This is a genomic window from Pseudomonas sp. BBP2017, from assembly GCF_003024385.1.
Taxonomy (GTDB): Bacteria; Pseudomonadota; Gammaproteobacteria; order Pseudomonadales; family Pseudomonadaceae; genus Aquipseudomonas.
The window spans coordinates 172,175-287,517 of the sequence record NZ_PVZN01000004.1 but is presented as its reverse complement, the minus strand read 5'-3'; the positions used below and the strand labels follow the sequence as shown (position 1 = coordinate 287,517).

The following is a 115,343-nucleotide window of genomic DNA, read 5'->3' as shown; positions in this document are numbered from 1 at the left end:
CGCCACCTCCGCCGGCAGCCCGGGCAGCCGGGTCTCACCGCGCAGGCGCCCGGCCAGCTGTTCCCACCATTGATCGAGCAAGGCGCCGACCCGCGCCGGGCTGCCGCGCCCCAACTCCAGGCGCACCCGTTCCACCGTCGGCCGCTCGCCGCGGGCCAGCACCGCGTCCGCTGCGGCAAACACGTCATTTTCCGGTACGCCTACCGCCATGCCCTGCCCTCCGCTATATTAGGTCTGATAATTAAATCTTATCCGACCTAATAATGTAAAAACCACGCTTATAATACGTTGAACGTAATGAATAATACAGATCCAGTACATCTGCCGCTGGTTGCCCCGCTGACAGTGCATGAGCTAGCGGAAAGCACCCGCGCCGCCGCCGAAGCGTTCGTCGCCGCCGGTACCGCCGCCAACACCGTGCGCAGCTACCGCAGCGCCCTTGCCTACTGGGCCGCCTGGCTACAACTGCGCTACCACCGCGCACTCGGTGACGGCGCTCTGCCACCCGAGGTCGCTGTGCAGTTCATCGTTGATCACCTGGCGCGCCCGGATGACACCGGCGGCTGGAGCCACCTACTGCCGGCCAGCGTGGACGCCGCACTGGTCGCCACTGGGGCCAAGGGCAAGCTCGGGCCATTGGCCTTCAATACGGTCAGTCACCGCCTGGCCGTCCTGGCCAAATGGCACCGGCTGAAGCAGTGGGACAATCCAGTCGAACAACCAGCGGTGAAAACCCTGCTGCGCGAGGCGCGCAAGGCCCAGGCCCGTCAGGGCGTATCAATCCGGAAAAAAACGGCGGTGGTGCTGGAGCCGTTGCAGGCGATGCTCGCCACCTGCAGTGATGGGGTCCGCGGGGTGCGCGACCGCGCCCTGCTGCTGCTGGCCTGGAGCGGCGGCGGCCGGCGCCGCTCGGAAGTGACCGGTCTGCAGGTCGAGGACCTGCGCCGCCTGGATGCCGACACCTGGTTGTACGCGCTCGGCGCAACCAAGACCGACACCGACGGCGTGCGCCGGGAGAAACCGCTGCAGGGGCCAGCGGCGCAGGCCCTGAATGCCTGGCTGGCAGTGGCGCCGGCCAACCACGGTCCGTTGTTCCGTCGCTTGTACAAGGGCGGGCGGGTCGGCAGTACCGGGCTGTCCGGCGACCAAGTCGCGCGCATCGTCAAACGTCGTGCTCAACTGGCAGGGCTTGAGGGGGATTGGGCCGCGCACAGCCTGCGCTCGGGCTTCGTCACCGAAGCCGGTCGCCAGGGTGTGCCGCTCGGCGAAGTCATGGCCATGACCGAACACCGCAGCGTCAGCACGGTAATGAGTTACTTTCAGGCCGGCTCGCTGCTGGGCAGCCGGGCCAGCCAGCTGTTGCCCGCCTCGCCCGGAGTGCCCGAGCTGCCCTCCGGGGCAAACAATGGCGCCGAACCCTGCCCCTAAAATGCCGTTGGCATATGCAAAAATGCGCACTCCACACCGTATGACCATCTGTTAAGTTTCCTCCCGGGTTCTACCACCGGATGGAGATGAACAGATGCTTGCTGCCTATAAAGGAACCACCTCCATCAGCCTGGTGCGTGAAGCCCTTTATGGCGCAACCCAGCGTGGCCTGGACATATCCCTTCCCCTGCAGCAGGCGCATATCGACCCACAACTGCTCTGCTCTGCTAATGCTCGAGTGTGTGCCTCTTCGTTCTCACGGCTGTGGGTAGCCCTGTCGCACATGCTCGACGATGAGTTTTTCGCAATCGACAGCCACCCGCTGCGCCGCGGCAGCTTTCGGCTCATGTGCCACGCAACCATAGGTTGTGATTCGCTGGAGCAGGCCTTACGGCGGATTCTGGCCTTCCTGCGCCTGGGGCTCGATGACCTGTACGGTGAACTGCACCTGGACGGCGACTCGGCGTCGATCATCATCCAAGACCATGGCGTGGAGCGCAGGCTGTTCAGCTATGGCACCTGGCTGATTCTGGTACACGGGCTGCTGTGCTGGCTCGGCAACCGCAGAATTCCGTTGCAGGCGCTGAGCTTCCGCTCGCCGCGCCCGGATGACGACAGCGACTACCGCATGCGTTTCTGTGAGCACATCGAGTTTGCGGCCCCGGTGACCAGAGCCTGCTTTGACGCGTGTTTTCTAAACCTGAAGGTAGCCCAGACGCCTGAGAGCCTCGCCACCTTCCTTAAAGAATCGCCGGCAAGTCTGTTGGTCAAATACCGCAACGACGCCAGTTTAAGTGCCCAGATCAGGCAGCGGCTACGCAACCATACTCCGGAAAACTGGCCAGCACTGGATGAAGTGGCCAATCATTTGCGCATGTCCAGCTCTACCCTGCAGCGGCGCTTGCAGGCTGAGGGGGTCAGTTACCAGGGGCTCAAGGACAACCTCAGGCGCGACATGGCCATCAATTTTCTCGGGCAGTCGAATCTGACCGTTTGTGAAATTGCCGCCCAGGCAGGCTTTCAGGAAACCAGTGCGTTTCACCGGGCTTTCAAGAAATGGACCGGCGTAAGCCCCGGCGCCTACCGCCGTTCGAGTAGCGATGAACAGGGGGCGTACCGTCAGTCCCGGCTCTGACTCAATCGGCAGGCTGGTCCCCTGCCCCCTCTACGCCTTTGCTTGCCCCCTGCCCGCGTCAATGTGCCCAGATCGGTCAAACACATCGACGCCTTTGGGCATGTGCCGCACCGGCAATCGGTCCTAGGATTCGCTGCAGGCTGCGCTGTGGCCCTCACCCGCCCTGGCCAGTTTGCTGACATACGACTGTGCACTTCACAAACAAAAAAAAACAGCGAAGGAGACACGCTATGCAATCGGTGAACATTTATGCGTTGGCGGGGGATTCGAAATTCAATCGTTTCCATGGACGCATCCTCTTCTGGTGCATGCTCATCCTGATCATCGACGGCTATGACCTGGCTGTGGTGGGGGCGGCACTGCCAGCGATCATGCAGGATATGAACGTCGACCCTACCAGCGCCGGCATCATGGCCGGCTCCGCACTGCTGGGTACGATGCTGGGCGCGATCTTCCTTGGAACGCTGGCTGACCGTATCGGTCGTCCGCGGATGATCGCCATCTGCGTGGCGCTGTTCAGCATTTTCACGGCAGTGGCTGGCCTGACCGACAACCCGGTGAGTTTCAGTATTGCCCGTTTCATTGCCGGCCTCGGCATCGGCGGCGTACTGCCGGTATGCACCGCGCAAATGGGCGAGTACTCGCCACTCAAGTTGCGCACCCGCCTGATCACCCTGGTGTTTGCCGGCTACTCGGTGGGCGGCATCCTGGTGGCATTGACTGCCAAGCAATTGATCGAGAGCTACGGCTGGCAGTGGGTGTTCTATGTCGCCGGGCTGCCAGTGCTGCTGATTCCCTTCATTCTCAAAAGCATGCCGCAATCCATTGGCTATTTGCTCAGGACCGGGCGCCAGGAAGAACTGCGCGAAATCGTGCGCAAAATCGAGCCAGGTCGTGCCGTTGCCGACACGATTGTGGTTACCGGCAATGAATCCGTGCAGAAAACCCAGGAAACCCCGGTTCGCGACCTGTTCAAGCAAGGGCGCGGGTTCAGTACGGTGATGATCTGGGCCGCGTTCATGACCGGTCTGTTCATGGTCTATGCCCTTAATTCCTGGCTCACCAAGCTCATGGCAATGGCGGGTTTCAGCCTCGGTTCGGCGCTTAATTTCGTCATCGTTTTCAATCTCGGCTCGATTGCCGGGGCCATGGTCGGCGGCTGGCTGAGCGACAAACTGAGCATCAAGCATGTACTGGTGTGTTTCTACATCACCGGTGCCATCGCCCTCACCCTCCTGGGGTACACCCGCGACACCACGGCGCTGTTCGCAGTGGTGTTCCTGGTGGGCGCTTCTACGCTGGGCACGCAGTTGCTGGCTTACGCCTATGCCGGTGACTTCTATCCGTCCGAGATACGGTCCACCGGTGTCGGCTTTGCCTCCGGCGTTGGTCGCATCGGCGCCATTGTCGCCCCGGTACTGATTGGCTGGCTGGTCTCGTTGAGCCTTCCGCTGCAGCAAAACTTCATGGCCATCAGCCTGGCAGGCCTGATCGGTGCTCTGGCGGTCACCCTGATCAACCAGTCTCGGGCGCAATCGACCCAAGAGAAGAAGGCCCTCGCGCTCTCGCGCTGAACAAATGCCTTGACGCCAGACGCCACCTGCAGGAACGGACATGAACCGATTATCGCCACCGCCAGCCTCTGCACAGCTTGTGAACCACGCGGTTGACTGGGCAATCACCACGCGACGCAGTATCAGGGCATTTCTTCCTGCTCCGGTGCCCCGGGAGGACATTGAGGCCATCCTTGATGTCGCGCGCTTCAGCGCCACAGGGGTAAACATGCAGCCTTGGCATGTTCATGTGCTGACAGGTGAAGTGAAGGCGCGCCTGTCGCGCGCCATTGCCCGGATCGATAACGATCCCAGGTCCGCTGCAAACCATGAGGACCCGTACGCCTACTATCCGCACGAATGGAAAGCGCCCTACCTCGACCGCCGACGGGCAGTGGGTTGGGCGCTCTACGGATTGTTGGGGATCGACAAGGGCGACCAGCCGCGCATGCATGCACAGCACGGGCGCAACTATCAGTTCTTCGACGCTCCGGTGGGCTTGCTGTTCACCATCGACCGCAGCCTTGGTGAGGGCAGCCTGCTCGACTATGGCATGTTCCTGCAAAGCGTGATGGTCGCTGCGCGCGGCCGGGGCCTGCATACCTGTCCACAAGCCTCATTCCTCAAATACCACACCCTCATCTCAGCGCAATTGAGGATCGCGCCTGAGCAGATGCTGGTGTGTGGCATGAGCCTCGGTTACGCGGACCCTGCCAGTATCGAAAACACCTTGGTGACCGATCGGGAACCGGTCAGTGCGTTCGCAACCTTTCACCCCTGATCACAACAACAAAAATAAAGGTGCCTGTAATGTCGAAACACCCTGTGAAGCTGCTGCTCGCCACTGCTGTTGCCGTTCAAGCCCCGGTGGTAATGGCGGACTTTGTAAAGGATGCAAAGGCAAGCCTTGAGCTGCGCAACTTCTACTACAACCGCGACTTTCGCAACGACGACGCACGCCAGAACAAGCGCGACGAATGGGGTCAGGGTTTCATCCTCAATCTGCAGTCGGGCTTTACCGAAGGGACGCTCGGCTTTGGTGTCGATGCCCTCGGCCTGCTCGGGGTAAAACTGGACTCCAGCCCTGATCGTACGGGTTCAGGCCTGCTGGCCTACGACTCGGAACGCAATGTCGAGGACGCGTACAGCAAGATGACGCTGACCGCCAAGGCCCGCCTGGCTAAAAGCGAACTGCGCATCGGCGGTATAAACCCGGTCATGCCCCTGCTTTCAAGCAACAACAGTCGCCTGCTGCCTCAGGTATTTCGCGGCGGTATCCTGGTCTCCAACGACCTCGCGCCCTTGACCTTCTCGGCGCTGCGGGTAAACGCGGTCAAGCAACGCAACTCCACCGATTTCGAATCACTGACCGCAACCGGCTATGCGCCGGTAGAGGCCGATCACTACTCCTACCTGGCATTCGACTACAAAGTACTGCCGACGCTGAGCCTGAGCTATCACGTGGCCGAGCTTGAGGACTTGTACCGTACCAACTATTTCGGCATGAAATTGAACCAGCCGTTGTCGAGCGGTGCGGTTATCGCCGATGTGCGCCTGTTCGATGCCAATGAGACCGGCGATGAAGGCGTCGGTGAAGTCGACAACCGCACCCTCACCAGTTACCTGGCCTACAGCCTCAAGGGTCATACCCTTGGCGGCGGCTACCAGAAGGCCTGGGGCGATACCCCGTTTGCGTTCGTCAACGGCACCGACACTTACATTTTCGCAGAATCGCTGGTGAGTACCTTCACCGCTGCCAATGAGCGCGTCTGGTACGCCCGCTACGACTTCGACTTCGCCGCAGTGGGTGTTCCCGGGCTGACCTTGGGGGTCAAATACGCCAAGGGTGAAGACGTCGACCCGACGATGGTCAATACCGCACAAGCGGCAGGGCTTCGGGCCAGCGGTGAGTCAGGCAAGGAATGGGAACGGATGACCGACATCACTTATGTGGTCCAGGGCGGGCCGGTGAAGGGACTTGCAGTGCAATGGCGCAACTCCACCAACCGTTCCACCTATGCCGACAGTGCCAACGAGAACCGCCTGATTCTGCGTTATACGTTCAACTACTAGGGGCCCTCTACCCTAGCGGCATCGCGGGCCGGGCCCGCGATGAGGTCAATGCTTTTGTGCCGCCTGCATTCACTCGGGCGGGATGGGATCAACCGAAAACCACGATCCCATCGCTTGAGTGATCCCTGCTCTGAATTCCACAAAACCATGCCGGTAGCGTTCTTCTTTGACGACCATGTCCGCAAACCGCTTTTGGATCTCCCGGTGATCGGCGCCGGCTGACCCGGCCGCCATTGCGACACTGGCAACGGTCTGAATTTCTTCACCGGAGGCCCGGCTGCCATCGCCGGCGGCAAAAATGGCGATGCTGGTCAACTGGCCGGTTTCTTTGTCCACGGAGCCCGTCAGAGTAACGAAAGGGCCTATTTGGGCGTTGAGAAAGTCAATGGCCTCACCTTTTTCAATATTCGCCGGATCAATGGCATAAGGCATATCGAGCGCTTTTAGTGTCGCATTCAGGCGATCGGCGTAGTGTTTTGGCGTGAGCCCCAGGGTCTGGTAATAGACGATCTGACTGCCCTCAACAAAAACCGCCGACCGAGGGCCGGTGTTTTGCTCACCCACTATAGGCGCAGCCGGGGCGATGGGACGGGTGCTCCACTTCGAAACCAGCGACCCGATAACCAGCACGACCGCGACGAGGGCGATCAGCTTCAACTGCTTGGCCGTGTTCACCGCCGGGTAGTCCTCGCCGCAGGCCGGGCAGGCTCTTGCATCAGGTTCTACTGGTTTTTTGCACGACTTGCACAGCGTAACGGCCATAACAGAATGCCCTTCTCTTCCTTGAATGCATGGGCGAGAACGCTGATTGCAACGCTCAGCGTTCTCGCAGCCCGCCAGTTTAATGAATATTGCCAAGCCAGCAAAGGTAACTGACCGCCACATGGCATCGCGGGACAAGCCGGCTCCTAGCGGGCATGCATCTCACGGATCAGCTTCTTGTTGATCTTGCCGACACTGGTTTTCGGAATCTCGTCCACAAATCGTACTTGCCGTGGCACTGCCCATTTGTTCAGGGAGCCGCTGTCGACAAACTGTTGCAGGTGCTGCGCGAGGGATTGCAGGTCCAGTTGTGCACCTGCGACGCAAACCACCAGGGCCAATGGTTGTTCGCCCCATTGCGCATCGGCAATCCCCACCACCGCCACCGAATCGACGCTAGGGTGCTGGCTGATCAAGCTTTCCAGCGCCACCGAACTGATCCACTCACCGCCTGTCTTGATGACGTCCTTGATGCGGTCACGAATCTGCACTACACCTCGATCATTGATACAGGCCATGTCGCCGGTGTGCATCCAGCCTTCGGCCCATAAAGCAGCGCCTTGCTCGGGCTCTTTCAGGTAACCCTGGGTAAGCCAGGGTGCGCGCACCACCACCTCACCGAGACTTTCACCGTCATGCACCACCTCATGGCCCTGCTCATTGACAATGCGCAGGTCCACCAGCGGAATCGGCACACCGGCGTTGATCCGTAGCGGCACCTGCTGCTCCATGGGCAGTGCCAGATCTTCGGGGCCCAGGCTCGTCAGGCATAGCAGCGGACAACTCTCGGACATCCCGTAACCGCAGTGCACCCGTATGCCGCGTGCGCTCGCCCGTGTCGCTAACCCCTGGGTCAGGGCGCTGCCGCCGAGGAGCATTTTCCAGCCATCAAGGTCGGTTTTTCGGCCTTCTTCACAGTCGAGCATCATCTGCAGCAAGGTCGGTACACAGTGGGAGAATGTCACCTGCTCTACACGGAACAAGCGCACCAACTGGTTGGGTTCGTAGCGCCCGGGATACACCTGCTTGATCCCAAGGGCGGTGGCGACATACGGCACGCCCCAGGCATGCACATGGAACATCGGGGTGATCGGCATGTACACATCGCCCGAACGCAGCAAGGGTTCGCCCCCGCAAGCGGCGAACGTGCCCAGTTCGTTTAGCGTATGCAGCACCAACTGGCGATGGGTGAAATAAACGCCCTTGGGGTTACCGGTGGTGCCAGTGGTGTAGAACAGGGTCGCCAGCGAGTTCTCATCGAAGTCGGGGAATTCGAACTGACTGTCGGCTGCCGCCAGCAACGCCTCGTACTCACCCCGCACAGGTAACTCAGTGGCGCAGGGCTCGGCGTCGCTAAAGCGGACAAAGCCCTCGACCGTTTGTAGCTTACCCTGCAACTGTTCCATCAACGGCAGGAAGTCATCATGCACCAGCACCAAGCGGTCCTCGGCATGGTTCATGGTGTAGCGAATCTGTTCGGCGGACAGGCGCACATTGACCGTGTGCAGCACCGCACCGATCATCGGCACGGCAAAAAAGCACTCCAGTGCGCGGTGACTGTCCCAATCGAGCAAGGCCACGGTATCGCCAGGTTTGACCCCGGCCTGGACCAGCACATTGGCCAGGCGCTGGATACGCTCCATCAAGGTGGTGTAGGTGTAGCGCAGCTTGTCGGCGTAGACGATTTCCTGACCGGGTTGATAGCGCACGCCGGAAAGCAGCAGGCGCTTGATCAGCAGCGGATAGGTATAGGCCCCGGGTGCCGGGGCAATGACGCGGGTGTTGATCATCTCAGGGTCCTTCACAGTTGATCGGCGTCGAGCAGAAACAGGCTGGCACTGCCGGCTTTGACAGTGGCGCTGAGCGACTGGATGCGCGGCAACAGACGTGCGAAATAGAACCGGGCAGTGCCCAGTTTGCTGGCGTAGAACCCTGATTGCTGTTCTTGCTCCAGGGCGACATCGGCCATCTGCGCCCACAGGTAGGCGTACAGCGTGTAGCCGAACACATGCAGATACTCCACCGCCGCCGCACCGATTTCCTGTGCGTTACCTTGCGCACGGTCCAGCACCCAGGCGGTCAGCTCGTCCAGGTTTGCGACAGCGCCCAGCAGCGGCGCACTGAACTCGCTACGCGAGACAGCGAGCGATTCGGCGAATGCTTTGATCTGTGCGCTGAGCAAGGCGTAAGTGCGGCCACCGTCGGCGACCAGTTTGCGGCCCACCAGGTCCATGGCCTGAATACCATTGGTGCCTTCGTAGATCTGGGTGATGCGGCAATCGCGAATCAACTGCTCCTGGCCCCATTCGCGGATATATCCGTGGCCGCCGAACACCTGCTGGCCGTGGACGGTGGTTTCCAGGCCCATGTCGGTCAGGAACGCCTTGGCCACTGGCGTCAACAACGCCACTTGTGCTTCGGCACGGCTGCGTTCGGCAGGGGCCTGGCTGTACTTGGCCAGGTCCAGTTGTAGCGCAACATAAGTGGAAAACGCCCGCCCGCCTTCGTTCAGGGCTTTCATGGTCAGCAGCATGCGCCGCACGTCTGGGTGCACGATGATCGGGTCGGCAGGCTGTTCGGTCGCCACCGGGCCCGTCACGGCGCGGCTTTGCAGGCGCTCGCGGGCATATTCGATAGCATTCTGATAAGAGCGCTCACCCAAGGCCAGGCCCTGGATGCCGACGCCCAGGCGTTCGTAGTTCATCATGGTGAACATGGCGTTCAGGCCCTTGTTCAGGTCGCCGACCAGGTAACCGACGGCGCCATCGAAGTTCATCACGCAGGTGGCCGAAGCCTTGATGCCCATCTTGTGTTCGATCGAACCGCAACCGAGCGCATTGGCTTCACCCAGCGAGCCGTCCGCCTCGACCAGCACCTTGGGCACCAGGAACAGCGAGATGCCCTTGGCGCCCTGCGGCGCATCCGGCAGCTTGGCCAGCACCAGGTGGATGATGTTGTCCGTCAGGTCCTGCTCACCACCGGTGATGAATATCTTGGTGCCGCTGATGCGGTAGCTGCCATCGGCCTGAGGCTCGGCGCGGGTGCGGATCAGACCGAGGTCGGTGCCTGCATGGGGTTCGGTCAGGCACATCGAGCCGCTCCAGCGCCCTTCGTACAGGGCCGGCAGGTACTGGGCTTTGAGCGCATCGCTGGCGTGATTGAGCAGCGACAGGCAGGCCCCGGCGGTCAGCATCGGGTACAGGCCAAAGGACAGGTTGGCGGCGTTGAGCATTTCCTCGATCTGAGCGCCAATCACTTTGGGCATGCCCATGCCACCATATTCCACCGCGCCCGCCACACCCACCCAGCCATCCTCGGCATAACGGCGATAGGCTTCGGTGAAGCCATCCGGTGTGCTTACCCGTCCTTCCTCCCAGCGGCAGCCTTGCTCGTCGCCGCTGCGGTTCAGCGGTGCCACCACCTGGGCGATGAGCTTGCCAGCCTGTTCGAGAATCGCCTTGACGGTGTCGGCATCGACTTGCGCGGCCAGTGCCGGTATCCGAGACCAGATGGCCGGAATGTCGAAGACCTCGTTGAATAAAAAATCCATATCGCGCAAAGGTGGAAGGTAATCAGACATTTTGCGAACACTCGACTTCTTGGGTGGTGTGTTTTAGCCGGTCGTCAGCGACGGTGCCGAGCACGGTAACCTGGGCCTTGTTGCCAGGCAGGAGGAAGTACGACAGGGCCGGGATCAGGATCAGCGCACCGAGCATGTTCCAAAGGAACATGAAGGTCAGCAGGATGCCCATGTCGGCCTGGAACTTGATCGGCGACCAGGCCCAGCCCACCACGCCGGCCGCCAGGGTGATACCGACCAGACCGACGACCCGGCCGGTGAAGGCCACGGCATTCTCATAGGCCTCGGACAGCGGCATGCCTTTGCGCTGGTAGTGCAGCTGGACGCTGAGCAGGTACAGCGCATAGTCCACGCCGATGCCCACGCCCAGGGCGATTACCGGCAAGGTGGCGACCTTCACGCCGATGCCCATCATCACCATCAGCGCTTCACACAGCACCGAGGTGAGTACCAGCGGCAACACCGCTACCAGAGTTGCGCGCCAGCTGCGGAAGGTAATCAGGCAGAACAGCGTGACCGCCAGGTACACCAGCAACAGCATGGTACGGTTGGCATCACGCACGACGATGTTGGTCGCCGCCTCAATACCGGCACTGCCAGCAGCCAGGAGGAACTGGCGCTCGTCACTGCTGTTGGCCTGGGCAAAGCGCTCAGCCAGCGCGACCACTTCGTCCAGAGTGTCGGCCTTGTGGTCCTTGAGGTAGGCGATCACCGGCATCAGCGAGCAGTCGTTGTTGAACAGCTCCGGCGCATTGACCGACGCCTGTTGTGCCGCGTAATTGAGCACATCCTGGTTGCGCTGGATGCTGCTGAGTTTGGGGTTGCCTTCGTAGGTGCCGGCGGTGATCTGGCGCACCGCGTTGGTCAACGACAGCGTGGTCTGGACGCCGGCGTGTTGTTGCAGCTCCCAGGCCAGGCGGTCGGCGAGCACCAGGGTCTGGTAGCGCAGGCAACCTTCTGGGGCGGTCTTGATCATCACCGCGAAGGTGTCGCTGGACAACGCGTAATGGCCGGTGATGTAGGCATTGTCGCGGTTATAACGTGAATCGGCGTGCAGCTCCGGGGCACCACTGTCGAGATCGCCGATCTTCAATTGCAGGCTGAGGGCAAAGCCCCCTGCTCCCAGGACCGCGGCTACCAGCAAGGTCGCCGTCGCCCATTTACGCGTGGTAAAACGATCGAGCAGGTCCCAGAGCTTGCCAAAGCCACGGTGTTCGGCGGCCCGTGAGTCAATGCGCAAAGCGCGCTCGGCGGCTTTGCGACCGACACCGACATAGGACAGCGCCACCGGCATCAGCAACAACGAGGTGAAGATCAACACCGCCACGCCGATACTCGCGGTGATTGCCAGGTCCTTGATCACCGGGATGTCGATCAGCATCAGCACGGCGAAACCCACCGCATCGGCGAGCAGCGCGGTGACACCGGCCACGAACAAGCGGCGGAAGGTGTAGCGTGCAGCCACCTGGCGATGGGTGCCGCGGCCAATGTCCTGCATGATGCCGTTCATTTTCTGTGCAGCGTGAGACACGCCGATAGCGAAAATCAGGAACGGCACCAGGATCGAATAAGGGTCGATGGCATAGCCCAGCCAGGCCACGATGCCCAGTTGCCAGATCACCGCCGTCAACGAACACAGCACCACCAGCAACGTACTGCGCACACAGCGGGTATAGAGGTAGATGATCAGCAGCGTGGTCAGCACCGCCAGGGCAAAGAACAGCATGACCTGGATCAGTCCGTCGATCAGGTCGCCCATCAGCTTGGCAAAGCCGATCACATGAATCTTGTAAGGGCCCTGCGCTTCGTACTGGCTGCGCAGCTGTTCAAGCTTTTGCGAAAACGCGTGATAGTCAATACCACGGCCAGTCGCCGAGTCCTGGTCCAGCAGCGGCACGATCAGCATGCTTGACTTGAAGTCGCGGGCGACCAGACTGCCGACAATATTCGCACGCTCGATGTTCTGGCGCAGCTGCTCGATGTCGGCCGCCGAACCCTGATAGCTGTCGGGCATGACCGGTCCGCCCTGAAAGCCCTCTTCAGTGACTTCGGTCCAGCGTACCGCCGGGCTCCACAGGGACTTCATCCAGGCGCGGTCGACGCCCTGGCTGAGGAACAGCTCATCGTTGATTTGCCGCAGGGTCTGCAAGTAAGCCGGGTCGAAGATATCGCCCCGGGTGTTTTCCACCACCACGCGCAGTGAGTTACCCAGGCCGCGCAACGACTGACGGTTGTCCAGGTAGTTCTGGATATAGGGGTGACTCTGCGGAATCATCTTTTCGAAGCTGGGCCGCAGCTCCAGGCGAGTTACGGCCATGAACCCTAGCACCAGGGTTGTCAGCAGCATCATCAACATGAACGGCAGTCGATGATTGAACACCAGACGTTCCAGCCAGTTGCCGGAGCGGGTGTCGAATTCACCGAGGGTGCGGATCACCGGCAAGGTGTCTTGTTGGATGTTGGCCATCAGGCTTTTCTCTTGTTATGGGGACGGCAGTTATTCGACGGCAAGCGTGCGTACACCACGTTCACCCACCAACACCAACTGCTTCGCGGCATCGAATGCCACCGCACTTATCGGTGTTCGTGCCGTTTGCCTGACCTGGGTGAAACTGACGCCGTCGTCGCGGCTGAGCAGTACATGCCCGGCTTGGCTCAGCAGCCACAGCTGCCCGGCACTGTCCAGGCTGGCCGCAGTGATGCTGTTGGCAAGGCCGGTGTTCACCGGCTGCCAGTGCTGGCCGCCATCGCTGCTGCGCAGCACATGGCCACGCAAGCCATAGACCAGGAGCACCCCCGGCTTGCCGACGGCACCAAAGAACGTACCGCTGTAAGGCGTGTTCAGGCGGGTGAAGTGCTGGCCATCGGCGTCGAGCTTGAGCAGCAAGCCCTGCTCGCCGGTGATGTACAGCGCACCGTCGACGCTGACCAGGCTAGTCAGGTGCAGGCCTTGCGGGTTGTCGCTGCGCTCCAGCCAAGGCGTCCAGTGCTGACCGCCATCACGGGTGTGCAGCAGCAGATTGAAGACACCGACAGCGAAACCGTTTTGTTCGTCAGCGAACCAGACATCCAGAAACGGTTTGTCGGCGCCTTCTTGCACCAGCCGTTCAGCTTCCGCGATCAGCACCGGCCACCGCTCATCCTCCGGTGCGGCCTGGGCCTGGGCGCGGTAGTAGGCCAGCACCTGTTCGCCCAGCACGCGTCCGTCCAGTTGTTTTTGCCAGCTCACACCGCCATCGCGGCTGTGCAGAATCACGCCGTCATTACCTACCGCCCAGCCCTGCTTGGCGCTGGGGAAATTCACGGCATTGAGGTCGGCACTGGCCGGCACGCTGGCCTGTTGCCAATGTCCGCCGTTGTCATCGGAGTACAGAATGTGCCCACGCGGGCCGACAGCCACCAGGTGCGCACCGACGCTGGTTACATCACGCAACGGGCTGACTGTTGCCAAGGCGCTGGGCATGGCCGGCAGATCCAGCACATCCATGTAAGGTGCGGCCTGTGCCGCACCTTGAAGGGCGGCCCACGTCAGCAGCAACGCGGTACAGCGCTTGAGAAAATACATACCGGGTCCTCCGGATCGCCGCTGCACGCAGCAGGCTGCTCAACAAACAATCCGGCATCCAGGGGCGATGCCGGACCGTACCTACCTTGCAAGCGGGCTCAGCGAATGCCGGCGCCAGCCAGGGACTCAGGCGACCACTGGGTCTTGGACAGCGGCTCGATGTAACGAATGCCGCCGTAAGCGCCGACCACGCCATTGAGGTTGTAGGTGCCGCCGATCAGGTCGTAGATCATGAAAGGCGTAGCGTCCGGGGTGTGTTTGTCATAGCTCTGGCTGAGGAAGGCGAACGAGCCACGATACAGCTGACCACGGGCGTCATACTGATCGGAGGCCAGAGCGATCCAGCTGTCCTCGTCGAGGTAGAAGCGGCGTTTGTGGTAGATGTGGCGGGCACCATCTTTGAGCTTGCCCTCGACAACCCACACGCGGTGCTTCTCCCAACGCACGAACTGCGGCGCCAGATGGTTGGGTGTGGTGAGCTGCTTGATGTCGGTGTTATAGGTGAGCTTGTAGGTGTTGTAGGGCACGTACATTTCCTGTTTGCCCACCAGGCTCCAGTCGTAACGGTCCAGGGCGCCGTTGAAGACGAACACGTCATCATAGGTACCCGAACCCGAGGTACCGGGGTTGGGCGTGTCGTACGCCAGGTTCGGCGCAAGCTTCACCCGGCGCTGCCCCGGCAGGTACTGCCAGGCGCTACGTGGCTGCACCAGCGGGTTGGCGGCGTCACGCAGCATCATCGCTTCACCGGCACGCCGGGCTGGCGCGGTGTACACCAGTTTCATCTGGTAGTAGGTGTCTTTGGAACCGATGGTTTTGCTCATGTCCTCATAGATCGGGTAACTGATGTTGGCCTGACCTGTGGTGGACAGGGTCGGCACGCCAGCGGAATCGACGTTCCATGAGTCGTACTTGGCCGCCATGCTCACGCCCTGGTAGCGCAGGAGGAAGTTCCACATGGCCTCGGCACCGGTCTGCGGGATCGGGAAAGGAATCCCTGGCAGCACGTTTTCAACCGCGGTTCCGCCTTCCTTGCTGTGCGCACCGACGGCATTTTTTGCGGTGTTGTCCAGCACCTGCGCAGGCAATGCCACGGTGCGATGGGTCGGGTAGACATCAACCGAGAATGTCGGAAAGCGCTTTAGCAGCTCCTGGGTGGTGGCCGTCAGCTGGCCTTTGTACTGATCAGCATTCTTGCCATTGATGACCAGCAGCGGTTTTTCGCTGGCAAACGGGTCGGGACGCATGCTCTCGCCGTTCTTGAAGCTGGCGGGTGGGGTAACCAGTCCGCCCTGATAGGCAGGAATGGAGCCGTCGGCATTGGCGGCGCTTTCTGCACCGATACGGGTCAGGCTGGCGCCGAGGCGGGCTGCCTGGTCGCTGGAGACAGCGGCCTGGGCGGAATTGATGGCTGCCAGTGACAGGCAGGTGGCCAACAGGGTGTGCACGTAGTTCATGATTATTGTTTTCCTGCGTGATGTCTGAAGGAAGACGCAACTCAAAAAGTGGTTTTGACAGTCAGGTACAGCGCGCCACGGTCCTCAGTGGTAGCGCCGCCGCCGGAGAAGGAGGCATAGCCTGCGCCGTAGCAGGTGTAATCCTGCTCGCCGTCCAGGGCGTTGGGCGTCGCGCCATCGGTCTGGCCGTTGTTGCACGACTGCGACTTGCCGAAGCTGTCGACGTACTTGAGGTCGACGAAATACTGGTTGTAAACCGCGGCGCTGAAGCCCACCGCGTAGTTGCCGGTATCCTCGGCGCCGCCGCCCTGCACCGGTGAAATGCCATCGAGACCGACGTTGACCGACAGCGGCATGCTCAGGTCGACACCAGGCATGACCTGGTACCAGGTCGGGGTGAAGTTGACGGCAATGCCCCAGTTGTCACGGGTTGGTTTATCGATCCCGCGGTAGCTGCTCTTGCCCTTGTACAACGCCTCGTTGTGACCATCGAGCTTGAGCAAGTTGCTGTAGAACAGCTCGCCCAACAGGGTCGCACTGTCGAACAGTGGCGTATCGGCGATGGTCATCAGGCCGTTGAGCGTCCAGTGCAAGGTCTGGCCGGTGGCACTCAGGCCGTCGCCGTCACTGGGTACGTCATAGACCACGCCACTGCTGGGCAGGCGCGCAGGCAACAGGCCAAAGCCACCACCCAAGCCGCCCTGGCCCGGCGCGCTGACGATGGCCGGAATGCTCGCCAGCGGCATGTTGTGGCGGATATTCAGATCGCTGCCGACACTGATTCCGGCCACGTCTTTGGACAGACTCAGGCCATAGACATCGATGTTATCGGCGTAGGCAAACTGGTAAGTGGCGCTCTGTAGCGAGTTGTAGAGGTTGCCGACTGCTCCCTGGAGACCGGCTGGCGGATTACCGAACGGGCCACGGGACACTGTCAGGCCACGGGTATCGAGCCAGGCTTGCGGGAGGATTTCCGAAGTTTTGCGGTAGTAGAAGCCCAAGGTACCGCCCAGCCATTCGGGCGACCACTTGGCCATCACGCCCCAGTCACCACGCTTCTCCGGGTTCAGGTCCTCACCGCGGCGGATGCTGGTCAGCGCACCGCGCACCGGGATCAGCCCGGGCGTGCCGGTGTGACCCAAGAGGAAACTCTGGGCGCCCTCACCCACCACATCGGAGCCGCCATAGTAGGTGCCCGCTTCCGGCAGCCGGGCGGCATCCCAGTCGAAGAAGTACTGCGCGCCGATAGTCAGTTCCGGGTTCAGCAAAAACGAGGTGGACAGCTGATTGCGGGGTACGAACAGCTCCTTGGCCTCAGTACCAGGTGACGCCGCCAGCTTGGCCAGGTCGAGGCCGGACTGACCATAACTGAGCGAGTGCACTGGATTGAGCAGGGTCTCGCCCCAGAACAGGTTGTGCTGGCCCAGCTTGCCGCTCAGTTGCGAGCTCTCGCCAACTTCAGTGCTCATGAACACGAATGCATCGAGCACTTCGCCAGACGGGCCGCTGTAATAGCGTTGGGCATAGTTGCTCAGGTGCGGGCTGCCCAACGGCGTGCCGGTGCCCGGCAAACCGTTGAGGCTCGGAACGATGCCGGAACTGTCGCCATTGCCGTTGACGAACGGGTTGGAATTGGAACCGGTGTTGTCGTAAGCCTTGTCATACCAGCTGGCGGCGCTGACGCGAAAGCCCATGTTGCCCTGGTAGATCACGTCCAGCTCGGTCAGCAAGTCGACGCGGTTGGTGATGTTGGTACCGGCCTTGCGAAAGTTGTAATCGCCGTCGTTGTTGTTCGGCGTTGCCAGCATGCGTTTGTCGGCGCTTTCGGTGCGTACGCCGTAATTGTACTTGACGGTGTTGTCCAGGCGCACGGCCCAGTCTTCGTTACCGGTATCGACTTCGAACGCCTGAGCGCCAGGCAAAGCGAGCAAACTGATGGCACAGACCAGCAGACGGCGCTGCGACGGCACAGCGCAATGAGTGCGGTGTTTTGGCATTACGATGACTCCACGTATTGTTATTTTTGTTATCGCCGCCCGACTTGTGCGGGCGTTGGTCAAGCGTCCATGCATTACTGCAGGGTTTTAACGGTCGAGGATCTGAATGAGGGTTTCGGCCTGAGGCCAAGGACCGAATCCGGCAGCCGGGTTCAAGTGACCGACCGCGCCAAGCAATTCCAGCTTGCTGCCCCAGCCTTCGGCCATGGCGGTAACCGCCTCGAGGCTGGCCAGGTGATCGTTGCTGCTGGCGGCAACAATGCTGGGGAACGGCAATGCTGTGATCGGCAGCGGCGCCCAGCCGTTGGCGCGCAGGGTGTCCGGGCTAGGGTAGGCCGCAGGCCATTGCGCGCTCAGGTCCGGTGGTGCCGCGAGCAACGCGCCTTTGATCGGCCGGTTATAACGTGCGGCCCAATGGGCGACCATCAATACACCGGCACTGTGCGCCACCAGCACGACGTCACCGTCGATCTGTTCCAGCTCGCGCTGGATCGCTTCGACCCGGGCGTTGCAGTCCAGGCCGTTGACCTGCAAGGGTGGTACAGCGCGGACGTTGGCCAGGCGCGCCTGGAGCAGGGTCTGCCAATGCTCGGCGACATGGTCGCGCAGGCCGGGGACGATCAGGACGGTAGCGGCGGTATGCAATCTTTCCACGTCAGCACCTATGCTCAAGACAGTCAGCTCGGCAAGTCAGTCGAGCGCTTCGAGAGTCACAGTAATCACCCCTCCCCCTGGGTGCTTTACATTGAACGTCAGTGACTTCACATTTGATGACACGGATACGGGCAGCGGTCCGCTACGCTTGAACAGTCGACAGTCTGCCCAGGTTAAGGGGCAGGAAACGGCTTTTCATTTGATGACACACAGGCTATAAAAAGCGACCCGCCGCAGAAGCGGGACGCCTAATGAGAATGCGTGGAAAACAATAAAATGACCGCCCTCGTCCGTGCTGCAAGCTTGACCAATTACCTCGAAGTGTCGCGCCACGTGGGGCTCAATCCACATGCCTTGCTGGCTCAGGTCGGCCTGAGTGCCGCGCTGCTGGATGATCCGAACCAACGCCTTGCGGTCTCAAGCGTGATTACCCTGCTGGAAGAGTCGGCGCGGGTCAGTGGCTGTGAAACCTTCGGCTTGCGTATGGCCGAATTGCGTCAGTTGTCGGACTTTGGCGAGATCAGCTTGCTGCTCAGTCATCAGCGCACGCTGCGTGATGCCTTGCAGGTGATTGTGCAGTACCGGCATTTGCTCAACGATGCGCTGGCAATTCATATCGAAGACGCGGGCAAAACGGTGATCATTCGTGAAGAAGTGGTCAGTGACCTGGCGCGCGGCAGTCGTCAGGCGACAGAGCTTGCCATTGGTGTCATGCGGCGCCTGTGTGCGGCGGTATTGGGTGCTCACTGGCATCCAATCAGTGCCAATTTCACCCATAGTGCTCCCGCTGACCCTGCCATTCACCGGCGGATTTTCGGTTGCAAGCTGGTATTTGGCAGTGAGTTCAATGGCATTGTCTGTCCGGCTGCCGATCTGGATGCGGCTAATCCATTGGCCAATGAGGCCATGGCGCGGCTGGCTCAGCGTTATCTGGATACGCTGCAGGCTGAAGGCAAGTTGTCGCTGGAGCTGGAGATGCGCAAGACCATTTATTTGTTGTTGCCTATGGGCCGGGCCACCATTGAGCAAGTGGCGCAGACCCAGGGGATGAATGTGCGTACCTTGCAGCGGCGGCTGGAGGAATGTGGGGTGACCTTTAGTGATTTGATCAATGGCGTGCGGCGGGATCTGGTGATTCGCTATCTGGAGAATCCCAGTTATTCGTTGGGGCGTATTGCGGATATGTTGGGGTATTCGATGCCCAGTTCGTTTACTCGCTGGTTTATTGCGCAGTTTGGGATGCCACCGGCTACCTGGCGGGTGCAGCATGGTATACATCCGCGCTAAGGAGCAGGAGCCAGCCGGCAAGGCCGGCTCCTACCCACAGCTACAGTCCCCAGTGCATCAACGCCAACACCAGCAGCACCAGAAACACCGTCTCCCCCACCATCAACGCAATGGGCTTGAACCCAACCTTGGCCAGCTCCTTGAGCTGCGTCTTCATCCCCAGCGCACTGATCGCCACCACCAGACACCAGCGCGACAAATCATTAACCCCGCCCTGGACAACAGCAGGCACCCATCCCGTACTATTGAGACAGGCCAGCAACACAAACCCCACCGCAAACCAGGGCAATAGCGGTGGTCGCTGCCCGGAGGCATCATCCCCCGCCCGCCGGGTAATCATCGCCGCGCAGACGATCACCGGCAGCAACATCGCCACCCGCATCAGCTTGACCACCGTAGCAATGTCCCCCGTCTCGGTGGACATGCTATACCCCGCCCCCACCACCTGCGCCACATCATGAATAGTGGCCCCCAGGAATACCCCGGCTTGCGGCGGTGACAGCTGCAACCCATCAGCAATCATCGGATAAAGGATCATCGCCAGGGTCGACAGCGCTGACACCCCGATCACCGTGAACAGCGTCGCATGCTCCTTTTGCCGGTGCGCAGGCAACGCCGCAGCCAGCGCCAACGCCGCCGACGCCCCACAGATCGCCGTCGCGCCGCCCGTCAGCATGCCGAACAGCCGATTGAAGCCCATCGCCTTGGCAACCACCATCGACACACCAATGGTCACCACCACAATAATGACCACCAGCGCCACCGGCTTCCAGCCAAGGCTGGCAATCTGCTCCAGGGTAATACGCATGCCCAGCAGCGCCACACCGATACGCAGCACCGTGCGCGCGGTGAATTCAATCCCGGCCTTGCAGTTGCCATCAGCAGAGAGAAAGTTCAACGCCATGCCCAGCAACAGGGCAAACAACATCACCGGCGCATCGTAATGCTCACTGAGAAAACTCGCCGCACCCGCCGCAATCAGGCTCACGACAAATCCTGGCGCTAGCGCTCGCACCCGATTGTTAACGGCGGCAATTGCCATCGCGCTCATTGGCCGGACTCCTCGCAATCAATCAGGATAAACAGCTGCTCGCCCTGACGTTCGACTGGGTAGCTGACTACCTTGAGCTGGGTCGAATTGAGCAGATAACCACTGACCAGGTCGAAGCGCAGGCCATGCGCGCAACACTGGATCACCCGCCCATCCAAGCGCCCGCCGCACAGCGATGCACCCTGATGCGGGCAGCTGTCATCGATGGCGTAGAACTGATCGGCAACGTTGAACAGGGCCAGGCTCTTGTTCTCGAACGCCAGCAGTACGCGACCGCCGCGTTCCGGCACCTTGGCCTGTGGCACTGGGTAGCGATAACTCATACCAGCGCCGCCTCTGCCAGCGTCTCACGCATACTCGCCAGGAGCACCTCAGCCGGTTGGGCACCGACCACCTGCAACTGGTTGATGCGAAAGCACGGCACACCGCTGGCGCCAGTGTCGTTGCCAGCGATGAACGGGCTGGCATCACCGCGCAAACAGTCGGCGACCTGTGCTGGACTAAAGCCACATGACTGAGCAATTTGCATCAGGGTGACTGGGTCACCCAGGTCCTTGCCTTGCTGGAAGTAGGCCGCAAACAACCGCGTCAACAAGGCTTCGGCCTGCTCCGGTTTACCCAGCGCGACAGCGCGCTGCAGCAACCGGTGGGCATCAGCGGTGTTGGGCATACGGCTAATGCGGGAAAAATCGATACTCGCCCCGGCGTCCGCCGCTGCAGCACGGACCTGGGCCTGACGCTGGCGTACGGCTTCATCACTGCCCAGGCGCTTGCGGTAGAACGCCTCGAACGGTTGGCCAGTCCTGGCCATGTCTGGCAGCAGTTGCACACCGCGCCAGCACAGGCTGACGTCAACGTCGGGCTGCTCAGCACGCAGCTGCTCAAGGGCCGCCTGCAAATGTCGCTGGCCAATCAGGCACCACGGGCAGATAAAGTCGAAAAAGACATCAATGGACAACACGGGTTTCACAGTTTTACCTCCTGAATCTGCTCGGCGTCAGGCGCGGGTTGCTGCAGGCCCTCCAGGCGGGCCATGTCGCTGTGGTAATGACGCTTGGCAATAAAGAACACGGCGGCCGCGCCAATGCTGATCAACGGCACCAACTGGAACGCCGCATGCAGGCCGATCAGATCAGACACTCGGCCAGTAATCAGCGGCCCCGTCGCCAGGCCCAGCAGGTTGTTGGCCAGGGTCAGGGTCGCAAAGGCGGTGCCGTGCACCGAATAGTGGGTAAGGTTGGCGACCATGGCGCTGGACGGGCCATTGGTGCCAGCGGCAATCATCATCCCCAGGCAGATCAGCACCAGCTGCACCGTGCCCGAAGGCAGTGCAAAGGCCAGTGACAACAGCAGGCAGCTGCCCAGGCAATAAGCAATCGCCAGGCTGATTTTGCGGTCCGGGCGCTGGCGCCCCAGGCGGTCACAGAGCATGGCGCAGAGAATCATGCCAATGCCGCTGCACAGCACGATGATGGCCGCAACAACGCCGGCCTTGTCGGTCCCCATGTCGTAGTAACGGTTGAGATAGCTGGGCATCCACACAATCACCGTGCCCCCCACAAACAACTGCAGGCCGCTGGCAACATAGGCGGCAATGACCGAGCGACTGCCATACAAGGTATGCAGCGGTCGGGCAATTTTACACGGGGTGATGTGGGCGCGTTTGGGGGCGATTCTCGCTTCCTTGACGATCAACGGGTACAGCAAGGCCAGCATCAGGCCGAAAAACGCCATGCCGGCAAATGCCCAGCGCCAGCCCAGATACTGGGCCATTACCCCGCCCAGGGCCATGCCCAGCACCGAGCCGAACATGCCGCCGGCCATGAAGGCACCGGCCAAGGTTGCGCGCATGTCGCGTGGAAACACCGCGACCACCACAGCGATGCCGACGCTGCCATAGGCGGCTTCACCGACGCCCACCAGAAAACGGGCGATAAACATCTGCTGGTAGTTTTCCGCCAGGGCACAACCGAGGGTGGCCAGGCTCCAGAGCACGGCCATCAGCACCAGGCTTTTAACCCGGCCAAAGCGGTCGGCCAGCAATGACAGCGGGAAGGTCAGCAGCCCGACCATCAGCGCAACGATGCCGCTGAGCAGGCCGAGCTGGCTGTCGCTCAGCGCCCATTCGCTCTTGAGCAGGGGGAATACCGCATTGAGCACCTGGCGCGACATGTAGTCGGAAATCAGCAGGCCAAAGGTCAAAGCGAAGACAATCCAGGCATAACGCCGTGGAATGCCACGTGAAGTGTCGGCACCATCATCTGCGGCGCTGGCGATATAGGCGGCCATGCTGCCTCCTCTGTTGTCTGGCGTAAGTCTTGTTGTTATCAAAAGCCTGACGAACAGCGCTGTGGGCTGGGGTGGGTCGGCACTGCCGTCACAGGCCGACCCCATCCGCTCAGCCGCGCTGTGGTACACCCTTGTGGCCCGGCAGGCGGTTAGGCGCCATCCCGTTGGCTTTGAGTGTTTCTTCGATGCTGCTGTACTGCTGGCCGATGCGGTAGATGGCACGGGCTTGTTTACCGTTGGCAATCTCACGGCCCAGTTCATGGGCAACCCGCACGGTCTGCTGGATCTGCTGCACCGAGGTGAAGCGCTTGCCGTGGTGGTCGATGATGGTGTCTTCATTGCCGCAGCGTGGATGCAGGCCCATGGCCAGGGCCATGGTGTTGAACGGCAGCACATTTTTGAGCAGCGATTCTGCGGTCAAGGTGCAGCCATCCGGCGCGCGGTGAATGAAGTTGAAGAAGTTGAACGGATTAGGGCCGTCGAAACCGCCACCGATGCCGATCCAGGTCAGGTTCAGCGGGCCCATGTAATCGCCGCGGCGCACGATGCGCTCAAGGGTTTCCAGGGCATGCATGCCGGTCAGCTGGAAGTGCGGCTGGATATTGCTCGCCTGCAGGCGGCGCAGGTGTTCGCGGACCCAGGCAGGCCCGGCCGGTACGGTCATTTCACTGTAGGCGGCCTGAATCGCCGGGTTGGCCAGGGAGGTGCCTTCCAGGTATTCGGGATACAGCAGCTCCATGATGTTCATTTGCGTGGTGTTGATCGCCACGGTGACCTGGTCAGGCTTGGGCGTGAGCTCAGCGAGCATGTGCCGGGTATCGTCAGACAGCCATTTGGCCGCTTCGCCATCGCTTTCCGGGGCGAAGGAAATCGAGCCGCCTACCTGGATAATCATGTCCGGCACAGCTTCGCGCACGCCGGCGATCAGTTCGTTGAACTTGGACAGGCGTTTGGAGCCTTTGCCATCGAGTTCACGCACATGCAGGTGGAGCACGGTGGCGCCCGCTTCATAGCAGTCAACAGCCTTCTGCACCTGTTCGTCCATGGTCAGCGGAATGTCTTCGGGAAAGTCCTCAGGCATCCATTCCGGGCCATAAGGGGCGACGGTGATTACCACCTTTTCCATGTTTTCCGGGTGCAACGAATCGTCGAAGAATTGCATGCTGTCGTCCTCGGTCTTGTTATTGTCTTATGTCCGCTGTGCGGCGGATGGCTAATGCCTAGTAGGTTCGGTCGCCCTTGATCCCTGCGCGCTCCATCTTGCGATGGCAGGCCGGGTAGTCCATGACCGCATAGTGTTGGGTGCTGCGGTTGTCCCAGATGGCGATGCTGTTGGGCTTCCAGCGCCAGCGCACCTGGTATTCGGGCAGGTATGCCTGGCTGATCAGATAGCGCAGCAGATCGCCTGCACCGGGGTTGGCGTCCTGGCCGAAACGTACCCGCTGCGGGGTGTGGTAGTTGGTGAAATGGGTGGTAAAGGCATTGACGAACAACACCTGCTCCCCGGTTTCCGGGTGGGTGCGCACCACCGGGTGTTCGGCATCGGGGTACTGGGCTTTGAGCGCCAGGCGTTTTTCTATCGGCATCGCCGCGCCAAAGCTGGCTTCGATGCTATGCCGGGCGCGCAGGCCTTCGATCTTGTGCTTCACCTCATCCGACAGGTTCTGGTAGGCCAGCACCATGTTCGCCCACATGGTGTCGCCGCCTATCGGCGGGCACTCCACACAGCGCAGCACGCACCCCATGGGCGGTGCTTCGCGCCAGGTGGCATCGGTGTGCCAGGCGTTCTCGTAGCGGTCGGCAGGTTGCTCCGGGCGCTTGTAGATCTGCACCAGACCCGGGTGCTCCGGGTCGCTGCCTGCTACCGGGTGGTCCTCCAGCTCGCCGAATCGCCGGGCAAAGGCCACATGCTCGGCGCGGCTGATGTTCTGGTCGCGCAAAAACAGCACCCGGTGCTTGAGCAATTGCGCACGGAGCTGGTCGAACAGATCGTCATCGTGCACTGCATCCGCCAGGCTAACCCCGGACACCTCAGCGCCGATGGCGCAGGTCAATTGTTCGATGTGCATGCTACAGCCCTCTTCAGATGACGAAGATCGACGAACCCGTGGTTTTGCGTGCTTCCAGGTCACGGTGCGCCTGGACAGCATCCTGCAGGGCGTAGTGCTGGTTGATTTCAATCTTGATGCGGCCGCTGCTGACATGATCGAACAGCTCACCGGCAAGGTCGGCCTTCTCCGCCGGGTCGGCGATATAGTCGGCCAGCGCCGGACGGGTCAGGTGCAGCGAGCCCTTGATCGCCAGGATCTGCGGATCGAACGGCGCGATGGTGCCGGACGCAGTGCCGACGCAGACCATCAGGCCACGGCGCTTGAGCGAGTCCAGCGAGGCCATGAAGGTGCTTTTGCCGACGCTGTCGAACACCACATTGACGCCCACGCCATCAGTCAGCTCGCGTACGCGCCTGGCCACATCTTCATGGCTGTAGTTGATGGTGTGGGTGCAGCCATGGGCCTTGGCCACTTCTGCCTTGGCCTCGGTGGAGACGGTGCCGATCACGTTTACGCCGAGCAGTCGCGCCCACTGCGAAACGATCAGGCCTACACCACCGGCGGCAGCGTGCAGCAAGATAGTGTCACCGGCCTTGAAGTCATACAGGCGGCGCATCAGGTAGGCCGAGGTCAGGCCGCGCATGGTCATCGCCGCTGCGGTTTCAAAGGCGATGGTTTCCGGCAGCTTGATCAGCGCCGCAGCGCCGATCAGACGGTCGGTGCAATAAGCGCCCAGGGTGTTGAGAAAGCCGGTGTAGGTCACGCGATCGCCGACCGCCACGTTGGTCACGCCCTCGCCTACCGCTTGCACCACCCCGGCCGCTTCCACGCCCATGCCGTTGGGCATCGGAACTGGATAAGTACCATTACGGAAATAGGTGTCAGCGTAGTTCAGGCCAACCGCAACCTGGCGCAGACGGACTTGCCCCGGGCCGGGCTCGCCGACCTCGGCGTCTTCATAGCGCAATACCTCGGGACCACCGGTTTCATAGAAGCGTACGACTTTGGCCATGCATGTCACTCCAATCATCCATTCGGACGCGTTGCGTCTGTTCTTGTTGATTGGACTCTAAGCGCTATGCGGTGAGGGTGCTTTTCATCGGACGACAAGGTGTTTTCATTTGATGACACAGCGCGCGGTGCTGGCCGCCCGCCGGGGTTTCTCGTACGATTAACAGGCCTTTTTCACCTTGCCAACGAGCATCCCATGAAGTCCCCCTCCGGTTTGCTGCTGTCAGGTATTGAGCTGGATCGCGACAGTGCCACCCCGCTTTATCGCCAACTCTACCTGCAGATCCGCAAACAGATCCTCACCGGACGCCTGCAGGGTGGCATACGCCTGCCATCGACGCGCACCTTGAGCCAGGAGCTGAACCTCTCGCGTATTACCCTGCTCAATGCCTTCGATCAACTGATCGCCGAAGGCTTTCTGGTGTCGCGTACCGGTGCCGGGACCTATGTCGGTGACGAATGGGAGCGCTCGGGCCAGGGAGCCACGCAACAACCCCCTGCAGCGCCGCGGCTGTCCGACCTCAGCCAGTCGATGCTGTCGTTGCGCAGTCATCATTTTCGCGGTGTGTCCTACTCGCACTGCAGCCCCGACACGCCAACCTCCTTTCTGCCCAGCCACGGCGCATTCGAAGCCTTTCCCCAGCATATCTGGAAGCGCCTGATCAGCCGTCATGTGCAAAAACCGAGCAAGGCGATGCTCGGCTATGGCGAGTTGCAGGGCCTGGAGGATCTGCGTCAGGCCATTGCCGACTATGTGTTCGATGCCCGCGGTATCGACTGCAGCGCCGGGCAGGTGGTGATCGTCTCCGGCGCTCAACAAGCCTTCAACCTGCTGGCCATGCTGCTGCTCAACCCAGACGACCCGGTATGGATGGAAGATCCCGGCCATATCGCCGCACGAATCGCCTTCCAGGCCCACGGCTGCCAGGTAGTGCCGGTACGTATCGACGACCAGGGCATCGATGTGCAGCAAGGCATCGCCGACAGCCCCAACGCCCGCCTGGTGTTCACGACCCCCTCGCGCCAGCACCCGCTGGGCGTCACCCTCAGCCACGCTCGCCGTCTGGAGCTGATCGAATGGGCCGCCGCCAACCAGCGTTGGGTGATTGAAGACGATTGCGACAGTGAGCTGCGCTACAGCGGGCGGCAATTGCCGGCACTGTATGCCATGGACCAGAGCGATCGGGTGATCTACGTCGGCACCTTCAGCAAAGTGCTGTTCCCGTCGCTGCGCCTGGGCTATGTGATTCTGCCACAGGCCTTGGTCGAGCCGTTCTGCACCATCCGCGCCGTGATGGACCGCAGTCCCCCCACCCTGTTGCAGGCTGTCACCGCTGATTTCATGGCAGAAGGTCACTTCATCGGTCATATCCGGCGCATGCGTGCGCTTTATCAGGCTCGCCAGCTGTGTCTGCTGGAAGTACTTGAACGCAGGCTCGGGCACTTCTTCACAATCGCTGCGGTAGAAGCCGGCATGCACCTGATCGCCTGGCTGCCACAACACCTGGACGACCAGGAAATCGCCCGCCAACTGGCCCAACACGGCGTCCACACCTACGCCTTGAGTGACTACTGCCTGCAGCGCTACCTGCCCCCTGCCCTGCTGATCGGCTTTGCCGGCACCGCACAGGAATTGGCTGAGGCCAAGGTCGAAGCCCTGGTGCAGGCACTCGAGGCCATGGGACAGCCTGTGTAGCCGTCGGCCAGTGGCCTTATCATTTGCTTCGTAATGGATCTATCGAGCGTTCCTCAGCGGCGCGATAAAGAGCGTGCCGGTAGAACCGGTGCCCGCACCAGGAACGACTCGAATGAATGCTATCCAAGAACGCTTCACCCGGTTGCTCGATAACAAGACCAAAGGCGCCGCAGCGCCGGTGCTATTGACCCGCGACCTGGCCCTGCGCCTGATCGAGCGAATTGATCAGGTTCGTTTGTTTGCCCATGCCTATCCGTTACTGACCAACCTCACCCACGGGCGCCTGACGCCCTTCGACCTGCTCGACTTTGCCTACCGCCATGAGCTCAAGGGCTTGAGCCTGCACATGCTCGACGGCGAGCACAACAGCCTCTCGCAGATGAACGCCGAGCAATTGCGCGCCTTCGCTGACAAAGCCCGGCAGCTCGAACTTGAAGTACATCTGGAGATCAGCAGCACGCTAAAACCGGACGTTGATGCGGTGATCGCCGTGGCCAATGCCATCGGCACCCGCAACATCCGCGTGTACTCGCGCTACGAAGGCACGCTGTCGCAGGTCATGGACACCATCGCCGGCGACCTGCACTACCTCGGCCAACAAGCTGACATCCACAACCTGTACTTCGACTTTGAGCAACATGAAGAGCTCAAGAGTGCTGAAATCGCCCAGTTACTCAAGCAGGCCAATCATCCGCGCCTGCATGCACTGTTCGACTTCGGCAACATGATCAATGCCTGTGAACAACCGTTAGAGGCGCTGGCCAAGCTCGCGCCACACATTCGCCAGGTGCACCTCAAAGGCGTGCGTGTGGTCCCCGAAGCACAGGGCTTTGGCCATTACGGTGTGCTCCAGGGCAGCGCCGAAGACGACCTGCCCAGCCCGCGCATGGTGTACGAGCTGTTGATGCTCGGCGAGCAGCGTCCGCAGGTCATCGCCTTCATCCTTGAACAGGAAAACCACTACATCGCCCCGGCGTTCCGTCAATCGAACGAGCCTGCCGACCCCTTTATCGCCTACCGCGAAATGAGCGATACAGCGCTGCCCGCAGGCTTCACCCTTGAACAGATGCTGGCCGGCGAACAGCGCTGGGCGAACAACCAGGTCAGCTATGTCAAAGGCCTGCTCGCCGAACTGCGCACCCTGGCCGAACTGAGCCTGGCCACACGCGCCTGACACCGCGCCCCCCACTACGCCTGGAGAATAACAATGACTGCACACGACAAGGCCAAATGGTTCAAATTCCTGATACTGATCCTCGGTGGCGGCACCATCTACAAGCTGGCCAACCTCAAGGACGCATTCTACGTACCGATGCAGACGTTCATGGGCTTGTCTCATACCGAGATTGGCCTGCTGCTCAGCGCCAACGCGATCATCGCCACTGGCCTGTTCGTGGTCGGTGGCCTGCTTGCCGACCGCTTCGACACCCGTAAACTGATCCCTGTCGGCCTGCTCGGCACCGGCGCGCTGGGCCTGTATCTGGCGACGTTCCCGCCGTTCAGCAGCTTGATGATCGTCTTTTGCCTGCTGGCGGTGTGTGCCGACTGCATCTACTGGCCGGCGCTGCTCAAGGCCATTCGTGGGTTGGGCAATGACAAGGAACAAGGGCGCCTGTTCGGCTTGCTTGAAGGCGGTCGAGGGGTGATCGACACCCTGGTAGCGTTCTCGGCGCTCGGCGTATTCATTGTCATGGGCGCCGCCGAAGCGGGCCTGAAAGCTGCCATCGTGTTCTACTCGGTGATCGACATCGCCGCAGGCGTGCTGACCTGGTTCCTGCTCAAGGGCACCCAGAGCGCACCGACCATCGCAGCGAAGAAAAACCCGCTGTCCAACCTGATGGAAGCGATCAAGGTGCCGGCGATCTGGCTGGTCAGCTGCAACGTGTTCATGGTCTACATCGTTTACTGCGGCCTGACCTACTTCATCCCCTACCTCAAGGAAGTCTATGGTTTGCCGGTTGCCCTGGTTGGCGCCTACGGCATCATCAACCAGTACATGCTGAAGATTCTTGGCGGTCCAGCCGGTGGTTTCCTTGCCGACAAACAGTTCAAAAGCCCCAGCCGCTACTTGAAATGGGCATTTCTGGCGCTATTGCCGATGATGGTGATCATCCTCATGGTGCCCAAGAGCCCCGGTTACATTTATGCGGGCATGGCGGCGACGCTGTCCTTCGCCTTTATTGTGTTCTCGATGCGCGGCGTGTTCTGGGCGCCTATGGGCGAAGTGGGCATCGCGCCACACATTACTGGCTCAGCCTTCGGTATTGGCTGCCTGATCGGCTATGCACCGGGCATGTTTGCGTATGTGGGTTACGGCGCCATTCTTGATCACTTCCCAGGGCAGCAGGGTTACAACTATGTGTTCATGGCGATGATGGGGCTGGCGGTGGTTGGCTTTGTGGTTGCCAGCTTGATGCACCGGTTGGTGCGCAGTAATGCTCAGGTTGCCGGGGTGGGAGCGCAAACAGCGGTGTAAAAAATCGCGGGGCAAGCCCGCTCCCACAGTGACCGGTGGGAGCGGGCTTGCCCCGCGATAAATCACATCTCCACCTGCGTCCCCAGCTCGATCACCCGGTTGAGCGGCAGGTTGAAGTACTTCAGGTTGCTGTTTGCGTTTTTCAGCAAGAACGCAAACAGCCCTTCACGCCAACGCGCCATGCCGATGCGTTTGGTCGGGATCACCGTCTCGCGGCTGAGGAAATAGGTTGTCCCCATTGGGCTGAAGTCCAGCGCCGGTACATGGCAAAGCTGCAACGCTGCCGGCACATCGGGCTCTTCGATAAAGCCGAAGTTGAGGTTGACCCGGTAGAAGCCATCACCAAAGTCCTGCACCTCGAAACGCTCGGACACCGGCACCCGCGGACGATCCTGGGACACCACCGTCAACAGCACCACCCGCTCATGCAGTACCTGGTTGTGCAGCAAGTTGTGCAGCAACGCATGCGGCACGGCGTCGGCCCGGGCGGTGAGGAACACCGCTGTGCCCTGCACCCGGTGCGGCGGCTGCGAGCGGATACTGCTGATGAACAACGGCAGTGGCAAGGCCGATTCGTCCAGGCGCTCAACGATGATCTTGCGCCCACGCTTCCAGGTGGTCATGAGGATAAACAGCGCGATACCGGCGATTACCGGAAACGCCCCGCCCTGGAAAATCTTCGGCGCGTTAGCGGCAAAGTACAGGCTATCGACCAGCAGAAAACCCAGCAACAACGGCACTGCCAGCCAGCGCGGGGTTTTCCACAACAGCAGCACCACCGCCGCCGTGAGCAAGGTGGTGATCAACATGGTACCGGTGACTGCGACACCATAGGCCGCCGCCAGGGCACCGGAGGATTCGAAGCCGATCACCAGCAGCACCACGCCGACCATCAACGCCCAATTCACCGTGGCGATGTAGATCTGCCCTTGTTCCTGGCTTGAGGTGTGCTGGATGAACATACGCGGTACATAGCCGAGCTGGATTGCCTGGCGGGTCAGCGAGAAGGCCCCGGAGATCACCGCCTGGGAGGCGATGATGGTCGCCAGCGTGGCAAGCCCGACCATCGGCAGCAAGGCCCAGTTCGGGGCCAGCAGATAGAACGGGTTACGCACTGCATCGGGGTTATCGAGGATCAGCGCGCCCTGGCCGAAGTAATTGAGCACCAGCCCTGGCAACACCAGCAGGATCCAGGCGCGGGCAATCGGTTTACGGCCAAAGTGGCCCATGTCGGCATACAGCGCTTCGGCACCGGTCAGGGCCAGGACCACGGCGCCAAGAATGGCCACACCGATACCCGGGTGCACCACGAAAAACTGCACCGCCCAGGCCGGATTGAGGGCCAGCAGCACTTCCGGGCGCTGGATGATGCCATACACCCCCAGTGCCCCCAGCACAGTGAACCACAGGACCATGACCGGTCCGAACAGGATGCCGATGCGTGCGGTACCGTGTTTCTGGATCAGGAACAGGGCCACCAGCACCACTACCGCGATCGGCACCACCCAATGCTCAATGCCATCAAATGCCAACTGCAGGCCCTCCACCGCCGACAGCACCGAGATTGCCGGGGTAATCATACTGTCGCCGTAGAACAGCGCCGCGCCAAACAGGCCGAGCAATACCAGTACCTGACTCAAACGCGGATAAGGTGCTGCTGCCCGCCGAGCCAACGCGGTAAGGGCCATGATGCCGCCCTCGCCCTGGTTGTCAGCACGCAGCACGAACAGCACGTACTTGATCGTGACCACCCAGATCAACGACCAGAACACCAGCGACAGAATGCCTAGCACGCCGTCATGGTTGGCCTGTACACCGTAGTGACCGGCGAAGACTTCCTTGAGGGTGTACAGCGGGCTGGTGCCAATGTCGCCATAGACCACGCCGACGGCAGCGATGAGCAGGCTAAATGACGAAGTCTTTACGGGGGAATGGGCTGAGGCGGAAGATGCGGCTTGGCTCACGGTAGCACTTCTCGGAACGGAGGGGCTGAAAACGCCGACAGTATCTCTTTATGCGGTACGAGTCTTCGTAAAAAGTCCGTAAAGTTTGCTGTGTGCGCCATCGCTGGCAAGGCCGGCTCCTACTGTAGGAGCTGGCCTTGCCAGCGATGCAGGCGACGCGCAGCTTCAGCCGAGCAACGCGCTCAGGTCGAGCCCTTGTGCACTGAGCGGTGGGCACCAGTAGTAACCACCGGTGAGTGGCCGGCTAAATCGGTACAAAGCGTCCACCACGCCGTCTTCCAGACCGCTCATACGCCGCAACTGCGCCTCAAAGGCATCAAACGAGTGACCAAAGGCCAGAAACGCCAGCCCCGCACCGCGCTCATCGGCCCACGGCATCGAACGACGAACAATAAACGCCTCGGGCTCGAAACTTTCCTGGGCCGTACGTTTGACGTGAGCCGACAGCGGCGCGTCATCGAGTTCTTCGTTGTCAGCCTTACGGCGACCAATGATGTCGTCCTGCTCGGCCTGCGCCAGCGCCTTGAAGCAATCCAGGTCATGACGCCACAACTGCAAAGCGGCAAAGCTCGACCCGCTCAGGCCAGGTACGTCAGTGGCCAGGATAGCGGCGTCGACCGCAGCATCTTCCACCGGGTTTTCCGTGCCGTCTTCATAACCGGTCAGGTCGAAGCCGGTTTTGTGGCGGAAGGCATCGGTGGCTTCAACCAGGCTCAAGGCCGGTGCCAGCAGTTTTTCCAGGGTCTGGCTGAGCAACCACAGGTCGCCGCGGTCGTCGCCACGCAGCCACAACCACAGATCATGCTGGGTACACGGGTTGTCTACCGCTGCGGTCAGTTGTGGGAATGCACACAAGCCCTCAATGCTGCGGCCCAGCGCCTGTACCAGCGGCGCCCCGAAACCGGCTACCACGCGGCTGCCATCCACTTGCTGCTGCAGCGCAGCAAGCACAGCCACCAGTGCGGCCGGCGTATGCAGGGTGAAGAACAGGTGACGCGCTTGGGCGGGAACGGGGGCGGCGAGAATGCCTGGCTGGAACTGCATCGGGAGTCGGATCCTTGAGTAAAGCATGAATGCTACTGCCTGAGGCCTGGGCCGACAAGCGCGGCGCCTTGACGCAACAGCCTGGCGTGAATGACGCCACATAAGCCGGCTACAGAGCCTGAAATCCTCACCTACACTGGCGCTCATCCCTTTTTGCGAGATTTCGACATGACTGCATCGCCGTTGCTCAGTGCATTTTTGCCCCTCGCCCTGGGCTTTATCATGCTCGGATTGGGCTTGACCCTGACCTTGGCCGATTTTGCCCGGGTGGTGAAATTCCCCAAGCCGGTGCTGATCGGCCTGGCCTGCCAAATCCTCCTGCTGCCTTTTATCTGCTTTCTTATTGCAAAAGGTTTCGGCCTGGCCCCAGCTCTGGCGGTGGGTCTGATGCTGCTGGCCGCCTCCCCTGGCGGCACCACCGCCAATCTGTTCAGCCACCTCGCCCATGGCGACGTAGCCTTGAACGTGACCCTGACTGCGGTCAACTCGCTGATCGCGATCCTGACCATGCCACTGCTGGTGAACCTGTCGCTGGCGTACTTCATGACTGCTGATCAGGCAATACCGCTGCAATTTAGCAAGGTGCTGCAGGTGTTTGCGATTGTCTTGGTGCCGGTGGCCTTGGGCATGCTGATCCGCCGCCTGGCACCAGGGTTTTCGGTGCGCATGGAGCGGCCGATGAAGATTATTGCCGCCCTGTTTCTGCTCTTCACCATCGTGCTGGCGATGGTCAAGGACTGGCAGACCGTACTCGACTACGCGCCCGTGGTGGGCGGCGCTGCGCTGCTGTTCAACCTGCTGAGCCTGGGTATTGGTTACTGGCTGCCACGCCTGCTGAAAATCCCCAAGCGTCAGGCGATTGCCATCGGCATGGAGATCGGCATTCACAATGGCACGTTGGCCATCGCACTGGCCCTGGCCCCTACCCTGCTGAACAACTCGACCATGGCGATACCGGCGGCGATTTACAGCTTGATTATGTTCTTTACGGCGGCGGGGTTTGGCTGGTGGGTGAGTCGTGGACACGACGATGCCCTGGTGGGTGCGCCGGTGCAGCGTCCCGACTTGCCCCGCGAGGCGGAATAGCTGGAAACCGCAATGTAATCTGCCAGGGCGGCATCAGCACGCCGCCCGCCATTGGCGGATCTGATCGATGGTCGCGGTGACGCCACCGCAGACGATCACAAGCACCTTCTGATAACGCCTGAGTTCCGCTGTTGGCGCATAGGCCAGTGCCAACGCCGCGCCACAAGCGGGCTCGACGAGAATGCGTTGGTCAGCAAGGAACCGCTCGCAGGCATCGAGCGCTTCCCGGTCGCTGATGACGTGACTGTACACCGGACGCTCCTGAGTCCACTGGAAAGCCCGCTGACACACCTGCTTGGCCGCCAGAGACGTGGCCACAGTGTTGACGCTGTCCAGCGCCACCAGCTGCTGCTGTGCCATGGCGGCGGCCAGCGAGGCGGCGCCTGCGGTTTCTACCGCAAACACCGGCACCTGCCCCCAACCGTTGCGCGCCAGGCCTTCACAAACGCCGGACAAAAGACCGCCGCCGCCCACCGAGAGCACCACAGCATCGGGCTTGAGGCCACTGGCGGCGACTTCATCAATCATGCTGGCGTGGCCCTGCCAGAGCAGCGGGTCATCGAAGGGATGGATGTAGGCATCGTCATCGCCCAGCAGCGACAGCGCCAGGGTGTTGGCCTCGTGCCAGGCTTTGCCGTGAACGATGACTTCAGCCTGCTCCTGACGGATCAGCTGTTTGGCCCGCTCGGTGGTGGTTTCCGGCACCACGACGGTAACCGCCAGGCCCAGGCAGCGCCCGGCGTAAGCCACGGCGATCCCGGCATTGCCACCTGACGACGATACAAAACGGCGCTTACCCTGCTTGGCATAGGCCTCACAGGCCGCACCAATACCGCGCAACTTGAACGAGCCGGAAGGCTGCAAGGCGTCGAGTTTCAGCCAGATGTCCAGGCCACTGGCCAGGCTCAGCGGGCGAGATGCCAGCAACGGGGTTTCGATATGCAGGCTCAAGGGTTTACTCCATGTAGGGAAGAACTCCAGCCTACGCCTAAAGCGCCGGGCAATCTTGTATGAAATTGCGCAGAGACTGCGACAGTTTCGTCTCATAATCGATTCCCGGCAACCCGTTGACGACCCAGGCCGAGGCAGCGCTGCTGATCGAATCGACCCAGGAACACGAGCTTAAATGCTTTGGCCGACTCGTCAAAAACGCCCTTATCGGCACCCAACAGCTCAGGTGTGCCGCAGCAGGTATTCACATATATAACTAACTCCGTGGAACGACCAAGGTAGCAAAACTATTAGGCGCAGAAAGCGCAGCGCAAGGCGGGCTTTCATCACTGCATATATCTAAATAAGATGTTTATAATAACACCCATCAAACCGGAATAGCCCTACAGCAATCCACGAGTACTTCCAGTACTTGCCAGGCAAGCACTAAACAAACACACCCAAACAAAAAATCTTAACTTGACAGGAAGACATTACCTGCAATGCTTCATAAGTGTTGCGCAACGAACCTTCTCAAACGCAGCACTATGAACAGGACGAGCCACATGAATTTCTTAGTTAAAGATGCAACCTTCGAACTTGAACTTGATGCAGAAACCGCGGATAAGTTTTCCGTAATTCTGAATAATGAAAGCCTGATGCACGCCGGCTTTGTGGCGCACCAGTCGAACAACAACGTATTGACTCTCGCTCTAGGTGAAGACGTAGCAACCGCAGCCTAAAGAAACGGGAGAGAAGTCATTCTCTCCCGTTTTTACTTTGTTAAACGCGATATCTACACATGCCTCTCATTGCTCAAAGGTTATCAGTTATGCAAAGGCTTAGCTCGAGTCTTCGTCGACGCAGCGCCGAAGAAACATTAAACATCATCATCAACATAGCCCCACGCCTGGGGATTACTCGAGTGACTGATACGACATGGCTAGACCGAATCGGCATCCCGGTATTTGCCAGTATACGACCCGACGCCTTGAAGGGATCGCTATGCGTAAACGCTGGCAAGGGTCTCAGACCAGCAGAAGCCAAAATAGGCGCGTACATGGAAGCCATCGAGTTCAGCCTTGCGCAATACAACACCGCGCAACTAAAACTGCTAAAGACCACACCGAGAAAACTCATTGAAAGTCACGAAGGACGAATAGCATTCAATCAATTTTGCATGTTGTATGGATTTTCTGCCGACGCCGACTCACTCATCATGGCCGTACACATTGAAGACGTATTACGCAAGAAAAAGGTACTTGCACCCGCCGAACTGGTGTTCATTCCTTACCCCGAAAATCCCGGGCAACGACTCTTCGGGGAAAGCTCCAGCGGCCTGGCGTCAGGCAATGACTTGGTGGAAGCCTCAGTACACGCTATTTGCGAGCTCATGGAGCGTGATGTTCAAGCCTTTAATCATGTACATGACCGCTCTTGTCTCGTCAATCTGGACCGCTCCAGCGCAGAAACCGAAGCACTGATCAATAAAATCATCGACGCGGGACTGACCCTGTCGATTCGTTACACACAAAACTGTTTTGGCCTGGCCTATTTTCAGGCTTTTATCATGGAAGAGACTTCCCAGGCGCCCATCTCTGTGGCCACCGGCTCAGGGTTGCACCCCATTAAAGAAATCGCCTTGATCCGGGCCATCTGTGAGGCAGCTCAAAGCCGTTTAAGCCACATACATGGAGGCCGTGACGACATCATTGAACGCGTCAAATATTTCGAGAAAACAGGGCGTACGGTCGAGCTTCAGGCCATCTCACGCTTGCGTACCGTGGCCACGTCCCGAAGCCAGATGGTCGACTACTCCTCCATCGACTGCCAAGAAGCCAAGATTCCCACGATCGAATCGGCCTGGGAACTGCTCATCGAGCGATTGCAGAGTGTCGGACTCAGCACCGTGCTAAGGGTTTTGCTCAGTAAAACGGCAGACGACATCTCTGTGGTGAGAATTATTATTCCGGGACTTGAAGCCTTTGAGCCTGGTTTGAAAAGGGTCGGTCCGAGGTTACTTACGTATGTCAAACAAAGCGCTTGAGGCATGCACGCTGTTTGCGGGCCCCTCTCTACAAGGGATAGACCATCAATTACTGTGCAGTAGCAGCCTGATATTACGCCCTCCCGTCAAACGCGGCGATATCGAGCGTTTGGTAACTCAGTCGCCACCCTCGAACCTCGCCATAGTCGATGGTGTTTTCCATACACACCCTGCCGTCGGACATTCTGAAATACTCAACGCTTTAGGTTCTGGTTGGCGTATTTGGGGATTATCTTCCATGGGGGCCATTCGCGCCTGTGAAATGGACACGCTGGGAATGACAGGCTTTGGTGAAGTGTATCGACAGTTCGCCAGCGATCCGGACATGTCCGACGACGAGGTAACTTTAATACATCAAGCTCAAGAGCCTTTCCTTTCACTCAGCGAGCCACTTATTCATATCAGGAAATTTTTAAGACAGTGGGCGATCGAGCAGATAATTACACCAGCACAGGAACAACACATACTTCACCATCTGAAAAACATGTGGTACGGACATCGAACGTTAAGCTGTTTGAAAAAAGCTTTGCTGGCACTTCCTGTTGCGGCGAAGCAAATAGACAGCGCCTTGGAAAATTTTTCTGCCTATCGAATAAAGAGCCTGGATTTGATCGACTTCCTCAAGCTACAACCATGGACGAGAACGGAAAAATAAAATGTCACCATCAGACATACTTCGTGAAATTAACGGCCTGCCCTTTGTGCATCCAGGGTTCAATAGCAAAAAGCTTTTAACACTCGTAGCCGTTGTACGTAAAAACATAGAGGGAGGCGAGTTATCTTTAAGCACCTATTTGCAACCAAATTTTGCCACTACCCTGTATAACCTGCATATCGAAGGAGCGCCCACGCCCCACCCCATCAAGCGCTCAGTGACGCCGAGCAGATCATGTTGGCTGAAGCGAAGCGCAACCTAAAAACTCTGCTGCCGGAATGGACCGAGTTATTCGAGCTACCGATCAACATACATAAGCTGCTGACCCAACAAGTCAGCCTGACCAACCCCGTGCTGCCGCAGCAAATGTTTTTGGGCGAAGCTGCATTTACCAGCATGACGGACCTTGAAGAGTTACTAGTGCATGAAATGTCTCATATCTGGTCAAGTATGATCGCCGAGATTTACGACTTCCAGCTCAAGGGCAGTTCGGAAAACTACATACTTCCATCAGGAACAGGCGGCAAAAATCCTCGGGGTGTCTTGTTGGCTTGCCTGTTCGCGATCAGCGCCGTGAACTACCACCAGCGGTTGCTGGCCAGCGGTTCTGTACGTGCGCGCCCCGAACGACTTGGGTTCTTGCATCAGTACTTCCTCAAAAGTCTGGCCACTCTCCAAGCTTCGACCGAACTGTCTGAAATCGGAAAACTGATCACCTCCAGGCTGGAAGTGTTTTCCAGCGAACCAACAACTGACACCGCTCAAGGATGACCCAATGGCAGTCGTGCACTTTCCTCGGCAGTTCATGCCCTACACCGATCAACATAAAACACACGCCACTGAGGGCTTGTCTGTCAGCGATGTCCTGAACAATCTGACCACACGGTTTCCCGACTTGATTGGCCCAGTCTTCACTGAAGACCTGTATCCACTGCCGTTCGTAGGACTGTTCGTCGACGGAATGCCCGTCACAAGCGAGCATGACCGTCGTTGTCCCCTGGACAGTCGTGCACAATTGATTCTGATCAGCGCAGTGGCAGGTGGCTGACATGCAATGCAACCTGAAGACGAACACCTCTCGTTATGCCCGTCAAATCATCCTCAGCGAAGTGGGTACTCAGGGACAGCAGCGCCTCAGAGACAGTAAGGTGCTGGTAGTCGGCGCCGGTGGGCTGGGCTGCCCGGTACTCCTGTACCTTGCAGGTGCTGGGGTCGGGACGATCGGTATCGTTGATAACGACATCGTCGACGTGAGCAATCTGCACCGACAAATTCTTTATGCGATTGCCGATGTGGGTGACCTGAAAGTGTTGGCAGCCAAGCGCCGCATTAACCAGTTGAACCCCGAAATCGTCGCCCACGCCGTTGCCACGACGCTGAACGCGGACAACGTCCAATCGCTGCTGGCGGACTACGACATCATCGTCGACGCCACTGATAACTTCGACGCCAAATACCTCATCAGTGATGCCTGTATTGAGTACGAAAAACCGATGGTCTATGCGTCGATCAGTCAGTTCGAGGGGCAGGTATCAGTATTCAATTATTACAACCGGCACACCCAACAATGGGGGCCGTGCTTCCGGGATCTGTTCGAAACACCACCTCCACCTCACTTGACACAAAACTGCTCGGAAGCCGGCGTTCTCGGTGTCATACCCGGTTTGCTCGGTTGCTTTCAGGCCAATGAAGTGCTCAAGCTGATCCTTCGTGCCGGGGAGCCCTTGAGCGGGAAATTGTTGTCTATTGATTGTCTGGACAACAGTTTCCACCTGTTGACCATAAACAAAACAACACGTGATCGGCGCCCGGCGAGGGCGCTTGGCGACTCGAGTACCCCTGCATGGTGCGATAGAGATTGGCTGTCACCCTACGCACTGCATGACTGGATAGCGACACAAGCGCCATTTCAACTAGTCGATGTGCGCGACGTCAGCGAGCATCAGCAAGGCTCGCTGGGTGGCCGACTGATCCCGCTCAAGGACATCATCAAGCGCCGGGAAGAACTGGATACTACCCGGCGTGTCGTTTTCTATTGCAAAACTGGCGTCAGGAGCAAGGCGGCCTTACTAGCAATTCGCAGCATCAGCCAAGATGCGGAACTCTATAGCCTTGAAGGCGGCATCGAACGATATCTGGCGATTTACCCTGATGCACACACCCCCGTCGTTTCTTGAACCCTGATTGCATAGTGACCCTATCCGGGTCAAAGGTACGTCTATGAGTGCTAACAATTCAGGCATTACGTGGGGCTCTCCCAACATCGATCGACGCCTGTTGAAAGTGCAATTCAGCTTTTTGCTGATGGTTCTGGGGGGGCGGTGCAATCAACTGGCGGTTGCTTGGTGGGCCCTGCAGGAAACAGGCTCTTCGCTCTATTTTGCAAATATGATTGCTTGCTCCATCGCGGCGGAGGTGTTAGCCAAACCCTTGCTGGGATGGTTGGGGGACAGGTACAACAAAATTCTGATCATCAAGCTGGCCTCATGGATCAGCCTGATAACCGCGCTGTTGATGGTAGTGCTGTCCGCCACGGGGTCGTTCAACCCCTGGACAGTGGGCGCGCTGATGATAGTAAGCAGTGCAATTGTCGGCGTGCGCGATCCTCTTCAGGCGTCGATCATCCCTTTATTCGCAGACGACAATAAAGTATCCCTGGCGTTTCGGACTAAAAGCGTGATGTCGTCCTTTTCAATTCTGCTGGGGCCGGTACTGGCCAGCGGATTGATTTACGGGTTCGGTATCACGCCCGCCTTCGCCGCCGACTTTTTCGCCATCCTCATCGCCGGGGTGTTGATTGCGACCATCCCGAATCACATCGGCGCCACTGATCAAGGCGAAAAAGCCCCGGGTGCCAGCGGTTTCAGTATGATCTATTCCGGTTTCAAAGTGGTTTATAGCGTGAAAGTTGAATTTTACTTGGCCCTTATTGCAATGTTCATCAACTTTGCCCTATTTCCATTCTTCACCATCCTGATCCCACTGTACGTAAAGGATGTCATCCAGTACCCGGTCACTTACATCGGCCTGCTGGATTCATGCTTCGGGCTCGGCATTCTACTGGGCAGTTACAAGATTATCGGCTGGTTATCCCACCGGGTCCCCCGTGACATGTGTGTGTCTGCAGGTTTTGCATTACTGGGGTGTAACCTTGTGGTTGTTGGCACCGTTTCATCCTCTTTCATCGTGCCTGCAGCCTTTTTCTGCGGCGGCGTCGGCCTGATGTTGATCAACATCCCCACCTCCGCTGTCAGGTTGCTGGCGACGCCCAAGTTCCATCGGAACCGGATTTTTGCCACGGTTTCATTTCTGTCAGCATCGGCCAGCCCTTTTGGCAGTTTCGCCACGCCCCCCCTGATCAGCCATTTGGGGATCGCACTGACAATTACGCTGCTTGGCGTTATGGTGCTGCTGTTGTCTCTGTTGGTCTTTCTGGTACCCGATTTCAAAACCTTCATGCGATCCCAAGATACGCAGCTCAACGATGCCTACTTGGAAAAATACCCTGAAGCGTTTGCACACTGACTTGCCTTGTCGTACCCCTGCCCCTTACCGACGGAGCTGACTTTCACCATGCCGGACTTCAAGGATCGATTTGAAATTTCTCGACATGAACAGATTTTCTGCGGTCAGTATTATGACGACATGGGCTGTACCGGTTTCTTGGGAGATCCGGCCAAGGATAAAATCTCGGTTCTGATGCTGGGGCTTTCGGCTGGTGTGGCACTGGCACCGATTGCAGCCGGTAGAAGGGTGGCAAGCCTGTTGGCCGTTGATTTGGACGAAACCGCCCTCGTACGTAGCCTCGACAACCGGAATCGACTTGCTGCGCATATCAACTTTGAGAGTGTGGTCGCCGATGCCACGCTTTTCCTGGTCGCCACCCAAGACCTGTATGACGTCATTATTGTCGACCTCTACACCCAGTGCGGATATGCCCCGATAGTGTTTGATCACGGGTTCCACCAGCTATTGAAGAGCCGCCTCAATCCTCTCGGTCACTTGGTGTTCAACGGTTTTGGCGTCCCTATGAACCTGGATCCGTTCAACGGCCCAACACCCCAGACCTGGCTCGCTCGCTGCCTGAGCGACAGCTGGGACGACATTAATTACCTTCCCCACCGACGCAATGCGACGTTCATTATCGGCCCGCCGCCGTCAATCACACTGGACACCGCGTCCGCTGTCGAGTCTTTATGCGCCAGTGATCGGCTCTTTATGGAGATCATGAGCCTTCGCCTGCGCTACCTGACACCCACGGATATCCGTAACCCGCCGCTTGTGCCTCCGGCGCTGGACTTCGTCGGGATTGATCTTGAAGTGCAAAAACGCTGGACAGCCTTGTTGCCGGCCTTGTCTGCCCTGCTTCCAACCTCACTGGCGCTTAATAAGCCTAGCGATCTGCGCGAACTGCTAGATAATCCTGACGCTTGCCAGGCACTTCAAGCGCTATTAGTGAAGGAAAAATCATCGCTGCGTACCACGCTTGCATTGCTGGTCGCAGGCGAAGTCAACTTCTCGGACCGTGATTTCTCATGGCTCCCCCACTGGGTCGTTACCACACTGGAGAACAGCGTCGAGATCCACCCAAGAGAGTGGCTGGATGGTTTATTCCCTTACGCTTACGGCGTCATTACCCACAGAACGAGGGGTGATGTGAACAAAGTGGAGGGTTTTCGACGCGCGCTCTCACGATTGATCCAAGCTGATGATGTACACGAAGGCGTCAATCCCAGACATCAGTAGCGTTCAACCATGCCGCCGCGCGCGCAACTGCCGCTTCAACCTGTGCATCGGCGGCGCATACAGAAAGCCAAACGACACGCTGTTATCGCGCCCCTTCAACGCATGGTGGAGCAAATGCGCCTTGTACAAGCGTTTGAGATAACGGTTGCGCGGTCGCGGCTTGAAAGGCCAATGCCGATGCACGATACCGTCGTGCACAATCACGTAGATCATCCCGAACACCGCCACCCCCGCCCCCACCCACTGCAACGGCGCATGCCCGGCGCGGCCGATGGCCACCAGGGCGCAGGCGATCAGCGCCAGGACCAGCAGGTAGACATCATTGGTTTCCAGCGCCCCCAGATGCGGCTCGTGGTGCGAGCGGTGCAGGAACCAGCCCCAGCCATGCATGATGTAGCGATGCGCCAGGTAGCCGATGCCCTCCATGGCCGTCAAGGTGCAGAGAAAAACAGCTAGGTTGAGGATCATGGCGACATCTATCGGCAGGTTGGCACAAACGGCCAAGAGCCTACCATTTTGACCCGCCCGGCAGGAGGCATTTCGTCACGCCATTGGCATACGGCAACCGCCAGCAAAGCTTCGCTGACCCGGGTGGCCCGGCAAGCAATTGTCATGAAAACAACCTTGACCCTGGTGCTTTTCAACGTTAGTTTCTCGCCCGCATTTTTGCATGCCTATACAGGAGTCCTGCATTGGACAGTAGCTCTGGTCGATTGCGACAGGTTCATACGGCGCGCTAGTTCAGCAGACTCTTTCTGCCACTGCCCCGCCGTACATGGTGGTCGGTGGCGCCTCGCATCCTGAGCGGATGACGACGCTTCATACTCCCTTCCTGCAAGCCCGAGACGATTGTTCGTACCCGTGGCCTGTGACCTTGCGCAATCCATTTATTCATACCTGCATCGGCAGTGTTCGATGCGTTGCGGCCCTGCGCCGTGGATTCGAGGTTTGTCATGGATTGGAAAGTATTTCTCCTGCGCGTCACCGTCGCGCTCGTACTGGGCGCCCTGATCGGCGCTGAACGTCAACTGCGCCAGCGCCTGACCGGCCTGCGCACCAATGCCTTGGTCAGCACCGGTGCCTGCCTGTTCGTGCTGATGACCCAGGCCGTGCCGGGCATGGCCGCTACCGATGCTTCGCGTATTGCCGCCTATGTGGTGTCCGGTATTGGTTTTCTCGGCGGTGGGGTCATCATGCGCGACGGCCTGAATGTGCGCGGTTTGAACACCGCCGCGACGCTGTGGTGCACCGCTGCTGTTGGTGTGCTGTGCAGCATGGGCCTGCTGCTGGAGGCTGCAGTGGGTAGCTGCGTGGTGCTCTGCGCCAACATCCTGTTGCGCGATATCGCCCAACGCCTCAACCATCAAGAGGTGCTGCCGGCCAATGAAGCCGAGCAGCGTTTCGAGGTGCGTATCACCTGCCGCGCCGAAGATGAAATCCAGGTGCGCAGCCTGATGCTGCACAGCTTCGGCAGCGGCGGCCTGCGTCTGCAGTCACTGCACAGCGAAGATCTGGCTAATCCAGCCAAGCTGGAAGTGCGCGCCGAGCTGTTGGGCAGCCCTGATGCGCCGACCCAGCTGGAACGCCTGGTCAGCCGGGTGAGCCTGGAAAAAGGTGTCAGCGCTGTGCGCTGGCAGGTACACGAGCTTACTGCCGATTAACTGCAAGCACGCAGCGGTTGCGCAGCGAAAATATGCTCAATGGCGAGCAAAATCCGCTGCAGCCGCCGGACGTCAAAGGGGTAACCTGTAGCAAAATAATCAGCCAGAGGTGCACTGTGGCGTCCTATACCTTGCGTCAGTTGAAGTATTTCGTCACCACCGTGGAGTGCGGCAGTGTCGCTGAGGCGTCGCGCAAGCTGTACATCGCGCAACCGTCGATTTCAACCGCAATCAAAAGCCTGGAAGACAGCTTCGGCGTGCAGCTGTTTATCCGCCATCACGCCCAGGGCGTATCACTTACGCCCGGTGGCGCGCGTTTCTATCGCAAAGCCATGGAACTGCTGCGCATGGCCCGGGAGTTTGAACAGAACGCTTTGGCTGACAACGATGTGGTTTGCGGGCAAATTGATATCGGCTGTTTCGAAACAGTCGCCCCGCTCTACCTGCCGCGCCTGATCAAAGGCTTTCGCGAGCGCTTTGCCGGGGTCGAGATCCGCCTGCAGGACGGCGAGCAGCAGGAACTGGTGCAAGGCCTGACGGGCGGGCGTTACGACCTGGCGATCTTCTACGATCATGACCTGGACAGCACCATCGAGACCGAAGCGTTGATGGCTCCGCAACGGCCCTACGCCTTGCTGCCCGCAGGGCATCGCTTTGCCGAGCAGACGCAGGTGTCGCTGCGTGATCTGGCCCTGGAGCCGATGATTCTGCTGGATGTGCAGCCCAGCCGTACCTATTTCGTGAGCATTTTCGAAGAGCTGGGGCTGAGCCCGAACATTATCTTCAGCTCGCCTTCGATCGAGATGGTGCGCGGTATGGTCGGCCAGGGCTTTGGTTTTGCGCTGCTGGTTACCCGGCCGCTTACTACCAGCACCTATGATGGACAGGAACTGGTGTGCGTAGAGCTGGCCGAAGATGTCACCGGCTCAGGGCTGGTGGCCGGCTGGTTGAAACGTGCGCAGCTGACCAAGCCTGCGCAGTTGTTTGTCGATTACTGCAAGGAGCAGTTTGCGGCCTGGCTGAAATAAAGGCGCGAACCCGCCTGTCGCCAGCAATGCTGGCTCCTGCAGGTACGGCATACACCGATCCCCTGTAGGAGCTGGCATTGCCAGCGATGCAAGGCAAAGTCTTGCCAAAAAACTCAGCGCGCAGCCCAGGCGTTAAAGCGCTGCTCCAACTCCTCTCCACGATCGACCCAGAACGCCGCGTCTACCGCCTGCGCTTGGGCGAGGTTTGCTTGAGCAGTAGGCAACTGCTGTTGCACCGCCTCAGGCAAAAGCTTCAGCGCATCGCGATGCACAGGCCCATAGGGAATCTCTTCGGAGAACACCTTCTGCGCCTGCGGCTGGCTGGCAAAAGCGATGAAGTCCTCAGCCAGAGCCTTGTTCGGCGTGCCCTTAACCACCGCCCAGTATTCCGGGTCGTACAGGCTTTGCGGCCAGACGATGCCCAGTTTCATACCCTCCTTCTGCGCCGAGGCGATGCGCCCGTTATAGGCCGCGCTCATCACCACGTCACCGGCGATCAGCCACTGCGCGGGTTGTGCACCGGCCTCCCACCACTGGATATTGCCTTTGATCTGATCGAGTTTGGCAAAGGCCCGGCTCACCCCCTCAGGGGTCGCCAGCACTTTATAGAGCTGGTCAGGCTTGACTCCATCGGCGAGCAAGGCGATTTCCAGGGTGTACTTGGCGCCCTTGCGCAAGCCGCGCTTGCCGGGGTATTCACTGACGTTCCAGAAGTCCGCCCAGGAGGTCGGGGCCTTGGCCAGTTTGTCGTGGTCATAGGCCATGACCATCGACCAGACATAGGTCGCCACCCCGCACTCGCTCAGGGTCCCCGGCACAAACTGCGCCGCGTCACCGAAACGTGCCGGATCCAGGCGTTCGAACAGGCCTTCGTCACAGCCACGCAGTAACTCCGGGCTTTCGACTTCGACCACGTCCCAGCTGGTGTGACCGACATCGACCATGGCTTTGATCTTCGACAGTTCACCGTTGTACTCACCCGCGACGACGCGTCCTGCACCGCTGGCGTTGAAAGGTTGGAAATAGGCCTTGTCCTGGGCCTGTTTGGTGGCACCACCAAAGGAAATGACGGTAAGGCTCTGCGGCGCGGCCTGAACGGCACCGCACAACAGGGCCAAGGCAAAGGGAACACTGCAACGCAAGGATCTGGACATGGATCTGTTCCTCAGGAAAGCCGGCCCGCCCGTACGAGCCGGCGTACGGGGGCTTACAGCAAACCGTATTCGCGCGCGGTGCGGTCTACGGCGATACGGGTCTTGTCGACCAACTCATCGATCTCGGCTTTGCCGGCTACCAAGGCCGGGGCCATGATCATCCGGCCCAGGGTCGAGCGGATGATCAGGCCTTCTTCGAAGCCAATGGTGCGGCAGCGCCAGGCCATGTCGTTCTCATTGGCAAAGCGTTTGCGGCTGGCCTTGTCTTCGGCAAACTGCAGCGCCGCCACCAGGCCGGTGCCTTGCACTTCACCAATCAGCGGGTGATTGCCGAACACCTCACGCAGGCAGCTCTGCAGATACGGACCGGTGTCCTGTTTGACCTGGGTGACAATGCCTTCGTCACGCAGTGCCTTGAGGTTGGCAATCGCCACCGCTGCCGCCACCGGGTGCCCGGAATAGGTCAGGCCGTGGGCGAACACACCGCCCTGCTCCACCAGCACCTGGGCCATGCGCTTGGACAGGATCAAGCCGCCCATGGGGATGTAGCCGCTGGTCAGGCCCTTGGCTATCGATAGGGTGTCGGGTTCAAAACCGAAATGCTGGTGGGCGAACCACTCACCGGTACGGCCAAAGCCACCGATCACTTCATCGGCGCACAGCAATACATCGTACTTGCGGCAGATTCGCTGAATTTCTGGCCAGTAACTGTCTGGCGGGAAGATCATCCCGCCAGCGCCCTGGAAGGGTTCGGCGACAAAGGCGGCGACGTTCTCGGCGCCCAGTGCGAGGATCTTTTCCTCCAGCTGACGGGCTGCGCGCAGGCCAAACTCGGCCGGGGTCAGGTCGCCTTCGTGGGCGAACCAGTACGGCTCGTCGATGTGCGCGACATCCGGGATCACTCCGCCCATGTCGTGCATGAATTTCATCCCGCCCAACGCCGTCGCGCCCAGGGTCGAGCCGTGGTAGCCGTTCCAGCGCCCGATCATGATTTTCTTCTGTGGCTGGCCGAGGATCTGCCAGTAGCGGCGCACGGTACGGATCAACACCTCGTTGGCTTCGGAACCGGAGTTGGTGTAGATCGCGTGGCTGTAGTGGCTCGGCAGCAGGCTGAACAGCAACTCCGACAGTTCGACCACTGCCGGGTGGGTGGTGTGGAAGAACATGTTGTAGTACGGCAGTTGTTCCAGCTGCTTGGTGGCAGCGGCGGCCAGGTCCTTGCGGCCATAGCCGAGGTTGGTGCACCACAGGCCCGACATGCCGTCCAGGTAGCGCTTGCCGTCGTTGTCCCAGAGCGCCAGGCCTTCACCGCGCACGATCACCCGCGGACCTTCCTCGTTCAGGGCTTTCTGGTCGAGAAACGCATGAATGTGGTGCGCGGCATCCAGGGCCTGGTAGTCACCGGTGCTGCGATCGGGTTTTACTTGAGTGGTCATTGCGAGTCTCCTTGCGGGTTTTTAGCGTTTGCGGTGCCTGAGGCACATTCCAGAGGTTCTGGCTTGAACAGCGGTTTGCCCATAACGCATTTGATCCACAGCACGGCGATGATCGACACCACCAGCAGCACCAGGCCTGCGTAGGCAAAAATCGAGAAGGTCATTTCCGGGCTCGGCGAGACATGCCAGATCGCAAAGAGCATGCCGGCGATACCGAACACCTGCGGCAATGGGTAGAACGGCGTGCGGAACGGACGCGCCACCTGCGGATAGCGTCGACGCAGCGCGATGACGTTGACGTGGGTAATGATGTAGGCCAGCAGCCAGGCCAGCGCCGCAGCCAGCAGCAGCTGGTTGATCGCATCGGGATGGTCATGCATCAGCAGCAACGGCAGGCCGGTGATTGCCGATACAAACAGCACCGCCACCCACGGCGCACCGGTGCGTTTGCCTTGACGCTTGAGCACACCAAACGCCTGACCATTACGGGCCATGCCCAGGAGCATGCGCGGGATAGCCGCCAACGAACTGTTGAGTGTGCTGCAGGTGGCGGTGATCGCCGCCGTGACCAGGAACACCTTGCCCGCCTCGCCGAACACAGTGGTGGCGAACAGGTAATGCGGCAACACATTACTGGCCAACTCTGCCTGGGGCACGGTGAGCAAGGCACCCAGGCAGTACAGGGCGATGATCACAAAAATCACCGTCAGGCCGATCATCATCGAAGCCGGGATGTTGCGCTGCGGGCGCCGCGTTTCTTCCACCAGCGGGCAGACGAACTCGGCGCCGACAAACCCCCACACCGCCATCGCCGTCAAGGCAATCACACCCAGGCCCAAGGGGTTCCAGCCGGTGCTTTCGAGCAGGTTCGGGTTGGGTGAGACGATATCGCTGTTCATCGCGCTCAGGCCCATGACCAGCAGGGCCACTACCATGACCACCGCCAACACCGTTTGCAGGCGGGCGAAGATGTCGATGTTGAACAGGTTGAGTACGGTGAACAGCGCGAGTACACCAAGCGCTACGGTGAGCGGCGGCATCGTGTGCGGGTAGACCTTGTCGATGATGAACTCCATCAGCAGCAGCTCTGCCGACAGGGCGAACATCGCTACCACCACGTAGCCGGAAAAGGTCGCGAGGATCGCCGGGAACTGGCCGATCGCCACTTCCGTGTAGCTGCTCAGGCTGCCGGCGCGGGGGATCATCAAGGCCAGCTCGGAGAACGAGCAGGCGTAACTCAAGGCCAACAGCCAGGCCAGCGCCAGCGGCACGATGAAGCCCGCCCCGGCGATGCCGACGCCTTGCAGCATCAGTACCATTACCCCCTGGGACACGACCAGGCCGATAGCCACGGCCAACAGGGCGGTCAGGCCCAGTTTCTTGCTACTCACAGGCGGCGCCAGGGTGCCTGTGGACACGCTTGCATTGCTGTTCATCGGTTGCTCCGTCTTGTTGTATTTGTAAGAACAGATCGGTGTTGCGACTGGGGCTGCTATGCAGCCCATCGCCGGTAAGCCCCGCTCCTTCACGTTCCGTGTGGGGGGCTGAGGTCCTCAGCCGCGCAGCTGAATCCAGGTGGTTTTCAGCTGCGTGTACTTGTCGAACGAATGCACGGAAAGATCGCGGCCAAAGCCCGATTGCTTGCCACCGCCAAAAGGCACCGTGACATCCAGGGCATCGACGGTATTCACAGACACCGTCCCGGCATTCAACCGTTGCGCCACGCGATGAGCGCGGTTGAGGTCATCGGTCCACACCGAAGCAGCCAGGCCATAGATGTGGTCGTTGGCCAAAGCCACCGCCTGGTCCTCATCATCGAACACGCTGATCGCCAACACCGGCCCGAAGATTTCTTCACGGCTCAGGGTCATCTCAGCGGTGACGTCGGTAAAAATCGTCGGTTCGACGAAGTTGTCCGAGCCGTCGAAGCTCAGCTGTCGGCCACCACAGACCAATTGCGCACCTTCCCCCTGAGCCTGTTCGATGTACTGCAAGATCCGCTGGGTCTGCCGTGCATCAACAATGGCCCCGGCGCGACTGGCCGGATTCAGCGGATTGCCGGGTTGCCACTGGCGGGCTTTTTCAATCAGGCGCTCGACGAACTCATCCGCAATCGAGCGTTGCACCAGCAACCGCGAGTTGGCCGAGCAGACCTCACCCTGGTTGAAGAAGATGCCAAACGCGGCTTTCTCCGCTGCCAGGTCGAGGTCTTGGCAATCGGCAAACACCAGGTTCGGGCTTTTGCCACCGCATTCCAGCCACACCTGCTTGAGGTTCGACTGCGCCGCGTACTGCATGAAGTACTTGCCCACTTCGGTGGAGCCAGTGAACACCAGTGCATCCACGTCCATGTGCAGGCCCAGCGCACGACCGGCCTCCTCGCCCAGGCCCGGCACGACGTTGAGCACGCCTGCCGGGATACCTGCCTGCAGCGCCAGTTCAGCCAGACGCAGCGCCGAAAACGGCGATTGCTCGGCCGGCTTGAGCACTACGCTGTTGCCGGCTGCCAGGGCCGGGGCCAGCTTCCAGGCGGCCATGTCCAACGGGAAATTCCATGGCACTACCGCGCCAATCACCCCCAGTGGCACACGGGTGATGGTTGCCAGCGCAGTGCTGGCGGTTGGTGCGACCTGGCCGTAAAGCTTGTCGAGGCTTTCGCCATACCAGGCAAACACATGGGCGGCGCCGGGCACATCGATATTCCAGGCGTCCATCACCGGTTTGCCCATGCTCAACGAGTCGAGCAAAGCCAGCTCATCGCGGTATTCGAGCATCAGCTGCGACAGCCGCACAAGTACCGCTTTGCGTTCGCTCGGCGCCATTTTGGCCCAGGGGCCCTGTTCAAATGCCCGGCGGGCGCTGCTAACGGCCCGATCGACATCGGCCTGGCCGCACGCAGCGACCTGGGCCAAGCGCTTTGCGGTCGCCGGGTTGATCACATCCAAGCGTGCGCCGCTCTGGGCCTGGCACGCTTGGCCGTCGATAAACGCGCTATCGATCAGGCGCTGCTGTTGCGCCAAACGGGTCCACTCGTTGAAATCGTTCACCGCAGACTCCTTGTTGCTATCAATTGTTGGAGAGGTACTCGGCCAGGCGGTCCATCAGGCGGTCGCAGGCCGCCATTTGCTCGACACTGACGAACTCGTCGGGTTTGTGGCCCTGTTCCATGCTGCCCGGTCCACAGACCACCGCCGGGATCCCGGCCTGATCGAACAAACCACCTTCGGTGCCAAAGGCCACGGTGCTGAAGTCGTCGCTGCCACACAGTTGCGCCACCAGCCGCGCGGCGGCGCTTTCAGGTGCGGTCGCCAGGCCCGGATAGGCCGAAATCGGTTCAAAGCAAATCGCCGTGTCGGCCTTGACCGCCTGCATGGCCGGCAACAGCGTCTGTTCGGCGTAGGTTTGCAGTTCGTCGACTACGGCTTGTGGCTCGAACGCCGGCAAGGCGCGGACTTCAAAGTCGAAGCGACAGTCTGCCGGCACGATGTTCAGTGCCGTGCCCCCCTGGATCACCCCGACCTGCACAGTGGAGAACGCCGGGTCAAAACGCTCATCGTGGTGTTCGGCTGCGGCCAGACGCTGGCCGATCTCCCCCAGCCGAGCGATCAGGCGCGCCGCCTGCTCGATGGCGTTCACGCCATACGGCGCATAGGCCGAGTGACACGGTGCACCCTGTACATGGCAACGCATGGCCAGCTTGCCTTTGTGACCGAGCACAGGCTTGAGTTCAGTCGGCTCGCCGATCAGACACAGCGCCGGCTGTGGAATACGTTGTGGCAGTACCTCCAGCAGACTGCGCACCCCCAGGCAACCCAGCTCCTCGTCATACGAAAACGCCAGGTGCACCGGACGGCGTAGCGGGCTTGCAAGAAACACCGGCACCGCGGCAAGCACCGAAGCCAGGTAACCTTTCATGTCCGCCGCGCCGCGGCCGTAAAGCTTGCCATCGCGCTCGCTGAGGGCGAACGGCTCAACCGTCCACGGCTGACCGTCCACCGGCACCACATCGGTGTGGCCCGACAGCACCACACCGCCCGCCACTGCCGGACCGATACTGGCCAGCAGGTTGGCCTTGCTGCGCTCGGCGTTGTAGATCAGCTCACAGCTCACCCCCAGGCCGTGCAGGTAGTCACGCACGAACTCGATCAATTGCAGGTTCGAGTCGCGGCTGACCGTGGCCAAGCCGATCAGCCTGGCCAGCAAGGCGCGGCTGCGCAGCTCACTCATCACCCGGCACTCCGTAGCTTGGGGCCAACGTCGGGTTCAGAGCACGGGTCAGATAGTCCTGCAACTGCGGTTCATAGGCACTCCAGAGTCTCTGCAGTTCAGCAATGGGGTTCTCCTCGGTCCAGTCCACGCGCAGATCGACGATTGGCCAGACCAGCTCGCCGACCACCGACACCGCCGCCGAATGCACCGCCCCCGCCTCCCCGCCGGCGTCCTGCCCAGCTTGCAGTGCGGTCAGCAAGCGCGCCGCCAGACAGCCTTCGCTGATCTCAAACGCTTCAACCATGCGTTCGATCACCGCGCTGTTGGCCAGCAGGTTGCCCGCGGCCACGCATTGCTCACCGGCCAGTGCGTTGTGCATGCCCAGGGCATGATTGCCGCTGAACACTGCCGTTCGCCCTTGCGCATCGACCACCGCCACCTGGCGGTACTGGCTGTAACCGTTGCGAGTCAGTGCATGGTCCAGGGCCTGGTGCGGCGCCAATCCTTCACCCAGGGCATCGAGCACTTGTGGCCCGAGGGCCGGCAAAGTGATGTTCTGGCTCGCGACCGCGCCGACACCGGAACGTAGCCAGGGGCAACGGGCACCGACGGCAATGCTCGACGAACTGATGGCAATCCCCAACTGGCCGGTTTCGGCACAGCGACCGACGATGGAAAAGGTCATGGCATACTCCTTATTCGGGGATGACCGCGATTACGTCGATTTCCATCAGCCACTGCGGCTGGCCCAAGGCACTGACGACCAACCCGGTAGAAATCGGGAACACGCCTTTGAGCCATTTGCCGACTTCCTGGTACACCGGCTCGCGGTAACGCGGGTCGATCAGGTAAGTGGTGGTCTTGACGATATGGCTCAGGTCGCTACCAGCTTCTTCAAGCAGTAGCTTGACGTTGCGCATGGCCTGTTCAGCCTGGGCCCGTGGATCACCGAGGCCAACCAGCTGGCCGTTGAAATCGGTGCCAACCTGGCCACGTACATACACGGTGTTGCCGGCACGCACCGCTTGGCACAGGTCGTTGTCCAGGCTCTGATTCGGATAAGTGTCTTTGGTGTTGAACATGCGAATGCGGGTATGAGTAGGCATCAACGGACTTCCATAAGGCTGGCTGATTGAAGGTTGGTTTCCGGGGTTTTGGCTTGGCGTTGCGAGGCATCCCGGTAATCGAAATAGGCGCGCTGCTTGATGATGTGTTCGGCGATATGCCGGGCGTCGTGCCACACGCCCCAGATAAAGGCCGAGCCACGACGTGCCAGCCATGGCAGGCCGACGAAATAGATCCCTGGCTCGCTGGAGACCCCGCGCTGGTGCTGCGGCTTGCCGTCGGCCTTGAAGGCATTGACCTGCAACCAGGCGTAATCGACCGAATAACCTGTCGCCCAGATGATCGTGGTGATACCGGCCTTGGCCAGATCCAGTTCCAGGATCGGGTTGCTGATGCACTCAGGATCCGGGAGCATGATCCGTGCTTCCGGCTCTGGCGGCAGGTCCAGGCCATTGCTGGCGATGTAAGCGTCGGCGGCGTCAAGCAAGGCCAGGTAGTTCTCGTCGCCGCGGGCAATGTTCTCCGCCAGGTTCGATTCGAAACTCACCACGCCGTTGTTGATTGCCTTGGTCAGACCAACCAGCGTCATGCCCTGTTGGGCCAGGCGACGGAAGTCCACGGTATGGCCGCCGCGCGCACCGCTGACGGCAATGGTGACGTGCTCCTTGCCCGGCTGCACGCCCTCGGCGTCCCACAGACCGAGCACGCCCAGCCACCAGCAGAAGTCGCGGTTGCGATAAGCCCGTGGTGGACGATCGTGAGCCCCGACCGAGAGGTAAACCTGCTTGCCGGCACGCTGCAGCTCATCGGCAATCTGCACACCTGAAGAGCCGGCACCCACCACCAGCACAGCGCCTTCGGCCAGTTGCTGAGGGTTACGGTATTCGGCAGAGTGAATCTGGCAGACCTTGCTGTCTGCCGGCGCGATAGCGGGAATCACCGGGCGCTGGAACGGGCCGGTGGCGACCACCACGTTCTTGGCCTCGATCACCCCCTCGGAGGTTTCCACGGTGAAGCCTGGGCGACCGGCATTGCGCTGCACCTTGGTCACCTCGACACCAGTACGCACCGGGACGTTGAATTTTTTCGCGTAGGCTTCGAAGTACTCGGCAACCTGGTCTTTGGCGGCAAAAGCATCAGGCTCCAGGCCGTCGAATTCCAGGCCCGGGAAGCGGTCGTGCCAGGCAGGGCCATTGGCAACCAGCGAATCCCAGCGTCCGGTGCGCCAGGCTTCGGCGATACGGTTGCGCTCCAGAACCAGGTGCGGCACGCCGAGTCGGCTCAAGTGTTCGCTCATGGCCACACCGGCTTGACCGGCGCCAACTACGAGCGTGTCTATTGCTGTTTTATTGTTTGTCATCGCTGCGCCCTACTGAGGTTTCCCACGCGGATCGCCGTGGGTGGGTGTAGGTCGCATTCTGTGCAAAGGCTGAGAATGACGAAATTATGATTTTTGTAGTTGCTAGAGAGTAAAAAACTGCGAGGCCGAGCAGCGGCACTGCTACGCGGCCCTTGGGCTTGACGGGAGGTGCATCACAGCCTTGAGTAATGCAGTGTGATTCCTGCAACGGCAATTAGCCGCCGAACACGCTCATGGGCTGACATGATCGTTGTGCCATGCGCCTGGATCTTTAAGGTACTTCCTGAACCTGTTGTGCGATCTTTTCAGCCTGACGAAGCTGTGCCTCCAGCTTGCCGATCAGCTGCAATTGCTGGCGCAACTCGGTGACCCGTTCGGCCAGGCTCAGCGCCAGGTTCTGGTTCTGCTTTTCCAGTTCATCTCGCGAACCATTGAGTTGCGCCAGGTTCACTTCCAGCCCCTGAATTTGCGCCTGGCGCCGCTCGGTCTGGGTTTTAAGTGTGCGCTGGGCATCCTTGAGTGTACGGATCTGTACCAGAAGGCCTTCGTTGTCGCGGTTCAGACGCGTCAGTTCGAGCTGAAATTGTTGCACCTGCCCTTCATGACGGCGCTGCTCCTGTTCACGCTGTTCGCGACTGGCAGTGCGGTAATGCTCCAGGGCGTCGCGGGCGTGCCGGTGTTTGTCTTCCAGAGAGGCGATCTGCTCGTCCTTGTCAGCCAGGCGCAGGTTCAATTCGCCAACCGCCTGGTTGAGCGTGGCGTTGCGGGTCTGTTCAGACTGCAAGCTACTGCGGGTGGTGGCCAGCTCGGCGGATTCACCGGCCAAGGCCGCGGCCTGGATCTCATGCTGCTGTTGTAGCGCGGCCAATGCCTGCTGGCTGATCTGGACCTGAGCCAGAAGTGTTTGCCGCTGTGCCTCGAACGCGTTGCGCATCTCCTCGATTCGAGCCTCCCCTTCCTCGCGCAGTTGCTCAGCCAGTTGCTCGACCAGTGTCGCCAGTGCATCGCTGAGGTTCGGCGCGCTCAAAGGCTGCGTCGGGTACTGGTTATCCAACTCTTTCAGGTAGCGGTGAATCGTGGTTTTCGAGCCGGTATTGCCCAGTTCGATACGTACTGCATCGATGCTTGGATGTACACCACGGGCCAGCAGCGCCTGGCGTGCCTTCTGCACTGCCGCCTTGTTGATACCGCTGCGAGCCATGGTTACTCCTACTATTTCGTATTGTGGTACGTACTATGTATTTACATGTTATCTCAACGCCTTGATAGATGCTTTGAAAAGCATGCTGTCAGATAAAATAATCGCGGGTTATCGCATGCGAAATGCTTCTGAACCATGACCGCACCCCCAAACAGCAGTGCTCAAACCAACTCTTCGAGTTTTCGGAAACGGAATCTGTGAAAAATGCTGCTTGGGAAAATTGCAAAAATTGGCTTCTTGCGACGTAGTTTTCACTGCGTCAAGCTCTGGATGGTATGTGTGGCGGCGCTTGCAGAGCGGGCGGGCGGTACCGTAGTGATACACCTCAATACGATCGACGTCGCCATAGGCGAACCGAATGAGCCGAAGCTAATAGGACAGGCCGGTCAGGTAATTGATCAGGTTTACTGACGACTAAGCTGCCCGCTCCAAGGCATCCAACAATCCAAAAAACTCCTGAGAAAGCTTATGCCGAGGGGCTAAATGGATGATGGGCACGGAAACCTCGTGAGATTCGCGCATCTTGACGGAGCTGCTCAGGTAAATCGGAAGAACAGGTAAACCTTCGGCCAACAACTCATCAACGAGATTCTGGTACAGGCGGGTGTGCCCGGTGAACTGATTGACCACCACCCCTTCCACTATCAGTGATTCATTGTGATCAAGGCGTAACTTCTCTACCTGCGCCATGACGCGATACAGAGCCTGGAGAGAGAAGCTGTCGCAATCAAATGGGATCAGCAAACTGTCCGCCGCCACCAGCGCACTGAACGTGTAGAAATTGAGTGACGGAGGTGTATCGATATAGATGCGTTCATAATCCTTGGACAGTTCAACCAGTAGCTTGCGCAGCTTATTGATCTTGTATTTGGATTCGAGTTTTGACTGGAGCTCCAACAGATCGGAACTGGCAGTTACCAAGTGAAGATTGTCGTAAGGGGTCTCAGTTATGACAACTCGATTCCTTCTGCCTTCGAAGCCGCCAGACAATGATTGCCTGAAAAAATCGGCGATGCCCGTTGGAATGCTTTCGTTGATCAGGCCTGTCAGATAATGAGTCGAATTTGCCTGCGGATCGAGATCAACCAGCAGCGTACGGTAGCCTTCGACAGCACTCGCTGCAGCAAGGTTGCAAGCAATGCTGGATTTTCCAACGCCTCCTTTCTGATTGAACACAACACGACGCATAGGGTTTTCTCATCCATGAAAAAGGCCGAAGGCCAGGTGAAGGAAAATACAAGAAGTCGTGTCAATTCTATGACCGATATATTGCAGTTTCACGACAACGTTGACGTAAGTGCTGGTCTAGAGGGGTTGCCTGCCAAAACTCGTCAATGACGGCTTAGCTAGCAAGCACGGTGTAGGTCGTGCATCCCTACGCCTATGATCCACCCGTTCCGGAACGCCAATTGCCGGATGAGCTTGTAGGACAACTGCATACCTGATAGCGCAGCCCCTGTGGCGAACTCCCGGAAGTAACGCCAACCCGCCAGCTACACTAAGTCGATACATTTCTGCACAGTGACTTGGACCATGACTACCCAAACCGCAATCGTATTCGCTGGCGGCGGCAGTTTGGGTGCGGTGCAGGTGGGTATGCTGCGGGCCTTGGTCGAGGCCAATGTTCGATTCGACATGGTGGTTGGAGCTTCGGTAGGCGCTATCAACGGCGCCTACTTTGCCGCGAGGCCCGATTCCGATGGCGTAGAGGCGCTCGCCGGATTCTGGCGCGGGCTATGTAAAACCGACATCTTCCCCCTCTCTTGGCTCGACACCTGTAGAGGACTGATCAAACGGCGTGGCTTTCTGTTGCAGCCGGCAGCTTTGAACCGATTACTGGATCAGGCACTGCCCATTCATCGCATTGAGGATGCGGAGTTGCCCCTACACATCGTCACCACCGACCTGCTCAGTGGTGGCGAGACGGTTCTGTCCAGTGGCGAACTCGAGCAGGCGTTACTGGCCAGTGCCGCCATCCCGCTGGTGTTCCCTTGCGTAAAAATCGACGATAAGTTCCTGGTTGACGGCGGCGTGGCAAGCAATACACCTATTTCGACTGCTGTAGCCTTGGGAGCCACCAACGTCGTAGTAATCCCCACTGGCGTGAGTTGCGCCCTGACACAACCGCCCCAAGGCCTGGTCGCCTTAGCTCTGCACACCGTCAATCTGATGAGTATGCGTCAACTGGTGAGTGACATCGAACACTTCCGCACTCTCACCAGCCTGCACATCGTTCCGCCCTTGTGTCCTGTGGACGTCTCGGTGTTCAACTTTGACCAGACCGAGTCTTTGCTGCAGCGAGCCTATGAGCAGACCCTCCGGTGGCTGGAACGTGGGGGGCTCGAGCGCACCAAGGTACCTGGTGCTCTGACCCTCCACTCACATGCCCATGAGCATTGAGTGATGTGGCGCTGTCACTGACCGGTTTCTGGCGTGGATTTCGCGGCGATGAGCTGGCGCGCTTGCAGGTCGAGCATATTCAGGACCAGGCTGCCTTCGGCCAATGCCTCTATAAGCGTCTCTTTTGGTGCACTTTTTACCCAGCACTTGAGGGTCTCGTAGATGACGCTTACATCAAAGTACGTGTGTTGGCACCTGTTAGTTTTGTCAGTTGCAACATACAACAGCTTGTCTTTAGATACGCCTGCAAGACCGACTTGAATACAAATCCAGGAGATACATCATGTCGTTCGCACCCTGTGTTCCTTTCATCACTGCCGGCAGCCAGGTAGTCTCACAAAATGGCACTGTCTACAGCAGGACTGTCAAAGTTTGGGGAACTGCGGACCCAGGCAAGAAGGTCAAGATTTTTGATGGGACCACTGAACTAAAAGAGGTGACGTCTAACAGTTGCGCATATTGGGAAGCGGATATCGCGACACAAGAGAAACACTATGTCATCAAAGCTCAAGCCCAATATGGCAACAACCCTGAGTCGAATACGTTCAGCTTCACGGCCAGCCATTCGGGGCCTTAAGCGCTTCTCGGGCCACACTAATCGCCACTGCAGCGACATGGCATTGGTGTGTGGCCCGCTTTAATACATCTACCACAAGACACAAGCGGGCTTGCCCCGCGAAGCCCCTGATCTCCCACAGCTTTCAAACCCCGGTAGAACTGTGTAAAACAGATCGGATCCAAACCGCCAAGGATTATCGATCATGATCTACCGTCCACTGGGCCGCAGCGGCCTGCAGGTGTCCGCCCTGACCCTGGGCAGCATGATGTTCGGCGAGCCCACCAGCGCCGAAGATTCACTGCGTATCATCGACAAAGCCTGGGACCATGGCATCAACTTCATCGACACGGCAGATGTGTACAGCGCTGGGCGCAGCGAAGAGATCGTCGGCGAAGCGATCGCTCGCAATCGCCATGAATGGGTGCTGGCCACCAAGGTCGGCTTTGGTCCGGCTGACGGCGTGCCCAACCGCAGCGGTTTGAGCCGCAAGCACATCTTCAATGCGATCGAGGCCAGCCTGACGCGCCTGGGTACCGATTACCTGGACATCTACTACCTGCACCGCGAAGACCACAACACCCCGCTGGAAGTGACCGTGGCCGCTATCGGCGACCTGATCCGCCAGGGCAAGATCCGTTACTGGGGCGTGTCCAACTTCCGTGGCTGGCGCATTGCCGAAATCTGCAACCTGGCCGAGCGCCTGGGCGTGCCAAAGCCTGTAGTCAGCCAGCCGCTGTATAACATCGTCAACCGTCAGGCCGAGCCCGAGCAGTTCCAGGCGGCGGCGCATCACGGTCTGGGCATTGTGCCCTTCAGCCCGTTGGCGCGCGGCGTGCTCAGCGGCAAATACGCGCCCAATGCCGCGCCTGATGCAGGCAGCCGCGCCGGGCGTCAGGACAAGCGTATCCTGGAAACCGAGTGGCGCCCCGAATCCCTGGCCATTGCCCAGAAAATCAACGCCTATACCCAGGACAAGGGCGTCGGCATGGTCGAGTTCGCCATTGCCTGGGTACTCAATAATCAGCTGATCAGCTCGGCCATCGTCGGGCCACGCACCGAGGCGCAGTGGGACACCTACAGTGGCGCACTGCAGGTAAAGATCACCACTGAAGATGAAGCGTTCATTGACTCACTGGTGACCCCGGGACACGCCTCGACTCACGGCTACAACGATGTCGTTCACTTCGTCAGCGGTCGCCTGCCACGCTGAGCATGCTCACGGCATGCAAAAATGCAGATTCAGCCTGCAGTTTTGTCGATTGTATTGAGCAAATTTGCACTGATAGGATCCAGCGATCCTCTAGCGCCTACCCAGAGCGTGATATTTCACGTGGAAAATCAATAACAAAGCAGGGAGACAGCGATGACCGCGCACGCTCAAACGCCGACCGAGGCGCCGATTCTGGTCCAGGTTCGCAATCATATCGGTCACTTGACCCTCAATCGCCCCGCCGGCCTCAATGCCCTGACCCTGGACATGGTTCGCAGCCTGCAACAGCAGCTTGATGCCTGGGCCAACGATCCGTTGGTACACGCCGTGATCCTGCGCGGTGAAGGCCCGAAAGGCTTCTGTGCCGGCGGCGACATCCGTTCGCTGTACGATAGCTACAAGGCGGGTGACAGCCTGCACCGGGATTTCTTCATCGAGGAATACGCCCTCGACCAGTGCATCCACCATTACTGCAAGCCGATCCTGGCGCTGATGGACGGTTTTACCCTCGGTGGCGGCATGGGCCTGGCCCAGGGCGCAGAACTGCGAGTGGTCACCGAGCGCAGCCGCCTGGCCATGCCGGAAGTCGGCATCGGTTACTTCCCGGATGTCGGCGGCAGCTACTTCCTCTCGCGTGTTCCCGGCGAGCTGGGGATCTACCTGGGCGTCAGCGGCGTCCAGGTGCAGGCAGCCGACGCGCTGTACTGCGGCTTGGCCAACTGGTACCTGGACAGCAGCAAGCTGGCACAGCTGGATGAACGTCTTGACACCCTGAGCTTTAGCGAGCACCCGCTCAAGGACCTGCAAGGTGTGCTGAGCAAGCTCGGCACCCAGGTGCTCGAAGACGCCCCTCTGGCCAGACTGCGTCCGGCCATCGATCACTTCTTTGCCCTGCCCGACGTCAGCAGTATCGTGGAACAACTACGGGCAGTAACCGTGGCCGACAGCCACGAATGGGCGCTGAAAACCGCCGACCTGCTGGAAACCCGTTCGCCCCTGGCCATGGCCGTGACCCTGGAGATGCTTCGCAGAGGCCGTCACCTGAGCCTGGAAGACTGCTTCAAGATGGAACTGCATCTGGACCAGCAGTGGTTCGAGCATGGTGACCTGATCGAAGGCGTGCGCGCGCTGATCATCGACAAGGACAAGCAGCCGCACTGGAACCCTCCGACCCTCGCCGACCTTAGCCGTCAGCGCGTGGATCAATTCTTCGAAGGCCTGTAAGGCCTGGAGTACGCAGATGCAAGACCTGGAACTGACAGAAGAACAGATCATGATCCGCGACATGGCCCGCGATTTCGCCCGTGGCGAGATTGCGCCCCATGCCCAGGCCTGGGAAAAAGCCGGCTGGATCGATAATGAAGTGGTCAAGAAGATGGGCGAACTGGGCCTGCTCGGCATGGTCGTACCCGAACAATGGGGCGGCAGCTACACCGACTATGTCGCCTATGCCCTGGCGGTTGAAGAAATCGCCGCTGGCGATGGCGCCACCGGTGCGCTGATGAGCATCCACAACTCGGTAGGCTGCGGCCCGCTGCTCGCCTATGGCAGCGCCGAGCAGCAACAAACCTGGTTGGAGCGCCTGGCGACTGGCCAGGTGATCGGTTGCTTCTGCCTGACCGAGCCGCAAGCCGGCTCCGAGGCGCACAACCTGCGGACCCGTGCCGAGTTGCAGGGCGATCACTGGGTCATCAACGGCGCCAAGCAGTTCGTCAGCAACGCACGTCGCGCGGGTCTTGCGATCGTCTTCGCGGTGACTGATCCGGAGCTTGGCAAGAAAGGTATCTCGGCGTTCCTGGTGCCGACCGACAACGAAGGCTTTGTCGTCGATCGCAGCGAACACAAAATGGGCATCCGCGCCTCCGACACCTGCGCGGTGACCTTGAACAACTGCCGCATCCCCGCTGCCAACCTGCTCGGCGAACGTGGCAAGGGCCTGGCCATTGCCCTGTCCAACCTTGAAGGCGGACGTATCGGCATTGCCGCTCAGGCGCTGGGGATTGCTCGCGCAGCCTTCGAAGCGGCGCTGGTTTATTCGCGTGAGCGGATCCAGTTCGGCAAAGCGATCAACGAACACCAGAGCATCGCCAACCTGCTGGCCGACATGCAGGTGCAGATCAACGCCGCGCGCCTGCTGATCCTGCATGCCGCACGCCTGCGCAGTGCTGGCAAGCCGTGCCTGAGCGAAGCGTCACAAGCCAAACTGTTCGCTTCGGAAATGGCCGAAAGGGTCTGCTCCAAGGCGATCCAGGTACATGGTGGCTATGGCTATCTGGAAGATTACCCGGTGGAGCGCTACTACCGCGATGCGCGGATTACTCAGATCTATGAGGGGTCGAGCGAGATCCAGCGCATGCTGATTGCGCGGGAGCTCAAGCACTACGCGCTATAGAAAACTTTAGATCTGCTACAGCAACCCAGGCCCGGCTATGCCGGGCATCGCCAGCAACGCTGGCTCCTACAGTTAACCGGGTGCAACAGATGCGACGATAGTCGCGTCAAATCGCACTTATGCAAATTAGCCATTGAAACCGCAGCAAAGCCTGAAGTAAGCTCAGGTTCATCAACTGGAGAGTCCCATGTCGCCATCCACCCTCATTCACGCTCAACACGCAGGTCGCCCGTCGCGTCCCGTGCTGGCTGTGGCCGAGTGTGCGACTGCCGCTCCCGCTGCGTTTTATTTTGGGTATTGGTTTAGCCACAGGCGCCGCTGATACCCACACCGGCGCCCACTTTCAAGGGGCCGCCGAACACGAGAATACTCAACCCCCGGTCGGCCCCCCGACCGGGGGTTTTGTTTTTTCAGCCCCCAAGACGACCGAACAGATAACGAGGATTACCCCATGAACTACGCCACTTACCACCGCTATCCAAGCTTTACTGCCTGGCGATTTAGCCAATCCCGTTCGGGCCAGCTTGCCGCCTCCGATCGGTCCAGCACAGGTGGCAGCACCACACAGAATCTCAATCCGGCTCTTTGTCGAACACCTCGATAGGGCCGACCGCGCGGGCCAGAACCCGCCGTCCGCCCAGGGAATCAATCGCCATGCAATCGTCTTCGCTCGCTCTGCCCCTGACCCAGCCTCAAGCGGCCAACAGCGCTGTCACTCAGCGTCTGCCCAGCCCGCACCTGCTCAAACAGCAGATGCCGCTTTCCACCGCCCTTGCCCACCAGGTCGTAACCCATCGCCAGGCCGTTCGCGCCATTCTCGAAGGGCGTGATTCACGCCTGCTGGTAGTCGTCGGCCCATGTTCGATCCACGACCCGCGCTCGGCGCTGGAATACGCTGAGCGTCTCGCCACCCTCAATGAAGAAGTCAACGATCAGTTGTTGCTGGTGATGCGTGCCTACGTTGAAAAACCCCGTACCACGGTAGGCTGGAAAGGCCTGGCCTACGATCCACACCTGGACGGCAGCGATGACATGCACGCCGGCATCGCGCTGTCCCGTGGGCTGATGTTGGGTATGCTGGAGCGCGGCCTGCCGATTGCCACTGAGTTGCTGCAGCCGATGGCCGCGGGTTACTTCGACGACCTGCTGAGCTGGGCGGCCATCGGTGCGCGCACCACTGAGTCGCAAATCCACCGTGAGATGGTCAGCGGACTGGAGCTGCCCGTGGGCTTCAAGAACGGCACCGACGGCGGCGTCGCCATCGCCTGTGACGCCATGCGCAGCGCTGCTCATCCGCACCGCCATTTCGGCATGGACACTCAGGGCTACCCGGCGATTATCGAGACCTTGGGCAACCCCGATACCCACCTGGTATTGCGCGGCGGCCATCAGGGCCCGAACTTCGATCAGGCCAGCATCGCACAGGCACGTCAAGGATTGGTCAAAGCAGGGTTGGCGCCACGAATCATGGTCGATTGCAGCCATGCCAACAGTGGCAAAGATCCACTGCGTCAACCTGCGGTGTTCGAGGATGTGCTGCGTCAGCGCCTGGAAGGCGACCGCTCGATCGTCGGCATGATGCTTGAAGGACATTTGTTCGATGGTTGCCAGACGCTGAGCAAGGCACCGCTCAAATACGGTGTGTCGATCACCGATGGCTGCCTGGGATGGGACTCGACAGAAATGCTGTTGCGCCAGGCGGCAGCAGCTTTACGTGACATAGCACAGGAAAATCTGGCGGCAATCGGTTAGTCTCGGCACTTTCTTGCAAAGGAGTATCTCCCATGGCCAAAGCCACTGCCCGTCACATCCTGGTTGCCACTGAAGAAAAGTGCAATGAACTGAAGGCTCAGATCGAAGCCGGTGCCGATTTCGCTGAAATCGCCAAAGCCAACTCCACCTGCCCTTCCAGCCGTCAGGGCGGCGACCTGGGCTCCTTCGGCCCGGGTCAAATGGTCAAGGAGTTCGACACCGTGGTGTTCAGTGCACCCGTCGGTACCGTACAAGGCCCGGTGAAAACCCAGTTCGGCTATCACCTGCTGGAAGTGACCAGCCGTCAGGACTGAGTCCATCACTGAACCGGTCCGCCAGGGCCGGTTCAGCACCTGCTAAGCTACAGCCACAATCGTGGGTACAGGTAGTCAGGCGCTTGCAAACCGGTCTTTCCCCCCTTCTTATCGCTTTTGGTCTGGCCCTGGCCTGGACCCATGCCGTATTGGCAGCCCCCGGTCACGCCCTCACGGTCTACGGCGAACCGCCACGCTATCCTGCCAATTTCCAACACTTCGAATACACCAACCCCGACGCCCCCAAAGGCGGTAGCCTGCGCCGCTCGGCTATCGAGATCGGCCAGTTCGACCATGTGTTGCCGTACATCGACAAGGGCATCGGCGTGGCCGAGGTCGATGGCTGGCTGTATGCGCCCCTGGCAGTACGCGCCCAGGATGAGCCCTACACGGTTTATGCGTTGGTCGCCCGCCAGATGGAGCGGGACCCCGGCGGACACTGGCTGCGTTTTTACCTTGAGCCCCACGCACAGTTTGCCGATGGCCAACCTATCCGCGCAGAAGATGTGCGCTACACCTTCGATTTACTGATGCGTGAGGGCAACCTCAAGTACCGCACTCTGTTTGCCGATGTCGAACGCGTCGAGATCGAGGGCCCGCGCCAGATCCGCTTTCACTTCAAGAGCAACCAGAACCGCACATTGCCTCTGGATCTGGCGACCCTGCCAGTGCTGCCCGAGCACTGGTGGAAAGACCGCGACTTTGCCAACGGCGGCGGTTTTGAAGCGCCACTGGGCAGCGGCCCGTACCGAATCGGCAAGATCGACAATGGCCGCAGTATCACCTTCGAGCGCGAGCCCAACTGGTGGGGGCGTGATCTACCGGTCAACCGTGGGCGCTATAACTTCGACCGTTTGAGCATTGAATACTTCGGCGACACCGAAGTGGCGCGCCAGGTACTCCGCGGCGGCGGCTTCGACTACAACCGCGAGTTCTCCGCCACCGGCTATTCGATCGGTTACAACAGCCCGGCCCTGGACGATGGCCGGCTGCAACGGGCGCACCTGGCCAAGGACGCGCCGCAGACCGCCCAGGGTTTCGTGTTCAACCTGCAGCGCCCGGTGTTCAAGGACCGTCGAGTGCGCCAGGCACTGGCCCTGCTGTGGGACTTCGAATGGAGCAACCGGCAGATGATGCGCACTATGTACATCCGCCAGCAGAGCTTTTTCGCCAACAGCGCATTGGCCGCCCGTGCCTTGCCGGATGCGCAGGAACTCAAGTTGCTCGAACCGTTGCGCGGGCAAGTGCCTGACGAGGTGTTCAGCCAGGTATTCGAAGCGCCGCGCACTGATGGCTCCGGCCTTATTCGCGACAAACAGCTACAGGCCCTGGCGCTGCTTCAGGCTGCAGGCTGGACCCCTAAAGACGATCAACTGGTCAATGAACAGGGCGAGCCGCTAAGGTTCACCTTCCTCAACGGCCAGGCCGGTTTCGAGCGTCTGCTGCTGCCGTGGAAGCGCAACCTGGCGCAAATCGGCATTACTCTGGAGATCCGGCGCATCGACGCCTCGCAGTACGTCAACCGGCTCATGGCCCGCGACTACGATCTGATCGTCACCGGCTACCCGGTGTCGCCGTCGCCGGGGCTTGAGTTGTACAACTTCTTTGGCTCGGCTGCGGCCAATGACCCGGGCTCGAACAACTACATGGTCTTGCAGGACCCAGCCGTGGACCGCTTGCTAGACGGCTTGGTCAAAGCTGAAACCAAAGCCGACATGCTCCGCCACGCGCATGCCCTGGACCGGGTGCTGAGCTGGAACTACTACTGGATTCCCAACTATTACCCACCGGGTTCATCGACGGTGTGGTGGAACCGCTTCGGCCTGCCCAAGGTGCAGCCGAGTAACGATGAAGGCCTGGACAGCTGGTGGGAAGTCAGCCCGACAGCGCTGACCAACGCGCAGATGGCAGAACGCCTCAAGGAGCAGCCATGACCGCGTACATCCTGCGTCGACTGTTGCTGATCGTGCCGACTTTACTGATCATCCTGCTGGTCAACTTCATCATCGTCCAGGCCGCACCGGGTGGGCCGGTGGAACAGGCCATCGCCCGTCTGCAAGGCATCGGTGGCGGTGCGCCGGGCGCCAGCGTCGAGACCCTGCACGCCAGCTCCCGTGCCAGCCGTGGCCTGGACCCTAAACTGATCGAAGAGATCAAACGCCAATACGGTTTCGACAAGTCGGCCCCCGAACGGCTGTGGCTGATGCTCACCCAGTATGCCCGCCTGGATTTCGGCAACAGTTTTTTTCGGGGTGCCAAAGTCACCGACCTGATCCTGGAGAAGATGCCGGTGACCTTATCGCTGGGCTTTTGGGCGACCTTGATCACCTACCTGGTGTCAATCCCGCTGGGCATCCGCAAGGCGATACGTCACGGCTCGGCGTTCGATGCCTGGAGCAGCAGCCTGATCGTGATTGGCTACGCCCTGCCCTCGTTTCTGTTTGCCTTGCTGCTGATCGTGCTGTTTGCCGGTGGCACTTCGTTGAACTGGTTCCCCGTACGCGGCCTGGTCTCAGAGAACTTTGACCAACTCAGCCTGCTGGGCAAACTGGCCGATTACTTCTGGCACCTGGTGCTGCCGGTCGGTGCGCTGGTCATCGGCGGTTTTGCCACCCTGACCTTGCTGACCAAAAACGCCTTTCTCAACGAGATCACCCGCCAGTACGTCATCACTGCCCGGGCCAAGGGTTTGAGCGAACGTCGGGTGCTGTACGGCCATGTGTTTCGCAACGCGATTCTGCTGGTGGTGGCAGGCATCCCGCAGGCGTTGATCAGTGTGTTCTTCGCCGGGTCCCTGCTGATCGAGGTGATCTTCTCCCTCGATGGCCTGGGCCGTATGAGCTACGAAGCGGCCGTCTCACGGGATTATCCGGTGGTGTTTGGCTCATTGTTCATTTTTACCCTGTTCGGCCTGCTGATCCGGCTGGTGGGCGACCTGTGCTACACCTTGGTCGATCCACGCATCGACTTTGCCACGAGGGCCCAGTGATGTTCAGCCTGTCGCCGATTTCACGCAGACGCCTGCAGCGCTTTCGGCGCAACCGCCGTGGCTGGGTCTCGCTGTGGCTGTTTGCCGTGCTGCTGGTGCTGAGCCTGGGCGCAGAGCTGGTGGCCAACGACAAGCCACTGGTGATGGGCTACCAGGGACAATTGTATTTCCCGGCGTTCAAGCGCTACACCGAACAGACCTTTGGCGGCCAGCTGCCATTCCAGCCGGACTACCGCAGCCAGTATGTGCAACAACTGATCAGCGACCAGGGCGGCTGGATGCTGTTCGCGCCGGTGCCATTCAGCGCCGACACACCCAACTACGACCTGCAGCAACCCACGCCCAGTCCGCCGTCGGCGGTGAACTGGCTGGGCACCGATGACCAGGCCCGCGACGTGCTGGCCCGGGTGTTGTACGGCACGCGGGTGTCGATCCTGTTTGCCCTGACCCTGACCTTGATCAGTACCGTGATCGGTATCGCTGCCGGCGCCTTGCAGGGCTACCACGGTGGTTGGGTGGACCTGATCGGGCAACGCTTGCTGGAGGTCTGGTCCGGCCTGCCGGTGCTCTACCTGCTGATCATCCTCAGCGGTTTTGTCGAGCCGAATTTCTGGTGGTTGCTGGGGATCATGGCACTGTTTTCCTGGCTGGCACTGGTGGATGTGGTGCGCGCCGAGTTCCTGCGCGGGCGTAACCTCGAATACGTGCAAGCCGCACGGGCCCTGGGCCTTCAGGACAGTGGCGTGATCCTGCGGCACATTCTGCCCAACGCCATGAATGCCACCTTCACCTACCTGCCGTTTATTCTCACCGGCGCCATCACCACCCTGACCGCGCTGGATTTTCTCGGCTTCGGCATGCCGGCCGGCAGCGCTTCGCTGGGCGAGTTGGTCAATCAGGGCAAGCAGAATCTGCAGGCACCCTGGCTGGGCTTTACCGCGTTCTTTGCCCTGGCCTTGATCCTCTCGCTGCTGGTGTTTATTGGCGACGCCTTGCGCGAAGCCTTCGATCCACGGGCATAATCGCAGCCTTTGATATTCAGGGAGCGGCCCATGCCTGCCAGTGACAGTCTCAAGGATTATCAGCAGGTACGCCAACTGGCGATCCGTTCGCTGTTCGAAATCATCGAGCAGTCCAGCGAAGGCACCCTCATCGTCGACCGCGACGCCCGCATTGTCTGGATGAACGAGCGCTATGCCCGGCGCTTTGGCCTTGAAGATGCCACCAGCGTCATTGGCCAGCCCTGCGAAAACGTGATTCCCGGTAGCCTGATGCGCGAGGTTGCCAGCAGCGGTCGCCCAATTCTGCTGGACATGCTCGACACATCCAAAGAACCGCTGGTGGTCATGCGTCTACCGGTGTACGACGGTGACGGCGCATTGATCGGCGCCATCGGTTTTGCCCTGTTCGATGAACTGCGCAGCCTGTCGCCGCTGCTCAAGCGCTACGCCAGCATGCAGCAAGAGCTGGCTTCGACCCGTTCGCTGCTACGTGCCCGCCAGGCCAAATACAGCTTTGCCCAGTTCATCGGCACCAGCGCCGCCAGCCTTGAAGTCAAACGCCGGGCCCGGCGTGGTGCCAGCAGCGATTCGGCAGTATTGCTGCTAGGCGAAACCGGCACCGGCAAAGAGCTGCTGGCCCATGCAATTCATGCTGCCTCGTCACGGGCACACAAGGCATTTGTCAGCATCAACAGTGCCGCCATTCCGGAAACATTGCTGGAAGCCGAGTTCTTTGGCACCGCACCGGGTGCTTATACCGGCGCCGATCGCAAAGGCCGCCCGGGCAAGCTGCAACTGGCTGAGGGTGGCACCCTGTTTCTCGACGAAATCGGCGACATGCCGCTGCCCTTGCAGAGCAAATTGCTGCGCGTGCTACAGGAAAAAGAATACGAGCCGGTGGGCTCCAACCAGATGATGCACAGCGACGTGCGAATCATTGCCGCAACCTCCACTGACCTCACTGCCGCCATGGCGCGCGGCGAGTTTCGCGCCGACTTGTACTACCGGCTCAACGTACTGCCAATCCAGGTGCCGCCACTGCGTGAGCGCCTGGATGACCTGCCAGCCCTGAGCGAGGCGATTCTCGAAGAGTTGGCCAGCCAGCACGAGCTGGATGACGAAGCCCAGGCGTTGCTGGCTCGGCATGCCTGGCCGGGCAATATTCGGGAGCTGCGCAATGTGCTGGAGCGCGCGACCCTGCTTGCTGACCAGCCGCGTTTGGGTGCTCGCGACTTGCAGGCGGCGCTGGGCGATCTGGCGCCATTGGACGTGGTTGCGGCGCCGATGAGCTATAAACAGGCCTGTGCCGAGTTCGAGCGAAAATTGTTGGCTGATACCCTCGCCCGTTGTGCCGGGAACGTACCGGAAGCTGCGCGGCAACTGGGGTTGGGGCGGTCTACCTTGTACAAGAAGTTGGTAGCGCTCGGACTCACATCTCAGTAACGAGACTCGCGTCTCTTTACTGAGACCATTATCACGGGGCAAGCCCGCTCCCACAGAGCCCGGTAGGAGCGGGCTTGCCCTGCGAAAGCTTGTCTCGAATTAGAGACTAACAGCCTCAGAAAACAAATAATATCCATACATTTCAATAAGTTATATTTTTGGCACGATTCCCGCTATCTCCTGCAACCCAACAAAAACAAGATGCACCCAAGGAGACACTCGATGAGTGTGATCATCGCCCTGGCAGCCCTTGCGCTGCTGATGCTGGCTGCCTACCGTGGTTATAGCGTTATCCTCTTCGCCCCCATCGCCGCCCTCGGTGCGGTGCTGCTGACCGACCCTTCTGCCGTCGCCCCGGCTTTCACCGGTGTGTTCATGGAAAAGATGGTCGGCTTTATCAAGCTGTACTTTCCGGTGTTCCTGCTCGGTGCCGTGTTCGGCAAGCTGATTGAGCTTTCCGGCTTCTCCCGCTCGATCGTCGCCGCCGCCATCCGCCTGCTCGGCAGCCGCCAGGCCATGCTGGTGATCGTGCTGGTCTGTGCATTGCTGACCTACGGCGGCGTATCGCTGTTCGTGGTGGTGTTTGCGGTCTATCCGTTCGCCGCCGAGATGTTCCGTCAAAGCAACATCCCCAAGCGCCTGATCCCGGCGACCATCGCCCTGGGCGCGTTCTCCTTCACCATGGATGCCCTGCCCGGCACCCCGCAGATCCAGAACATCATCCCCAGCACCTTCTTTAACACCACCGCCTGGGCGGCGCCCTGGCTGGGTTTGATCGGCACCTTGTTCGTGTTCTGCACCGGCATGCTCTACCTGCAACGCCAGCGCAACAAGGCCCTGCGTGCCGGCGAAGGTTACGGAGCCGACCTGCGCAACGAGCCGGAAACCGCCGCCGACCTGAAACTGCCTAACCCGTTGCTGGCGCTCTCGCCACTGCTGCTGGTGGGGGTGATGAACCTGCTGTTCACCCACTGGATTCCCGCCTGGTACGGCAAGAGCCACAACCTTAGCCTGCCGGGCATGAGCGCGCCAGTGCAGACCGACATCGCCAAGCTTACTGCCATCTGGGCAGTCGAGGCGGCGCTGCTGCTGGGCATTTTGCTGGTGCTGGTGGCCGGTTTTGGCGCGATCAGGCATCGCTTGGCCGAAGGCAGTAAAAGCGCGGTCAGCGGTGCCTTGCTGGCAGCAATGAACACCGCCTCGGAATACGGCTTCGGTGCGGTGATCGCCTCGTTGCCAGGCTTTCTGGTGCTGGCCGATGCCTTGCGCGCGATCCCCAACCCGCTGGTCAATGAAGCGATTACCGTGACCTTGCTGGCCGGCATCACCGGTTCCGCCTCCGGCGGCATGAGTATCGCCCTGGCGGCGATGTCCGACAGTTTCATCGCCGCCGCCAACGCCGCGCACATTCCTCTTGAAGTGCTACACCGCGTAGCAGCCATGGCCAGTGGCGGCATGGATACCCTGCCGCACAACGGCGCAGTCATCACCCTGCTGGCCGTCACCGGGCTGACCCACCGCGAGGCCTACAAAGACATTTTCGGCATTACCCTGATCAAGACCCTGGCAGTGTTCGTGGTTATCGCCACCTTCTACGCTACGGGTATCGTCTAAGGAGCAACCTATGCAACTCAACGGCAAAACAGCAGTGGTTACCGGCTCCACCAGCGGCATCGGCCTGGGGATTGCCCAGGTCCTGGCCCGGGCCGGCGCCAACCTTGTCCTCAACGGCTTCGGCGACGCCAGTGCGGCCATCGCCGAGGTCGCTCGCCATGGCACCCGGGTCGGGCATCACCCCGCCGATCTTGGCGATGTGCGGCAGATCGAAGACCTGTTCGCCTACGCCGAACGTGAATTTGGCGGTGTCGATATCCTCGTCAATAACGCCGGTATCCAGCATGTCGCCGCCGTCGAAGACTTTCCGGTGGAGCGCTGGGACTCGATCATCGCCATCAACCTGTCTGCGGTATTCCACGGCACCCGTCTGGTGCTGCCGGGCATGCGCCAACGTCACTGGGGACGGATCATCAACATTGCCTCGGTGCATGGTCAGGTCGGCTCCACTGGCAAGGCGGCCTACGTTGCCGCCAAGCACGGCGTTGTCGGGCTAACCAAGGTAGTGGGCCTGGAAACCGCCACCAGCAACATCACCTGCAACGCCATCTGCCCGGGCTGGGTGCTGACCCCGCTGGTGCAAAAGCAGATCGACGATCGCGCCGCCAGCGGCATCGATGCGCAACAAGCGCAGCACGATCTGCTGGCCGAGAAGCAACCGTCATTGGCCTTTGTTACTCCCGAACATCTGGGTGAGCTGGTATTGTTCCTCTGTAGCGAGGCTGGTAGTCAGGTTCGTGGTGCCGCCTGGAATATCGACGGCGGCTGGCTGGCTCAATGACGGGCAGCCCGGGATCTGGCTGCGGCATCGTCTTTTTACCTGCAAGGAGGCCTTATGCGCCCAATCCCGTTCACTGCGCTGCTTACCCTGACCCTGGCTGCCGGTACATCCATACAGGCCGCCAGCCTCAAGGACGTCGCGCCCTATCCAGAGGCCGAAAAGGGCTTTACCCGCCAGGTCATTCACCTGCCGCAGCAAGCCGATGAGTCGGCGTTCAAACTGGAAGTTCTGGCCGGCAAGCAGCTGCAGGTCGACTGCAACCGCCAGCGCCTGGGTGGCAGTCTCGAGGAGAAAAACCTCGAAGGCTGGGGCTACAGCTACTACCGTCTGGAAAAGGTCATGGGCCCGGCCTCGACATTGATGGCCTGCCCGGACAACACCAAGAAAGAAGCCTTCGTGCCGGTAGTCGGCGACGGCTTCCTGCTGCGTTACAACAGCAAGCTGCCAGTGGTGGTCTACGTGCCGGAAGGCGTTGAAGTGCGCTACCGCATCTGGTCGGCCTCTAACGACGTGAAGAAAGCTACAGTGGAATAAGGGGTTCCACACAAGGGGAACGCGGCATGAACGAAGTGCTCTGGCGCCCGAGCGAGGCGCGCATTCAGGCCAGTCGCATGGATGCCTTTCGCCGTGAGGTCAACCGCAAGTACGCTCTGGCACTGACCGATTACGAGCAATTGCATCGCTGGAGTATCGACCAGCGTGCCGCGTTCTGGCAGACCCTTGCCGAGTTTTTCCAGGTACGCTGGCACCAACCCGCTACCCGGGTCCTCGACGAAGGACCACAGATGCCCGATGCGCGCTGGTTCACCGGTGCCACGCTGAACTTCGCCGAACACCTGCTGCGTCGTCACGATGCACATCCGGCCTTGGTCGCGGTGGGTGAAGATGGCGCACGGCGAATCATCACTCATGCTGAGCTGTCCTTACAGGTCGCAGGCCTGCAGCGCAGCTTCCAGGCGGCAGGCATTGGCGTCGGCGATCGCGTGGCGGCCTGTATGCCCAACACCTGGCAAACCCTGGTGGCCATGCTCGCCTGCACCAGCCTGGGCGCCATCTGGTCCTGTTCCTCACCGGAGTTCGGCACCCACGGCATCATTGACCGCTTCGGCCAGATCGAGCCCAAGTTGCTGATAGTCTGTGGCGGTTATCAATACGCCGGTAAAAACATCGACCAAGTCGATAAAATCAACGAGGTGCTGGCACAGTTGCCCAGTCTTGAGCACTTGCTGGTAGTGCCGTACAGCCGTGCCGGTACTCGCACCGAGGAATTCCACAGCACTGCCCGCATCAGCCTGTGGGACGATTTCTATCAAGCCGGTGGCGAACCGCAGTTCACCCCACTGCCCTTCGACCACCCGCTGTACATTCTTTATTCCAGCGGCACCACCGGTGTGCCCAAGTGCATTGTGCACAGTGCCGGCGGTGTGTTGCTGCAGCACATGAAGGAACACGGCCTGCACAACGACCTGGGCACGGATGACGTGCTCTTCTACTACACCACCTGCGGCTGGATGATGTGGAACTGGCTGGTCAGCGGCCTGGCGTTGGGCACCACGCTGGTGCTCTATGATGGTTCGCCCTTGTATCCCGGCCCCGAGCGCTTGCTCGACCTGATCGACAGCGAACGGATCAGCGCCTTTGGCACCAGCGCCAAGTACCTGGCGGCGCTGGAACATGCGCATATCCAGCCACGCCTGAGCCATCGCCTGGATTCACTCAAGCTGTTGCTGTCTACCGGCTCGCCGCTGTCGCCGGAAAGCTATGACTATGTGTACCGCGAGTTCAAGGCCGACCTATGCCTGGCCTCGATGTCTGGCGGTACTGACATCTGTTCCTGCTTTGTCATCGGCAACCCGCTGCTACCGGTCCGGCGCGGGCAGATGCAGTGCAAGAGCCTGGGCATGGCCGTAGAGGTCTGGGACGATGACGGTCATGCCCTGGTTGGCGAAAAAGGCGAACTGGTCTGCACCCGGCATTTCCCGGCGTTGCCCCTGGGATTCTGGAACGACCCGCAGGCCAAGCGCTTCCATGCCGCCTATTTCAGCCAGTTCCCGGGTATCTGGGCCCAGGGCGACTATGCCGAACAGACGCCTGAAGGCGGCATGATCATTCACGGCCGCTCGGACGCAGTGCTCAATCCCGGCGGCGTGCGCATCGGCACTGCGGAGATCTACCGCCAGGTCGAGAAGATCGAAGAGGTGCTGGAGAGCGTTGCCATTGGCCAACGCTGGCAGAACGATGTGCGCGTGGTGCTGTTTGTCCGTCTGCGCGAGGGCCTGCAACTGGACGAGGCATTAAAAGCACGGATTCGCCAGGTGATCCGCATCAACACCACCCCGCGTCATGTACCGGCGGTGATCGCTGCGGTCAGCGATATCCCGCGCACCATCAGCGGCAAGATCGTCGAGTTGGCGATTCGCAACATGGTGCATGGGGAGCCGGTGAAAAACACCGACGCGCTGGCCAACCCCGAAGCCCTCGAACAATTTCGTGACCGCCCGGAGCTGCGCGATCAGGCATAATGCGCGGTTTTAGCGCTTTGCGAAGGTACCTCGAGATGAAAGCACAGGCCCGGCATATTCTGGTCAAGACCGCCGAAGAAGCCGAACAGCTCAAGCAACGGATCGCCAAAGGCGAGGCGTTCGATGTGCTGGCCAAAAAGTACTCGACCTGCCCGTCGGGCAAGCGCGGTGGTGACCTGGGCGAAGTGCGCCCGGGGCAGTTGGTCGGCGCCATCGACCAGGTGATTTTCAAGAAACCGCTGCGGGTGGTGCACGGCCCGATCAAGAGTAAATTCGGTTATCACCTGGTCCAGGTGTTTTACCGCGACTAAAGGCTGTCGCTACGTTGCCCGGCGCGCGGCCAAGAGGCCGAGCCCGGCGCAACCCAGCAGCGTTGCACTGACCCGGTTGAACAAGCGCCGTGGCCCCGGCTGGTTGAACCAGCGCTGCAAATAGGCGCCAAGCCAGGCATAGATAGCAATCGCCAGCCACTCCAGGACCAGGAACAAACCGCCCAGCCAGGCAAACTGCTCGGACACCGGCATAGGGCTTGCGACCTGGACGAACTGCGGCAGGAACGCAGTGAAGATCAATATCGCCTTGGGATTGCCTGCGGCGACCAGAAATTCCTGGCGCGCTAGACGCAAAGTACCGGTCTGGCGCTCGGCACTGACGCTCGCAGCAGCCACTGGCGCTCGCCACAATTGCCAGGCGATGTAGAACAGATAGGCGGCGCCGAGCAGCTTGATGGTCAGGAACAGGTACTCGCTGGTATGCAGCACCACCGCAAGCCCCATGGCCGCCAGCATGATCATCCCGGCAAACGCCAGCAGGCGCCCGACTCCAGCCACACAGGCAATGCGCAGGCCGTAGCGGCTGGCATTGTTCAGTGACAACAGGTTGTTCGGACCCGGCGCCATGTTCAACGCGAAACAGGCAGGAACGAACAGTGCGAGTAATGACAGGTCCATCGGGGCTCTCCAGCAGCTTGAGCCGGCAGATTCGGTTCAGAAGCACTCAAGCGTCAAGGTACAGTTGGGCAAAAAATCGCATTGGCTGTGACAGTGATCATTCACCTGCTGTGGCGTTGGCCAGGCTAAGGTTGTCCAGCGCCAACAGGCTGAAATGACCACGAGACCAGCCACCGGTATCGATATGCCAGATATTGCCCAGCACCCGTACTTCGTGCAGAGGGGTATGGCCAACGATCAACGCCCGTAGGCCAGCGATTGGCCGGTCGTCGTCCACCTGCAGCCGATGTCGCGACCACTGGCAATAGTCCTGAAGCGCTTGCGGCACCTGGGCCTGCAGTTGCTCGCACAACTGCAACCAACTGGCACACGGACAATCGGCATGCACCAGGCCAACCGGGCCACCCGGCGTGGCGATTTCCAGCGCCAAAGGCATGCGCGCAAAACGCTCGGCAAACCGTGCCTGCTCGCTGGCGGGCAGGTCAAGAAACCAGCCACCGCCCGCCGCCCGGTACTGGCTGTAATCCAGCCAGCCACCGCTCACATGCGTTACCGCCAGTGCCTCGTGGTTGCCTTGCACCGCATGAAACCAAGGCTGTTCCAGCCACTGCAGCGCCTGCGGGCACTCCGGGCCACGGTCCACCAGATCACCGACGCTGAACAAGCGATCCACGGCGGGATCGAAACCGATGGCCGCCATCTGTGCCAGCAGGCGCTGGAAATGACCATGAATATCACCCACGGCGTAATCCCGTCCCTGCTTGTTGATGGCAAACCGCTCGACCCTACTCACGCTGTTCTCTCCTAACCCGCCAACCTTGGCAGGCGTACAATAAAAGCACTGCAGACACCTGCACCTGGAGGTGAATCATGCGCACTGCCCTGACCTTTGTCGCCCTGAGCCTGATGGCATCAGGCAGCCTGGCTCAAACGCCACCGGCCGCCTCGGTCGAGGTCAGCTACGACAATCCCGAACACTTTCGTGATGCCAGCCTGGACGCCAATGGCTATGAACGCGGTGCCGACGAGCATGTCATGAAAGAGCTGCGCAGTTATCTGCAGGCACTGGGCAAGCGCTATCTGCCACCCGGCCAGACCCTGCGCATCGACATCCGTGACATCGACCTGGCCGGGCGCTACGAACCCTGGCACGCCCAGGCCTACACGATACGCTTCATGCGCGACATCACCTGGCCCAGTATCGACCTGCACTACGTGCTCTCGCAACAAGGCCAGCCGCTAAACCAAGCCGATGCTCACCTGACGGACAAGTTCTACCTGCAGCGTCCAGGCCGTAGCGCCACCAGCGACCGGCTGTATGCGGAAAAAGCCATGCTCGAAGAATGGTTCCGCAAACAGTTTGCCATCCAGCACCAGAGCTCCTCCTGAACTGATCGGCACGCTTGGCAGTCCGAACCTGTGTGAACTGTGCCGCGAAGGCTAGAAGCCAAAGCAATTTCACAACGACATCACGCTGATCGATTCGGATGGTTGTAAGTCATAAAAGATCACAGGCACAGGCACGTGTTCACACCATCGAGCAGGAGAACGCTCCGCCGTTACGCAACACGCTCGAGCGCATCCACCGCGCCTTTCTTGCGCCCCCTGTTCCAGCGCATCACAACGATCCGAACCACCTTGTTCCAGCCATAAGCCACCGCGACGCCACCGACGATGGCGAGTACCACGGCAAGCGCAGGCTGATCGCTGATGCGCCGGGCCACGGACTGAAACTGGAAATGCGTCAAATAGATGTACAGGGTTGACGAGGCGATCACTGCACCTGCCCGCGCGATAGTGCCAGGCACAGGAACAGACCTGAGCCAGATCAGCGCGAGGACCGCTGGCAGGGCGATATCAATGTGTTTTCTCGTCGTAAATTCGTGCCAGCCCAATTCGGCGACAGTCATGAGCTCCAGCCCGCCGACAATCAGAATAGCCATCGCACTGGCGCCCCACTTCTGCGCCGTGGTGTCGGCATAGTGAACGGCCATGCCGAGCACCATAACCGCCAGGTAGTGCTGTGGCACCCGGTTGTACAACGGCGCGGCGTCGAATACGAACAGCTTGAGCAGCGCATCCGCCGCCAGCAGTGCGCATGCGGCCACGAGCAGACAACGAAACGGATCGACGCTGATTATTGCGCGCACACGCCTGAACGACAGGACCAGCCCGATGATCAGGATCATCTGCACCAGCACTTCGATGTACCAATAGTGAAAAATGCCGACACGATCCGTCGCAAACCAGTTGGAAATCAGCAGCAGCGATTGCCAGCGAAGCTTGTCGAACAGTACCTGAATCAGCACGGTGTAGAGAATGGTCGGCACTGCGATGCTGGCGACGGACTTGAGCAGCATACGGGCGTCACCGCGTTCATCGATGGCCCTGAACTGAAAGCGCGCCAGGCTGATGCCGGAGATCAGGAACAACACCGTCGTCTCACCACTGATCGGCCAATTGGAAAACACATTCAAATGCCCGATAACAATCAGGATGATCGAGGTAACCCGCAGGAACACCGGAACTTCCATGGCCCGCAGTGACCACTTCGAAGGCCTGGGCTGGTTGGCCAGTTCCGCCAGTTGCCGGACCGGAGTCATTTCCCAGCGATCCGGCAAATGGCCGATCAGCGCTTCCAGCACCATTGAGGCCTGGACAAAGGACAGAGAGTCGCCCCCCAGTTCGACGAAGCTAAGGTTGGCATCGACATCTGGCACCTGGAGTATCTGCGCCCAGGCCTCGCTCAGCTTCAGCGTCAGCGGTGACAGATCCTGGCGGGCACTGGCGACGGTTGCAGCCGTGCTGTCGAACGGCGCAGGCAACGCCCGCTTGTCGATCTTGCCGTTGGGCGTCAGCGGTATGGCCTTGATGAAAACGAATATCGCCGGCACCATATAGTCCGGCAGTTGGCCTGCGAGGGCCTCACGTAGTTGAGGCGTCGACACGGGCTGCTCTGTCACGCAGTAGGCGACCAGCCTCACCATCGTGCTGTCATGGTTGGCCAGCACAACGCATTGCTTGATCTGCGGATGGCGGACAATGGCGCTTTCGATTTCAGCCAGTTCAATTCGATGGCCACGAATCTTCACCTGACTGTCAGCGCGACCCAGAAAACTGACACTGCCATCGGCAAGGTAGGTGCCAAGGTCGCCAGTCCGGTAACAGATATCGGTCGCGGCACCGGTAAACGGGTTGACCACGAATTTTTCCCCGGTCAGCGCTGCATCCCCCCAGTAGCCCAGTGACAGATAGGGACTGCGGATCAGGATTTCCCCTACTTCGCCTTCGCTGACCAGCTGATTGGCGTCATTCACGATCAGCAATTGCGCGCCGTCAATGCCTTTGCCCAGCGGGATTCTGGCGTTGTCGGCTTGTTCATCAACCTGATGAAACGCCATGGCCTGCGGGGTTTCCGTCGTGCCGTAGAAGTTCACACTGACGGCATCGGGAGCAATCGCGCACATCTGTTCGTACAGCGTAGGGCTGAGCGCATCGCCGCCCCAGAACAGATAGCGCAGGTGATTAAATGCCTGTGCGTTGATCCGCGCACCGGTTTCAATCAATTTGCCCAGCGGCGGCGTGAGGTGGATGACCGAGACCGCATGGCGCTGTATCCACGCCGCCAGGGCTGAAGGGTTGGTCAGGGTCGTCTGGGCCGGACAGATGATCTTCGCGCCAATCGACAGCGGCGTGAACACATCCCGGTACACCGGGTCATGCCCCAGCCCCGAAAGCAGGGAAAAACAGTCGTCGCGGGTAAAACCATGACGACTGACATGCCATTCGATGAAATGCACCAGTGGCGCGTGATGGGTCACAATCCCCTTGGGTTCGCCGGTGCTGCCCGAGGTGAAAGTGATATAGGCCGGGTGGCTGGGGTTGACTTCGGGCAGCACCGTTTGCTCACAGGCGAATTGCTGCAGCGCTTCGCCGGGCGCTTCGGCCACCCTGACCATCTGCGGCAGCCCATGGCCAGCACCTGGCGCCGGGTGTGCGAAGTTGAGCTCGGTCTTGGCGTCCCCACACAGCAGTACAAAGGCAGGCTCAAGCGTGGCGATGATCTGGCCGACACGGGCAGGCGGATAGGCGACGTCGGCAATGGTGAAGGTCAATCCAGCGCGCAACACGCCGAGCATGGCATATACAAGGCCCGCACAACGGCTTGAGACAATCACCACCCGCTCGGATCGGCTGGCGCCGCTGGCGATCAGCAATGCAGCGATACCCTGGCTGATCTGTTCAAGCTGGCGATAGCTGCAGGTAACGTCTTGAGCAATGATCGCCGTTGCGTCAGGCGAGCGCTTTGCCTGTTGCAGAAAGTCGCGGAAGATCGGGCGCTCGGCACGATACTCCAGGTTCAGCGTCGGGATTGGGCGCAGATCCGGCATGTTTTTGTTCGCTCCGCATGGTCGGTACGTGGCTAACATCGAAACCCGGTAGTCCAGCACGGTGATTGCCGCCGGATGATAGGTGAACGCTAGTGCACGCAGGCCGTGGGCGCCAATGCTGACGTGCGGTATTGAAAGAACTGGGGATTCCTTACCACCCGCCGTACAACTGTCGTCACACCTATGCGACAATATGCGCAATGTCTGGCCTCAACCCCGCATTTATCTCCCAACAGCTCGGCCACAGCGTGCAAATGCTGCTGTCGGCGTATGCGCGTTGGATTAACTCAAGCTCCGAGCGGAGCGAGCTGGAAAGCAGCAAATTGGTATCAAATCGGTATCAGCCGCAATGCCAGCGACGTAAGCTATTGATAGGTAAGCCCTTTGATCTCCACCGCTAATATCACCATGCAGTTCGGCGCCAAGCCATTGTTCGAGAACGTCTCGGTCAAGTTCAACAACGGCAACCGCTACGGCCTGATCGGCGCCAACGGCTGCGGCAAGTCGACCTTCATGAAAATCCTCGGCGACGACCTGGAGCCTTCGGCCGGCCAGGTCATGCTCGAACCGAACGTGCGCCTGGGTAAACTGCGTCAGGACCAGTTCGCCTACGAACAATTCACCGTGATCGACACCGTGATCATGGGCCACGAGGAGCTGTGGCGAGTCAAGGCCGAGCGCGACCGTATCTACTCGCTGCCGGAAATGACCGAAGAAGACGGCATGGCCGTTGCCGAACTGGAAACCGAGTTTGCCGAGATGGACGGCTATACCGCCGAATCCCGTGCCGGTGAGCTGCTGCTGGGCCTGGGTATTCCGCTGGAACAGCATTTCGGCCCGATGACCGAAGTAGCTCCGGGCTGGAAGCTGCGTGTGCTGCTGGCCCAGGCGCTGTTCTCCGATCCTGAAGTGCTGCTGCTCGACGAACCGACCAACCACCTGGACATCAACACCATCCGCTGGTTGGAAAGCATTCTCACGGCGCGTAACAGCACCATGATCATCATTTCCCACGACCGTCACTTCCTCAACAGCGTGTGCACCCACATGGCTGACCTGGACTACGGCGAGCTGCGTCTGTTCCCGGGCAACTACGACGAATACATGACCGCCGCGACCCAATCGCGCGAGCAACTGCTGTCGGACAACGCCAAGAAGAAAGCCCAGATCGCCGAACTGCAGACCTTCGTCAGCCGCTTCTCGGCCAACGCCTCGAAAGCCAAGCAAGCCACCTCTCGGGCCAAGCAGATCGATAAGATCCAGCTGGCCGAAGTCAAGCCGTCGAGCCGGGTCAGCCCGTTCATCCGTTTCGAACAGACCAAGAAGCTGCACCGTCAGGCCGTGACCATCGAGAAGCTGTCCAAAGGTTTCGAAGGCAAGACCCTGTTCCAGAACTTCAGTTTTACCGTCGAAGCCGGCGAGCGCGTGGCAATCATCGGTCCTAACGGCATCGGTAAAACCACCCTGCTGCGCACCCTGGTCGGTGAGCTGAGCCCGGACGCCGGCGCGGTCAAATGGACCGAAAGCGCCGAGCTCGGCTACTACGCTCAGGACCACGCCCACGACTTCGAAGAAGACGTCAGCCTGTTCGACTGGATGGGCCAGTGGACCCAGGGCGAGCAGATGATCCGTGGCACCCTGGGGCGCATGCTGTTCTCCAACGACGAGATCCTCAAGTCGGTGAAGGTGATTTCCGGTGGTGAGCAAGGCCGTATGCTGTTCGGCAAGCTGATCCTGCAAAAGCCTAACGTGCTGATCATGGACGAACCGACCAACCACTTGGACATGGAATCGATCGAGGCGCTGAACCTGGCGCTGGAGAACTACCCGGGTACGCTGGTCTTCGTCAGCCACGACCGTGAGTTCGTATCTTCGCTGGCCACGCGCATCATCGAGCTGAGCCCGAGCGGTGTTGTTGACTTCAGCGGCACCTACGATGACTACCTGCGCAGTCAGGGTGTAGTGGTTTAAAGCTATCGCGGGGCAAGCCCGCTCCCACAGGGATGGTGACTACTCCTGTGGGAGCGGGCTTGCCCCGCGATGCTTGGAAAATCCGTTAGCCTGCTTCCTTTTATCCTCGCCGCCAGCGATCATGGGCCCCTCTCCCACCGCCCGCCAGCGAACGAGCAAATGTCCGCGTCAGCACCCACGCCTGCCAGTACCCTCTCGATCACCCTGCAGATCCTTGCGATCGTCTTCTACACCTTTATTGCCTTCCTCTGTATCGGCCTGCCTATCGCGGTGTTACCGGGTTATGTGCATGACCAACTGGGCTTTAGCGCCGTCATCGCTGGCCTGACCATCGGCCTGCAGTATCTGGCGACGTTGCTCAGCCGCCCGTTCGCCGGGCGCGTGACTGATAGTAAAGGCACCCGGCAGGCAATCATCTACGGCTTACTTGGCATTGCCGTCAGCGGCGTGCTGACCTTCGCCTCGGCACTGGCAGTCAATGTGCCGCTGTTGAGCCTGCTGGCCTTACTCGGCGGGCGTCTGTTTCTGGGGATCGCCCAAGGCCTGATCGGTGTCGCCACCTTGAGCTGGGGCATCACTGCGGTGGGCGCTGAACACACTGCCCGGGTGATTTCCTGGAACGGCATTGCGTCTTACGGCGCCATTGCCATCGGCGCGCCGCTGGGCGTGATGCTGGTGGACCAAGTCAACTTTGCCACCCTCGGCCTGATGCTGACGGTACTGGCTTCACTGGCCCTGCTGGTGATCCGCAACAAGCCTTCAATGCCGGTGGTCCATGGCGAGCGTCTGCCGTTCTGGGCTGCCTTCGGCCGGGTCGCGCCCTGCGGCGCGGGCCTGACCCTGGCCTCGATCGGTTACGGCACCCTGACCACCTTTGTCACCCTGTATTACCTGGAGCAAGGCTGGAGCGGAGCGGCCTGGTGCCTGAGCGCCTTCGGCCTGTGCTTCATTCTCTCGCGGCTGTTGTTCGTCAATGCGGTCAATCGCTTTGGCGGGTATCAAGTGGCGATGGTCTGCATGAGCACCGAAGCCCTGGGCCTGAGCTTGCTGTGGCTGGCGCCCAGCCCGTTGTTGGCGCTGGTCGGCGCCGGGCTGACCGGCTTTGGTCTCTCGCTGGTGTATCCGGCGCTGGGCGTGGAAGCCATCAAGCAAGTACCGGTGGCCAGCCGTGGTGCTGGCCTGGGTGCTTATGCGGTGTTTTTCGACCTGGCCCTGGCCATCGCCGGACCGCTGATGGGCGCGGTGGCCTTGCACTTGGGCTATGCCTGGATTTTCTGCATCGCCGCCCTGCTGTCGCTGGCCGGTGTCGGCCTGACACGGGTGCTGTCCCGTGGTGCCCGCAGTTATTGATCGGCAGTCTTGAGGCCGGCCCGGCTGGTCAGCTGCCAGGTACCGATCAAGCATAGGGCGAGGCAGGACTGCGCGGAGGAAAGCTCAATAAAAAACCGACAGCAGAGGTCGCCTGCTGTCGGCTCGGGTCGTGCGCCAGTGCTGATCAAGCGGCGGCGAACAGCTCGTTGCTGATCTGCGCCTGAGCAGCACTCAAGGCATTGGCACGATGCTCTTCGCCATAGGCCAGGCCGTGGGCACGCACAATTTCCAGGTCGGTGATACCGATGAAGCCGAGGAACACCTTGAGGAACTCTTCATGGCCAACACCGGTCGCCTGGCCTGCGTGCAGACCACCGGCAGTGGACACCAGGATTACCTTCTTGTTGCCACACAGGCCTTCCGGGCCGGCTTCGGTGTAGCGGAAGGTCTGGCCGGCTACCGCAACGCGGTCGATCCAGGCCTTGAGCTGCGTCGGGACGGTGAAGTTGTACATAGGCGCAGCAATCACTACCGCGTCGGCAGCCAGAAACTCTTGCAGGGTTTCGCGGCTCAGCCGGGCTTCGTGTTGCTGTGCGGCGTCACGCAGTGCTTCCGGGGTGCCGGCGGCAACCAGGGTAGCGGCAGAGAAATGGCTGATGGCATCGGCAGCCAGATCACGATAAACCACTTCCAGGGATGGATCAGCGGCTTTCCAGGCGTCGACCACGCTGCGGCTCAGCTGACGGGAGGCGGAATTGTCGCCCAAGATGCTCGAATCGATATGCAACAGTTTCATGGGACTCTCCTGATTGAAGACCGCATCTGGGCGATCACGATGGGGAGAATCCTACTCGGACGGCGAATAGCTGATAAGTAAGCAAAAATGCGTTAGTTTGTCCTACTGACAGGACAATGGTAATCGCCATGCAAGACCTCAACGATCTCTTCTACTTCGCCCGGGTGGTCGAAGCCGGTGGTTTTGCCGCCGCCGGACGCTTGCTGGGGATCCCCAAATCGCGGCTGTCGCGACGTATCGCTGAACTGGAAGAACGCCTGGGCACGCGCCTGCTGCAGCGCACCACCCGCCAACTCAAGTTGACGGCGGTGGGCGAGCGCTACCTGCGCCACTGCCAGGCCATGCTGCTGGAAGCGGAGATGGCCGACGAGGCGGTTGCCAGCATGACCAGCGAACCCCGAGGCCGCCTGCGGGTGTCGTGCCCGGTGGGTTTGGCGCACTCCCTTTTGCCGCAGGTGATCAGCGAATTTCTTCAGCAGTATCCGCAGGTGCAACTGGACATGGTCCTGCTCAATCGCCGGGTTGACCTGATCACCGAAGGCATTGACGTGGCCCTGCGTGTCCGCGATCTGGGAGATGAAGACCCGGCCCTGGTCACCCGCCGCCTGCGCCAGGCGCAGATGTACCTGGTGGCAGCGCCGGCGTTTGCCGCTCGCCATGCCCCGCTGACACCCGAAGACCTCAGCGGCCTGCCGATGCTCGGTGCCGTGGACGCCGACCGCCTGGTCCATCTGCGCCTGCTCGACAGCCGTGGTCACAAGCACGAACTGGCCATGGAGGCACGCCTGGCCATTGATGATTTTCTCGTGCGCAAAGCGGCAGCGGTGGATGGCCTGGGCTTTACCGCCCTGCCGATCATGCATTGCGAGCAAGAGCTGGCGCGTGGCGAACTGGTGCGGCTGCTGCCAGACTGGTCGCTGCCCGGAGGCTATCTGCAAGCGGTCTACCCTCACCGGCGCGGCCTGCTACCCGCTGTGCGGGTGTGGATCGACCATCTGGTCGCGTCGTTTGCCGACTGTGGGGAACGTTATGTTTAAGGGCACAATGAGTGAAGCGCAGGTAGCGGACTTTTGCCTGAGCCTGCCCGGTGCGCGGGAAGACTACAAATGGGGCGGTGTGCGGGTGTTTTCGATCGCCGGCAACAAAATGTTCGCGGTACTGGACCTGGCCGGTGCCGGCTTGTCATTCAAAGTCGACCGTGACCTGTTCCTTGGCTATGCCGACCGCCCCGGCGTGCGCCCGGCGCCCTACCTGGCGCGGGCTCACTGGATCAGTATGACACCACCCTACCCGATGGGCCGCGAGGAACTCTGCGACCTCCTGCAGCGCTCCCACCAACTGGTGGTCAGGCGCCTGCCAAAGCGCCTGCAGCCGGGCCTGCTTATCTGAGCAGCGGCGCCAGGGCGCTGCCCAGCCAACGGCCACCGAGCACCAGATGGTCAATCCAGAACACCTGATGCAGGGCGACAATGGCCCAGAAACTCAGCTGAAACGACAGTTTGCGGGTTTTATGCCGAAAGGCCTGTTGGGCCAACAGTGCCCCGGGCCAGCCACCGCACAACTCGCTGGCGTGCAGCACCTTTTCCGGGGTGCGCCAGCCCTGGCTGCGTGCCTGCTGCTTGTCACGCCAATACAGGGCAAAACTCACCAGGCTGGCCAGCGGATAAGCCACTGCGGGCAGCCAGGACTGCCCACTTAGCAGCATCTGCAACGCACCGCCCAGCGGCAACAGGCACAGACCGACGAAGACCAACAGCTTGCTACGCGGGTGCTGGACAGCACCGTTGGCGGTACTGGCGCGTCGAGAAGACGGTTGTGAGCGGCTCATCGACTCAACCTTGCGCCGTCGCCCAGTCAACCCAACCGAACTGCCAGGTCGCCAGGATGATCAGACCGAAGACAATCCGGTACCAGGCGAACATGGCATAGCTGTGGTTGGCGATGAAACGCAGCAACCCGCGTACAGCGATCATGGCAAAGATGAACGACACCACAAAGCCAATGGCGAATACCGGAAAATCGCCAGGCTGGAACAGCTCACGGTACTTATAGCCCGAATACACCGCTGCACCGACCATGGTAGGCATGGCCAGGAAGAACGAGAATTCGGTGGCGGCTTTGCGTGACAAACCGAACAGCAGGCCGCCAATGATCGTCGAGCCGGAACGCGAAGTCCCCGGGATCATCGCCAGGCACTGGACAAAACCGATCTTCAAGGCATCGGACCAACGCATATCATCGACCTGATCGACCTTGATCACATGTTGACGACGCTCGGCCCAGAGCATAATCACCCCCCCTACTACCAAGGCAGCCGCCACGGTGATGGGGTTGAACAGGAAGGCGTGGATCAGGTCGGCAAACAGCACGCCCAAGACCACCGCCGGCATGAAAGCAATCAGCAGGTTGACGGTGAAACGTTGTGCCTGCTGCTCCTTGGGCAAGCCCAACACTACGTCGAAGATCTTGCGGCGAAACTCCCAGACCACGGCCAGGATCGCCCCCAACTGAATGATGATGTTGAAGGCCATCGCCCGCTCACCACCGAAATTGATCAGGTCCGCGACAACGATCTGGTGGCCGGTGCTAGAAATCGGCAAGAACTCGGTCAAGCCTTCGACGATACCCAAAATGACGGCCTGCAGGCCAGTCCAAAGATCCATTATTCCCCCACGAAGCGATGCCGACGGCATGCCCCCGTTGTAGTTTCCATAAGCCAAAGCCGATTTGAATGCCCGGTCGTTCAACAGCGAAAGTTGGTCGCAAAGTCGACGGAAAAGTTCACTCACCCTCAGGTTTGTCCCGACCGGGCCGAAATCCTATCAGACCTCTTGTATAAACGCTGCTGCTCGGCACTACACACCTTGGCGGATCAGGCACTTAGTCCTTGGTCGAGTAGGTGGTTGGAAAAAAGCATGCTGGGATGCGCAGGACAATAAAAAGAATCCGGGGTGACTGTTCCATGAAGACTCTACGAAATATGTCGATCAGCCGCCGCTTGTGGCTGATTCTGGTAGTGGCAGTGGTGATGTTACTGACCTTGGGCTTGCTGATGCTCAGGCAGATCCACGGCGACCTGTATCAGGCCAAGGCCGAAAAGACTCAACATGTGGTAGAAACCGCCGCCGGCGTACTGGCCTACTATCAGGGCCTGGAAGCAGCTGGCACCCTGAGCCGCGAAGCGGCCCAGCAACAAGCCTTGAGCACTGTGCGCGGCTTGCGCTACGACCAGAACGACTACTTCTGGATAAACGACCTGGGGCCGAAGATGATCATGCATCCGACCAACCCCAAACTCGATGGCCAGGACCTCTCTGCGATTCGTGACCCGGACGGCTTTGCCTTGTTCAACGAAATGGCCGCGCTGGCCAAAGCCCGGGGGGCTGGCAGCATCGACTATCGCTGGCCCAAACCCGGTGCCAGCGAGCCGGTCGAGAAAACCTCCTACATCCAGTTGTTCAAGCCTTGGGGCTGGGTGATTGGCTCGGGGATCTATATCGATGACATGCAGAGCGAATTCATGCGCCAGTTGCGCGACGCCTCGCTGTTGGGGCTTGGCATTGCCCTGGTCATGACCCTGCTGGTGGTACTGATTGCCCGCAGCATCGCTCGTCCCTTGCAGGAGGCGGTGGACGCCATGGCCATGATCGCCAGCGGCGAGAGCGACCTGACCCGTCGCCTGGACACCCATGGCCGCGATGAAGTGACCCAGCTGGGCGAATATTTCAACCGTTTTACCGGCAAGTTGCAGGGAGTGATCGGCCAACTGCAGGGCGCAGCGCATGCCCTGGGGCAATCAGCTGTAGACGTCGGCAGCAACGCCAACCAGGCTCAACAACACAGCGAACAGCAGTCCGCGCAGATGGAGCAAGTGGCCACCGCGATCAATGAAGTGACCTATGCCGTGCAGGATGTCGCCAGGAACGCCGAACAGGCCGCCAGCGAAATGCGCGACGCCCAGCACCGCGCCGAACAGGGCCAGCAAAGTATCCATGGCAGCTTGCAGCAGATCGATCAGTTGTCAGGCACCATCGATGAAGCGGTCAGGGTGATCCAGACCCTGGCCAGCCAAAGCACACGGATCGGCAGCGTTCTGGAAGTGATTCGTTCGATTGCCGAACAGACCAATTTGCTGGCCCTGAACGCTGCCATCGAGGCAGCCCGGGCCGGCGAACAAGGCCGTGGCTTTGCCGTGGTGGCCGATGAAGTACGCCTGTTGGCCCAGCGCACCCAGCAATCGACAGCCGAAATCCAGAGCATGATCGAGCATTTTCAGGGTCAGTCGGAGGCTGCGGTCAAGGCTATCGACGCCAGCAGCGCAGCATCGCGCCAGACCATCGAACAGGCCAACGAGGCGGGTGTCAGTCTGGACGCTATCAGTCACGCTCTGCACAACCTCACCGCCCTCAACGCCTCGATTGCCAGTGCGACCCTGCAACAGTCCCATGTGGTCGAAGAGATCAACCGCAACGTCACTGAAACTGCTGACCTTTCCCGCCAGACTGCCACAGCGGCGCAGCAGTCGAGCAGTGCCGGGGTGGCACTGAACCAGTTGCGTGAGCAGCTGGACCGATTGTTGGGGCAGTTTCGGGTGTAATGCAACACCGGTGTGCGGGCTTGCCCGGCGATTGCAGGTTGTCAGTCACACCGCATCGCGGGGCAAGCCCGCTCTCACAGCCAGGATTGTGATATCTGCCATGCCACAAGGTACAATCCCCGCCCTCCTCCCGAACCTGCCAAGGAGCGCCGATGTCCGGCCTCGAACTGTTCGCCGCCGTGCTCGGCGTTATCGCCGTGTGGCTCACCACCAAACAGAACCCCTGGTGCTGGCCGATAGGCCTGGTGATGGTGCTGCTGTACAGCTGGATTTTCTTTGAAGTGCGCCTGTACTCGGACATGCTCCTGCAACTGGTCTATGCCGTGCTGCAGCTTTATGGCTGGTGGCAATGGACGCGCCCGGACAGCCAGCGCGAAGCCCTTCAGGTAACCCATCTGGATACCCAGGCGCTGCTGTTCGGCCTCGGCCTGGGTCTGCTGGGCAGTCTGGCCTTAGGTGCGGCCATGGCCAGCTGGACCGATGCCGCACAACCCTGGCTGGATGCGGCGTTGACCGCCTTCAGCCTGGTGGCGCAGCTATGGATGGCACAGAAGCGCGTGCAGTGCTGGCCACTATGGATCGTGCTGGATGTGATCTTCGTTGGCCTGTTCCTCTACAAAGCGCTCTACCTGACGGCGGCTCTCTATGCCCTGTTCACGTTGATCGCCGTGCAGGGCTGGCGTGAGTGGCGCCGCGATCCGGCGTTGGTCAACGCATGAAGGTCCTGGTCCTGAGCGGTCCCGAGTCCAGTGGCAAGAGCTGGTTGAGCGGCGAAATCCAGGCCCACTTCGGTGGGGAGCTGGTCAGTGAGTATGTGCGTCACTTTATCGACGAACATCGCCGCGACACCTGTTATGCCGATATTCCGGCAATCGCTCGCGGCCAGTTGGCCTGGGAAGACGCCGCCCGTGCCCGCCAGCCCGAACTGCTGATCCTCGACACGCACCTGTTGAGCAACCTCCTCTGGAGCCGGGTGCTGTTCGATGATTGCCCGGCCTGGATTGAACAGGCGCTGCTCTCGCGTAGCTACGACTTGCACCTGCTGCTTGATCCCGCAGGCGTGAGTTGGGTCGGCGATGGTCAGCGCTGCCAACCGGCCCTGGAACAACGTCAGGCGTTTTTTGCTGACAGCCTCGATTGGCTACAGCGCAATCACCAGCCTGTCCAGGTCATTGGCGGTGACTGGGCCCGGCGCAGCGCGGCAGCCCTGAATGCCGTACAGCAATTACTGGATGGCAAATCCCCGGCATGCGCCACCGAGTGTTAGACCGCTGATACACCCCACAGGGTCAAATACCCCGTATTTGCGTGACACTCCCCAGAACCGGTGCGGTTGTTAATCCGGTGATACACCCCCTGAAAAACGCTTCAGGCGCAGCCTGCGGCCTGCCAAGCGACTATTTGGCACGCCTGTGTCTCATGATTGATACAACAAAATCCCGGCGCGCGCCGATTACGTCCTCAACCTGTTGATTCTGAACCAGTAACAAAAATCGGCACATCTTCTGCTGCCTCCCTTGCAACGCTGAAAAGGGCCAGCACACAGAAGAAGGAATTGCCGCCGTGGAGAAATTTGATAAAGGCATTTATCGCATCCTGCTGGTCGGATGTGCATTGGGATCGAGCTTCATATTGCCTGCCCAGGCTGAAAACGGCATCGTCGTCATCACCCGCGATGTGCAACCGCGTATGGCAACGCGTGCCCCCCTCGTTCCCGATCCAAGCCCGGTCACTGTCAATACCAACCCGTCCGCGCAGATCCTCAAGCAAACAAACGAGTTGAGCGATGGTGACTTTGCCAACATCAGCAGCGGTGCAGGCATTAGCGCCCTGGTCACCCAACAGACCAACAATCTGGGCGGCAATATCAGCAACCAGACGCAATTGCCCAACCTCGCCGGTGGACGCTCCACAGGCTCCGGCAACGGCATCTCCAACATGGTCAATTCTAGCGTCCAGAAGGGCCTGGCTCCCCTGCAGATCCTGACGGGAGGCAAGTGAGATGAGGCACACGCTGCTGATTCTGGCCGCCCTTTGCAGTGCACCGGCCTTCGCCCAGTCCCCCGTGGTCAATAACGCCAACATCGACAGTTCCGGCAAGCAGTACCAAGGCAACCTCACTGTCAACCAGGCTGCCGGCGATCTACAGCAGCAAGCCAACGTACGGGCTTTCGCCATTGGCCATAGCGCCAGCGCGACCACCGAGATTCGCCAGCGGCTGCGCACTGTTGTCGACCCCAACATCGATGCCCGGTCCAGCATCCAGGGCGACGCCTTCAGCAACGGCAACGGCGCGCTGGGCGTCAACCAGAGCAGCGGCGCCAGCAACCAGCAAGCCAACGCACTACGTATCAGCCTCAGTACTCAACCGCAAAGTATCGACGACAGCGTCCTCATGCAACAGAACGTGACGCTGTTCAACGGCTCCGATCCAACTGACTCTGCACCCGGCCATCGCCAGGTCACTACCAGTGACCAGGCATTCACCGGTAGCCGCGGGGTGATTCAGTTGAATCAGAGCGCCGGGGTGGGAAACCGAATGGCCAACACCCTGAGCGTCCGGGTCGCGGATTGACCCAAAAAGGTAAGAACAACACTTAACCTAAAATAAAGTACGGAGAATCACCATGAAACCCTCGATGGCACTAAAGCCTCTGGTTTTCGCAATTGCTGCGGTCATGGCTGTTGCTGTACAAGCTGAACAGAACGATCGGCGTGGTAATGGCCATCATCACGGCCACCACAACCCTCCTCCAAAAGCGTTCTATGTCGACGCCACTGCCAATGCGTACGATAGGCAGAGCAGTTACGATAACAAGATCGTCAACAAGGGCACTATCAACGAAGCCGAGATGAGCGAATCCGCAGAGGGCACCAGCGGCAACGTCGGCGTCAACGTGGCGGCAGGCGCCGGCAACCAACAAGACAACGCGGCCGCCATCGCAAACGCTGGCGCCGACTCCAGTGCCATCGATAACAGCTTCGTCTTTGGCTATTCCGAAGCCACCGCCAGAGTCAGGCAACACAGCAACAACAACAAGGTCTACAACCACGGCGCCACGAACTCTGCGGTGATGAGTGGGTCGGGCAATGGTGGTAGCGGCAACATGGGCATCAACATTGCTGGCGGCGACCTTAACCAGCAGAAAAACACCATGGCAATTGCCAACACCAATGCCCCGCTCGGTAACGCAACCGCCACCGCGTCCGCCAACCAAACCGGTCCTGGCCTGGTGGTGATCAACGACGCTGATCGGACCTACCGCGTGGATACCCTGACGTTTACCAAAACGGCCAGTGGCAAGTCCTCGTACGAGAAATCTTTCGAAGCAAGCGGCAAGGAGAGCTCATCGTCGCAGTTTGAAGTCAAAGGCAAAAACCAATGGAGCGTTGAAGGCAGCAAACACTTTGATGCCAGCGGCTCCAAGAAGCATGAAGCAAGTGGATCTTCCGAAGCTCATCTGCTCGCTTCCTTGCACGTGGATGCGGATGCCAGCAAGACCGTTTCTTGGGATTACGGCCGTCGCCACGACGGCAGTATCACCAAGTCTGTAGAAGCCGAGCTCAACGCAAATCTTGACGTTGATGTCGAAAAAAGCTGGGAGAAAAAGTCCGAATCTTCGTTCGAAAAAGAGTTCAACTCCTCGTTTGATAAGTCGTACAAGTCCTCGTTCGAAAAATCGGGCAGCAAATCGTCCGAGTCTGAGTACGAGAAAGAGAAGAAGTTCGCTGAAAGCAGCTCTTATGACTTGCGCAACACCTACTCCTACCAAGTGCTGACCCCAACTGGCTGGGCAAACCCTGTGACCAACACTGCAACCCTGAGTGGTTCGGTAAATGGTGGCAGCGGCAACCTCGGCGTCAACGTGGCTGCCGGTGTAGGCAACCAGCAAAGCAACTCGCTGGCCATTTCCAACCAATCGTTCTGATTGTTGTGGCCTGGAGGCCCCCTTCGGGGGGCCTTTTTTCAAAAGAACCAGGGGGGCGTCCGATCATGCGCATTATTGCCTTGGCATTTTTGCTTTGCCTGACCAGCCAGAGCGAAGCGGCCCAGATGCCACTTGCCGTGTTGCCGGGTGGTGCGGTGATTTACAAGCCCATCCAGAGCGTACGCGAGCGCAAATTCGCCGACCTGGTGCAGCAGAAAACCGACTTCAGTTGCGGCGCTGCGGCGCTGGCGACCATATTGCGCCAGGCCTACTGGCTGGACGTAAATGAAGAACAGATCATTGAAGGCATGCTGGCGAACTCTGATCAGGATCTTGTCCGGGTTCAGGGCTTCTCCATGCTCGATATGAAGCGTTATGTGGAAAGCCTGGGCATGCGTGCCCGTGGTTACCGGGTAGCACCCGACACCTTGACCAATATCCGCATTCCGGTGGTGGTATTAATGGATGTGCGTGGCTACAAACATTTTGTGGTCATGCAAAAAGTCGACAAAGGCTGGGTGTATATCGGTGATCCGGTGCTCGGCCATAAACGCTACTCGATCGACGACTTTGTAAAAGGCTGGAACGGCATCATCTTCGCCGTCATCGGCAAGGGTTACGACAAAACCAATGCCTTGCTCGACCCTCCTATGCCGCTGACAGCCAAGAACCGCGTGAATACCTTCAGCCCGGTGCGGGACGCAGAGTTGATGGACTTCGGATTCATCCAAAGCGACTTCTTCTAACTGACTCTTCTAATGATAAGGGAGCACGACGCTCCGGGAGCATGCAATGAAGACTCCACTGTGGCTAGTCGTAGTGTGCCTGGCCGCCAGCCTGCCGACCCAGGCACAGACATTCAAACCCATCGAACTCAAGGATCAGGAACTGGCGAACCTGCGAGGCCGCTATGTCATGCCGGGGCGGATCATCAGCTTCGGCATCGTCATGAGCAGCACTTGGCAAAATGCCAAAGGTGAAGTGATCGGGGCAACTTCCTCGATGCAAATTCAACAATCGACCATCAAGCCACAGTTCTATGTGTCGATGATCGACGCCAAAGGCGGTGACTCAGCGCGCCCGCAAAACACCGGCACCGGCACCGGCACCGTCACAGGCGGCAGCGGCCTCAACAGTACCCAAGGCGTCACGCAAGTCGTGCGTGCTGCCGGCGACAACAACACCGCCTATAACAAGGTTGATATCAACGTCACAAAGGCTAACCAGGCGCCAGCCACGCAACAGCAGGGCCAGGCACTGGCCGCAGGCTCGACACTGGTCGGCTCCAATGGTGCGGGCTCGATGCGTGTTACCTCGACCGGTAACGGTGTGCAATTGAACATCATGGCCAACAACAACCAGGGCAGTACCGTGCAACGCATCGCCCAGGGTGGACTGATGCAGAACACGACGTTGCTTGGCGGTGGCAACCAGGTCAGAAACTTCACCTCCCTCAATGTCGTGCTGCGTGACAACGTGCCGACAGCCGGGTCGCTGAACGGCAGCCTGGACCAGCTCAAAGGAATTCGCACTCTCGGATTCTGATCTACGCTCAGTCTCATCACATGTAGTCAGAAGGGACGGCTAACCCATGCACCGATCGTTAACGTTCAGAGCTATCGTCTGTTTGAGTAGCCTGACCCCGGCGACATTGCTCTACGCAGCGTCGGACCCTCAGGTCGAAGCACTAAAACAAGAACTCATGGAGTTGAAACAACGTTACGAAGCACAACAGAACGCGCTGATGGTACTTGAGCAGCGCGTTCGCCAGGTCGAAGCGACACCTGCAACACCGGCTCCCAAACGCCTGACCAAATCCCCCGCCGAAACGGTCAGGGGTGGCCAGTCGGTGGCCGCAGGTGCGCCGGGAACCACAGGCAGCTCATACGGCCAATCGCTCAAGGAGGACTCAGAACCTGCGCAAAGCGTTTCCAACCTGTATGACGAAGCCAGCGGCTTCTTCGGAGGCGGCAAGTTCAGCGTCGAAACCGGCCTGACCTACACGCACTATGATACCCGTGCCTTGGTGCTCAACGGCTTCCTGGCCCTGGATTCGATTTTCCTCGGTAATATCAACCTCGACCGAATCAAGGCGGATAACTGGACCCTGGACCTGACAGCCCGCTACAACCTGGACCAACGCTGGCAGTTCGACATCAACGTCCCAGTGGTCTACCGTGAATCCACGTACTCCTCTGGCGGCGCAGGTGGCGCCGGTCCGGCCACCTCCGACGCAACCGTCACCCGCGACCCGACCATCGGTGATATCAACGTCGGGGTTGCCTACAAATTCCTCGATGAATCGGAGAACCTGCCTGACGCGGTCTTCACCCTGCGGGTCAAGGCCCCGACCGGTGAAGATCCCTATGGCATCAAACTGGTCAATGACCCGAATAACGACAACTTGTCGGTACCTGAAGAACTGCCTACCGGCAATGGGGTCTGGGCGATCACTCCGGGTATCTCGCTGGTCAAGACCTATGACCCTGCCGTGCTCTTCGGCAGCCTGTCGTATACCTACAATATGGAAGATTCGTTCAGCGACATCAGCCCCACGGCCAACAGCAAAGTTCCGGGTGACGTCAAGCTCGGCAACTCCTGGCAGATCGGTGCCGGTATTGCATTTGCCTTGAACGAGAAAATGAGTATGTCGTTTTCGTTCACCGACCAGTTTGCCGACAAAAGCAAGATCAAGCCCGACGGTGGCGACTGGCAATCGATTTCCAGCAGCGACTACAATTCGGCAAACTTCAACATCGGCATGACCCTTGCTGCCACCGACAACCTGACAATCGTCCCGAACCTTGCCATTGGCCTGACCGACGACTCGCCAGACTTCTCCTTCAGCCTGAAGTTTCCGTACTACTTCTAATGCTGGCGCCCATGAAAAAGCCCGCTTCGGCGGGCTTCATGCGCTGTGGAACGGCGCTGCTCAGCGAATCTGATGTTTATGCAACAACCGGTAGAAGGTGGGCCGGGAAACCCCGAGTACCTTGGCGGCAATACTCAGGTTGTCGCTGTGCCGGTTGAGCACATCGCATAACGCCTGGTGCTCGGCCCGATGTTTGTAATCTTCAAGGGTCCCCATGCTCGGGGCGAAAGCATCCTGGCTGAGCAACCCCAGATCCGGAGCCTCGATCTGCCGGCCTTCGGCCAACACCAGGCCACGCCTGACCCGGTTGGCCAGCTCGCGTACATTGCCTGGCCAGTCGTGCTTGCCCATCGCCACCAAGGCGTCCTCGCTGAAACTGCGTGGGCGCCGCCCGGTTTCCAGGCTGTAGAAATGGGCAAAGTGGTTGGCCAGCATCGACAGGTCGCCATGCCGGTCACGCAATGGCGCAGTGACCACTTGCAGGACATTGAGCCGGTAATACAGGTCCTCACGAAAGCGCCCGCGGGCGATGGCGTTTTCCAGGTCAACGTGGGTTGCCGCCAGAACACGCACATCGACGTCAATCGGCTGGCCACCACCGACCCGCTCAATGTGCTTTTCCTGGAGGAATCGCAGCAGGTTGGCCTGCAACTCCAGTGGCAGGTCACCAATCTCGTCGAGAAACAGAGTGCCGCCGTTGGCAGCCTCGATGCGGCCTATTTTGCGCTGGTGCGCTCCGGTAAACGCGCCCTTTTCGTGACCGAACAGTTCGGACTGTATCAGGTGCTCCGGAATGGCCCCACAGTTGATCGGCACAAAGGGCTTGTCATGGCGCTGCGACTGACGGTGCAGGGTTCGTGCCACCAGCTCTTTGCCTGTGCCACTCTCGCCACGAATCAGCACCGGCGACTCGGTGGGCGCCAGTTTGCTGAGCAATTTGCGCAACTCGCGAATCGGCCGGCTGTCACCCAGCAATTCGTGCTCACGCTCATCGGCATGTACGTTGCCCTTGCCACGCAGGCGCGCCATGCCGAAGGCGCGGCCAATAGTGACCTGCACCCGCGAGACATCGAACGGCAGGGTATGGAAATCGAAGAACCATTCGCAGACAAAGTCACCGACATTCTGCATGCGCAGCTCTTCGGCGCTGAGCACCGCAATCCATTCGGTATTGCTGCGGCTGATGAGGTCTTTCACCGCATCCGGGCGCTGCAGGTGCATGGCCTGCAGGCGAAGCAGGCCGACATCACAAGGATGTTCCGGGGCCGAAGACAAAGTACAACTGTGAACATCCCAGCCGACATTGCGCAGGCCCGGCAACAAACGGTGACAATCATCGCAAGGATCGACGATCAGCAGGCGGCGGTTGGATGCAGGTTCAAGCATGACCTTTCCTTGGCGCCAATTGTTGGAAATTTATGTAGAAACAGCAAGTTGGCGGGCCCGTCTGTAACAGTAGCAACGATGCGTCAAACGCCCACTACCGTTTGTCCGCAAAGTATCAAGACTCGGGCTCGCCGGGGGAATTTCCTTGAACTTTCAGCGTCTCACGCGCAGTTGCCAGCGCTTTTTTTGCACTCAATCAAAAAAATTTCAAGATGCTTGTGACTCAACCCTGTACTGCGTGCATCAGTACAAGTAACTCACCGCTGATGCGGTTGTTTATTAATTTGTTTGGGCCCACAGAGAGACCGAACCCATGAACGCCCCGCTCCGTGTCAACGAAGCACTGCTGATTGCCGACCACGCCTTCGAACCCTTCCAGTGTGTTGCTTGGGATTCGCCTAACGGTACAGGTGAACTGAGCCTGGCAGTGATCGACCGGACCAGCACCCGCATTGGTGGCAAGCAGGTGCCAAGCAGCACCTACTCCGACCCCGACCAACTGGCCAGCTTGATTGAAGAGATGCGCGCCGAGTTGCAAAAACAAGGTTGCCACCTGCAACCCTGGTCGATGCCAAAGTAAGTATCGCCAGTACCAGCTTACTATGATGGCCGCGCATCTTCGTGATGCGCGGCAAGCAAGTTGGTTTTTTCAAAAGTTATACTGCGGCACTAAGTCGCAGCGACACTTTCATACAGTTTCTGCACGCACCTTATTTACCCAACACCTTGAAACTTTCAATCGACCGGTAGTCGGCCTGTAACTGCTGCGCCAATAAACGTGCACGTCCCAAACGCACTGGCGAACGCTCGATATCCACTAGCAGGCTCGGGCACGGCAGCGGTTGCAGCGGCTCCCAGGCGTGGAGCCGGCCATCGGTCAGCACCAGGCAGCGCTGCTGTTCATGCGGATACTGACGCTGGCGCGCCTGCAGCCAGTGCCGCGCCTGCTCCAGCGCAGCCAGCAATGGCGTCCCGCCACCTGCACCGAGACTGTCGAGCCAAGGCCGCAAAGCTGCGGAGGCTTTAAGGCCATGACGCTGCCAGCGCGGCACATGGCCACTGGCGGTGAGCAGGGTCAGGCGCGCACGTTGCCGGTAAGCCTGATCGAAAACCTCGGCCAGCAAGCCCTTGGCCTGGCTCAAGGCCTGATAACGCCGGGTCGAGGCCGAAGCGTCGACAATCACCAGCCACAGTTCATGAGCGCTGGCTGTGCGTTGCTGCCAGCACAGGTCACGGCGTTGACGGGGACGGCCCTTGAGCAAGGTAGCCGACCAGGCCACGGCTGTGCCCTGTGCTGTCTCGCGGACACGCCCGCGCGCTCCTTGCTTGATCGCACCAGGCCCGGGGCTGGCATCCGCCGTCCGGGGGCGACGGATGCTCAGGGCTTTTTTGCCCAGTTCGGCACCTCGCGGCGGGCACCGGTCGCTGTCGCTTGCGGCGGCATTTCGCCCCAGGCGCCCTGCCCTTGCTGGGTACTTGCGCCATGGCCAGCTTGAGGTTCCGGCGCAGGGCTGTGCACAGGCGGTTGTGGCAGCTCGCGACGCCGATGACGCAAGGCAAACTCGGCTACTGCCTCTATATCATCAGCGTCGATCTGCCCGGCACCGCGCCAGGCGGCATGAGCGCGGGCGGCGCGCAGCCACACCAGGTCGGCGCGCAAGCCATCGACCCCGGCAGCAAAGCAGCGCTCGGTGATCTGCGCCAGGGCCTGATCGTCCAGGGCAATCCGCGTCAACTGTTCACGGGCAGCCTGACAACGGGCACGTAATTGTGCTTGCGCCTCGGCCCACTGCAGGCAAAAAGCCTCAGGGTCGGCGTCGAAGTCCAGGCGCCGACGGATAATCTGCCCACGGGCTTCGGGCGCCGGTTGGCCGTCGAGGGCGACGTTCAGACCAAAGCGATCAAGCAGCTGCGGACGCAGTTCGCCCTCTTCCGGGTTCATGGTGCCAATCAGCACGAACCGTGCACTGTGGCGGTGGGAAATGCCATCGCGCTCGACCCGGTTGGTACCGCTGGCGGCGACGTCGAGCAGCAAGTCGACCAGATGATCGGCCAGCAGGTTGACCTCGTCGACATAAAGAACACCACCGTCGGCTTTGGCCAGTACGCCTGGAGAAAACTGCGCCTTGCCCTGGGCCAGCGCCGCGTCCAGGTCAAGCGTACCGATCAGGCGCTCTTCACTGGCGCCCAAAGGCAGGGTCACGAACGGCCCCTCACCGAGCAGATCGGCCAGGCCCCGGGCCAAGGTACTCTTGGCCATACCGCGTGGGCCTTCGATCAATACGCCACCGATTTTCGGATCGATAGCGGTCAGGCACAGAGCAAGCTTCAACGCTTCGGCGCCGACCACCGCAGATAGAGGAAAATGTGCAGGTTCAGTCATCTCAAGTCTCTTCTTCACCGTCCAGCAGTTGCTCTTCGAGGGCCTCGCGGTAGTCCCCCGGTTGCTCCCACAGGCCGCGCTGCTGGGCTTCGAGCAGGCGCTCGGTGATGTCGCGCAGGGCCTGGGGGTTGTGCTGACGGATAAAGTCGCGGGTCGCGCCGTCAAGCACATAGGCCTCGGCCAGCGACTGGTAATGGTGGTCGTCTATCAGGTGCGTGGTGGCATCGAAGGCGAACAGGTTATCGACGGTGGCCGCCAGCTCGAAGGCACCTTTGTAGCCGTGACGCTTGACCCCGTCTATCCATTTCGGATTGAGCGCACGGGCGCGGATTACCCGGTTGAGCTCTTCTTTCAAGGTGCGGATGCGCGGGCGGTCCGGTTGACTGTGGTCACCGTGGTAACTGGCCACCCGGTTGCCAGCCAGGCTTTCCACCGCCGCCAGCATGCCGCCCTGGAACTGGTAGTAGTCGTTGGAATCGAGCAGGTCATGCTCGTGATTGTCCTGGTTGTGAATCACTGCCTGGACCTGGCTCAAGCGCCGGGCAAAATCGGCCCGCGCCGGTGTCCCCTCGTCCGCGGCGCCGTACGCATAGCCACCGTGATTGAGGTAGACCTCAGCGAGGTCCTTGCGCTCATGCCACAAGTGCCCGTCGATGGCGTTCTGCACGCCGGCGCCATAGGCCCCGGGCTTGGCGCCGAAAATCCGCCAGCCCGCCTGACGCGCAGCCTGCTCCTCGTTCATGCCCTGGCGCTCGAATTCGGCACGCTCGCTGCGCACCCTGGCGGCGAGCGGGTTGAGGTCATCAGGTTCGTCCAGCGCCGCCACCGCCTGCACCGCCGCATCGAACAGCTTGATGAGGTTACCGAAGGCATCGCGGAAAAATCCCGACACCCGCAGCGTCACATCCACCCGGGGCCGGTCCAGCAGGCTCAACGGCAGGATTTCGAAGTCGTCGACTCGCTGGCTGCCGCTGGCCCATACCGGGCGCACGCCGAGCAGAGCCATGGCCTGGGCGATATCATCGCCGCCGGTACGCATGGTCGCTGTGCCCCACACCGAAAGGCCGAGCTGGCGCAAGTGATCGCCGTGGTCCTGCAGGTGGCGCTCAAGGATCAGGTTGGCCGAGGCAAAACCAATACGCCACGCCGTGGTAGTCGGCAGGTTGCGCACATCGACAGTATAGAAGTTACGCCCGGTCGGCAGCACATCGAGGCGCCCGCGACTGGGGGCGCCACTGGGGCCGGCCGGAACGAAGCGGCCTTGCAGGGCTGCCAGCAGCCCTTGCAGTTCAGCCGGGCCACAGGCATCCAATTGCGGTGCGATGGTTTGTTGCAGCGCCTCAAGTACGGCCCGCACGTCTGACCACTGCGGCTCCTGCGGCACTTGAGCGGTACCAGCCAAAGTGTGTGCAATGTAATGACCGGCGAGCATTTCCAGGCGTTCACGGGTATCCCCCGCAGTACGCCACAGCGCCAGATCCTGCGCCTGCAACAACGTCGGACGCGGACCATTCCAGGGCTCGCCGAGGTCGCAATCGAGTGGATCGAACCCCAGCGCCAGCGCTCTGGCCAAGGCCCGCAGCAAACTGGCATTGGCGCCTCGGCCATCGCCACGTTCGACCCGCAACAGCGCCAGCAAGGTATCGATGCGCAAGCGTCCGCTTGGCGACTCGCCAAATACATGCAGGCCATCGCGGATCTGCGACTCCTTGAGGTCGCACAAGTAGGTGTCCAGACGCGGCAGCCACACGGCAGCGTCGTCCAGCGCGCCTTCAAGCTGCAGCTCGCGGTCAATATGGTTATCGCGCACCAGCTCGAGAATATCCCGTTGCAACTCACGGGCTCGACGTGGATCGAGCAGTTGTGCTTCGTAATATTCGTCAGCCAGGGCCTCAAGGTGACGCAGTGGCCCGTAGGTTTCAGCGCGGGTCAACGGCGGCATCAGGTGATCGATAATCACCGCCTGGGTGCGGCGCTTGGCCTGAGCGCCCTCACCCGGGTCATTGACGATGAACGGATAGATGTTGGGCAGCGGCCCGAGCAACGCGTCCGGCCAGCAACTGGCAGACAAGCCCACGCCCTTGCCCGGCAGCCATTCCAGGTTGCCGTGCTTGCCGACATGGATCAACGCGTCGGCGGCAAAGCCGTGGCGCAGCCAGAAATAGAACGCCAGGTAGCCGTGCGGCGGCACCAGGTCGGGATCGTGGTACACCGCGCTCTGATCCAGTTGATAGCCACGCGCCGGCTGGATGCCGACGAAGGTCAGGCCAAAGCGCAGACCCGCGACCATCATCCGCCCGCTGCGAAACATCGGGTCCTGCTCCGGTTCGCCCCAGCGCTCGCGCACAGCGTCCTGATTGGCTTGGGGCAAGGCGGCAAAGGCGGCACGATAGTCTTGCAACGCCATGCTTTGCAGGCAGGGGCGCTGATCCAGGCTGTCCAGATCATTGCTGACGCCGCCGAGCAGCGCCTGGATCAGCGCCGTGCCGCTGTCGGGCAAGGCGCTCAGCGGATAGCCTTGCGCCTGCAGGGCGCGCAGGATGTTCAAGGCTGCCGCTGGCGTGTCCAGACCGACACCGTTGCCGATGCGTCCATCACGGGTCGGGTAGTTGGCCAGGATCAGGGCGACGCGCTTGTCCTGGTTGGGCAGCTGCGCCAGTGCGCACCAGCGCCGGGCCAGTTCAGCGACAAAGTCCATGCGTTCGGCGTGCGGGCGATAACAGACCACATCCGACTGGCTGCGCTCGCTGCGCCAGGCCAGGTCCTTGAAGCTGACCGGCCGGGTAATGATGCGCCCGTCCAGCTCCGGCAAGACAATATGCATGGCCAGGTCGCGGGCGCCCAGGCCTTGTTCGCTGGTTTCCCAGCCTGGCTGATTGTCCTGGGCGCAGATTGCCTGCAGCACCGGAATATCCCGGCGAAACGGCCGCAAGTGCGGTTGTTCGGGACTGGACTGGGCAAAACCGGTGGTATTGATGATCAATGCGGCGTCGACCTGATCGAGCCAGTCTTCGACCTGGCTCAGGCAGCCGGCCTCTTTAAGGCTGGCCACCGCAATCGGCAAAGGATTGAGCCCAGCCAGTTGCAAGCGCTCGCAGAAGGTATCGATAAAGGCAGTGTTGGCCGCCTGCAAGTGCGAGCGGTAGAACAGGATCGGTACGACCGGTTGCTCGACCTGCCACTGAGAAAACCAGTCAGCCAACTCGGCGCTGGCCTTGCGCGGGTGATACACCGCCGTACGCGGCAACTGCTGCGGCTCGCCCCAGGGATAATCGCGTTGCAACCACTGGCTGGCCAGGCAGTTGAACAGGTTCAGCGCATTGGCCTTGCCACCCTGGCGCAAGAAGTGCCAGAGCCGCTCGGCTTGCTCTGCCGACACAGTACTTAAACGGGTAAGTTCCGGATCGGGGCGATCATCACCCGGTACCAGGATCAACTGCACGCCACTGGCCGCCAGTTCCAGCAGCTGTTCGACACCATAGCGCCAATAGCCAACGCCACCGTGCAACGACACCAGAATCACCTTGGCATGACGCAGCACTTCGTCGATATACAGGTCGACCGAGGCATGGTTCTGTACCTGCATCGGGTTGGCCAGACGCAGGCTGGGGAAATCCTCGGGCAACTGCTGGGCGGTTTCGGCCAGCAGTGCCAGGTGCGAGTCACCGCTGCAGAGAATGACCAGCTCGGCCGGGGTCTGGCCGAGGTCGGCAATACTGTCGTCCGGTACGAAACCACCGGGCTGGGTCCGCAGCAGGTGCATGGATCAGGCGCTCAGGGCGGCGCGCAGGCTCGCTTCAAGTTGCGCCGCGTTGAGTTCCTGACCAATCAGCACCAGGCGCGTGGTGCGCGGTTCTTCACTGCGCCAGGCACGGTCGAAGTGTCTATCGAAGCGGGTGCCCACGCCCTGAATCAGCAAACGCATCGGTTTGCCAGGCACTGCCGCAAATCCTTTGACCCGCAGAATGCCGTGCTGCACCACCAGTTGGGTCAAGGCATCGAGCAGCAGGCTCTCGTCGGCTTCGGGCAGCTCGATGGAGATCGAGTCGAAGGCATCGTGGTCATGATCGTCGTGGTCATCGCCATCATGGTGCGAATCGTGGTGAGTACGACGGCCATCGATATGCGCTTCCGATTCGGCGCCCAGGCCCAACAACACTTCCAGCGGCAGACGGCCGCTGCTGGCTTCGATCACCTTGACCGCTGGCGGCAGCTCTTCCTGCACTTCGGCGCGGACCTTGGCCAGATCATCGGCGCCAATCAGGTCAGCCTTGTTCAGCACCACCAGGTCGGCACTGGCCAACTGGTCGGCGAACAGTTCGTGCAATGGCGACTCGTGGTCCAGGTTCGGGTCGAGTTTGCGCTGGGCATCGACCTGCTCTGGGTAAGCAGCAAAGGTGCCTGCGGCCACGGCCGGGCTGTCGACCACGGTAATCACCGCGTCAACCGTGCAAGCGTTGCGGATTTCTGGCCACTGGAAGGCCTGCACCAGTGGTTTGGGCAGCGCCAGACCACTGGTTTCGATGAGGATGTGGTCGAGATCGCCACGGCGGGCCACCAGCTCACACATCACCGGGAAGAACTCTTCCTGCACGGTGCAGCACAGGCAGCCGTTGGCCAGTTCATAGACGCGGCCGCTGGCCTCTTCTTCAGTGCAACCGATGCTGCATTGCTTGAGGATCTCGCCGTCGATGCCCAGCTCGCCGAACTCGTTGACGATCACCGCGATGCGCCGGCCCTGGGCGTTGTCGAGCATATGCCGCAGCAGCGTGGTTTTGCCCGAACCGAGGAAGCCGGTAACGATGGTGACGGGGAGTTTGGCCAGTGTTTTCATCGGATGCCCTTTGGCAAGGTGGCGGGCATGCGGGACGAGAGCCACAGGCATCAATACCTGGGCGCGTTCGCCACCGGATCACCCCGCCCGGTTTATGTCAGAAGCTGTTCGAGGCAGGTCTCCTGGCTTGCATTGCACCGGCCAGAGGCCAGTCGAACGACGCCTTCCCGCAGGGACGCAGTGGCTGTGTCGAACCTTTCAATGCTTACAGTTGCGGGGGCAGCCACGGCTTTAACCGTGTTCCCGTCTTAGCTTCGGCCAACGCCGAAGAACCTCGAAGCGGCTAGGCTACGCAGTGCCCGGTGAGCGGTCAACTGCTGTCACGATTGACGCCTGCCTTCGCCCGTGATTTGCTAGCACCATTCGTTTGGGTGCCCTTGACAGGGTGAAACTGGGAAACCGGTGCGTCGTACACCTTCTATTAGTGATGTACGACAAGTCCGGTGCTGCCCCCGCAACGGTAAGTGAGAAAAGCGTCAGAACCACTGTGCCTGTCGTCCGGCATGGGAAGGTGACGCCCTTGGCTGAGCACTCTTTCAGCCCTCGCCAGCCCGGAGACCGGCCCAACACTGATCTGACAAACCCGCGGTGGGCGGGCGCTGTTGCAACCCCTGGGCGAGTTCCGTACAGGGGTTTCTTGCGCTTGCCTGTTGCTGAACAACACCAAGAGGAAAGCGCCATGCCTATCAGTACCGCCAGTCACTCAGCCGTTACCCCTTCAAGCCTCAGCCAGCGCCTGCTGGTTGCCGTAGGTGCCTCGCTGCTGGGCCTGTGCCTGGTCTACTTCGCCGGTTTCTCGCCTATCGAAGCGGTGCACAACGCTGCCCACGATACCCGCCACAGCGCCGCCTTCCCTTGCCACTGAGTGCCGTCCGATGATCAAGCGTATTGCCAGTACCGCTGGGTTTGCCGGCCTGCTGGCCGCCCTGTTGCTGACCCTGCTGCAAAGCTTCTGGGCCGCGCCGCTGATTCTTCAGGCGGAAACCTATGAAAGCGCAGCGCCAGCGGTTGAAGCACATGAACATGCCCCTGGTGTGACCGCCGATCACCACCACGACAGCGAAGCCTGGGCGCCAGAAGACGGCTGGCAGCGTGTGCTGTCGACCATGGGCGGTAACCTGGTGGTCGCTGTCGGCTTTGCCCTGATCCTGGCCGCGCTGTATACCCTGCGCGCGCCAAACAGCGTGGTCAGTGGCGCACTGTGGGGCCTGGGTGGTTTTGCCGTGTTCTGTCTGGCCCCCACCCTGGGCCTGCCACCGGAGCTACCGGGTACCGCCGCAGCCGATCTGGCCCAACGCCAGGTCTGGTGGGTGGGTACCGCTGCCGCCACCGCCGTCGGGCTTGGGTTGATCGTGTTCGCCCACAACTGGCTGCTTAAAGCGCTGGGCGTGGTGCTGCTGGTGCTGCCCCATGTGATTGGCGCGCCGCAACCGGAAGTGCATGCAATGCTTGCCCCGCAAGCCCTGGAAGCCGAGTTCAAGATCGCTTCGCTGCTGACCAACGCCGCGTTCTGGCTGGCCCTGGGCCTGATCAGTGCCTGGCTGTTCCGTCGTCCGAGCCAGGCCTGAACCCCATGCAAGTGTTCGTCGGCCTCGGTTGCCGACGGGGTTGCCCGGTCGAGACCCTGGGCAACCTGCTGGAACAGACCCTCAAGGCTCACGACCTGCCGCTGGCATCTGTCGCGGGCCTTGCCAGTATCGACCTCAAGCACGACGAGCCCGGGCTGCAACAACTGGCCCGGCGCCTCAAGGTGCCCCTGCTGTTCTTCAGTGCCACGCAACTGGCCGCCTTCGAACAGCACCTTAGCCATCGTTCAGCCATTGCTTACCAGCACAGCGGTTGTTATGGCGTCGCCGAAAGCGCGGCGCTGGCCTTGGCCGAACACTTTGCTGGCCCGGCACGATTGCGCGTTTCCCGTACCCTGCTGACCAACGCCAGCCTGGCATTGGCCACGGCTACTGGCTTTGGCGGATAATCAGCGCTTTCTCTTCAAGGACTCCGCATGACCGTCTATTTCATCGGTGCCGGCCCCGGCGATCCCGAGCTGATCACCGTCAAGGGCCAGCGCTTGATCCATCGCTGCCCGGTGATCATCTATGCCGGTTCCCTGGTGCCAGCCGCCGTGCTCGAAGGGCATTGCGCCGAGACGCTGATCAACAGTGCCGAGCTGCATCTGGCAGAGATCATCGAGGCGATCAAACAGGCGCACGACCAGGGCCAGGATGTGGCCCGGGTACACAGCGGCGACCCCAGCTTGTACGGCGCCATCGGTGAACAGATTCGCTATCTGCGCGAACTGGCCATTCCCTACGAGATCGTCCCGGGCGTTACCGCAGTGGCGGCCAGCGCCGCCCTGCTCGGCTGCGAACTGACGTTGCCGGACATTGCCCAGACCGTGATCCTCACCCGTTACGGCGACAAGTCACCGATGCCCGCCGGCGAGCAACTGGCCGACCTCGCTCGCCATCGCAGCACCCTGGCGATTCACCTGGGGGTCAAGCACCTGGACAAGATCGTCGCGGAACTGCGCCCGCATTACGGCGGCGATTGCCCGATTGCGGTGGTCCATCGTGCCACCTGGCCGGACCAGGACTGGGTGCTCGATACCCTTGATGGTATTGTCCAGCAGGTACAGGCCAAGGGCTTTCGCCGTACCGCACTGATCCTGGTCGGACAGGTATTGGCCAGCGACAGTTTTTCCGAGTCGGCGCTGTACCGCGCCAGCCATGCCCATCTCTATCGGCCCTGACAAGCTTCTACGAACCCAGTTCTGGCTGAGGATTTGCCTGATTCGCTTTCAGCGTCCAGCGGGCAATGGCGATCGCGATCACTGCCAGGGCGAATGTCACCCATGACATCAAGCCAATACCTCCTTCAAATGCGTTCCCGGCGATGCTCATCAGCTCGCTTGCCTGATCACCGGTCAGCGTTGCCGCCACAGCATGGGCGCCGGCCAGCGTTTCGCTGGCGAGGCGTTCTTGCAGAGGTGTAAGAAACGCTGGCAAATGCAAAGCTCCACGATAGTGGGCGGTAACCAAGCCTCCCAGCACCGCTGTCCCAAGCACCACACCCACTTCATAGGCAGTTTCGCTGATGGCTGATGCGGCACCTGCCTTGCTGGGTGGAGCCGCAGACAGAATCACGTCATTGGACACCGTGGCAATTGCCCCCACGCCGATATTCAATAAGGCAAAGGCGACAACCACGACCGTCAGGCTGCTGCCAAGGCTGGCAACCAGTAAAAACGCGGCGCCGGTAAACGCTAGCAGGACGGGTATCAGCACAGGCACCAGAACCCGTTGGGCTACCGGTACTACCAGCATCCCCACGATAATCGCCAGGACTTGTCCAGGCACCAATGCCAAGCTGGCATTGAGCGCAGACATGCGCAGAACGATTTGCAAGAACTGCGTGGCGAAAAAGACAAAGCCGATCAGGAAGGCCAGACTCATCAGGTTGATGGCGACAGAGCCACTGAAGGTCTTGTTGCGAAATAGCGTCAGGTCCATCAACGGAACTGGCAAGCGCAGCTGGCGCCGTACAAACAGCCAGCCACTTGCCGTACCGATTGCAAAGGCAGCCATGGCCAGGCTGTCCACCCCTTCGCTGGCTACGTGCTTGATGCCATAGACCAGCGCGCCTAGCGCGACCATTGATTGCAGGATGCTCAAAAGATCGAGAGGGCCCGACGCATCTGGCTCCGACTCAGGCAATAACCACGGCCCGAGGATCAGCAGTGGTATCAGTATCGGCACTGCCAGCAGGAAGATCGCTTCCCAACTGAAAAATTCCAGCAGTACGCCTCCGATCAAGGGGCCGAGCGCCGACCCCACTGTCAGAGTTGTCGCCCAGATAGCAACGGCCAGGCGCCGCTCTTCCCGATCCTCGAAGACCGAGCGGATCAATGCCAGTGTCGAAGGCATCAGCATGGCGCCAAAGATCCCCATACAGGCCCGTCCGCCGATCAACTGCGCAGCACTGCTGGAATAAGCCGTCATGACGGAGATGATGGCAAAACCCAATGAGCCGGTCAGCAGCAGTTTACGATGACCTATCCGGTCTCCCAGGCTGCCCATGGACACCAGCAGCCCGGCCAGAACCAACGAGTAGGCATCGATCATCCACAGTTGCTGGCTGGCGGTGGGGTGCAGTGCCTCGGCAATCTTCGGCAGCGCGAACCCCAGTACCGTGTTATCCACCGTCACCAGTAATACTGGCAGCATCAATACGGCCAGACCCAACCAGCGTTTGGACCGCGGCCTTTGTTGCTTTACTTCAGTTGTCGATGACATTTAAAGAATTGCCCGGAGTAGACGCCACGCGCCGATCAGATTTCACATTTTTTCTTCGACCCTATAGTAGGTACTAGCCACCAGATCGCAATAAGCGAAAGCTCCGCTTATCACGCAGGAGGCCTCCTACCCGCAACAGGATCAACCAAACATTGTGTGAAAGCCCCAGCCGGGCTCGATAACCTTGGTGGTATTCTCCAACAGATACAGGCCATTGACTTTGGCCCTCTCTATCGCCCCTGACCGAGGACCTGACCATGCTCGAACTGCGCCCCAACTGTGAATGCTGCGGCTGTGACCTGCCCGGCGACAGCCAGGATGCACTGATCTGCTCGTTCGAATGCACATTTTGCAAGGACTGTAATGAGCGTCAGCTCAAGGGCCAGTGCCCCAACTGTGGGGGTGAGCTGGTCAAGCGACCGCCGCGAGCGGCGGCGAAGCTGGCGAAGTATCCGGCGTCGAGCAAACGGATCGTCAAGGAACAAGGCTGCCCGACACACTGACAATTGGGTGGGGCAGATACCCCTGGTGGGAGCGGGCTTGCCCTGCGGTGCGATGTGGCTGCCAGGCCTCAATCGCGGGGCAAGCCCGTTCCCACAGCAAGCCCGCGCCCACCGATGTTGCCTGCTCCCACTCTCGGGGTTTGATACTGGCTCAGGTACTTGTCCAGGGTCGCATTGTCACCGCTGCTATCGCCCGCCACCTGCCACAAGCGCCGCTCGATACCTTGGGCCAGCAGATGTCCCACCGCCGATTCGATGGCCGACAGCACACACAGCTGCGCAGGCTCGTTGGTGGTGTAGCCGACCTCGGCTTCTAGCAGTTTCTTGAACTCGATGAATTTGAACACCCCGGCGCTGCGCCCGACCGAGTAGATGGTCTTGCTGGTCATGACGTTGGCCAGCACCTGACCGCTGCGCACATCCACTGCCCGCAGGTTGACCGACACCTGATCGACCCGGTACTCGCGGGAGATATCGATACCCAGGTAGCGCGCCCCTTCGCCGCCACTGCGCACGTTGGTGTCGTAGGCGATGATGCCGCCTTCAAGCATCAGGTTGGCCGCCTGCAACGGTGGCAGTTCACCCTGGATGTTCACCGGTGTGTCAGGCTTTTTCTGCGACGCACGGATGATCTTGCGCTCGGTCAGCAGGTTCTGCAGTCCTTCGCGCTCCAATACCACGAACCAGCCACTGGCCTGCAGGGCATCCATCAGCATGCTCGCCGCGCCTTGGGTGACGCTGGTCGAGAATGAGCTGGCCGGGGTTGGCTTGTATTGCCCGGTCTGGTCACGGAAGCCATACACCACCGCCATCAGCCGGCCCTTGGGTCGCGGCATGTTGAGCAGGTCATAGTAGGTCGAGGCCCGCGGGGTAAGCGTCGGGCTTTCACTGTCCTGCTCGGCCGGCATCGGTTCGCGCAGGCTGCAGCCTTGCAGGGTGGCGAGGATCAGCAGTGTGGTCAGAAATCGTTTCATGATTGTCACTCCCCATTGCCGCAACCCTTCAAGGGTTCAGGCCGTTCACCAGAACTTCTGAAATTTCGCCTGTTGCACGGTCGGTGATCTCAATGGTCAAGGCCCCGGAGTCATCGAGCACGTTGATGATGAAGGCGTCTGTCTGCAGGCTGCCGGTGGTGCCGTTATTGATGTTGTTGAGCAATTGCGACAGCAGGCGCGACTCGAGCTGGCTGGTGAAACGCTCCAGGGCCGAGGTGCCAGCCAGTGCCGAGGCACGGTCCTTGATCGCCGGGTCCTCATGGTCGTTCTGTGCCTGGGCGTTGTTGAGCAACCAGGTGCCGTTCAGCGGGTTGCCGCCAAACGCCGGGTTGACCGGGGTGTACACCAGTTCGGTAGCTGTGGCCTGGCTGCCCAGGGCAGTCAGCAGGACCAAGGAGGCCAGGCGGCAGGTATTTTTGTTGTTCATAGCTCGTCCCTCTCAAGATCGGTGGTGTCCTGCAGCAGCATCTGCAGCTTGCGCTGGATGATCTGCGCCTTGACCAGGTCAGCCGCCTCATAAGCGGCGTCCTTCAGCTCGGTGGTATTGGGTGGCAGAAAGCGCCGGTAGATCACACGTTGCTCGTACTCGACCGTTACCAGGCTGCCCCAGCGTGCGTCCGGCCGTTCGCGTACCACCAGGTTGAAATCCAGGCGGCTGGTGGCACGCAGCCGCTCGGCAAAGCTGTAATAAAAGTCGTGGCCGATGTGCGAGATGGTGTTGTCGACGATAAAACCCATCATCTCGTCTTCGGCGCCGCCGCGGGCGCTGCCAGCCAGCAGCACCAGAGCCAGGGCGCAGGCCGTCAGTTGGCGGTTCATTGCCCTGCTCCCTGGGCCAGGCCCTTGCGAGCACCGGCGGCGGATTCGGAAAAGGCCTTTTGCGCCACGAACTGCCAGTCGGAGTAATGTGCCAGGCCTTCGAAGTCCGACCACTGGGCGGCAAAGCCGGTCTGTTTCAGCGGAGTCAGATCAGACTGGCTATACACCCCGGTGATGCGCCCGTCGATGGAGCGCAGCAGCCCCCAGTCGTCGCTGCCAGTGATTGGATCGGGGTACAACCGGCGCAGGTGGCGCTTGGGGTTGGGATAGCGCGGGTCTTCGAGCAGTTCGTCCAGGGTCTGTGGGTACAGCGCCAGGCCTGGCGAATCGCGATAGTAACTACGCAGGGCCTGGGCATACTGAGTGCCGACCCAGAGCAGGTCGCGTTCGCGTTCGCGCAGAGCCTGGGTCGACCACAGGCTGACGGTTGAGCCCAGAGCGATGCCAGTCACCGCGATCAGCAACAGCACCCCCAGGTAAGTGAAGCCCGCCTCGGCGGCGCTACCACTCGGCATATAGGCTGCCATCACGCGCCCTCCCGGTTGCACCGCTCTTGATATCGGCCACCGAACCTGCCACGCCTTCCGGTGGTGCCACCACCTGCCACAGATCGCGGCGCTCGGTGATCGGGTCCAGTGGGGCATTGCGCAGGTAGCGCTGTTCGACCAGTTGCTCCAGCGACTCGGGGTAGCGTCCGGTGTCGCCGTAGTAATGATCCAGGGCTTCGCGCATTACCGCCAGGCTTTGACGCAGGGTGGCCTCGCGCGAGGTTTCCAGGCTCTGGAAGTAGCGCGGCATGGCAATGGTCATCAAGGTGGCGATGATCGCCATCACCACCAGCAACTCGATCAGGGTAAAGCCTTGGTTGCGTCGCATGCTGGTCACCATTGTCCGTAGGCGATGCCGTTAAGACCCTTGCCCGGCGCCTTGGAGTAAACGTCGAAGACGTCCTCCCCTTCACGCGGGCTTTGCGCCGAACTGTCGTAAGCACGCAGCCCCCAACCCCCTTCGTCGTCTTTCTTGTGGCTGAGCAACGGGTCGTGAGGGATGCGCCGCAGGAAATAGAACTTGGCACCTTTGGCGCTGCGCACATCGCGCACGCCGTCCACCAACACCTGCAGGCTGGGTGGGTAGCCGCTGGCATTGAGCGATTTTTCGATGTAGCCGGCGTCGAAGGCGCGTTTGTAGGCGTCAATGGCATCGCGGATCTGATACAACGCGGTTTTCAGCTCCTGCTCCTTGCCCCGGCGCACCAGGGTTTCGGTCAGCGGTGCGGCAATCGAGGCCAGCAACCCGAGCAGCGCCAGGGTCAGCATCACTTCGATCAGGCTGAAGCCTGCCATCGAGCGTTTCATGATTTAAGGCCTCACCGCAGTAGGCACAGCGGCCAGCGGCTGCTCGTCATCGACCTCGATCGGGCGATTGAGGTTGCGGATCTGCATGCTGGTTTCGGTGCCGGATGGGAACTCCATATCCGACGGGCTCTGGTACGGCAGGTTGCGCACGATGCGCGGGGTGATCGACAGCACCAGCTCCGATTGGCTCTTGTCATTGCGGTTGCTGCCGAACAGCCGGCCCAACCCGGGGATGTCACCGAGCAACGGAATCTTGTTGCCACTGGCACCGTCGTCATTACGTACCAGCCCCGCCAGCACCTGGGTTTCGCCGTCATGCAGACGCAGGCTGGTCTGGGCGTTGCGGGTGTCGACCTGGACCGGAATGGTGCCTTGGCGAGTGGGTTCCAGCGGCTTGGCGTTGCTGACCTCGAGAGACACCTTGATCGCCACTTCGTTGTTCAGATGCACCACTGGGGTGACTTCAAGCTTGAGACCGACATCCAGGTAGGTGATGCTTTCGGTGATCACCGGCCCTTGAGTCGAAGGTACTGAAGTAGCGCTGACAATCGGCACCCGCTGACCGATGTGAATGCGCGCCTGCTCGCGGTTGCTGACGCGGATCACCGGGCTTGCCAGGGTATTGATGTCATTGTCCTGGGCGTTGATCTTGGCCTGCGGCGACGGCGAGATGGTGATCCGCGAAGAATCGATACCGCGCAGCTGATCGAGCGTGGTCACTGACTTGCCGTCTTCGTTGAGCACCCCGAAGGTGTTGGGCCACTGCAGGCCAAGTTCAAGGATCCGCGAGCGGGCCACCTCCATCACCTCCACTTCCAGCACCACTTCCGGGTTGGACTGATCTTGCGACTGCAGCAGCTTCTCGGCCATGCGCACCGCGTCGGGGGTATCGCGCATGGTCAGGGTGTTGAGGCGCTCATCGACGAACACGTCGCGGGTCTTGAGCATGGTCTTGACCATATTCAGCGCCGTGTTGGAATCGATGCTGGTCAGGTAGAAGGTGCGCATCACCAGTTCCTGGTAATCCTTGGTCTTCTGCGGCGAGTCCGGGTAGATCAGCAAGGTGTTGTCGTTCACCACTTTCTGGTGCAGCTGGTTCTGCTCCAGCAACAGTGCCACAGCATCTTCAATGCGCACGTCGCGTACGAAGATAGTGGCCTTCATGTCCGCACGCATGTCCTTGTCGAAGATGAAGTTGAGCCCGGCAACTTGCGACAGCACCTCGAAGATGGTTTTCAAGTTGGCGTCACGAAACTCCAGGGTGACAGGGCGCTCCATCCTGGTCCGCAACTGCGGATTGGGCTGCGCGGTGCGGCTCTGCACCAGTTCTATATCCTTGCGCAGGGCCAGGCCCTCCTGGTTCTGCGGATCGAGCAAGAGGACTTCGCGCATATGCCGCTCGGCGCCAAACAGATCGCCTTGACGCAACGCCGCCTGGCCGAGGGCCACGCGCTCACCGATGTTGTCGATCTGCTCGATCTGGCGTACCCCCTCCTGGGCCCTACGGTTGTTTGGTTCCAGGGTCAGCACCCGCCCGTAGCCCATGCGTGCCCCGGGGAAATCATGGCGGCTGCGATCGCTGTCGGCCTGGGTCAGCAAGGCTTCAATCGACTGACGACGGCCCTGGATCACGGCAATGTTCAGCTCGGTGTCGCGTGGATTCTCCTTCAGTGCCTCCTCAAGCATGGCGACACCTGCTTCGTATTGCCCTTCAGCGATCAACGCCTGGCCATCCTTGCGCACGCCACTGGTGCCGCAACCGGCCAGGGCGACGCAAAGTGCAAGCATCAAGAATGGCGCCTTGTTGCAGTGCCTGGACGAAATCATGGTGCGCTCCCTACAGACAAAGTCTGGGACAAGTGCAACGGCAGGTAGACCAGGCTCAGCTCCGTGGCGGAGATGTGCTCGATCCGGTAAACGTCATCAATCACATCGCCGCGGCGCACGACGTAGAGTTTCTCGCCGCTTTGCAGGAACACTTGTTGATCGTCGCGATCATCCAGACGGCCAACGAACTGAAAGGGCAACGCCGGTGCTGCGGGAGGCAAGGCCACTGGCGCGACGATAACGGGCTGTTCGGTGACCGTGGCCAACTGTGCCGCCGGCTTCCAGCTCTTGCTCGGGAACAGGTCGCGCAGTTTCAGGGCCGTGGGCTTGGCACTCTGGGCGGCGTCGCTGGCGACGACTGTGGCCTTGTCGGCGACGGCGACCACAGCTGGGTCGTCAGTGGACTCGTCGTCGAAGAAGTAACCCGGAGCCCATGCCAGTGCGGCAGCAGATCCGAGAAAGGCCAGCCAGGCCAGGCGGCGTTGAGTATTCATCATGACCTCGACAGATAAAGGGTCATACGCAGGCGTCCGGTCAGCTCGCTGTCGCCGATCTTCTTGCGCTGCAGGTCAACCTCTTCCAGCACCAGGGCCGGCAACTGACCGAGCAAGGCGTGAACGAAGCGGCGGATCTGCGGGTAGCTGCCACGTACCGGCAAGAGAATCTGGTAGCGCGCCAACTGGGTTTTCGGGTCCACCCCAAGGGCGTACTCACCGCGGGCCAGGCTGATGCGCTCGGCCTTGGCCAGGCTGTAGATACGGTCGATGGCCACGGTGGCCTGTGGCTGGGCCGGCAGCTGTTTGTGGAAGTCTTCCAGCTCGCGTTGCGGTACTTGCGGCAGTTTCAGGTCGCCACGCTTGAGCTGCTGTAACTGTGCCTGGGCTTGCTCGCTGCGCAGCTGCTGCTGTTGCAACTGTTGCCATTGCGGCAGCACAACCGCCGCGCCATACAGCAAGGACAGCAGTACCAGAGCGCCACCCGCCAGGCCAACCACACCCAGCTGCCGTGCACGCTCATGAACAATCAGGCTATGGATGCGCATTGCCGATCTCCCAAGTGGCGGACAGGTTGAACTGCACCGGATGCTCGGCCTGCTTGGCCATGATTTCGTGATTGAGCAACGACACATCGCGCAGTTCGTCACTGGCTTCCAGGCGCTTGTGGAAGGTCAGCATGGCTTCCAGGTCGCGGGCCTCGGCGCTGATGCGGACCTGGCCCTTACGCGCATCGGGGGTCAGGGTCAGTAGCGCCACATCGTCCTGGGGCAACGCCTCAAGCATGTCGAACAGACGTTCCCAGGGCCGCTGCAGTTGCTGTGAGACACTGCGCATCTGCGCCAGCTTCTCGGCTTGCTCGCGGCTCTGCGCCGGGGTCAGCGACGTGACGTGCTCAGGGCGCTTGCCCAGTTGCCGCTCGAACGCCTCCAGTTGTTGATCAAGCGCGGCCTGCTGCTGGTCGACCCCTTGCGCAAGGACAACGGCAGCAGCCAACAGGCTGACACCGA

General features: G+C 60.3%; 108 protein-coding genes, 2 pseudogenes and 2 riboswitches (2 of these 112 running past the window's edge). Of the genes and pseudogenes, 58 read left to right on the top strand and 52 right to left on the bottom strand.

Annotation, left to right across the window (positions count from 1 at the left end):
* Positions 1-210 carry the 5' end (the start) of a DNA-binding protein gene (locus tag C6382_RS08445; RefSeq protein ID WP_107024054.1) on the bottom strand. It extends 804 nt beyond the left edge of the window, so the window shows 210 of its 1,014 coding nt (coding positions 1-210); the start codon lies at positions 208-210; the stop codon falls past the left edge of the window.
* An 87-nt stretch (positions 211-297) separates the two neighbouring features.
* Here C6382_RS08445 and C6382_RS08440 point away from each other — a divergent pair, with 87 nt between their 5' ends.
* The 5 genes from C6382_RS08440 (at position 298) to C6382_RS08420 (ending at position 6,189) form a co-directional block, all read left to right on the top strand.
* Positions 298-1,428: a site-specific integrase gene (locus C6382_RS08440; protein WP_107024053.1), complete on the top strand. Its 1,131-nt coding sequence runs from the start codon at positions 298-300 to the stop codon at positions 1,426-1,428.
* 94 nt (positions 1,429-1,522) lie between these two features.
* Positions 1,523-2,563 (top strand): AraC family transcriptional regulator, encoded by a 1,041-nt coding sequence (locus C6382_RS08435; RefSeq protein ID WP_107024052.1) that lies wholly within the window; start codon positions 1,523-1,525, stop codon positions 2,561-2,563.
* A gap of 230 nt (positions 2,564-2,793) precedes the next feature.
* On the top strand, positions 2,794-4,137 hold the full coding sequence (locus C6382_RS08430; RefSeq protein WP_107024051.1) for an MFS transporter: 1,344 nt from the start codon (positions 2,794-2,796) through the stop codon (positions 4,135-4,137).
* Between the two features lie 40 nt (positions 4,138-4,177).
* Positions 4,178-4,897 (top strand): nitroreductase, encoded by a 720-nt coding sequence (locus C6382_RS08425; RefSeq protein WP_107024050.1) that lies wholly within the window; start codon positions 4,178-4,180, stop codon positions 4,895-4,897.
* Positions 4,898-4,926: 29 nt separating this feature from the next.
* Positions 4,927-6,189 carry an OprD family porin gene (locus C6382_RS08420; RefSeq protein ID WP_107024049.1) on the top strand — a complete coding sequence of 421 codons (1,263 nt, stop codon included), beginning with the start codon at positions 4,927-4,929 and terminating at the stop codon, positions 6,187-6,189.
* A gap of 69 nt (positions 6,190-6,258) precedes the next feature.
* Here the strand turns inward: C6382_RS08420 and C6382_RS08415 are convergent, their stop codons facing one another.
* The 8 genes from C6382_RS08415 to C6382_RS08380 form a co-directional block, all read right to left on the bottom strand.
* Positions 6,259-7,089: a zinc ribbon domain-containing protein gene (locus C6382_RS08415; RefSeq protein ID WP_146146900.1), complete on the bottom strand. Its 831-nt coding sequence runs from the start codon at positions 7,087-7,089 to the stop codon at positions 6,259-6,261.
* 8 nt (positions 7,090-7,097) lie between these two features.
* Positions 7,098-8,741, bottom strand: a complete 1,644-nt coding sequence (locus C6382_RS08410) for a fatty acid--CoA ligase (protein WP_107024047.1) — start codon at positions 8,739-8,741, stop codon at positions 7,098-7,100.
* Positions 8,742-8,752: 11 nt separating this feature from the next.
* The gene (locus C6382_RS08405; protein ID WP_107024046.1) at positions 8,753-10,531 is read right to left on the bottom strand and encodes an acyl-CoA dehydrogenase C-terminal domain-containing protein; all 1,779 of its coding nucleotides are present in this window, start codon (positions 10,529-10,531) and stop codon (positions 8,753-8,755) included.
* The gene (locus tag C6382_RS08400) at positions 10,524-12,998 is read right to left on the bottom strand and encodes an RND family transporter (RefSeq protein WP_218276248.1); all 2,475 of its coding nucleotides are present in this window, start codon (positions 12,996-12,998) and stop codon (positions 10,524-10,526) included. Before C6382_RS08400 ends, C6382_RS08405 begins: the two co-directional genes overlap by 8 nt.
* A 30-nt stretch (positions 12,999-13,028) precedes the next feature.
* The gene (locus tag C6382_RS08395; RefSeq protein ID WP_107024045.1) at positions 13,029-14,096 is read right to left on the bottom strand and encodes a YCF48-related protein; all 1,068 of its coding nucleotides are present in this window, start codon (positions 14,094-14,096) and stop codon (positions 13,029-13,031) included.
* A gap of 98 nt (positions 14,097-14,194) precedes the next feature.
* On the bottom strand, positions 14,195-15,553 hold the full coding sequence (locus C6382_RS08390; RefSeq protein ID WP_107024044.1) for a DUF1329 domain-containing protein: 1,359 nt from the start codon (positions 15,551-15,553) through the stop codon (positions 14,195-14,197).
* 41 nt (positions 15,554-15,594) lie between these two features.
* A complete protein-coding gene (locus C6382_RS08385; RefSeq protein ID WP_107024043.1) occupies positions 15,595-17,550 on the bottom strand; it encodes a DUF1302 domain-containing protein in 1,956 nt (651 codons plus the stop codon).
* Positions 17,551-17,637: 87 nt separating this feature from the next.
* Positions 17,638-18,204: an alpha/beta hydrolase gene (locus C6382_RS08380; RefSeq protein ID WP_107024042.1), complete on the bottom strand. Its 567-nt coding sequence runs from the start codon at positions 18,202-18,204 to the stop codon at positions 17,638-17,640.
* A 276-nt stretch (positions 18,205-18,480) separates the two neighbouring features.
* Between C6382_RS08380 and C6382_RS08375 the strand changes: the two genes are divergently transcribed.
* Positions 18,481-19,491, top strand: coding sequence for an AraC family transcriptional regulator (locus C6382_RS08375; protein ID WP_107024093.1), 1,011 nt, complete (start codon positions 18,481-18,483; stop codon positions 19,489-19,491).
* Between the two features lie 40 nt (positions 19,492-19,531).
* Here C6382_RS08375 and C6382_RS08370 read toward each other — a convergent pair whose 3' ends face one another.
* The 7 genes from C6382_RS08370 to C6382_RS08340 form a co-directional block, all read right to left on the bottom strand.
* Positions 19,532-20,542, bottom strand: a complete 1,011-nt coding sequence (locus C6382_RS08370) for a YeiH family protein (protein ID WP_107024041.1) — start codon at positions 20,540-20,542, stop codon at positions 19,532-19,534.
* Positions 20,539-20,865 (bottom strand): Rieske 2Fe-2S domain-containing protein, encoded by a 327-nt coding sequence (locus C6382_RS08365; protein ID WP_107024040.1) that lies wholly within the window; start codon positions 20,863-20,865, stop codon positions 20,539-20,541. The genes C6382_RS08370 and C6382_RS08365 overlap by 4 nt, the downstream gene beginning before the upstream one ends.
* Positions 20,862-21,512, bottom strand: coding sequence for a DsbA family oxidoreductase (locus C6382_RS08360; protein WP_107024039.1), 651 nt, complete (start codon positions 21,510-21,512; stop codon positions 20,862-20,864). Before C6382_RS08360 ends, C6382_RS08365 begins: the two co-directional genes overlap by 4 nt.
* Complete coding sequence (locus tag C6382_RS08355) at positions 21,509-22,831, bottom strand: MFS transporter (protein WP_107024038.1); 1,323 nt, start codon at positions 22,829-22,831, stop codon at positions 21,509-21,511. The genes C6382_RS08360 and C6382_RS08355 overlap by 4 nt, the downstream gene beginning before the upstream one ends.
* Before the next feature lie 109 nt (positions 22,832-22,940).
* Positions 22,941-23,993: a 3-keto-5-aminohexanoate cleavage protein gene (locus C6382_RS08350; RefSeq protein WP_107024037.1), complete on the bottom strand. Its 1,053-nt coding sequence runs from the start codon at positions 23,991-23,993 to the stop codon at positions 22,941-22,943.
* A 58-nt stretch (positions 23,994-24,051) separates the two neighbouring features.
* Entirely contained in the window at positions 24,052-24,900 is an 849-nt protein-coding gene (locus tag C6382_RS08345; protein ID WP_107024036.1) for a TauD/TfdA family dioxygenase, read from the bottom strand.
* A gap of 13 nt (positions 24,901-24,913) precedes the next feature.
* Positions 24,914-25,894: a quinone oxidoreductase gene (locus C6382_RS08340; RefSeq protein ID WP_107024035.1), complete on the bottom strand. Its 981-nt coding sequence runs from the start codon at positions 25,892-25,894 to the stop codon at positions 24,914-24,916.
* 195 nt (positions 25,895-26,089) lie between these two features.
* On the opposite strand from C6382_RS08340, the gene C6382_RS08335 reads away from it, so the two are divergent.
* The 3 genes from C6382_RS08335 (at position 26,090) to C6382_RS08325 (ending at position 30,065) form a co-directional block, all read left to right on the top strand.
* Positions 26,090-27,589: a PLP-dependent aminotransferase family protein gene (locus C6382_RS08335; RefSeq protein WP_107024034.1), complete on the top strand. Its 1,500-nt coding sequence runs from the start codon at positions 26,090-26,092 to the stop codon at positions 27,587-27,589.
* Positions 27,590-27,701: 112 nt separating this feature from the next.
* On the top strand, positions 27,702-28,763 hold the full coding sequence (locus C6382_RS08330; RefSeq protein ID WP_107024033.1) for a sugar phosphate isomerase/epimerase: 1,062 nt from the start codon (positions 27,702-27,704) through the stop codon (positions 28,761-28,763).
* Between the two features lie 33 nt (positions 28,764-28,796).
* Complete coding sequence (locus C6382_RS08325) at positions 28,797-30,065, top strand: MFS transporter (RefSeq protein ID WP_107024032.1); 1,269 nt, start codon at positions 28,797-28,799, stop codon at positions 30,063-30,065.
* Positions 30,066-30,127: 62 nt separating this feature from the next.
* On the opposite strand, the gene C6382_RS08320 is transcribed toward C6382_RS08325, so the two are convergent.
* Positions 30,128-32,029, bottom strand: a complete 1,902-nt coding sequence (locus C6382_RS08320) for a potassium transporter Kup (protein ID WP_107024031.1) — start codon at positions 32,027-32,029, stop codon at positions 30,128-30,130.
* A gap of 165 nt (positions 32,030-32,194) precedes the next feature.
* Complete coding sequence (locus C6382_RS08315; protein ID WP_107024030.1) at positions 32,195-33,073, bottom strand: Dyp-type peroxidase; 879 nt, start codon at positions 33,071-33,073, stop codon at positions 32,195-32,197.
* Between the two features lie 168 nt (positions 33,074-33,241).
* On the opposite strand from C6382_RS08315, the gene C6382_RS08310 reads away from it, so the two are divergent.
* Positions 33,242-34,159, top strand: coding sequence for a bile acid:sodium symporter family protein (locus C6382_RS08310; protein ID WP_107024029.1), 918 nt, complete (start codon positions 33,242-33,244; stop codon positions 34,157-34,159).
* Positions 34,160-34,192: 33 nt separating this feature from the next.
* Here the strand turns inward: C6382_RS08310 and C6382_RS08305 are convergent, their stop codons facing one another.
* Entirely contained in the window at positions 34,193-35,110 is a 918-nt protein-coding gene (locus C6382_RS08305; RefSeq protein ID WP_107024028.1) for a pyridoxal-phosphate dependent enzyme, read from the bottom strand.
* A 545-nt stretch (positions 35,111-35,655) separates the two neighbouring features.
* On the opposite strand from C6382_RS08305, the gene C6382_RS24015 reads away from it, so the two are divergent.
* The 8 genes from C6382_RS24015 (at position 35,656) to C6382_RS08270 (ending at position 42,537) form a co-directional block, all read left to right on the top strand.
* Positions 35,656-35,832 carry a hypothetical protein gene (locus tag C6382_RS24015; RefSeq protein WP_158262102.1) on the top strand — a complete coding sequence of 59 codons (177 nt, stop codon included), beginning with the start codon at positions 35,656-35,658 and terminating at the stop codon, positions 35,830-35,832.
* A 59-nt stretch (positions 35,833-35,891) separates the two neighbouring features.
* Positions 35,892-37,136 carry a YcaO-like family protein gene (locus tag C6382_RS08300; protein WP_371919584.1) on the top strand — a complete coding sequence of 415 codons (1,245 nt, stop codon included), beginning with the start codon at positions 35,892-35,894 and terminating at the stop codon, positions 37,134-37,136.
* Complete coding sequence (locus C6382_RS08295; protein ID WP_107024026.1) at positions 37,117-37,791, top strand: TfuA-like protein; 675 nt, start codon at positions 37,117-37,119, stop codon at positions 37,789-37,791. Before C6382_RS08300 ends, C6382_RS08295 begins: the two co-directional genes overlap by 20 nt.
* 234 nt (positions 37,792-38,025) lie before the next feature.
* Positions 38,026-38,562, top strand: a complete 537-nt coding sequence (locus C6382_RS08290) for a hypothetical protein (RefSeq protein WP_107024025.1) — start codon at positions 38,026-38,028, stop codon at positions 38,560-38,562.
* Positions 38,563-38,566: 4 nt separating this feature from the next.
* Positions 38,567-38,839: a MoaD/ThiS family protein gene (locus C6382_RS08285; protein WP_107024024.1), complete on the top strand. Its 273-nt coding sequence runs from the start codon at positions 38,567-38,569 to the stop codon at positions 38,837-38,839.
* A 1-nt stretch (position 38,840) separates the two neighbouring features.
* Positions 38,841-39,968 (top strand): HesA/MoeB/ThiF family protein, encoded by a 1,128-nt coding sequence (moeB, locus tag C6382_RS08280; protein WP_107024023.1) that lies wholly within the window; start codon positions 38,841-38,843, stop codon positions 39,966-39,968.
* Between the two features lie 43 nt (positions 39,969-40,011).
* Positions 40,012-41,316, top strand: a complete 1,305-nt coding sequence (locus C6382_RS08275; RefSeq protein ID WP_107024022.1) for an MFS transporter — start codon at positions 40,012-40,014, stop codon at positions 41,314-41,316.
* Between the two features lie 48 nt (positions 41,317-41,364).
* Positions 41,365-42,537: a spermidine synthase gene (locus C6382_RS08270; protein WP_107024021.1), complete on the top strand. Its 1,173-nt coding sequence runs from the start codon at positions 41,365-41,367 to the stop codon at positions 42,535-42,537.
* 3 nt (positions 42,538-42,540) lie between these two features.
* Here C6382_RS08270 and C6382_RS08265 read toward each other — a convergent pair whose 3' ends face one another.
* The gene (locus tag C6382_RS08265) at positions 42,541-43,005 is read right to left on the bottom strand and encodes a sterol desaturase family protein (RefSeq protein WP_107024020.1); all 465 of its coding nucleotides are present in this window, start codon (positions 43,003-43,005) and stop codon (positions 42,541-42,543) included.
* A 485-nt stretch (positions 43,006-43,490) separates the two neighbouring features.
* Here C6382_RS08265 and C6382_RS08260 point away from each other — a divergent pair, with 485 nt between their 5' ends.
* Both C6382_RS08260 and C6382_RS08255 read left to right on the top strand, forming a co-directional pair.
* Positions 43,491-44,198, top strand: coding sequence for an MgtC/SapB family protein (locus C6382_RS08260; RefSeq protein WP_107024019.1), 708 nt, complete (start codon positions 43,491-43,493; stop codon positions 44,196-44,198).
* 116 nt (positions 44,199-44,314) lie between these two features.
* Complete coding sequence (locus C6382_RS08255) at positions 44,315-45,226, top strand: LysR family transcriptional regulator (RefSeq protein ID WP_107024092.1); 912 nt, start codon at positions 44,315-44,317, stop codon at positions 45,224-45,226.
* 113 nt (positions 45,227-45,339) lie between these two features.
* Here the strand turns inward: C6382_RS08255 and C6382_RS08250 are convergent, their stop codons facing one another.
* The 10 genes from C6382_RS08250 to C6382_RS08200 all read right to left on the bottom strand — a co-directional run bounded on the left by C6382_RS08250 (position 45,340) and on the right by C6382_RS08200 (position 56,839).
* Positions 45,340-46,380, bottom strand: coding sequence for an ABC transporter substrate-binding protein (locus C6382_RS08250; RefSeq protein WP_107024018.1), 1,041 nt, complete (start codon positions 46,378-46,380; stop codon positions 45,340-45,342).
* Between the two features lie 53 nt (positions 46,381-46,433).
* On the bottom strand, positions 46,434-47,816 hold the full coding sequence (locus C6382_RS08245; protein WP_107024017.1) for an aspartate aminotransferase family protein: 1,383 nt from the start codon (positions 47,814-47,816) through the stop codon (positions 46,434-46,436).
* Positions 47,813-49,252 (bottom strand): APC family permease, encoded by a 1,440-nt coding sequence (locus tag C6382_RS08240; RefSeq protein WP_107024016.1) that lies wholly within the window; start codon positions 49,250-49,252, stop codon positions 47,813-47,815. Before C6382_RS08240 ends, C6382_RS08245 begins: the two co-directional genes overlap by 4 nt.
* A gap of 117 nt (positions 49,253-49,369) precedes the next feature.
* Complete coding sequence (locus C6382_RS08235) at positions 49,370-50,863, bottom strand: aldehyde dehydrogenase (RefSeq protein WP_107024015.1); 1,494 nt, start codon at positions 50,861-50,863, stop codon at positions 49,370-49,372.
* Positions 50,864-50,882: 19 nt separating this feature from the next.
* Positions 50,883-52,043: an acetylornithine deacetylase gene (gene argE, locus C6382_RS08230; protein ID WP_107024014.1), complete on the bottom strand. Its 1,161-nt coding sequence runs from the start codon at positions 52,041-52,043 to the stop codon at positions 50,883-50,885.
* A complete protein-coding gene (locus C6382_RS08225) occupies positions 52,036-52,710 on the bottom strand; it encodes a DUF1028 domain-containing protein (protein WP_107024013.1) in 675 nt (224 codons plus the stop codon). Before C6382_RS08225 ends, argE begins: the two co-directional genes overlap by 8 nt.
* A gap of 10 nt (positions 52,711-52,720) precedes the next feature.
* Positions 52,721-53,131, bottom strand: a complete 411-nt coding sequence (locus C6382_RS08220) for a RidA family protein (protein WP_107024012.1) — start codon at positions 53,129-53,131, stop codon at positions 52,721-52,723.
* Complete coding sequence (locus C6382_RS08215) at positions 53,131-54,450, bottom strand: NAD(P)/FAD-dependent oxidoreductase (protein WP_107024011.1); 1,320 nt, start codon at positions 54,448-54,450, stop codon at positions 53,131-53,133. The genes C6382_RS08220 and C6382_RS08215 overlap by 1 nt, the downstream gene beginning before the upstream one ends.
* Positions 54,451-54,721: 271 nt before the next feature.
* A complete protein-coding gene (locus C6382_RS08210; protein WP_107024010.1) occupies positions 54,722-55,651 on the bottom strand; it encodes a DNA-binding protein in 930 nt (309 codons plus the stop codon).
* A gap of 414 nt (positions 55,652-56,065) precedes the next feature.
* Positions 56,066-56,839: a ParA family protein gene (locus tag C6382_RS08200; RefSeq protein WP_107024008.1), complete on the bottom strand. Its 774-nt coding sequence runs from the start codon at positions 56,837-56,839 to the stop codon at positions 56,066-56,068.
* A 345-nt stretch (positions 56,840-57,184) separates the two neighbouring features.
* On the opposite strand from C6382_RS08200, the gene C6382_RS08195 reads away from it, so the two are divergent.
* The 16 genes from C6382_RS08195 to C6382_RS08120 all read left to right on the top strand — a co-directional run bounded on the left by C6382_RS08195 (position 57,185) and on the right by C6382_RS08120 (position 74,939).
* Positions 57,185-58,051, top strand: a complete 867-nt coding sequence (locus C6382_RS08195) for a patatin-like phospholipase family protein (RefSeq protein WP_107024007.1) — start codon at positions 57,185-57,187, stop codon at positions 58,049-58,051.
* A 283-nt stretch (positions 58,052-58,334) separates the two neighbouring features.
* Positions 58,335-58,628: a hypothetical protein gene (locus C6382_RS23875; RefSeq protein WP_146146899.1), complete on the top strand. Its 294-nt coding sequence runs from the start codon at positions 58,335-58,337 to the stop codon at positions 58,626-58,628.
* A gap of 184 nt (positions 58,629-58,812) precedes the next feature.
* Positions 58,813-59,820, top strand: a complete 1,008-nt coding sequence (locus C6382_RS08185; RefSeq protein ID WP_107024005.1) for an aldo/keto reductase — start codon at positions 58,813-58,815, stop codon at positions 59,818-59,820.
* Between the two features lie 153 nt (positions 59,821-59,973).
* On the top strand, positions 59,974-61,044 hold the full coding sequence (locus C6382_RS08180; RefSeq protein WP_107024004.1) for an enoyl-CoA hydratase/isomerase family protein: 1,071 nt from the start codon (positions 59,974-59,976) through the stop codon (positions 61,042-61,044).
* Between the two features lie 16 nt (positions 61,045-61,060).
* A complete protein-coding gene (locus C6382_RS08175) occupies positions 61,061-62,212 on the top strand; it encodes an acyl-CoA dehydrogenase family protein (RefSeq protein WP_107024003.1) in 1,152 nt (383 codons plus the stop codon).
* A gap of 654 nt (positions 62,213-62,866) precedes the next feature.
* Entirely contained in the window at positions 62,867-63,964 is a 1,098-nt protein-coding gene (locus C6382_RS08170; RefSeq protein WP_107024002.1) for a 3-deoxy-7-phosphoheptulonate synthase, read from the top strand.
* A gap of 32 nt (positions 63,965-63,996) precedes the next feature.
* Complete coding sequence (locus C6382_RS08165) at positions 63,997-64,278, top strand: peptidylprolyl isomerase (RefSeq protein ID WP_107024001.1); 282 nt, start codon at positions 63,997-63,999, stop codon at positions 64,276-64,278.
* Positions 64,279-64,388: 110 nt separating this feature from the next.
* The gene (locus tag C6382_RS08160; protein ID WP_256589055.1) at positions 64,389-66,212 is read left to right on the top strand and encodes an extracellular solute-binding protein; all 1,824 of its coding nucleotides are present in this window, start codon (positions 64,389-64,391) and stop codon (positions 66,210-66,212) included.
* Positions 66,209-67,267, top strand: coding sequence for a microcin C ABC transporter permease YejB (locus C6382_RS08155; RefSeq protein WP_107023999.1), 1,059 nt, complete (start codon positions 66,209-66,211; stop codon positions 67,265-67,267). Before C6382_RS08160 ends, C6382_RS08155 begins: the two co-directional genes overlap by 4 nt.
* Positions 67,267-68,289: an ABC transporter permease gene (locus tag C6382_RS08150; protein ID WP_107023998.1), complete on the top strand. Its 1,023-nt coding sequence runs from the start codon at positions 67,267-67,269 to the stop codon at positions 68,287-68,289. Before C6382_RS08155 ends, C6382_RS08150 begins: the two co-directional genes overlap by 1 nt.
* A gap of 30 nt (positions 68,290-68,319) precedes the next feature.
* Complete coding sequence (locus C6382_RS08145) at positions 68,320-69,711, top strand: sigma-54-dependent Fis family transcriptional regulator (RefSeq protein WP_107023997.1); 1,392 nt, start codon at positions 68,320-68,322, stop codon at positions 69,709-69,711.
* A 222-nt stretch (positions 69,712-69,933) separates the two neighbouring features.
* Positions 69,934-71,325 (top strand): GntP family permease, encoded by a 1,392-nt coding sequence (locus C6382_RS08140; RefSeq protein WP_107023996.1) that lies wholly within the window; start codon positions 69,934-69,936, stop codon positions 71,323-71,325.
* Positions 71,326-71,335: 10 nt separating this feature from the next.
* Positions 71,336-72,106, top strand: coding sequence for a 3-hydroxybutyrate dehydrogenase (gene hbdH / locus C6382_RS08135; RefSeq protein WP_107023995.1), 771 nt, complete (start codon positions 71,336-71,338; stop codon positions 72,104-72,106).
* Between the two features lie 54 nt (positions 72,107-72,160).
* Positions 72,161-72,640 carry a serine protease inhibitor ecotin gene (eco, locus tag C6382_RS08130; protein ID WP_107023994.1) on the top strand — a complete coding sequence of 160 codons (480 nt, stop codon included), beginning with the start codon at positions 72,161-72,163 and terminating at the stop codon, positions 72,638-72,640.
* Positions 72,641-72,666: 26 nt separating this feature from the next.
* Positions 72,667-74,628: an acetoacetate--CoA ligase gene (locus tag C6382_RS08125; protein ID WP_107023993.1), complete on the top strand. Its 1,962-nt coding sequence runs from the start codon at positions 72,667-72,669 to the stop codon at positions 74,626-74,628.
* 35 nt (positions 74,629-74,663) lie between these two features.
* Positions 74,664-74,939 carry a peptidylprolyl isomerase gene (locus C6382_RS08120; protein ID WP_107023992.1) on the top strand — a complete coding sequence of 92 codons (276 nt, stop codon included), beginning with the start codon at positions 74,664-74,666 and terminating at the stop codon, positions 74,937-74,939.
* Between the two features lie 9 nt (positions 74,940-74,948).
* Here the strand turns inward: C6382_RS08120 and C6382_RS08115 are convergent, their stop codons facing one another.
* Both C6382_RS08115 and C6382_RS08110 read right to left on the bottom strand, forming a co-directional pair.
* Entirely contained in the window at positions 74,949-75,578 is a 630-nt protein-coding gene (locus C6382_RS08115) for a LysE family translocator (RefSeq protein ID WP_107023991.1), read from the bottom strand.
* 97 nt (positions 75,579-75,675) lie between these two features.
* Entirely contained in the window at positions 75,676-76,371 is a 696-nt protein-coding gene (locus C6382_RS08110; protein ID WP_107023990.1) for a metallophosphoesterase, read from the bottom strand.
* A gap of 77 nt (positions 76,372-76,448) precedes the next feature.
* Between C6382_RS08110 and C6382_RS08105 the strand changes: the two genes are divergently transcribed.
* On the top strand, positions 76,449-76,967 hold the full coding sequence (locus C6382_RS08105) for a DUF3016 domain-containing protein (protein WP_107023989.1): 519 nt from the start codon (positions 76,449-76,451) through the stop codon (positions 76,965-76,967).
* 170 nt (positions 76,968-77,137) lie between these two features.
* Here C6382_RS08105 and C6382_RS08100 read toward each other — a convergent pair whose 3' ends face one another.
* The gene (locus C6382_RS08100) at positions 77,138-79,969 is read right to left on the bottom strand and encodes an amino acid adenylation domain-containing protein (protein WP_107023988.1); all 2,832 of its coding nucleotides are present in this window, start codon (positions 79,967-79,969) and stop codon (positions 77,138-77,140) included.
* 128 nt (positions 79,970-80,097) lie between these two features.
* Between C6382_RS08100 and C6382_RS24325 the strand changes: the two are divergent.
* The 3 genes and pseudogenes from C6382_RS24325 to C6382_RS08085 all read left to right on the top strand — a co-directional run.
* A pseudogene (locus tag C6382_RS24325) lies at positions 80,098-80,333 on the top strand (site-specific integrase); the annotation flags it as partial.
* Between the two features lie 20 nt (positions 80,334-80,353).
* Positions 80,354-81,940, top strand: coding sequence for an ABC-F family ATPase (locus C6382_RS08090; RefSeq protein ID WP_107023987.1), 1,587 nt, complete (start codon positions 80,354-80,356; stop codon positions 81,938-81,940).
* A gap of 159 nt (positions 81,941-82,099) precedes the next feature.
* Positions 82,100-83,290, top strand: coding sequence for an MFS transporter (locus C6382_RS08085; RefSeq protein ID WP_107023986.1), 1,191 nt, complete (start codon positions 82,100-82,102; stop codon positions 83,288-83,290).
* 145 nt (positions 83,291-83,435) lie between these two features.
* Here C6382_RS08085 and C6382_RS08080 read toward each other — a convergent pair whose 3' ends face one another.
* Entirely contained in the window at positions 83,436-84,047 is a 612-nt protein-coding gene (locus tag C6382_RS08080; protein ID WP_107023985.1) for an FMN-dependent NADH-azoreductase, read from the bottom strand.
* Between the two features lie 128 nt (positions 84,048-84,175).
* On the opposite strand from C6382_RS08080, the gene C6382_RS08075 reads away from it, so the two are divergent.
* Entirely contained in the window at positions 84,176-85,084 is a 909-nt protein-coding gene (locus tag C6382_RS08075) for a LysR substrate-binding domain-containing protein (RefSeq protein ID WP_107024091.1), read from the top strand.
* A complete protein-coding gene (locus tag C6382_RS08070) occupies positions 85,077-85,436 on the top strand; it encodes an MmcQ/YjbR family DNA-binding protein (protein ID WP_107023984.1) in 360 nt (119 codons plus the stop codon). Before C6382_RS08075 ends, C6382_RS08070 begins: the two co-directional genes overlap by 8 nt.
* On the opposite strand, the gene C6382_RS08065 is transcribed toward C6382_RS08070, so the two are convergent.
* Both C6382_RS08065 and C6382_RS08060 read right to left on the bottom strand, forming a co-directional pair.
* Complete coding sequence (locus tag C6382_RS08065) at positions 85,429-85,875, bottom strand: DUF1294 domain-containing protein (RefSeq protein WP_107023983.1); 447 nt, start codon at positions 85,873-85,875, stop codon at positions 85,429-85,431. The two genes, C6382_RS08070 and C6382_RS08065, sit on opposite strands and share 8 nt — an antisense overlap.
* 4 nt (positions 85,876-85,879) lie before the next feature.
* Positions 85,880-86,710, bottom strand: a complete 831-nt coding sequence (locus tag C6382_RS08060) for an undecaprenyl-diphosphate phosphatase (protein ID WP_107023982.1) — start codon at positions 86,708-86,710, stop codon at positions 85,880-85,882.
* Between the two features lie 260 nt (positions 86,711-86,970).
* On the opposite strand from C6382_RS08060, the pseudogene C6382_RS24640 reads away from it, so the two are divergent.
* The 10 genes and pseudogenes from C6382_RS24640 to C6382_RS08015 all read left to right on the top strand — a co-directional run.
* Positions 86,971-87,786 (top strand): annotated as a pseudogene (locus C6382_RS24640) (cache domain-containing protein); the annotation flags it as partial.
* Between the two features lie 123 nt (positions 87,787-87,909).
* The gene (locus tag C6382_RS24635; RefSeq protein ID WP_371919587.1) at positions 87,910-88,644 is read left to right on the top strand and encodes a methyl-accepting chemotaxis protein; all 735 of its coding nucleotides are present in this window, start codon (positions 87,910-87,912) and stop codon (positions 88,642-88,644) included.
* A gap of 152 nt (positions 88,645-88,796) precedes the next feature.
* The gene (pnuC, locus tag C6382_RS08050) at positions 88,797-89,363 is read left to right on the top strand and encodes a nicotinamide riboside transporter PnuC (RefSeq protein WP_107023980.1); all 567 of its coding nucleotides are present in this window, start codon (positions 88,797-88,799) and stop codon (positions 89,361-89,363) included.
* Entirely contained in the window at positions 89,360-89,911 is a 552-nt protein-coding gene (locus C6382_RS08045) for an AAA family ATPase (protein ID WP_107023979.1), read from the top strand. Before pnuC ends, C6382_RS08045 begins: the two co-directional genes overlap by 4 nt.
* A gap of 296 nt (positions 89,912-90,207) precedes the next feature.
* Positions 90,208-90,645 carry a hypothetical protein gene (locus C6382_RS08040; RefSeq protein WP_107023978.1) on the top strand — a complete coding sequence of 146 codons (438 nt, stop codon included), beginning with the start codon at positions 90,208-90,210 and terminating at the stop codon, positions 90,643-90,645.
* A gap of 1 nt (position 90,646) precedes the next feature.
* Positions 90,647-91,219, top strand: a complete 573-nt coding sequence (locus tag C6382_RS08035) for an adhesin (RefSeq protein ID WP_107023977.1) — start codon at positions 90,647-90,649, stop codon at positions 91,217-91,219.
* Between the two features lie 52 nt (positions 91,220-91,271).
* Positions 91,272-92,573, top strand: a complete 1,302-nt coding sequence (locus tag C6382_RS08030) for a heme utilization protein (protein WP_107023976.1) — start codon at positions 91,272-91,274, stop codon at positions 92,571-92,573.
* 65 nt (positions 92,574-92,638) lie between these two features.
* Entirely contained in the window at positions 92,639-93,319 is a 681-nt protein-coding gene (locus C6382_RS08025; protein ID WP_107023975.1) for a C39 family peptidase, read from the top strand.
* 46 nt (positions 93,320-93,365) lie between these two features.
* The gene (locus tag C6382_RS08020; protein ID WP_107023974.1) at positions 93,366-94,118 is read left to right on the top strand and encodes a hypothetical protein; all 753 of its coding nucleotides are present in this window, start codon (positions 93,366-93,368) and stop codon (positions 94,116-94,118) included.
* A 46-nt stretch (positions 94,119-94,164) separates the two neighbouring features.
* Positions 94,165-95,445, top strand: a complete 1,281-nt coding sequence (locus C6382_RS08015) for a hypothetical protein (RefSeq protein WP_107023973.1) — start codon at positions 94,165-94,167, stop codon at positions 95,443-95,445.
* Positions 95,446-95,505: 60 nt separating this feature from the next.
* On the opposite strand, the gene C6382_RS08010 is transcribed toward C6382_RS08015, so the two are convergent.
* Positions 95,506-96,831 (bottom strand): sigma-54 dependent transcriptional regulator, encoded by a 1,326-nt coding sequence (locus C6382_RS08010; RefSeq protein WP_107023972.1) that lies wholly within the window; start codon positions 96,829-96,831, stop codon positions 95,506-95,508.
* A 313-nt stretch (positions 96,832-97,144) separates the two neighbouring features.
* On the opposite strand from C6382_RS08010, the gene C6382_RS08005 reads away from it, so the two are divergent.
* Positions 97,145-97,411: a hypothetical protein gene (locus tag C6382_RS08005; protein WP_107023971.1), complete on the top strand. Its 267-nt coding sequence runs from the start codon at positions 97,145-97,147 to the stop codon at positions 97,409-97,411.
* Positions 97,412-97,541: 130 nt separating this feature from the next.
* Here the strand turns inward: C6382_RS08005 and C6382_RS08000 are convergent, their stop codons facing one another.
* The 4 genes from C6382_RS08000 to cobW all read right to left on the bottom strand — a co-directional run bounded on the left by C6382_RS08000 (position 97,542) and on the right by cobW (position 104,048).
* Positions 97,542-98,111 (bottom strand): VWA domain-containing protein, encoded by a 570-nt coding sequence (locus C6382_RS08000; RefSeq protein WP_107023970.1) that lies wholly within the window; start codon positions 98,109-98,111, stop codon positions 97,542-97,544.
* A gap of 98 nt (positions 98,112-98,209) precedes the next feature.
* On the bottom strand, positions 98,210-99,214 hold the full coding sequence (locus C6382_RS07995) for an ATP-binding protein (protein ID WP_107023969.1): 1,005 nt from the start codon (positions 99,212-99,214) through the stop codon (positions 98,210-98,212).
* Between the two features lies 1 nt (position 99,215).
* Positions 99,216-102,977 (bottom strand): cobaltochelatase subunit CobN, encoded by a 3,762-nt coding sequence (cobN, locus tag C6382_RS07990; protein ID WP_107023968.1) that lies wholly within the window; start codon positions 102,975-102,977, stop codon positions 99,216-99,218.
* 3 nt (positions 102,978-102,980) lie between these two features.
* A complete protein-coding gene (cobW, locus tag C6382_RS07985) occupies positions 102,981-104,048 on the bottom strand; it encodes a cobalamin biosynthesis protein CobW (RefSeq protein WP_107023967.1) in 1,068 nt (355 codons plus the stop codon).
* 94 nt (positions 104,049-104,142) lie between these two features.
* Positions 104,143-104,340: riboswitch (cobalamin riboswitch) on the bottom strand.
* A gap of 60 nt (positions 104,341-104,400) precedes the next feature.
* A riboswitch (cobalamin riboswitch) is annotated at positions 104,401-104,630 on the top strand.
* Positions 104,631-104,727: 97 nt separating this feature from the next.
* On the opposite strand from cobW, the gene C6382_RS07980 reads away from it, so the two are divergent.
* The 4 genes from C6382_RS07980 to cobM are packed head-to-tail and all read left to right on the top strand — an operon-like array spanning position 104,728 to position 106,797.
* On the top strand, positions 104,728-104,913 hold the full coding sequence (locus tag C6382_RS07980; RefSeq protein ID WP_107023966.1) for a CbtB domain-containing protein: 186 nt from the start codon (positions 104,728-104,730) through the stop codon (positions 104,911-104,913).
* Between the two features lie 10 nt (positions 104,914-104,923).
* Complete coding sequence (locus C6382_RS07975; RefSeq protein ID WP_107023965.1) at positions 104,924-105,616, top strand: CbtA family protein; 693 nt, start codon at positions 104,924-104,926, stop codon at positions 105,614-105,616.
* Positions 105,617-105,621: 5 nt separating this feature from the next.
* Positions 105,622-106,023: a cobalamin biosynthesis protein gene (locus tag C6382_RS07970; RefSeq protein ID WP_107023964.1), complete on the top strand. Its 402-nt coding sequence runs from the start codon at positions 105,622-105,624 to the stop codon at positions 106,021-106,023.
* A 27-nt stretch (positions 106,024-106,050) separates the two neighbouring features.
* Positions 106,051-106,797 carry a precorrin-4 C(11)-methyltransferase gene (cobM, locus tag C6382_RS07965; protein WP_107023963.1) on the top strand — a complete coding sequence of 249 codons (747 nt, stop codon included), beginning with the start codon at positions 106,051-106,053 and terminating at the stop codon, positions 106,795-106,797.
* Positions 106,798-106,804: 7 nt separating this feature from the next.
* On the opposite strand, the gene C6382_RS07960 is transcribed toward cobM, so the two are convergent.
* Positions 106,805-108,271, bottom strand: a complete 1,467-nt coding sequence (locus C6382_RS07960; RefSeq protein WP_107023962.1) for an MFS transporter — start codon at positions 108,269-108,271, stop codon at positions 106,805-106,807.
* Positions 108,272-108,597: 326 nt separating this feature from the next.
* Here C6382_RS07960 and C6382_RS07955 point away from each other — a divergent pair, with 326 nt between their 5' ends.
* Positions 108,598-108,843, top strand: a complete 246-nt coding sequence (locus C6382_RS07955; protein ID WP_107023961.1) for a DUF1272 domain-containing protein — start codon at positions 108,598-108,600, stop codon at positions 108,841-108,843.
* A 68-nt stretch (positions 108,844-108,911) separates the two neighbouring features.
* Here C6382_RS07955 and C6382_RS07950 read toward each other — a convergent pair whose 3' ends face one another.
* The 10 genes in view from C6382_RS07950 to C6382_RS07905 are tightly spaced (at most 28 nt apart) and all read right to left on the bottom strand, a layout consistent with a single transcriptional unit that may run on beyond the window.
* Positions 108,912-109,817, bottom strand: coding sequence for a CsgG/HfaB family protein (locus tag C6382_RS07950; RefSeq protein ID WP_256589041.1), 906 nt, complete (start codon positions 109,815-109,817; stop codon positions 108,912-108,914).
* A 28-nt stretch (positions 109,818-109,845) separates the two neighbouring features.
* Positions 109,846-110,265 carry a curli assembly protein CsgF gene (locus C6382_RS07945; RefSeq protein WP_107023960.1) on the bottom strand — a complete coding sequence of 140 codons (420 nt, stop codon included), beginning with the start codon at positions 110,263-110,265 and terminating at the stop codon, positions 109,846-109,848.
* A complete protein-coding gene (gene csgE / locus C6382_RS07940) occupies positions 110,262-110,657 on the bottom strand; it encodes a curli production assembly/transport protein CsgE (protein WP_107023959.1) in 396 nt (131 codons plus the stop codon). Before csgE ends, C6382_RS07945 begins: the two co-directional genes overlap by 4 nt.
* A complete protein-coding gene (locus C6382_RS07935; RefSeq protein WP_107023958.1) occupies positions 110,654-111,184 on the bottom strand; it encodes a type II secretion system protein in 531 nt (176 codons plus the stop codon). The genes csgE and C6382_RS07935 overlap by 4 nt, the downstream gene beginning before the upstream one ends.
* Positions 111,159-111,533, bottom strand: a complete 375-nt coding sequence (locus tag C6382_RS07930) for a type II secretion system protein (protein ID WP_107024090.1) — start codon at positions 111,531-111,533, stop codon at positions 111,159-111,161. The genes C6382_RS07935 and C6382_RS07930 overlap by 26 nt, the downstream gene beginning before the upstream one ends.
* Before the next feature lie 5 nt (positions 111,534-111,538).
* Positions 111,539-112,012 (bottom strand): type II secretion system protein, encoded by a 474-nt coding sequence (locus C6382_RS07925; protein ID WP_107023957.1) that lies wholly within the window; start codon positions 112,010-112,012, stop codon positions 111,539-111,541.
* A 3-nt stretch (positions 112,013-112,015) separates the two neighbouring features.
* Positions 112,016-113,839 (bottom strand): secretin N-terminal domain-containing protein, encoded by a 1,824-nt coding sequence (locus tag C6382_RS07920; protein ID WP_107023956.1) that lies wholly within the window; start codon positions 113,837-113,839, stop codon positions 112,016-112,018.
* On the bottom strand, positions 113,836-114,333 hold the full coding sequence (locus C6382_RS07915) for a hypothetical protein (protein ID WP_107023955.1): 498 nt from the start codon (positions 114,331-114,333) through the stop codon (positions 113,836-113,838). The genes C6382_RS07920 and C6382_RS07915 overlap by 4 nt, the downstream gene beginning before the upstream one ends.
* Positions 114,333-114,881 (bottom strand): type 4a pilus biogenesis protein PilO, encoded by a 549-nt coding sequence (pilO, locus tag C6382_RS07910; RefSeq protein WP_107023954.1) that lies wholly within the window; start codon positions 114,879-114,881, stop codon positions 114,333-114,335. The genes C6382_RS07915 and pilO overlap by 1 nt, the downstream gene beginning before the upstream one ends.
* On the bottom strand, positions 114,868-115,343 hold the 3' portion of the coding sequence (locus tag C6382_RS07905; RefSeq protein WP_107023953.1) for a PilN domain-containing protein. Its footprint extends 67 nt past the window's final position; only the last 476 of its 543 coding nucleotides appear in the window; the start codon falls outside the window, past its right edge; its stop codon occupies positions 114,868-114,870. The genes pilO and C6382_RS07905 overlap by 14 nt, the downstream gene beginning before the upstream one ends.

Bases quoted from the DNA above. Each gene is read 5' to 3' on its own strand.
- C6382_RS08440 (WP_107024053.1), top strand. From the start codon at position 298: ATGAATAATACAGATCCAGTACATCTGCCGCTGGTTGCCCCGCTGACA.
- C6382_RS08435 (WP_107024052.1), top strand. From the start codon at position 1,523: ATGCTTGCTGCCTATAAAGGAACCACCTCCATCAGCCTGGTGCGTGAA.
- C6382_RS08430 (WP_107024051.1), top strand. From the start codon at position 2,794: ATGCAATCGGTGAACATTTATGCGTTGGCGGGGGATTCGAAATTCAAT.
- C6382_RS08425 (WP_107024050.1), top strand. From the start codon at position 4,178: ATGAACCGATTATCGCCACCGCCAGCCTCTGCACAGCTTGTGAACCAC.
- C6382_RS08420 (WP_107024049.1), top strand. From the start codon at position 4,927: ATGTCGAAACACCCTGTGAAGCTGCTGCTCGCCACTGCTGTTGCCGTT.
- C6382_RS08410 (WP_107024047.1), bottom strand. From the start codon at position 8,741: ATGATCAACACCCGCGTCATTGCCCCGGCACCCGGGGCCTATACCTAT.
- C6382_RS08405 (WP_107024046.1), bottom strand. From the start codon at position 10,531: ATGTCTGATTACCTTCCACCTTTGCGCGATATGGATTTTTTATTCAAC.
- C6382_RS08400 (WP_218276248.1), bottom strand. From the start codon at position 12,998: ATGGCCAACATCCAACAAGACACCTTGCCGGTGATCCGCACCCTCGGT.
- C6382_RS08395 (WP_107024045.1), bottom strand. From the start codon at position 14,096: ATGTATTTTCTCAAGCGCTGTACCGCGTTGCTGCTGACGTGGGCCGCC.
- C6382_RS08390 (WP_107024044.1), bottom strand. From the start codon at position 15,553: ATGAACTACGTGCACACCCTGTTGGCCACCTGCCTGTCACTGGCAGCC.
- C6382_RS08385 (WP_107024043.1), bottom strand. From the start codon at position 17,550: ATGCCAAAACACCGCACTCATTGCGCTGTGCCGTCGCAGCGCCGTCTG.
- C6382_RS08375 (WP_107024093.1), top strand. From the start codon at position 18,481: ATGACCGCCCTCGTCCGTGCTGCAAGCTTGACCAATTACCTCGAAGTG.
- C6382_RS08370 (WP_107024041.1), bottom strand. From the start codon at position 20,542: ATGAGCGCGATGGCAATTGCCGCCGTTAACAATCGGGTGCGAGCGCTA.
- C6382_RS08365 (WP_107024040.1), bottom strand. From the start codon at position 20,865: ATGAGTTATCGCTACCCAGTGCCACAGGCCAAGGTGCCGGAACGCGGC.
- C6382_RS08355 (WP_107024038.1), bottom strand. From the start codon at position 22,831: ATGGCCGCCTATATCGCCAGCGCCGCAGATGATGGTGCCGACACTTCA.
- C6382_RS08350 (WP_107024037.1), bottom strand. From the start codon at position 23,993: ATGCAATTCTTCGACGATTCGTTGCACCCGGAAAACATGGAAAAGGTG.
- C6382_RS08345 (WP_107024036.1), bottom strand. From the start codon at position 24,900: ATGCACATCGAACAATTGACCTGCGCCATCGGCGCTGAGGTGTCCGGG.
- C6382_RS08340 (WP_107024035.1), bottom strand. From the start codon at position 25,894: ATGGCCAAAGTCGTACGCTTCTATGAAACCGGTGGTCCCGAGGTATTG.
- C6382_RS08335 (WP_107024034.1), top strand. From the start codon at position 26,090: ATGAAGTCCCCCTCCGGTTTGCTGCTGTCAGGTATTGAGCTGGATCGC.
- C6382_RS08330 (WP_107024033.1), top strand. From the start codon at position 27,702: ATGAATGCTATCCAAGAACGCTTCACCCGGTTGCTCGATAACAAGACC.
- C6382_RS08325 (WP_107024032.1), top strand. From the start codon at position 28,797: ATGACTGCACACGACAAGGCCAAATGGTTCAAATTCCTGATACTGATC.
- C6382_RS08315 (WP_107024030.1), bottom strand. From the start codon at position 33,073: ATGCAGTTCCAGCCAGGCATTCTCGCCGCCCCCGTTCCCGCCCAAGCG.
- C6382_RS08310 (WP_107024029.1), top strand. From the start codon at position 33,242: ATGACTGCATCGCCGTTGCTCAGTGCATTTTTGCCCCTCGCCCTGGGC.
- C6382_RS24015 (WP_158262102.1), top strand. From the start codon at position 35,656: ATGAATTTCTTAGTTAAAGATGCAACCTTCGAACTTGAACTTGATGCA.
- C6382_RS08300 (WP_371919584.1), top strand. From the start codon at position 35,892: ATGCCTCTCATTGCTCAAAGGTTATCAGTTATGCAAAGGCTTAGCTCG.
- C6382_RS08295 (WP_107024026.1), top strand. From the start codon at position 37,117: ATGTCAAACAAAGCGCTTGAGGCATGCACGCTGTTTGCGGGCCCCTCT.
- C6382_RS08290 (WP_107024025.1), top strand. From the start codon at position 38,026: ATGTTGGCTGAAGCGAAGCGCAACCTAAAAACTCTGCTGCCGGAATGG.
- C6382_RS08285 (WP_107024024.1), top strand. From the start codon at position 38,567: ATGGCAGTCGTGCACTTTCCTCGGCAGTTCATGCCCTACACCGATCAA.
- moeB (WP_107024023.1), top strand. From the start codon at position 38,841: ATGCAATGCAACCTGAAGACGAACACCTCTCGTTATGCCCGTCAAATC.
- C6382_RS08275 (WP_107024022.1), top strand. From the start codon at position 40,012: ATGAGTGCTAACAATTCAGGCATTACGTGGGGCTCTCCCAACATCGAT.
- C6382_RS08270 (WP_107024021.1), top strand. From the start codon at position 41,365: ATGCCGGACTTCAAGGATCGATTTGAAATTTCTCGACATGAACAGATT.
- C6382_RS08265 (WP_107024020.1), bottom strand. From the start codon at position 43,005: ATGATCCTCAACCTAGCTGTTTTTCTCTGCACCTTGACGGCCATGGAG.
- C6382_RS08260 (WP_107024019.1), top strand. From the start codon at position 43,491: ATGGATTGGAAAGTATTTCTCCTGCGCGTCACCGTCGCGCTCGTACTG.
- C6382_RS08250 (WP_107024018.1), bottom strand. From the start codon at position 46,380: ATGTCCAGATCCTTGCGTTGCAGTGTTCCCTTTGCCTTGGCCCTGTTG.
- C6382_RS08245 (WP_107024017.1), bottom strand. From the start codon at position 47,816: ATGACCACTCAAGTAAAACCCGATCGCAGCACCGGTGACTACCAGGCC.
- C6382_RS08240 (WP_107024016.1), bottom strand. From the start codon at position 49,252: ATGAACAGCAATGCAAGCGTGTCCACAGGCACCCTGGCGCCGCCTGTG.
- argE (WP_107024014.1), bottom strand. From the start codon at position 52,043: ATGAGTGAGCTGCGCAGCCGCGCCTTGCTGGCCAGGCTGATCGGCTTG.
- C6382_RS08225 (WP_107024013.1), bottom strand. From the start codon at position 52,710: ATGACCTTTTCCATCGTCGGTCGCTGTGCCGAAACCGGCCAGTTGGGG.
- C6382_RS08220 (WP_107024012.1), bottom strand. From the start codon at position 53,131: ATGCCTACTCATACCCGCATTCGCATGTTCAACACCAAAGACACTTAT.
- C6382_RS08215 (WP_107024011.1), bottom strand. From the start codon at position 54,450: ATGACAAACAATAAAACAGCAATAGACACGCTCGTAGTTGGCGCCGGT.
- C6382_RS08210 (WP_107024010.1), bottom strand. From the start codon at position 55,651: ATGGCTCGCAGCGGTATCAACAAGGCGGCAGTGCAGAAGGCACGCCAG.
- C6382_RS08200 (WP_107024008.1), bottom strand. From the start codon at position 56,839: ATGCGTCGTGTTGTGTTCAATCAGAAAGGAGGCGTTGGAAAATCCAGC.
- C6382_RS08195 (WP_107024007.1), top strand. From the start codon at position 57,185: ATGACTACCCAAACCGCAATCGTATTCGCTGGCGGCGGCAGTTTGGGT.
- C6382_RS23875 (WP_146146899.1), top strand. From the start codon at position 58,335: ATGTCGTTCGCACCCTGTGTTCCTTTCATCACTGCCGGCAGCCAGGTA.
- C6382_RS08185 (WP_107024005.1), top strand. From the start codon at position 58,813: ATGATCTACCGTCCACTGGGCCGCAGCGGCCTGCAGGTGTCCGCCCTG.
- C6382_RS08180 (WP_107024004.1), top strand. From the start codon at position 59,974: ATGACCGCGCACGCTCAAACGCCGACCGAGGCGCCGATTCTGGTCCAG.
- C6382_RS08175 (WP_107024003.1), top strand. From the start codon at position 61,061: ATGCAAGACCTGGAACTGACAGAAGAACAGATCATGATCCGCGACATG.
- C6382_RS08170 (WP_107024002.1), top strand. From the start codon at position 62,867: ATGCAATCGTCTTCGCTCGCTCTGCCCCTGACCCAGCCTCAAGCGGCC.
- C6382_RS08165 (WP_107024001.1), top strand. From the start codon at position 63,997: ATGGCCAAAGCCACTGCCCGTCACATCCTGGTTGCCACTGAAGAAAAG.
- C6382_RS08155 (WP_107023999.1), top strand. From the start codon at position 66,209: ATGACCGCGTACATCCTGCGTCGACTGTTGCTGATCGTGCCGACTTTA.
- C6382_RS08150 (WP_107023998.1), top strand. From the start codon at position 67,267: ATGTTCAGCCTGTCGCCGATTTCACGCAGACGCCTGCAGCGCTTTCGG.
- C6382_RS08145 (WP_107023997.1), top strand. From the start codon at position 68,320: ATGCCTGCCAGTGACAGTCTCAAGGATTATCAGCAGGTACGCCAACTG.
- C6382_RS08140 (WP_107023996.1), top strand. From the start codon at position 69,934: ATGAGTGTGATCATCGCCCTGGCAGCCCTTGCGCTGCTGATGCTGGCT.
- hbdH (WP_107023995.1), top strand. From the start codon at position 71,336: ATGCAACTCAACGGCAAAACAGCAGTGGTTACCGGCTCCACCAGCGGC.
- eco (WP_107023994.1), top strand. From the start codon at position 72,161: ATGCGCCCAATCCCGTTCACTGCGCTGCTTACCCTGACCCTGGCTGCC.
- C6382_RS08125 (WP_107023993.1), top strand. From the start codon at position 72,667: ATGAACGAAGTGCTCTGGCGCCCGAGCGAGGCGCGCATTCAGGCCAGT.
- C6382_RS08120 (WP_107023992.1), top strand. From the start codon at position 74,664: ATGAAAGCACAGGCCCGGCATATTCTGGTCAAGACCGCCGAAGAAGCC.
- C6382_RS08115 (WP_107023991.1), bottom strand. From the start codon at position 75,578: ATGGACCTGTCATTACTCGCACTGTTCGTTCCTGCCTGTTTCGCGTTG.
- C6382_RS08105 (WP_107023989.1), top strand. From the start codon at position 76,449: ATGCGCACTGCCCTGACCTTTGTCGCCCTGAGCCTGATGGCATCAGGC.
- C6382_RS08100 (WP_107023988.1), bottom strand. From the start codon at position 79,969: ATGCCGGATCTGCGCCCAATCCCGACGCTGAACCTGGAGTATCGTGCC.
- C6382_RS08085 (WP_107023986.1), top strand. From the start codon at position 82,100: ATGTCCGCGTCAGCACCCACGCCTGCCAGTACCCTCTCGATCACCCTG.
- C6382_RS08080 (WP_107023985.1), bottom strand. From the start codon at position 84,047: ATGAAACTGTTGCATATCGATTCGAGCATCTTGGGCGACAATTCCGCC.
- C6382_RS08075 (WP_107024091.1), top strand. From the start codon at position 84,176: ATGCAAGACCTCAACGATCTCTTCTACTTCGCCCGGGTGGTCGAAGCC.
- C6382_RS08070 (WP_107023984.1), top strand. From the start codon at position 85,077: ATGTTTAAGGGCACAATGAGTGAAGCGCAGGTAGCGGACTTTTGCCTG.
- C6382_RS08065 (WP_107023983.1), bottom strand. From the start codon at position 85,875: ATGAGCCGCTCACAACCGTCTTCTCGACGCGCCAGTACCGCCAACGGT.
- C6382_RS08060 (WP_107023982.1), bottom strand. From the start codon at position 86,710: ATGGATCTTTGGACTGGCCTGCAGGCCGTCATTTTGGGTATCGTCGAA.
- C6382_RS24635 (WP_371919587.1), top strand. From the start codon at position 87,910: ATGGAGCAAGTGGCCACCGCGATCAATGAAGTGACCTATGCCGTGCAG.
- pnuC (WP_107023980.1), top strand. From the start codon at position 88,797: ATGTCCGGCCTCGAACTGTTCGCCGCCGTGCTCGGCGTTATCGCCGTG.
- C6382_RS08045 (WP_107023979.1), top strand. From the start codon at position 89,360: ATGAAGGTCCTGGTCCTGAGCGGTCCCGAGTCCAGTGGCAAGAGCTGG.
- C6382_RS08035 (WP_107023977.1), top strand. From the start codon at position 90,647: ATGAGGCACACGCTGCTGATTCTGGCCGCCCTTTGCAGTGCACCGGCC.
- C6382_RS08030 (WP_107023976.1), top strand. From the start codon at position 91,272: ATGAAACCCTCGATGGCACTAAAGCCTCTGGTTTTCGCAATTGCTGCG.
- C6382_RS08025 (WP_107023975.1), top strand. From the start codon at position 92,639: ATGCGCATTATTGCCTTGGCATTTTTGCTTTGCCTGACCAGCCAGAGC.
- C6382_RS08020 (WP_107023974.1), top strand. From the start codon at position 93,366: ATGAAGACTCCACTGTGGCTAGTCGTAGTGTGCCTGGCCGCCAGCCTG.
- C6382_RS08015 (WP_107023973.1), top strand. From the start codon at position 94,165: ATGCACCGATCGTTAACGTTCAGAGCTATCGTCTGTTTGAGTAGCCTG.
- C6382_RS08010 (WP_107023972.1), bottom strand. From the start codon at position 96,831: ATGCTTGAACCTGCATCCAACCGCCGCCTGCTGATCGTCGATCCTTGC.
- C6382_RS08005 (WP_107023971.1), top strand. From the start codon at position 97,145: ATGAACGCCCCGCTCCGTGTCAACGAAGCACTGCTGATTGCCGACCAC.
- C6382_RS07995 (WP_107023969.1), bottom strand. From the start codon at position 99,214: ATGACTGAACCTGCACATTTTCCTCTATCTGCGGTGGTCGGCGCCGAA.
- cobN (WP_107023968.1), bottom strand. From the start codon at position 102,977: ATGCACCTGCTGCGGACCCAGCCCGGTGGTTTCGTACCGGACGACAGT.
- cobW (WP_107023967.1), bottom strand. From the start codon at position 104,048: ATGAAAACACTGGCCAAACTCCCCGTCACCATCGTTACCGGCTTCCTC.
- C6382_RS07980 (WP_107023966.1), top strand. From the start codon at position 104,728: ATGCCTATCAGTACCGCCAGTCACTCAGCCGTTACCCCTTCAAGCCTC.
- C6382_RS07975 (WP_107023965.1), top strand. From the start codon at position 104,924: ATGATCAAGCGTATTGCCAGTACCGCTGGGTTTGCCGGCCTGCTGGCC.
- C6382_RS07970 (WP_107023964.1), top strand. From the start codon at position 105,622: ATGCAAGTGTTCGTCGGCCTCGGTTGCCGACGGGGTTGCCCGGTCGAG.
- cobM (WP_107023963.1), top strand. From the start codon at position 106,051: ATGACCGTCTATTTCATCGGTGCCGGCCCCGGCGATCCCGAGCTGATC.
- C6382_RS07960 (WP_107023962.1), bottom strand. From the start codon at position 108,271: ATGCTGCCAGTATTACTGGTGACGGTGGATAACACGGTACTGGGGTTC.
- C6382_RS07955 (WP_107023961.1), top strand. From the start codon at position 108,598: ATGCTCGAACTGCGCCCCAACTGTGAATGCTGCGGCTGTGACCTGCCC.
- C6382_RS07950 (WP_256589041.1), bottom strand. From the start codon at position 109,817: ATGAAACGATTTCTGACCACACTGCTGATCCTCGCCACCCTGCAAGGC.
- C6382_RS07945 (WP_107023960.1), bottom strand. From the start codon at position 110,265: ATGAACAACAAAAATACCTGCCGCCTGGCCTCCTTGGTCCTGCTGACT.
- csgE (WP_107023959.1), bottom strand. From the start codon at position 110,657: ATGAACCGCCAACTGACGGCCTGCGCCCTGGCTCTGGTGCTGCTGGCT.
- C6382_RS07935 (WP_107023958.1), bottom strand. From the start codon at position 111,184: ATGGCAGCCTATATGCCGAGTGGTAGCGCCGCCGAGGCGGGCTTCACT.
- C6382_RS07930 (WP_107024090.1), bottom strand. From the start codon at position 111,533: ATGCGACGCAACCAAGGCTTTACCCTGATCGAGTTGCTGGTGGTGATG.
- C6382_RS07925 (WP_107023957.1), bottom strand. From the start codon at position 112,012: ATGAAACGCTCGATGGCAGGCTTCAGCCTGATCGAAGTGATGCTGACC.
- C6382_RS07920 (WP_107023956.1), bottom strand. From the start codon at position 113,839: ATGATTTCGTCCAGGCACTGCAACAAGGCGCCATTCTTGATGCTTGCA.
- C6382_RS07915 (WP_107023955.1), bottom strand. From the start codon at position 114,333: ATGAATACTCAACGCCGCCTGGCCTGGCTGGCCTTTCTCGGATCTGCT.
- pilO (WP_107023954.1), bottom strand. From the start codon at position 114,881: ATGCGCATCCATAGCCTGATTGTTCATGAGCGTGCACGGCAGCTGGGT.